This is a genomic window from Catenuloplanes atrovinosus, assembly GCF_031458235.1.
GTDB classification, from domain to species: Bacteria; Actinomycetota; Actinomycetes; order Mycobacteriales; family Micromonosporaceae; genus Catenuloplanes; species Catenuloplanes atrovinosus.
Genome location: NZ_JAVDYB010000001.1, coordinates 2,963,262 through 3,076,571 on the forward strand (window position 1 = coordinate 2,963,262; position 113,310 = coordinate 3,076,571).

Genomic DNA, 113,310 nt, shown 5'->3' on the forward strand with positions numbered 1-113,310 from the left:
AAGGCGGCGTCGGATATCCGGCACTTCTCGCCGGACGGCCGGAGGAACGCTATTGTGCTTCCCTCACGGTCAGCGACGTCCACGCTCCAACGTAGACACGGTCCCCCGGCCGCAGCGGGACCGGGGTTTCAGCCGGGATCGCCGCACTCGCCGGATCGTTGACGTATGTCCCGTTAGCGGAGCCGAGGTCCACGATGGACCACTTCCCGCCCTCGTGGACCAGCATCGCGTGCGTGTGTGAGACGCCCGGGTCCTCCGGCGGCCCGGACAGGTCGACGTCCGGGTGGACGCCCCGGGAGCGGCTGCGGCGGCCGATCAGCAGCCGCTCACCGGTCAGCGCGAACCGGCGCTCCACGACGAACCGGGGGAACACCATGCCGTCCGCGTCCTCGCCGCCCTGCGCCACGACGCCGTCGAACCAGGCCCGGTCCGCGCCCACCACGACCTCCATCCCGGTCTCCCGCTCCGGTTCCGCGGGCGGCGGCGCGGCGGCCCGCTCCGGGACGGGCCCGGACGGCGCCAGCAGGAAGTCATGGCCGTCCACCTCGCAGAACCGCCCGGCCTGGGGCGTACCGCACAGCGGGCAGTCCGGCGCGGCCGGCGGCGCCGGCACCGGCTGCGTCTGCTCCGGGTCCGGCGGCGGCGCGGCCATCGGGCTGCCGCACGTGTCGCAGTAGTCCAGCGTCGCGGAGTCGTGCCCCTTCGGGCAGGTCGACGTCGTCATGGCCGTCCTCAGTCCTCCTTCTGCCGCCGCACCCGGACCGTCTTCGTCGACCGGACGTCGATGATCTCGGTGTTCTCGCCGGGCGTGCGGCGCTTCAGCCGTACCGTGCCGGTCCTCGCGTCCTCGATCTCCACCACGCGGGCGAGCAGCTTCGCGGTGTCGGTGTGCCCGGTCTCCTCGGCGAGCTGCACGGCCCGGCCGAGCTTCGCGGTGGCGGTGTCCTCGTCGCCCGCGTCGCGGGCTCTCAGCCCCTCCTGGATGGCGGTGGCCAGCTCGGCCTGCCCGGTGTAGTGCGCCACCCGCTTGTTGATCTTCGTGGAGCGCGCGGTGTCGTCCGTCCACTTCGCCAGGATCAGCCGCTCGGTGAGCACCTGCCCGTCGCTGACCAGGCTGATCCGGCCCGCCAGCACCTCCTCGCCGACCGCGTCCGGCTCCACGTCCACCGTCACGTGGTAGTCGCGGCTCTCCGCGCCCCACGCGCCGGTCGGGTACTCGCCGATCCGCGCGCTGATCTCGGTACGCCGGGCGGTCAGGTCCTCCACCCGCGGGAAGACCTGCTTGACCGAGCGGACCACGGCACCGGCCGGCGTCCACAGCCGCAGCGCCACGTCCGCCACGGTCTTGGAGCGCGCGGCCCGCGTCATCGCGGCGAACGCGCCGGCCAGCTCCGCGGGCGACTCCAGGCCGTCCGCGGTGCCGAGCAGCGCCGACGCGATCAGCCGCAGCTCCTCCGCCACCCAGCCGTGCCCGACGCCGCGCGCGTCGCAGATGTACTTCCCCTCGCACGCCGCGAGCACCTTCTCCAACTGCTCGCGCGTCTCGTGCTGGTTCTCGCCGTCGGTGAGCAGGATCGCGTGCTTGATGTCGGCGTCCGTACCGGCGAAGACGACGTTGGCCAGGTCGAGCCAGCGGCCGATCGCGGTGCCGCCGTTCGCCCACAGCGAGTGCACCGCGCGCGCCGCCTCGTCGCGGCTGCGCGGGTCCGCGGGCACCGTGCCCGGCTCGCCCGGATAGACCATCTGCGCGCCGCCGTTGCCCGCGATGACCGCGAACGGCGTGCCGTCCGGCAGCGCGGCGATCGCGGTCGCGGTCGCCTTCTTCGCCTCCACGATCTTGGTGGCCGGCGCGGCCATCGACCCGGAGACGTCCACGATGATGATCTGCGCGGTCCGGGCACCGGCCGCCGGCCCGCCGGTCGCGGTCACGGTGAGGATCGCGTCCACCGTGCGCCCGCCCTCCGGCAGGTACTCGTTCTGGTCCACCTCCGCCTCGAACCGCGGCGCCGTCGTCTCGTCGGCCATCACGTCCTCCTCGCCTCGGCCACGGCGACGGGCAGGACCGCCACCGCGATGTTGTCGTCGCCGCCGGCGTCCAGCGCCAGCGCCGTCAGCTCCAGGGCCAGCTCCGCCGGGGACGCGCCGGACCGCATCGCCGCGGCCAGGTCCGCGGCCGACGGCAGGTAGCGGGACAACCCGTCCGTGCACGCCACCACGTGGCCCGGCCGTCCCGGCGCGAACGACCTGACCTGGGGCGCCACCTCACCGGCGTCCGCGCCGAGCCAGCGCACCAGCGCGCGCGAGTCCGGGTCCGCGTCCGCCAGCCCGTCCGGGACCGGCCGTCCCGCCTCGCGGATCGCCGCGATCGAATCGTCCACGGTCAGCTGCCGGGCGTCGCCGTCCGCGCCCACCCAGTAGGCCCGGCTGTCGCCCACCCAGCCGACCGTGACGCCGTCCGCGGCCACCACCACGGATACGTAGGTGCAGCCCGGCGGCGCGTCGCCGTCCTCGGCCCGGCCGGTGGCCGCGGCCGCCTCCGCCGCGACCACGCCGGCGTGCGCGGTCGCCGCCCGCCCGCCCGCGCCGCCGGCCACGGCCTCCAGCAGCGCGGACACGCCCGCCTCCGCCGCGTCCGTGGCGGCCGCGTCGGCGCGCCGGGCCGACGAGATCCCGTCGCAGACCACGGCCGCGACCGCGCCGCCCGCGTGCCCGACCGCGACCGCGTCCTCGTTGTGCCGCCGCCGCGCCCGGTCCGTCACCGCGGCGACGCCATCCAGCGTCAGCGCGGCCCGGTCCCGCGCCGCGCTGACCCGGCGGCCGCACTCCTCGCACCAGCCGCGCGCCGCCGGAGCGGCGGCGCCGCACCCGGCACAGACCCCACCGGTCTCGCGCGCCGACAGCCACGCGTATCCGTCACCCTCCCCGGCGTCTCGCGGCATTGCCGGCGGTACGTCCGACCCGCTACCGCCGTCCCTCCGGCTGCTCCGGCCCGGGCCCTCGCCGCCGGGCCCGCCCCGCCCGGCACCGCCTTCGGCGGCGATCCGGGCTTCGTTCCCGGGCCCGGCCTCGAGCCGGGTACCGGCGGGCCTCGCGGCTCCCGCGTCGTTCCCGACCGTGGCCAGGGTCCGGGTCGCGGCGGACGTGCCGGCCCCGGCTTCGTTGCGGGTCGCGGCGGCGGTTCCGGCGCGTGGGTGTGGGGACGGCCGGGTGGCCGCCGGCCGTAGGCGCGGCCGGGGGAGCGCGCCGGTGCGCAGGTTCCGGCCGCAGACCTCGCAGAAGCTGGCGTCGTCGTCGGCCGGGCCGTGGTCGGGGCAGGCCGGGGCGGCGCTCACACCAGCGTCCTCGGCCGGACCGCGTTGGCCCGGTCCACCAGCGCGTACCGTTCCTCGCGCGTACGGGCGTGCTGGGCCAGCATCCGATAGGTGCGCTCCAGCCCGAACCGCACGCCGCGCTCGGTCAGCTCGTTGCCGAGGATGCGCTCCCGGGCGTGCGGCCCGGCACCGTCCCCGCCGAGCCAGTCCAGCGCGCGCTCGAGCAGCTCGGCCGCGAGCCGCGCCTGGCGTTCGGTGTCCAGCGCCAGCCGTTCCAGGCGCCGGGCCGCGCCGAGCAGGTCGTCGACCGGCCCGCCGTCGTCCGCCGCGCCGGCGATCCCGGCGCGGGTGGCCGCGACCTGCGCGGTCAGGTAGTGCGCGGAGCTCTCCGGCACCTGGTCCAGCACGGCCAGCGCGCCGGCCCGGTCGCCGTCCGCGAGCCGTAGCCGGGCCAGCCCGAACGCGGCGCTGAGGAAGCCGCGGTCGGTGGCCCACACCCGCGCGTAGTGCCCGGCCGCGGCCTCGGCGTCGCCCGCGCACTCGCACGCGGCGGCCAGCGCCAGCCGGGCCGCGCGCTCGCCGGGCAGCGCGTGGTAGACCGCCTCGAACGACGTGCGGGCCGCGGCCGGGTCGCGGTCGGCGAGCGCGGCCAGCCCGCGGTGCCAGTCGACGCGCCAGTCGAGCGGGTCCGCCGCGGCCCGCGCGTCCAGCTCCGCCCGTGCCCGCCTCGGGTGGCCCGCGTCCAGGTGCGCCCGGACCAGCCGGAACCCGACCTCGGGGCTGTCCACCGGCGCCGCGGTCAGCGCGCGCACCACCTCGTCCGGCGCGCCGGTGCCGAGCGACGCCAGGAAGCCCGCGCCCGGGTCCAGCACGTCCACCAGCGGCGCCGGCAGCGCGGCGGCCACCTCGCGCGGGTCGGGAATCCCGGCCGCGTCCCGGCCGCCGTTCTCCGCGGCGGCGACGTCGCCGGCCGCGGTGCCGAACGTGCGCCGCTCCGGCGTGAACCGCAGCGACGTGCTCGGCCGGGGGGTGCCGTCGGCGACCGCCAGCACCTCGCGCAGCACGCCGAGCAGTTGCTCGCTGAACTCGGCCGCGCCGCCGAACCGGCGCTCCGCGCGCGGATGGGTGGCGCGCCGGAGAACCCGGTAGAACGCGTCGTGCTCGGCCAGCAGCGGCGCCTCCTCCGGCGTCGGCAGCCGCGTCGCGTACGTGCTGGTGAAGCCGCGCGCGCCGAGCGCGAGCACGGCGAGTGACCGGCCCACCGTGTAGAGGTCGGACGCGACGGACGGCCCCGCCGCGGCGATCTCCGGCGCCTGGTAGCCGGGCGTGCCGTAGATCGCGGACTCCTCGTCGGACAGGTGCCGGACCGCGCCCAGGTCGATCAGCTTGAGCTGCTCCTCGGCCTGGATCACGTTGTCCGGCTTGAAGTCGCAGAACAGCAGGTCCCGGTCGTGCAGGTAGTCGAGCGCGGGCAGGATCTCCACGCCGTACGCGATCACCTCGGCCAGCGGCAGCCCGGCCGCGCCGGTCTCCTCCCGGCGGGCCACCAGCCGGTCGCGCAGCGACTCGCCGCCGACGTACTCCATCACGATGTAGCCGACCGGGTCGCCGGTCTTCGGGTCCGGGTGCTGTACGAAGTCGTGGATCTTGACGATGTTCGGGTGATCGATCTCGACCAGGTAGCGGCGCTCGGTCACGGCCGCGGCGGCGGCGTCCGGGTCGGCAGTGTTGATCAGGCCCTTGAGCACCACCCACCGGTCCGACACCGCGTCCGAGACGTGCCGGTCCCGGGCCAGGTAGATCCAGCCGAGCCCGCCGTACGCGAGCGCGCCCAGCACCTCGTACCGATCGTGCACGAGGTCGCCGGCGCCGAGCCGGGGCAGGAACGAGAACGCGGTGCCGCAGTGCGGGCAGAATCCCTCGGTGCGGCCCGGCCGCCCGTCCCGGCCCCGCCCGACCGGCTTGTCGCAGCTCAGGCAGAAGCGCCGGGGCTCGGCCACGACCGGGTCGGCCATCACCGCGGTGGCCGGGTCGCGCGGCGGCACCCGCGCGATCTCCACCAGGCCCGCGCCGAGCCGGCCGCGCCCGGACCGCCCGGACCGCCCGGAGGCCGAGCCGCGGGTGCGCGCGGATCCGCCGGTCGCGGCGGACGTGGGCGGGAGTTCGGTGACACCGGTGGGGGCCTTGTGGCCGCACTCGTCGCAGTAGCCGTCCGGGCTGTACCGCCCCGGGCAGGCCGGACGCCGGCAGGACGCGCTCATCGGGATCGCCCTCCTTCCACAGGTGGATCCGGGATGCCGGCCGGTTCCGGGCCGCCGCCCGCGAGCGCGCGCTGGTAGGCGACGACCGCGCGGGTCGCGGCCGGGAGGTCGCACGGGGACGTGTAGAGCAGCGTCTCCGCGCGTTCGTGCAGGGTGGCCGCGTACCCGTCCTCGATCAGGCCGAGCCGCGCCGCCTTCGCCCGGTACGCCGACAGCCGCCCGCGCAGCTCGGTGCGGCGGCGCAGCAGCCCGTCCGCGGCCTCGTGCAGGTGCCCGGCCCGCTCCAGCGCCGTGGCCGCGCCCCGCTCCGCCGCCGCCAGCTCGTCGGCGAGCCGTGGCCACCGGCCCTCCCGCTGAATCTCCCCGATCTGGCGCAGGTGCGCGCGCAGCGCCTCGGCCGCGGCCGGCGGTTCCGGCAGGCCCGGCCGGAGGATCTTCTCGTGCACGACCCGGAAGACCTCGGCGGCACGGTCCTCGGCGGCGGCGACCGCGTCCACGTCCCGGGCGAGCCGGGCCAGCCGCTCCGGGTAGCGGTCGCGCAGCCGCGCCAGCCCGGCCAGGCCCGTTGCGATCCGGTTGACCTCCTCCGCGAGGTCGCGGAGCCGGGTCGTGACCGTGACGTCGGCGCCGCCGAGCGGGTCGGCGAGCGCGGCCAGGTGCGCGGTGGCCAGCCGGGCCTCCACGTCCGCGAGTGCGGCGCCGGCGTCACCGCTGTCGCCGAGCCCGGACGCGGTGGCGCGGGCCCGGTCCAGCGCGGTGGTCAGCGGCGTCAGCCGCTCGGCGACGGCGGTGTGCGCGGCCTCGACCCGCGCGCACACGGCGCGCACCTCCTCGGCCTGCCGCTCCAGGTCGCCGGCGAGCGCGGGCAGCGTGAGCGTGGGCGGGCCGGTCTCGATGATCATGCCGTCCGGTCCGGCGGCCACGCACGGTTCGCGCAGCAGCGTGGTGAGCGTGCGCAGCCCGGCCGCGCCCGGCCGGTTACCGGCGGCGGCGCGCGCGGCGCGGGCCTGGTCGAGGCGGGCGCCGAGCGCGGCGAACCGGGACCACAGCACGCCGGTGCGGTGCAGCGTCTCGGTGGCCACCCGCGCGGTGCGGCCGGTCAGCCCGGGACGGCGCAGCGCGGTCAGGCCCGGGTGGTTGTCCAGCCAGTACATGGCCGCGGAGATCCGGTCGTGCGCGGCGACCAGGCCGGTCAGCGCGGCGTCGGCCTCGTCGCGGCTCATCGGCGGCGTCACCGGTACCTCGCGGCCGGTGGCGCCGGCGTGCCGCCGCCGAGCCCGGAGAGCCAGGCGCCGTAGACGCGCGCCCAGGTGCCGTCCGCGCGGATGTCCTCCAGCACCGCGTTGACGAACCGCACCATGTCGTCGCGGCCCCGCTGGATCGCGATGCCGTACGGCTCGTCGGTGAACCTCGCGCCGACCACCTCGGTATTCGGGTCCTGGGCGGCCAGTCCGGCGAGGATGCTGTCGTCGGTGGAGACCGCGTCCACCTGGTTCTGCTGGAGCATGACCAGGCAGTCGGTCCAGCCGGACACCGCGACCGGGACCGGCCCGGCCGGGTGCGCCGCGATGGTGCGGATCGAGGTGCTGCCCGCGGAGGCGCACACCTTCCGCCCGCCGAGGTCGTCCATGCCGGCGATCCCGGAGCCGCGGCGGACCAGCACGCGCTGCCCGGCCGTGAAGTACTCGGTGGAGAAGCTGACCTGCTGCCAGCGCTCGCAGTTCATCGTCATGGTGGCGATCACCAGGTCGACCTCGCCGTTGCGGATGGCGTCGATCCGGGTGCTGGAGGTGACGGTGCGGAACTGGATCCGGTTCTCGTCGCCGAATATGGCCTTGGCGATCTGCCGGGCGATGTCGATGTCGAAGCCGGACAACTCGCCGGTCAGCGGGTCGCGGAACCCGAACCGGTAGCTGTTCTGGTCCACGCCCGCGATCAGCGTGCCGCGCCGGTGGATCGCCGCCATCGTGCTGCCGTCCGGCATCCGGTTCGGCGCCGGCCGGGTGCCGAACGGCCGGATGCTCGCACGCGGGTCGCAGTCCCGCGCGCCGGCCGGCGGCGCGGACGGGCTGGGTGCCGGGTCCTGCGCGCCGACCGGCGTCGGCGCGGCCCCGTCGACGGTCACCTCGGGCAGCCCGGCGCCGCCGGTGGCGCATCCGGCGAGCACGGCCGTGAGCAGCGCGATCACGGCGAGGCTGCGGCGGGATCGGCTGAGGGTCATCGGTACTCCGCCCTTCTGCGCTGCACGCCGACCGCGATGCCGGCGACCATGATCGCGGTGAGCGCGCCCGCGCCCAGGTCGGCGAGGCGCAGCGCGGTGCCGGCCGCGCGGGCCCGGTCCGCGAGCACGTCGCCGTCCGCGGCGACGGCGGCGCCGAGCGCCTCGTCGAACGCGGCGAAGTGGGTGGCCGCGTCGCCGAGCGTGACCTGGACCGCGCCGGGATAGTCGCCGCCGTCCTCCCTGGCCCGCGCGTCCCGGTGCGCGGCCAGCCAGCGGTCCGCCGCCGCGTCCGCGGCGGCCAGGTCCGGGGTGTCGTCCGCGCGGAGCCGGTCGAGCGGCCCGGCCGCGCCGGTGATCATGTTCAGCTGCTCGGTGTAGTGCTCCTCGAACGCGCGGCCGGACCCGCGGGCGACCAGCGTCAGCGCCTCGTCCGTGCGCGCCTGGAGACCGGCGATCCGCGCGGCGGCCAGCGCGTCGACCCGGTCGGAGCCGTCCACCCGGCTGCCGTGCAACTGCACGCCGGCCACGATCGTGGACACCGCCAGCCAGAGCGTCAGCAGCACGGCCGCGCCGGTCGCGGCCAGCAGCCCGGGGCTGAACACCCGGTGGGTGAGCGTGGCCAGCCGCCGCTGCACCACGGCCAGCGCGACCAGCACCGCCAGGCACAGCACGAGCGCGGGCCAGGGGACCGCGCCGCCGGCCCGGCGCGAGGAGCGCAGGTCGCCGGACGCGTCGAGGTAGACGCCGTGCGCGGCGGGGAGCAGTTCCGCGCGCATCAGGCCGTTCGCCTCGCGCAGGTAGGCGGCGCCGACCGGCAGGCCCTGCCGGTTCAGGCTGCGCGCGGTCTCGATCAGCCCGGTGTAGACCGGCAGCCGGGAGTTGAGAACGGCCAGGTGCCGGGCGCCGTCGCCGCCGGGGCCGGACCCCAAGCCGGCGCTGAGCACGGTGAGCGCGCGGCCCGACTCGGCGATGTCGGCCGCGTAGCGGTCGCGCAGCGCGGGCGGCTCCAGCCCGCCGGAGAGGAACGCGGACGCGGCCGTCGCGTCCGCGTCGGAGAGCGCGCGGTAGAGGTCGAGTGCGGCGAGCGTGAGCGGGCCGTTGCGCGCGGCCAGCGTGTCCAGGTGCGCGGCGCGCTGCCGGACCCCGGTCACCGCGGCGACGCCGGCCAGCAGCGCCAGCACGATCAGGACGGTCATCCAGAGCGCGAGCCGCCCGGGCGTGTGCCGCAGGCTCCCGGTCAGGCGGTCACGGAGGGCGGGGGTGGTCGTCCGTTCCAGGGTCTGCGTCACCATGGCCTCAGCCCTTTCCGCTACCGGTGGTGGCCTGACCTTGTACTCACGGTAGAAAGGGGGGTCAACGGTGAATGAATGCCGGGCAGCCGAGAAGGCACCGGAGGTTCCCCCGGCCACCCACCCCCGGCCGGCCCGAAGGCCGTACCCCGTGATGATTGTGATCGTCCTAAGGCCGGTTGGCGGGGGCGTGACGGGACCAGGCATGATCGGTGACACCATGACCACGCTGACCGACCGGCTGCCCGGCACCGCGGACCCCGACGCGCTCTACGAGATCTTCAGTCTCTGGGCGCAGGAGCGGGGGCTGAGCCTCTATCCGCACCAGGAGGAGGCGCTGATCGAGATCGTCTCCGGCGCGAATCTCATCCTGAACACGCCCACCGGGTCGGGCAAGAGCCTGGTCGCGACCGCGGCGCACTTCGCGGCGCTGGCCCGCAACGGCACCACGTTCTACACCGCGCCGATCAAGGCGCTGGTCTCGGAGAAGTTCTTCTCGCTGGTGGAGGTCTTCGGCGCGGAGAACGTGGGCATGCTGACCGGCGACGCCTCCGTCAACGAGGACGCGCCGATCATCTGCTGTACCGCCGAGATCCTGGCCAACATCGCGCTGCGCGAGGGCGCGGACGCGGACGTCGGCCAGGTCGTGATGGACGAGTTCCACTTCTACGCGGAGCCGGACCGCGGCTGGGCCTGGCAGGTGCCGCTGCTGGAGCTGCCGCAGGCGCAGTTCGTGCTGATGTCCGCGACGCTCGGCGACGTCGCCCGGTTCGAGCAGGACCTGACCCGGCGGACCGGGCGGCCGACCGCGGTGGTGCGCTCGGTGGAGCGGCCGGTGCCGCTGCTGTTCAGCTACGTCACCACGCCGATGCACGAGACCATCGAGGAACTGCTGACCACGCACCAGGCCCCGGTGTACGTCGTGCACTTCACCCAGGCCGCGGCGCTGGAGCGGGCGCAGTCGCTGATGTCGGTGAACGTCGCGACCCGGGCCGAGAAGGACCAGATCGCCGACATGATCGGCAACTTCCGGTTCGCGGCCGGCTTCGGCCGGACACTGTCCCGGCTGGTGCGGCACGGCATCGGCGTGCACCACGCGGGAATGCTGCCGAAGTACCGGCGGCTGGTGGAGACGCTGGCCCAGGCCGGCCTGCTCAAGGTCATCTGCGGTACGGACACGCTCGGCGTCGGCATCAACGTGCCGATCCGCACCGTGCTGTTCACCGGCCTGTCCAAGTACGACGGCGTGCGCACCCGGCTGCTGCGGGCGCGCGAGTTCCACCAGATCGCGGGCCGGGCCGGGCGCGCCGGATTCGACACGATCGGGCGCGTGGTGGTGCAGGCGCCGGAGCACGTGATCGACAACGAGCGTGCGCTGGCCAAGGCCGGCGACGACCCGAAGAAGCGCCGCAAGGTGGTGAAGAAGAAGCCGCCGGAGGGCACGATCGGCTGGGGGCAGCCCACGTTCGACCGGCTGGTCGAGGCGGAGCCGGAGCCGCTGACGTCGTCGTTCCAGGTGTCGCACGCGATGCTGCTGAACGTGCTGGCCCGGCGCGGCGACTTCTTCACCGCGATGCGCCGGCTGCTCACCGAGAACGACGAGGATCGCGCGTCGCAGCGCCGGCTGGTGCACCGGGCGATCCTGATCTACCGCGCGCTGCTGGCCGGCGGCGTGATCGAGCGCCTGCCCGCCCCCGACGAGGAGGGGCGGACGGTACGGCTGACCATGGACCTCCAGCTGGACTTCGCGCTGAACCAGCCGCTGTCGCCGTTCGCGGTGGCGTCGCTGGAACTGCTCGACCGAGAGGCGCCGTCCTACCCGCTCGATGTGGTGTCCGTGATCGAGTCGACGCTGGAGAACCCGCGGCAGATCCTGTCCGCGCAGCAGTTCAAGGCGCGCGGCGAGGCCGTCAACGCGATGAAGGCCGAGGGCATCGAGTACGACCAGCGGATGGAGCTGCTCGAGGAGGTCACCCATCCGCGCCCGCTCGCCGACCTGCTGGAGGCGGCGTACGAGACGTACCGGCGCGGCCACCCGTGGGTCGCCGACTACGAGCTGGCGCCCAAGTCCGTGGTGCGCGACCTCTACGAGCGGGCGATGACGTTCGGCGAGTTCGTCTCGTTCTACGGCCTGTCCCGCTCCGAGGGCCTGGTCCTGCGCTACCTCGCGGACGCGTTCCGGGCGCTGCGCCAGACCGTGCCGGAGGACGCGAAGACCGACGAACTGGTCGACCTGATCGAGTGGCTGGGCGAACTGGTCCGGCAGGTCGACTCGTCGCTGCTGGACGAGTGGGAGCGGCTGCGGAACCCGGGCGCGGTCGTGGCCGCGCAGCCGCTGGAGGACAAGCCGCCGGCCGTCACCCGCAACCTGCGCGCGTTCAAGGTGCTGGTCCGCAACGCCATGTTCCGCCGCGTCGAGCTGGCCGCGCTGCACCAGTGGGCCGCGCTCGGCGAACTGGACGGCGAGTCCGGCTGGGACGCCGCGGCGTGGGCCGACGCGCTCCAGCCGTACTACGAGGAGCACGCGGACATCGGCACCGGGCCGGACGCGCGCGGCCCGGCACTGCTCCAGATCACCCAGGACCGCACCGAGTGGACGGTCCGCCAGGTGCTCGACGACCCGGCCGAGGACCACGACTGGGCGATCACCGCGGTCGTCGACCTGGCCGCCTCCGACGAGGCCGGCGTCGCGGTCCTCCGGGTCACCGACGTCGGTCAGATGTAGCCCGGCTCAGCGCAGCCGCCGCAGGAACGGCGCGGTCGGCCCGTCGCCGTCCGCGACCCGCGCGGGCGGGCCGGTGTTGATGATCCGGCCGCCCGCCTCGCCCGCGCCCGGCCCGAGGTCGATGATCCAGTCGGCGCTCGCGTCACCGTGCGGGCGATCGGGCCGAGGCCGGTGCCCGCGCAGTCCGGGCACGCCCGCCGGTCCAGGAACGGCCGGTAGAGCCGCTTGGCCTGGTCCGTGCCGGCCGCCGCGTACGCCGCCTCGATCTCCGCGAGCGCGCCGGTCAGCGCGGTGTCCGCGCGGTAGGTGTACTCGCCGGTGCGTTTGCGGTTCGTGCCGGTCAGCGTGACCGGCACGGTGGCGCCGCCGGTGCCGTGCAGCGCGGCCCGGCGGAACGCCTCCGGCAGCGCCCGCCACGGCAGGGTCAGGTCGGCGCCGTGCTGCGCGGCCAGCGACGGCAGGTACGCGGCCTCGTTGGACAGCGGCCCGGCGAACCAGTCGGAGCCGCCCGCCAGCACCGGCAGCTCCGGGTGCGGCACCACCAGCTCCGGCAGCGCGGCCACCAGCTCGCGCGCGCCGACGCAGGTGTGGCAGATGCCGTCCCGGGTGTGCGGATCGAACTGCGCCGGATGCAGCGGGCCGGTCCACGTGCCACCGTCGGCCAGCGGCGCCAGCCGCGCGAAGACCAGCCCCAGGTACGCGTCCACACCGGTCAGCGTGCCGAGCGTGGAGTGCGGGTTGCGGTTGGCGTTGCGCTGGTCCACCGCGAGCGTGGCGGTCAGCCCGCGCACCCGGTCCACCCGCGGCCGGTCCCGCGGCGTCAGGAACTTACGCACGTACGGATCGAAGCCCTCCACGTACCGCAGCTGCGCCTCCGCGTGCAGCGTGTCCATCACCAGCGAGCTCTTGCCGCTGCCGCTCACGCCGGTGAACGCGGTGATGGTGCCGTGCGGGATCCGGACGTCGACGCCACGCAGGTTGTGGGTCCGCACGCCGGTCAGCTCGATCCAGGCCATGCGGCCGCATGCTAGCGGGGATCGGCGTCCGGCTGGGTGACGCTGCCGTGCACCGGGTCGGTGGCGGTCTGCGGCAGGTGCGGCACGTCGACGATCCGGTCCGCCTCGGCCAGCCAGGTGCCGAGCCACGCGGCGGCCTGCGGATCGCGGTCCGCGAGCGCGGTCAGCACCTCGGTGAACGCGGCCACCCGGGCCGGGTCGCCGGGCAGGTCCTCGACCGCGTCCAGCTCGCGGCCGGCCACGTCGTGCCGGGCGGCGAACTCGGCCAGCGCGGCCCAGGCGGCGGCGCCGGGCTCACCCGCCGCGCCGGTGGCGAGCGGGACGACGGTGGCGGCCAGGGCGGCGCCGGAGACGGGTTCCACCTCGGTACCGTACCGCGTTGATCGGTGGTATATCGGCTGTCGAGCGGCGCGCCGTACACCGGTGGTCTGTTGAGGAGGTTCATTCGCCATGGCACGGTTCCTGTTCGCCGCGACGCCCGCGGCCGGCCACGTCACCCCGGCGCTCCCCCTGGTCCGCGCGCTGATCGACGCGGGGCACGAGGTGCGCTTCACCACCGGCCGCGAGTTCGAGCGGGCGGTCACCCGTGCCGGCGCCGCGTTCACGCCGGTGCCGGCGGAGGTCGACTGGAGCGGCCTGACGCCGGACGAACGCTGGCCGGAGCGGGCCGCGCTGACCGGCCTGCGGAAGCTCCAGTGGGACATCGCCAACTACTTCGTCGCGCCGATCGCCACGCACGTGCGGCACCTCCAGGGGATGCTGGCCGAGGAGCCGGCCGACGTGCTGGTCGCGGACCCGCCGTTCGGCGCGGCCACGGCGCTGCGCGAGCTGGGCGGGCCGCCGGTCGTCCACTACGGCATCAGCCCGCTCGGGCTGCCCAGCCGCGACCTGCCGCCGTTCGGGCTGGGCCTGGCGCCGATGGGCGGCCCGCTCGGCCGGCTGCGCGACCGGGCGCTGGCCGCGCTGGTGCGGCGCACCGTGTTCGCGCCGAGCGTCGCGCAGGTCGACGCGCAGCGGGTCGCGCTCGGGCTGCCGCCGGCCGGGCGTACCGCGCTGGAGGGCGACCACGACGTCGCGCTGTTCCTGCAGCTGTCCACGCCCGGGTTCGAGTACCCGCGCACCGACCTGCCGGACCACGTGCACTTCGTCGGGCACCCGGCCGCGCTGCCGCCGTCCACACCGTTCGCGCCGCCGTCCTGGTGGCCGGAGGTCACCGCGGGCGACCGGCGGGTGGTCGTGGTCTCCCAGGGCACGATCGCGACCGACCCGGCCGAGCTGCTGCGCCCCGCGCTGAGCGGGCTCGCCGGCGACGGTGACCTGCTGGTGGTGGCCGTGACCGGCGGCGCGGACCCGGCCGTGCTGGGCCCGCTGCCGGGCAACGCGCGGGCGGCGTCGTTCATCCCGTTCTCCGAGCTGTTCCCGCACGCGTCCGTGGTGGTCACCAACGGCGGGTACGGCACCATCCAGCTCGCGCTCGCGCACGGGCTGCCGATGGTGGTGGCCGGCCGGACCGAGGACAAGCCGGAGACGACCGCACGGGTGGCCTGGTCCGGCGTGGGCGTCAACCTGCGCACCCAGACGCCGGCCGCGAGCCGGATCCGGGACGGCGTCCGCCGGGTGCTGGCCAACCCGTCGTACGCGGCCCGCGCCCGCGAGCTGCGCGACGAGCTGTCCGACGGCAGCACGCCGGAGCGGCGCGCGGTCGCGCTGATGGAGCGGGTGCTCGTCAGTAGTCGGTGAGGGCCCGGATCACGTCGTCGTCGAGGGCGCGGTCCGCGTAGAGCAGGCGGATCGCGTCCGGGTCGGGGTTGCCCGCGTCCGGGCCGCGCCACACCCGGTGCAGCCCGGCGCGCTCGACCGTGCGCCGGGAACGGTCGTTGCCCTCCAGCAGGTACGCGGTCATCGCCAGGTCGGGGCGCCGCGCCGTGGCGGTCTCGCGCGCGGCCGCGGCGAGCTCCTGCGCGTACCCGTGGCCCCAGAAGCGGGGGAGCAGCCGGAATCCGAGGTTCCACGCCACGCCGTACCGGATGAAGCAGCCGCCGATGCCGACGAACGTGCCGTCCGCCCGGCGCGCCACCCACATGCCGTGCCCGTCACGCTCCCACGCGCGCCGCCACACGTCGAGCATGCGCGCGGTCTGTTCCGGGCTGTCGTGCCGGGCCAGCGGATCGGCCGCCCAGACCCGCGGGTCACTGTAGAGCCCGAACAGCTCGTCCAGGTCGTCCGGCGCGGGCGTGCTGAGCAGCAGGCGTGCGGTCACGGCGCCGATTCTTCCCCATCGCCAGTGACGCCGCGTCACATGTCCCGGTGACGTGACGGCGCTGATCGACGCGCGCGCCCGCTGGTGTGATCGATGGCATGTCCACTATCACGCGTGTGATGACCGGAATCGCCGCCGCGTCGCTGCTGATCGGCTGCGGCGGCGGCGCCGTCCAGGAACCCGGGCCGGCCTGGGAGGAGTGCGCCGGCTACGCCCGGACCGCGACCGAGACCACGGTGTACGGGCTGCTGCCCGCCATGCGGTGCGCCCGGATCGAGGTGCCGCTCGACCATGCGAACCCCGGCGGCGGGACCATCCGGCTCGCGGTGTCCCGCATCCCCGCGCGCGGCGAGTCGCTGGGTTCGCTGGTGCTGAACCCGGGCGGCCCCGGCGGCTCCGGCCTCTTCGGCGCCGCCACCACCGCACTGCAACTGGACGGCAGGAGCCCGCTGCTCGACCGGTTCGACCTGATCGGTGTGGACCCGCGCGGCGTCGGCGCGTCCGTGCCCGCGGTCGACTGCTACACCGACGCGGAGGCCGACCGCAACGCCGTCCCGGCCACCGCGATCGGCACCACGGTGAGCTGGACGCCGGAGGACACCCGTGCGCTGCTCGACCGGTGCGCGGCCGGCTCCGGCGGGGTGGGCGTGCTCACCCGCCTCGGCACCCGGGACGCGGCCCGCGACCTGGACCGGGTCCGCGCCGCGCTCGGCGACGAGAAGCTGACGTTCCTCGGCCAGAGCTACGGCACCCGGCTCGGCGCGGTCTACGCCGAGCAGTTCCCGGACCGCGTCCGCGCGATGCTGCTCGACGGCGGCATCGACCCGCACCAGGGCACGGCCGCGCGCCGGGTGGCCGCGTTCGCCGGCTTCCAGGCCGCCTTCGACCGGATGGCCGCGTCCTGCGCCACCCGGCAGGGCTGCCCGCTCGGCACCGACCCGGCCCGGGCCACCACCGAATTCCAGAGGATCGTCCAGCCGCTGTACGAGACGCCGGTCCCGGCGCTCGGCGGCGAGCTCCGCTTCGACGACGCGATCGGCGGCGTGATCTCCGGCCTCTACGCCGAGGCCGCGTGGCCGCGCATCATCAAGGGTCTCATCCAGCTCCAGGCCGGCCGCGGCGACGAGCTGGCCCAGCTCGGCTACGACTTCGGCGGCCGGGACGCCAACGGCGCCTGGACCAACTTCCCCGAGGCCAACTACGCGATCAACTGCATGGACGAGGAGCGGCTGACCGTCGCGCAGGGCGACGCGCTGCGCGCCGAGATCCTGCGCGCCGCGCCGTTCATGGACCCGGGCGCCCCGCTGACCGGCGCCCGCGACGGCTGCGAGCACTGGCCGGCCGCGCCCACGCTCGGCTACCCGTACGCGGTCGGCATCGAGGGCCTGCCCGGCACGCTCGTCGTCTCCATCACCGGCGACCCCACCACCCCGCACGCCGGCGGTGTCCGCCTCGCCGAGACGCTCGGCAGCAGCCTGCTCACGGTCGAGGGCGAGGGCCACACCATCGTCACCTCCGGCGCCAGCGACTGCGTCAACCGGGTGGCCGCCGACTACCTGATCCACCTGAGGACCCCGGCGCCCGGCGCCACCTGCACGCTCTGATCACGTCGTCGAGGGCACCCCGCGCGGGGTGCCCTTGACCGGCGGCGTGTGAGCGCTAACACTGCATCACGAGACATCGATGATGTCCGCTCCCTGCCGGAAGGATGGAATCGTGATGAGACGTGCCGCTGGAAGGGTCGTGGCCGCCGCCGTCCTGGTGGCCTCGGGCCTCGCGGTGCTCGGGCCGGGGGCGCCGGCGAGTGCCGCGCCCGCCGTGTCGTACACCAATCCGATCGCGGCGCAGCGCGCCGACCCGCACGTGTGGAAGCACACCGACGGCTACTACTACCTGACCGCGACCGTCCCCGCGTACGACCGGATCGTCCTGCGCCGCGCCACCACGCTGCAGGGACTCTCGACGGCGCCGGAGACGACCATCTGGACCCGGCATGCGAGCGGGCCGATGAGCGCGCACATCTGGGCGCCGGAGATCCACCACATCGACGGGAAGTGGTACGTCTACTTCGCGGCCGGCGGCGACGACGTCTGGGCGATCCGGCCGTACGTGCTGGAGGGCACCGGCGCGAACCCGCTCACCGCGTCCTGGGTGGAGAAGGGGCAGCTCCAGACCGGCTGGCAGAGCTTCTCGCTGGACGCCACCACGTTCGTCAACAACGGCACCCGCTACCTGCTCTGGGCGCAGCACGACAACAACCTGCCGGCCAGCAACACCAGCCTCTACATCGCCACCATGTCGAACCCGTGGACGCTGTCGTCGGCCGCGGTCAGCATCTCCGCGCCCACGCTGGCCTGGGAGAAGATCGGTTATCAGGTCAACGAGGGGCCCGCGGTGCTGCAGCGCAACGGCCGGATCTTCCTGACCTACTCGGCCAGCGCCACGGACGCGAACTACTGCCTCGGCATGCTCACCGCGTCCGCCGGCGCGAACCTGCTCAGCCCGTCGAGCTGGACCAAGTCGCAGACGCCGGTGTTCGCCAGCAACGCCAACACCAGCCAGTACGGGCCGGGGCACAACTCGTTCACGGTGTCCGAGGACGGGCAGAGCGACATCATGGTCTACCACGACCGGTCGTACCGGGACATCAGCGGCGACCCGCTCAACGACCCGAACCGCCGCACCCGCGTGCAGAAGGTCTACTGGAACGCGGACGGCACGCCGAACTTCGGCATCCCGATCCCGGACGGCCGGCACCCGATCCGGCTGCGCTCGCACAACGTGCCGACCGCGTACATCCGGCACTGGGAGTACCGGGCCCGCCTCGAGCCGAACGTGACCACGCTGGCCGACTCCCAGTTCCGCGTGGTGACCGGCCTGTCCGGCTCCGGCACGGTCTCGCTGGAGTCGACGAACTTCCCCGGCTACTACCTGCGGCACCGCAACTTCGAGCTGTTCGTGGAGCGGGCCGACGGCACCGCGCCGTTCAACGGCGACGCCAGCTTCCACCAGCGCGCCGGCCTGGCCGATCCGGCCGGCGTCTCGTTCGAGTCCGCCAACTACCCCGGCCGCTACCTCCGGCACGCCGGCAACCTCCTCCACGTCCAGGCGGTCTCCGGCACCACCGCCCTCGCCGACGCCACCTTCCACGCCGAGTGACGGTCCCGAGTTGATATCGCCCGAGGTCGATGCAATACTCCTGGAAGCGCTCCCATCGGCACCGTCGACGTTTGTGGGAGAGAGCTGCACATGAATCAGTACCGAGGAATGTCACTGTGGACGGCCGTCGTCGTCGCGGTTCTGGCGTTGAGTGGCACGCCGGGACCGGCCGTCGCGGCGTCCGCGGCCGCGGCGCCGCCGGCGATCTCCGCCGTCACCGCCGGGTACGCGCACACCTGCGCGCTCGGCAGCGACGGCTCGCTGTGGTGCTGGGGAGGCAACGGCTTCGGCCAGCTCGGCGACGGCACCACCACGGACCGCACCGCCCCGGCCCGGGTCGGCGACGCCACCTGGATCAGCGTGGACGCGGGCACCAGCTACACCTGCGGCGTCCGCACCGACCGCTCACTGTGGTGCTGGGGACACAACTTCCGTGGCCAGCTCGGCGACGGCGGGACCACGACCCAGACCTCCCCGGTACGGGTCGGCACCGCCGCCACCTGGGCCACCGTCACCGCGGCGGACAGCCACACCTGCGCCACCCGCACCGACGGCACGCTGTGGTGCTGGGGCTTCAACCGGCACAACCAGCTCGGCCAGGACTCCTCGGTCTACGTCGCGACCGCGCCGCTGCAGGTCGGCACCGCCACCACCTGGGCGCGCGCCACGACCGGGTTCGCGCACACCTGCGGCGTCCGCACCGACCGTACGCTGTGGTGCTGGGGTGACAGCTCCAGCGGGCAGCTCGGCGTCGGCAGCCTCGGCTACCGCACGAACCCGGCGCAGGTCGGCACCGCGGCCACCTGGACGACCGTGACCGCGGGCTACACGTTCACCTGCGCGTCCCGCACCGACGGCTCGCTGTGGTGCTGGGGCGAGAACGGCTACGGCCAGCTCGGCTCCGCGGTGCCCTACCAGACCGCACCGATCCAGGTCACCGGCACCACCTGGTCCGGCGTGACGGTCGGCTTCGACACCACCTGCGCCCGCCGCACCGACGGTTCGCTGTGGTGCTGGGGCAACAACGGCCAGGGCCAGGTCGGCGACGGCACCACCGCGCACCGCTCCACGCCGACCCGGGTCGGCACGGGCACCACCTGGACCGACGCGCTCGCGGTCGGCTACCACACCTGCGCCGTGCGTACCGACGGCACGCTGTGGTGCTGGGGCGCCAACTGGAGCGGCCAACTCGGCGACGGGACCACCACACGCCGCTCGGCCCCGGCACAGGTCGTCTTCCCCGCCTGAGCCGGACATCCGCCCGCCGGGCCACACGGCCCGGCGGGCGGTGCCGCGTCTCGATCACCTCCGCGCCCGGCCGTCCCCTGGGGACCTCGCCGGGCAGCGGCGCCGGCCCGGTGCGACCGGCCGCATCGTCGTTCCCCGGACCTATCGGTGGCGAACGGGTGCCGGCGGCGGGGAGCGGCGGGCGATGCCGGCGAGGAGGTCGGCGAGTTGGACGCGCGGGTCGTCGCGGGAGTCGGCCATGGTGAGACCGGCGAACGGGGACCAGCCGGAGTCGTCGGCGAGCGCGTGCTGGAGGCGGGCGAGCCGGTCGGCGGTGAGCGCGCTCTGTTCGTCGTGGGTGACCAGGACGCGGCGGTGCCCGGCGCTCCACGCCAGCACGGTCTCCGCGAGCGCGGGCAGCAGCGGCTCCAGCGGCGGCGGGATCGACCGGTCGTCGCGCTCCAGGCGGGCGAGGAGCGCGCGTACCCGGTCCGGGTCGAGCGCGTCCAGCACCGCGCCGGCCTCCGCGCCGACCGGGTGCCGGGCCAGCGCGTCCCGCGCCTGGAAGAACCGTTCGACGGTACGCGGCGGCCGGCGCCTGCCCCGGGCCAGCTCGGCGAACGCGGCCAGGAACGCGGTCCAGTCCGCACCGGCCGCGCGCCCGGCCCGGTGCAGCGCGAGCGCGGCCGGGCGGGTGGCGGTGGCGAGGCGGGTACCCGCGGTGTACGACGGCTCGGCCAGCAACAGATCGACCACGCGCGTGGCCAGGAACAGCTCCTTGTCCACCACGTGCACGTGGGCCCGCCCGCGCAGCGCGGTCAGCAGCCACCGCTGGGCGTCGGCCGCGTGCGGGCGGCGCAGCAGCCGGCCGGACTTCAGCTCGTGCGGTGACAGCCCGAACCGGGCGCGCAGCGTGGTGATCACGTCGACCGCCTCGTCCGGGCCGAGGCCGACGCTCGCGTGTGTGATCACGGGCATGGTGGGGTGCAGCAGGTTCGTGCCGGAGAAGCCGGACTCGTCGCAGGCGATCTCCACCACCGGCCCGGTCGCGGTGGCCGCGGGGCGCAGCACGCCACCCTGCAGTGGTGACCGGTCGCCCGCCATGCCGACCATGGTCGCCCGGGCCCGGCGGCGGAACAACCGGATTCGTACGCCGGGAGCGGGTACCCTCGGCCGATGTTCTCGCCTCAGGGACCCTCGCTGCGTGAGCTGACCGTGCAGGCGCTGTCCTCCGTCGAGCGCGGGTACGACCTGCTCGCCCCGAAGTTCGACCACACCCCGTTCCGTACGCCGGACGAGTGGCTCGGCGCCACCGCGGACGCACTGGCCGCGCGGGGGCCGTTCCGCGCCGGGCTCGACGTCTGCTGCGGCACCGGCGCGGGCCTCGGCGTGCTGGAGCGGCTGTGCACGGACCGGGTTACCGGCGTGGACTTCAGCGCCGGCATGCTCGACCAGGCGCGCGCCGCGCACCCGGGCGCGGAACTCGTCCGCGCGGACGCCCGCGACCTGCCGTTCGACGCCGCGTTCGATCTCGCGGTGACGTTCGGCGCGCTCGGCCACTTCCTGCCCGCCGAACGGCCCGCGCTGTTCCGGGGCGTGTTCCGGGCACTGCGCCCCGGCGGCGTCTTCGCGCTGCCGATGGGCACGCCACCCCCGCCGACCGCGCCGGCGTACTGGGTGCTGCTCGGCTTCGACGCGGTGATGCGCGTGCGCAACGCGGTGTGGCGGCCACCGTTCGTCATGTACTACCGGATCATGCACCCGCCCGCCGTCGGCGCCGACCTGGTCGCGGCCGGCTTCACGGTCGAGTCGATCGATCTGCCGTCCCTCGGCCACCGCCGCGACGGCGTCCCCCGAAGCTGCCTCCTCCTCGCCCGCAAGCCCGCCTGATCCGCGGCCGCGCGGCGCCCGCGCCCCGCCACGGATCTCGCGCGGTTCTGTGGTGACCACCCGGGAACCGGCTCCGACGCGGCGTCGGAGCGGCGGCGGAGACGCCGCGAGGTTGGCCCGCGGGAGCATGCGGACCGCGACCACGCCGGAAGCGGGAACATCGGGGTCCGGGGCCGTCCCCGGGTCGGCTCGGTGCCGGAAGCGGGCAGATCGATCGTGGGTCCGGTGATCCAGTGATCTTGGGGGTGTCGCGGGCGGAGTCGGCGAGTGGACATTAGGGTCGGGGGCGAGACGCCGAACACCTCGAGGAGACCGCCGTGTCCGTTCACCCCCGTGCCGGCCAGCCCGCGCAGCCGGGCGACCTGATCGATGTCGCCGAGCTGCTCGGCGCCTACCGGGAGCGGCATCCGGACGTGAGCGATCCGGCGCAGCAGGTGGCGTTCGGCACGTCCGGGCACCGCGGGTCCTCGCTGAGGTCGGCGTTCAACGAGGACCACATCGTGGCGATCAGCCAGGCGATCTGTGAGTACCGGGCGGGCCAGGGCGTCGACGGGCCGCTGTTCATCGGGCGGGACACGCACGCGCTGTCGGAGCCGGCCACGGTCAGCGCGGTCGAGGTGTTCGCGGCGAACGGCGTGACCGTGCTGCTGGACAGCCGGGACGGGTTCACGCCCACGCCCGCGCTCTCGCACGCGATCCTCACGGCGAACCGCGGCAAGAGCGCCGGGCTGGCGGACGGCGTGGTCGTCACGCCGTCGCACAACCCGCCCGCGGACGGTGGTTTCAAGTACAACCCGCCGAACGGCGGCCCGGCCGACACGGACGCCACCAAGTGGATCCAGGGCCGGGCCAACGCGCTCATCGCGGACGGTCTCAAGGGCGTGCGCCGAATCCCGTACGCGCAGGCCGTCAACGCGGAGACCACCGGCAGGTACGACTTCCTCGCGTCCTACGTGGACGATCTGCCGTCGGTGGTGGACCTCGAGGCGATCCGGAACGCGGGCGTGCGGATCGGCGCCGACCCGCTCGGCGGCGCCAGCGTGGACTACTGGGGCGAGATCGCCTCCCGGCACGGCCTGGATCTCACCGTGGTCAACCCGGAGGTGGACCCGACCTGGCGGTTCATGACGCTCGACTGGGACGGCAAGATCCGGATGGACTGCTCCTCGCCGCACGCGATGGCGTCGCTGATCGGCAAGCGGGACACGTTCCAGATCGCCACCGGCAACGACGCGGACGCGGACCGGCACGGCATCGTCACGCCGGACGGCGGCCTGCTGAACCCGAACCACTACCTCGCGGTCGCCATCCAGTACCTGTACTCCTCCCGCGACGGCTGGCCGGCGGAGGCCGCGATCGGCAAGACGCTCGTCTCCTCCTCCATGATCGACCGGGTGGCCACGTCGCTGAACCGCCGGCTGCTCGAGGTGCCGGTCGGCTTCAAGTGGTTCGTCCCCGGGCTGCGTGACGGCTCGGTCGCGTTCGGCGGCGAGGAGAGCGCGGGCGCGTCCTTCCTGCGCCGCGACGGCTCCGTGTGGACCACGGACAAGGACGGCATCCTGCTCTGCCTGCTCGCCTCCGAGATCCAGGCCGTCACCGGGCAATCGCCGTCCCAGCACTATGCCGCGCTGGTCGAGCGCTTCGGTGCCCCCTCCTACGCCCGCATCGACGCGCCCGCCACCCGCGAGGAGAAGGCCGTGCTCGGCAAGCTCTCCCCGTCCCAGGTCACCGCCACCGAACTCGCCGGCGAGCCGATCACGGCCACCCTCACCGAGGCCCCCGGCAACGGCGCCGCGATCGGCGGCCTGAAGGTCACCACGGAGAACGGCTGGTTCGCCGCCCGCCCGTCCGGCACCGAGGACGTCTACAAGATCTACGCCGAGTCCTTCAAGGGCGACGAGCACCTCGCCCGGATCCAGGAGGAGGCGCGCGGCCTGGTGTCGGCGGCGCTGAAGGCCTGACCTCGTTGACCTCCGCTTCCGGCCGGTGCCCGCGGGCACCGCATCTCGATCGTCCGGCTTCCGGCGTGGTGCGGTCCGCGGGCTCGCGCGGGCACCGCGCTGACCCGGGAATCCGATATTCCCGCTCCCGGCGTGGTGCTGTCCGCATGCTCCCGCGGGCCAACCTCGCGGCGTCTCCGCCGCCGCTCCGACGCCGCGTCGGAGCCGGTCCCGCCGTGGTCACCACGGACCCGCGCGACCGCCGCGGCGGCGCGGTCTCACCGCCGCGGCCGGCGGCTGTCGCGTGATGCTGTTGTCGCGTCCGGCCGTGCACCGCACGATCACGGTGCACGGCCCGCGGTCCGCCGACGACGTGTGGGACCGCTACGTCCGTCCCCGGCGGTGGCCGGAGTGGTCCCCGCAGATCCGGTCCGTGCGCTACCCGGCGGAGACGCTCGCCCCGGACACCACCGGGACCGTGCACGGCCCGGCCGGCCTGCGCGTGCGCTTCCGCATCCTGCACGTCGACGGCACCGGCCCGATCCGCGGCTGGTCCTGGTCGGTCCGCGCGCTCGGCGTACCCCTGCACCTGCAGCACACCGTGGAGCCGGCCGGTCCGGGGACCCGCACCGCGCTGACCGTGCGCGGTTTCGCGCCGGCCGTGCTGCTCTACCTGCCGATCGCCCGCCTCGCCCTGCACCGCCTCACCGGCACGCCGCATCCACGCCGCTGACCTCGGCGGCCCCGTCCGCCCACGGGTATGCCGGGCCGCCGGCCGCGTACCGTGCCGGATCGGCTCCGATGCCTCAGGCGCGGTAGCCCTCGAACAGCGGGCCGCCGGCCGTCGCCAGGACCTCGGCGGTGAACGCGCCCGGGTCGTCGCGGGCCGCCAGCCAGCGGTCCGCGAGGTCCGGATCGTACGCCCGCAGGTCCCGCAGCAGCCACTTCGCGGTGCTGATCCAGCGCCCGGCGAACGCGAGCGCGGCCTGCCCGGCGTCCAGCCACAGCGTCGCGGCGACGGCGGCGCGCTCGCCCGGATCGGTCGCGTGCGTGTGGTCGTCGAGCAGGTCGGTCAGCCGGTACCGGGTCCGGTCCCGCTCCGCCCCGGTCAGCGGCGGCGGTCCGTCGGCGAGCACGCGCGCGCACCGCGCCGCCCACTCGCCGGGGTCGCCCACCAGCGGTACGCCCCACGCCAGCATCCGGTGCGTGCTCGGTTTGCGGATCGCCAGGTCGTTCGCCAGGAAGCGGTCCAGCCGTTCCGGCGTGTGCACGAACAGCTCCACCGGCCAGCCGCGGAAGCGCAGGCTCTCCCGGAAGCCCGGCCCGTGCTCCCGCATCACCACGATGTCCAGATCGGACCCGGCGGTGCGGTGCGGGCCGAGGACGCTGCCCGCGAGCAGCGCCCATGTGGCGTCCGGGAAGCGCAGCGCCACGAGTTCGCCGGCGACCGCCAGCGGATCGGTCACGTCCCCTGGTCGCACAGCTGCTCCGGCTGGAGGTTGGCCTGCACGCACGGGATGTGCCGCAGGCCGCCGATCGCGCCCATCGCCTCCGGGCTGGTCATGAACGTGGCGAACGAGCGGGTCAGCGGATCGGTCTCGGTCGTCGGGCCGTAGCTGTACAGGTACTCCACCGTCCAGAACTGGTAGCCGCTCTCGATGTCCTCGAGCGTAGCGCCGTGCCCGCCCACCTTGATCTGGGCCACGGACGTCCCGGCCGTGACCGCGCTGGGCAGGTCGACGTAGCCGATCGCGCCCGGGTAGCGGTTGACCGCGGTGACGACGTCGCTGGTGCCGTCCTGCTCGCAGAGGATCGGGCCGGTCGCACCGAGCCCGGCCCGGCGGGCCTCGCAGGTGTCGGACGTGATCTGCGGCGCCGGCTCGCCGTCGAGCAGCTGCTTCTCGATGACGAGGCGGCTGCCCGAGGTGTTCCGCCGGCCGACGACGCGGATCGGCAGGTCCGGCAGGGTTACGCCGTCCTCCACCTGGACCTGGTTCCAGTTGGTGGTCTGGCCCAGGAAGATCTTCTTGAGCTCGGTACGCGAGAGCTCCCTCACCGGCACGCCCGGGTGCAGGACGAACGTGTACGACACGATCGCCAGCGTGGCCGCGATCTCCAGGTTCTGGAACTCGGGGCTGCCGTCGAACCGCCCCTCCGCCAGCGTGAGCAGCTTCAACCGCTCCTCCGGTGGCGCGTTCTTCAGCCCGGCCAGGCCCTCGACGCTGGTGGAGCCGTCCACCGTGATCGTGGAGCCCGGGCAGTTCGCCATGTACCGCTGCGCCAACTGCTCCGCCACGCCGGTGAACACGCTGGAACCGGTGACGGTGAGCGTGCCGGTCGCGCACGTCGGCCCGGGTGGGATGTCCGGCCCCTGGCTGTTGATCAGCAGCACCGCGACCAGCGCGCCGGCCAGCAGCGTGGTCAGCGCGCCGCCGATGATGGTGCTGCGCCGCAGCCGCCGGCCGTCGCTGTCCAGGAAGATCCGGCCGTTGCGCAGGATGCCGTTGGTCTGCACCTCCGGCTTGCCCTCGCCGCTGGTGTGCTCCAGCAGCGCCACCAGCTTGAACTCGCTGCCCGGGTTGAGGTGCACCTTCGGCAGGATGATCTTGTTGTCCCGGACCTCGAAGCCGCGGCCGGTGAGCAGATCCTGCAGGTCCGGCGGCCGGGCCTCGGTGACGTCCACGGTGACCAGCCGGCGCGTGTTGCCCGGGAACGTCAGCCCGAGCTGGTGCACGTAGTCGTGCTCGGTGATGGACGTGCGGCCCACGTTCTTGATGCGCGCGACCACCATGCCCGGGTCCGGGATCTCGGTGCGGTCCGGCCCGATCAGCCGCACGACGTTACCGGCGTCCGGCGGATCGAATCCGAGCCGGGAATTGAACCGCACCCGAAACGACAGCATCTTTTCCCGCCGGGTCCGGAGGTAATTCAGAAACGTGCCGCCGCCGATGATCAACAGGGCCAGGGCCAGGCCGAACGGCCCTTCCATATTGTCGGCGAGCCATTCCGCCACCACCGTTAAAGCCACTGGTGTACCCCGTTCGTTAACCCGCAGTTCGCGCAATATGAACTAAGCGTTGTTCACTGTCCGGAATCGACACGTCACAAGGTATCCAACGCATGCGAGAAAGCCACCAAGGGCCACGAAGATGCCGGTCCACCACGGCCGGCGGGTCCGCGTGCGACGACGAGCCGAGCGGCATCGGCGGTCGCGGCCCGTCGAGCGTCACCGAGCGCCGGCGCGCCCCGGCCGCCGCGGTCGACCCGCTTCCCGCGCGCCTGTGACCCGCGCATCCGCGCATCGCGTATCCGCGAGAAGGGCCGTGGTCCGGATGTGTTCGTGGCATGTTCGCCGTGCCGTGGCGGCCGGAGCCGCATCCCGGCCGGGCCGTCCGGTGATTTCCTGCCCCTACAAGTATTTCCCATCCACATGCACCGATGTGTCACTCCGGGTCGACGGGCATGGATTCGCGCTCGTCTAGCGTCCACGGCATGGTTGACGAGGCACTCGCGCAGGAACTGATCGACATGACGGACGAGGACCGGCGGCTGCAGGCCGGGGCGCTGGGTGCGGATTACGCCGCCCGGCTGGCGTACCGGCGGGTCACCGTCCGCAACGGTGACCGGCTCGCGGAGATCATCGACGAGCACGGGTGGCCGACCGCGGACCTCGTCGGCGCGGAGGCGGCCCGGCGGGCGTGGCTGGTGGCGCAGCACGCGGACCGGCACCTGCACCTGCAACGCCGCGCGCTGGCCCTGATGACGGAGGCGGTGCACGCGGGGAAGGGCGACGCCGCGCAGCTGGCCATGCTGACCGACCGCCTGCTGGTCAACGAGGGCCGCCCGCAGATCTACGGCACTCAGATCGCCGGGGTCGTCGACGGCGCCCCGGTCCCGTGGCCGTGCGAGGACCCGGACCGGCTGGACGAGCGGCGTGCCGGGGTCGGCCTCGACCCGTTCGCCGTCCACGTCGCCAGGCACGCGCCGGCCTGATCGGCCCGGAAGCCGGGACGCGGTATGGTGCGGGTGGCACGAACTGTTGCGAGGTGCCCCGGCGGCGACGGCGGGGAGAATCTGGGAAGCCGGTGTGAATCCGGCACGGGCCCGCCGCGGTGACCGGGGAGCCGCCGCCCACGCGCGCACGCGCAGCCACTGGCCGTCAGGCCGGGAAGGCGGGCGGTGGGGTGACGATCCGGGAGTCCGAAGACCGGCCTCGCGCCTGGTGACCCCGGCATGCCCGGGGCGAGAGCGCAGCGGGAGCCTGCCGTGATCCACGACCTGTACGACGTCATCCACCGCCGCCGTGACGTGCGCGGCGAGTTCACCGGCGCGCCCGTCCCGGACGCCACCGTGGACCGCATCCTCGGCGCGGCGCACGCGGCACCGAGCGTCGGCCTGTCCCAGCCGTGGGACTTCATCCTGGTCCGCGGCCGCGAGCCGCGCGAGGCCTTCCACGAGCACGTGCGCCGGGAGCGGGACGTTTTCGCGGCCACATTGGACGGCGACGCGGCCGACCGGTTCGCCCGCATCAGGATCGACGGCGTGCTGGAGTCCACCCTGTCCATCGTGGTCACCTACGACCCGGAGCGGGGCGGGCCGGCGGTGCTGGGCCGGCACGCGATCGCGGACGCCGGGCTGTACTCCGCCTGCCTCGCCATCCAGAACCTCTGGCTGGCGGCCACGGCCGAGCGGCTCGGCGTCGGCTGGGTGTCGTTCTACCGCGAGGACTTCGTCCGCGACCTGCTCGGCATCCCGGCCGGGATCCGCCCGGTCGCCTGGCTCTGCGTGGGGCCGGTCACCCACCTCCAGGACACCCCGGACCTGGAACGCCACGGCTGGCGCCACCGCCGCCCGCTGCACCTGGCCCGCCACGAGGACCGCTGGGGCGGATAGGGCACCCGCCCGTCGTGCCGGGGCGGACGGGCATCATCGACGGGAGCGCGGCGGCCGGCCGGCAACTGCGTCGGCGCGGGGCGTCTCGGCCCATCCGGGCCGGTCACCGCGCGTGCTTGCGGTGCAGCGTGGCGAGGCGGTCGAGCGTTTCGGCCACGGTACGCCGCTGCCCGTCCGTGAGCCGGGCCGTGGCGCTGGCGATGTCGTCCGCCAGCGGCCGCAACTCGTCGAGCAGCCGCTCGCGGGCCAGCGGCGTGGTGGTGACGGTCTGCCGGCGGCGGTCGGTCAGGTGCGGCTCGCGGCGCGCGTACCCGGCCCGCACCAGCCGGTCGACCAGGCCGGTCGCGGCGCCCGAGGTCATGCCGAGCATGCGCCCCAGCTCGACCGGCCCGACCGGCGCGGGGGAGACGGCGAGGTGCTTGAGCGCCAGGTAGTCGCCGGCGGTGAGCCCCATCCGGCGGGCGATCGCCGCGTCCAGCTCGGCGGCGGCGACGGCGAGGTGGTGCACGGTCCAGGCGAGATCGCCGGTGGCGTGCGGATGCTGAGACACGCGAACGAGCATACGATGACTCAGAAATTAAGCTACTTCGTATGTGAGGTTCTCATGGGCGACCGGATCCGCTCCCTCGCGCTCGCCACCGCCTGCACCGCGTTCGTGGCGACGCCCAACCTCGGCGCGCTCGTCGGCAGGGGCGAACAGACGCGGCGGTACGACACGGTGATCACCCCACCGGACTACGCCTTCACGGTCTGGGCCCCGATCTTCGCCTGCTGCATCGCGTCGACCGTCGCCCAGTGCCGGCCGTCCGGCCGCGGCGATCCGGTCAGCCGGCGCACCGGGTGGGCGCTGACCGGCGCATACCTGGTCAACACCGCCTGGTCGCTCGCTGCCCAGACGGACCGGTTCCGCTACACGCCGTACCTGCTGCCGCTGGCCACGGCCTTCGCCGCGGTCGCGCACGCTCGGGTGCAGGGCGGGCCGGGCGGTGCGGCGGTCACGCCGGCGAGCACCGGCCTGCTGCTCGGCTGGACCGCGCTGGCGAGCACGGTGAACGTCGCCGCCGGTGCGGTCGCGGCCGGCGCCGACCGCACCGGGCCCCGGATGGTCGCCGGCGGCACCGCCGGGCTGGTGGCCGCGTCCACCGCGGTCGCCACGGCCGTCGCCACCAGCCGCCGCGGCGCCGTCCCGCTGGCCCTCAGCTCCGCCTGGGGCCTGGCCACGACCGCGCTCACCCGGCACCGCCCCCGAGCCGTCCGCCTCGCCGCCGCGGCCGGCGCCGCCGCCATCACGCTGGCGGCCCTCCGCCCGGTGTCCCGCCGCCGCACGTAGGGCCACGCTCACCCGGCGCCCGCGGCGTGCTCACCCGCTCGACCGGTACCGCCACCAGGCCGCGGCCACGCCGCACATGGGAACGGCATCAATCCAGCCTCCTAGGCTGCCCTAGGAGGTGTGCCGGCCGAACGGCGGAGGCCCGGTCCACTCCGGGGCGAGCACGGACCAGATCTCGATGTCGTGGCGTTCGCCGTGGTGGGCGTATGCGGAGCGGAGCACGCCGTCGCGGGTCATGCCGAGGCGCGTGGCGACCGCGATGCTGGCCGTGTTGCCGGACGACACCTGCCACTCGACGCGGTGGATGCCCCGGTCCCGGATCGCCCAGTCGATGATCACCGTGACCGCGCGGGTGATCAGGCCGCGGCCGGTCGCGGACGGCTCCAGCCAGCAGCCGGCCTCGGCGGTGCCGTTGCGCACGTCCATGGTGCGGAACAGCACGCCGCCGACGAGCGCGCCGCCGGCGTGGATGCCCCAGATGCGCCCGGTGTCGGCGGCGGCCTTCTCCGCGTACCCCATCAGGAAGGTCTTGGCGGTCTCCGGCGAGGTGACGGCGTCGGCCAGGCCGATGAACCGGCCGATGAACTCGCGTCCCCGGTCGATGTTGGCCAGCAGGTCGCCGGACTGCCAGGGCTCCAGCGGGCGGAGGACCGCGTCGCCGGAGCCCAGCGGCACGTCGAAGATCAACGGTCGACCGCGTACTTCTCGATCTCGGCGAGCTCGTCGCCGGTGAACGACAGGTTGCCGAGCGCCGCGATGTTCGTCTCCAGCTGCGTGACGCTGGACGCGCCGATGATCAGCGAGGTCATCCGCGGGTCGCGCAGCGCCCAGGCGAGGGCGAGCTGCGCGAGGGACTGGCCGCGGCCGGACGCGATCTCGTTGAGCGCGCGGACCTTGCCCATGGTCTCCTCGGACAGGTCACTCTCGTTGAGGAAGTGGCTGGTCGCGACGCGCGAGTCGGACGGCACCCCGCGCAGGTAGCGGTCGGTGAGCAGGCCCTGCTGGAGCGGGCTGAACGCGATGCAGCCGGCGCCGGCGGTCTCCAGCGCGTCGAGCAGACCGTCCCGTTCGATCCAGCGGTTGAGCATCGAGTACGACGGCTGGTGGATCAGCAGCGGCGTGCCGAGCGAGCGGAGGATCTCGGCGGCGCGCGTGGTCTGCTCGGCCGTGTAGTTGGAGATGCCCACGTAGAGTGCCTTGCCGGAGCGGACGATGGCGTCCAGCGCGGACATGCTCTCCTCGAGCGGCGTCTCCGGGTCGGGGCGGTGGTGGTAGAAGATGTCGACGTACTCCACGCCGAGGCGCTTCAGCGACTGGTCCAGCGACGAGACGAGCTGCTTGCGCGAGCCCCACTCGCCGTACGGGCCCTCCCACATGTGGTAGCCCGCCTTGGAGGAGATGACGATCTCGTCCCGGTACGCCCTGAGGTCGGTGGCGAGCAGCCGGCCGAAGTTGCTCTCGGCCGAGCCGGGCGGCGGGCCGTAGTTGTTGGCCAGGTCGAAGTGGGTGACGCCGAGGTCGAACGCCCGCCGCACGATCTCGCGCTGCGTCTCCAGCGGCCGGGTGTCGCCGAAGTTGTGCCAGAGGCCGAGCGAGATCGCGGGCAGCTTCAGGCCACTGCGGCCGGCGCGCCGGTAGGTCATCGTCTGGTAGCGGTCACTTGCGGGGTTGTACGTCACGCGGGGAAGCGTATCCCCGGGGTCCGACGGCGCGACCGGAGGCGGCCAGCAGCGCCGGATCGGGCGCCTCGCGCTCGTACTGCAGGCAGGCGGCCATGGTCGTCCCGCCGCTGCCCACGGTGACCAGGTCCAGCGCCGGGTCGGTGTCGTCGCAGACCGTCATCCGGTACGCGCACCGGTGCCGGTAGGGGCATCCGGGCGTGCCCGCCGGGCGGGACGGCCCGGTGCCGGCGCCGCCGAACAGGTCGATCGTGTGCGGGTGGTGCGGCCCGGCCCAGACGTCCTCGGCCCGCCCGTGCTCGACCAGCCGCCCGCCGTAGAGCACCGCCACCTCGTCCGCCACGCCGCGCAGCGCGGCCGGGTCGGTGCAGGTCACCACGACCGCGAAGCCGTGCCGGTCGCGCAGCCGGGCCAGCCGGCCGATCGCCTCGGCCGAGGGCGGGGCGTCGTCGATGACCAGCACGTCCGCGTGCCGCTGGCGGGGCGTGAGCGCCGGCGTGTCCGCGTCCAGCACGCGCGGCGACGCGGCGGCGAGCCGTTCCCAGCGGCTGGGCCGAGGCGTGCCGGGGCGCAGCGTGATCTCCGGGCCGCCGTCGCGCGGCCGGAGCGTGAGCCGCCCGGTGAAGTCGGTCAGCTCGCCGGTGAGCACGCGGGTGAGCGTGGTGCGTCCGCTGCCCGGCTCGCCGGCCACGCCGAGGATCGCGCCGGCGGGCAGGTCGAACGCCACCTCGCACAGCGCGAATTGATCCTCGCCGAACGTGACCGTGACCTGGCGCACGCTCAGCACCAGCCCGCTCCGCGCATCCCCGCTCAAACGCGCCCCCGACCGTGTGGGTTTCAGCTTGTTTGTGCCCGTTTCACCTGCGATAACGCGAAACGCGAGAGAATAAGAACACTGCGCTGGTTCCGCCGTCAACGACGATTAACCGGCTAGTCGTCGAGCAGCCGTCCGCGCGCGCCGAAGGGCGCCGGCCGCCGCCGTGATCGGCCCGAAACATGATCACTGCTACCGTTACGGGAGCCGGCACATCCGTACGGGAGAGACTCGGTTTCTCCGAGCGCCGAAGGGGCAAATCCTCCCCGGAACCTCTCAGGCAAAAGGACCGTACGGGCAGGCGACTCTGGAGTGCGCGCATGACAGAGGGGGAGGTTGATCCTGTCGACCTCTCCGCCCGAGGAGCCGCGCATGACCCTCTTCCAGGACCCTGACCTGTTCGCCGCGCGCCATATCGGCCCGAACGCCGCCGAACAGCGCCGCATGGTCGAGACCATCGGGTACGGCTCCGTCGAGGAGCTGATGGACGTGGCGATCCCCGAGGTCATCCGCTGGCACGGCACGCTCGACCTGCCCCCGGCCGTCACCGAGGCGGAGGCGCTGGCCGAGCTGCGCGCGCTCGCCTCGCGGAACACGGTGGCGACCTCGATGATCGGCCTCGGTTACCACGGCACGCACACGCCCGGCGTCATCCTGCGCAACGTGCTGGAGAACCCGGCGTGGTACACGGCCTACACGCCGTACCAGCCGGAGATCTCCCAGGGCCGCCTCGAGGCGCTGCTCAACTTTCAGACCATGGTCGCCGATCTCACCGGCCTGACCACGGCGAACGCGTCGATGCTGGACGAGGGCACCGCGGTCGCGGAGGCCATGACGCTCGCCCGGCGCGCTTCCAAGAGCCGATCCGGCGTGTACGTGGTGGACGCCGAGACGCTGCCGCAGTCGCTGAACGTGATCCTCACCCGGGCCGAGCCGCTCGGCATCACCGTCGAGGTCCGCGACCTCGCGGCGGACGGCCTGCCGGACGAGTTCTTCGGCCTGCACCTGCAGTACCCGGGCGCGTCCGGCGTGATCCGCGACGACGCCGCGCTGATCGCGGCCGCGCACGAGCGGGGCGCGCTGGTCACGGTCGCGGCCGATCTGCTGGCGCTGACGCTGCTGCGCGCGCCGGGCGAGATCGGCGCGGACATCGCGGCCGGCACCACGCAGCGCTTCGGCGTGCCGATGGGCTTCGGCGGCCCGCACGCCGGCTACCTGGCGGTCCGGGCCGGGCTGGAGCGCTCGCTGCCGGGCCGGCTGGTCGGCGTGTCCAGGGACGCGGACGGCGCGCCCGCGTACCGCCTGGCGTTGCAGACCCGGGAGCAGCACATCCGCCGGGAGAAGGCGACCAGCAACATCTGCACCGCGCAGGTCCTGCTCGCCGTGATGGCCAGCATGTACGCGGTCTACCACGGCCCGGGCGGGCTGCGGGCGATCGCGCGGCGCGTGCACCTGCGGGCGTCGCAGCTGGCGTCCGCGCTGCGCGGGATCGACGGCGTGACCGTGGTGCACGACGACTTCTTCGACACGCTGCTGGTCCGCGTGCCGGGGCGGGCGTCGGAGATCGCCGGCAGGGCGGAGGAGGCCGGGATCAACCTGCGGACCGTGGACGCGGACCACCTGGGCATCTCCTGCGACGAGACCACGACCGTGGCGCACCTCGAGGCGGTGGTGCGCGCGTTCGGCGGCTCCGGCGAGCTCGGCGGGACCGCGACGGACTTCCCGGAGGCGCTGGTCCGCACGTCGGAGTTCCTGACCCACCCGGTGTTCTCCAGCCACCACTCCGAGACCGCGATGCTGCGCTACCTGCGCCGCCTGTCGGACAAGGACTACGCGCTGGACCGCGGCATGATCCCGCTCGGCTCGTGCACCATGAAGCTGAACGCGACCGCGGAGATGGAGCCGATCACCTGGCCCGAGTTCGCCCAGCTGCACCCGTACGCGCCCGCGTCGCAGGCGGCGGGCTACGAGACGCTGATCGGCCAGCTGGAGGGCTGGCTGGCCGAGGTCACCGGCTACGACCGGGTCAGCGTGCAGCCGAACGCCGGCTCCCAGGGTGAACTGGCCGGCCTGCTGGCGATCCGCGGCTACCACCTGGCCAACGGCGACGCGGGGCGCACCGTCTGCCTCATCCCGTCCTCCGCGCACGGCACCAACGCGGCGTCCGCCGTGATGGCCGGCATGAAGGTCGTGGTGGTGGCCAGCCGCGAGGACGGCACCGTCGACCTGGACGACCTGGATCGCAAGATCGAGGCGCACCGGGACGCGCTCGCCGCGATCATGGTCACCTACCCCTCCACGCACGGCGTCTACGAGACCGGCATCGCCGCGCTCTGCGCCAAGGTGCACGACGCGGGCGGCCAGGTGTACGTGGACGGCGCGAACCTGAACGCGCTGGTCGGGTTCGCCAAGCCGGGCCGGTTCGGCGCGGACGTGTCCCACCTGAACCTGCACAAGACGTTCTGCATCCCGCACGGCGGCGGCGGTCCCGGCGTGGGCCCGGTCGCGGTCCGTGAGCACCTGGCGCCCTACCTGCCGGGTGACCCGCTGGTGCCCGGGGACAACGCGGTCTCCGCGGCCAGGCACGGCTCCGCCGGGATCCTGCCGATCCCGTGGGCGTACCTGCGGATGATGGGCCCGGACGGGCTGGTCGCCGCGACCGGCGTGGCCGTGCTGGCCGCGAACTACGTGGCGGCCCGGCTGCGCAACCACTACCCGGTGCTGTACGCGGGCAACAAGGGCCTGGTCGCGCACGAGTGCATCCTGGACCTGCGCCCGCTCACCAAGGCGACCGGCGTGACCGTGGACGATGTGGCCAAGCGCCTGATCGACTACGGGTTCCACGCGCCGACCATGTCGTTCCCGGTGGCCGGCACGCTGATGGTGGAGCCGACCGAGTCCGAGGACCTGGCCGAGCTGGACCGGTTCTGCGACGCGATGATCGCGATCCGCGCGGAGATCGCCCGGATCGAGGCGGGGGAGTGGCCGCTGGCGGACAGCCCGCTGTCGAACGCGCCGCACACCGCCGAGTCCGTCTCCGCGGACGAGTGGGAGCACGCGTACCCGCGGTCCGTCGCCGCCTACCCGCCGGGCGTGGACCGGGCCGCCAAGTACTGGCCGCCGGTCCGCCGCATCGACGGTGCGTTCGGCGACCGCAATCTGGTCTGCTCCTGCCCCGCGCCGGAGGCGTTCGAGGACTGAGCGACCCGCCGGGCGGTGCGTGCGCGTACCGCCCGGCCTCTGTCGTGAAATAACCCGGCCGGGTACGGTGTTGGCGCCAGGCAGATACCCCAGGGGGGTATGCGGACCTCGGGAGGCCATCATGGAACACGCTCACCATCACGGCGGTACGGCGTCCTGGCGCACGGCCGCGCAGGCCACGCTGCACTGCCTGACCGGCTGCGCCATCGGCGAGGTGCTCGGCATGGTGATCGGCACCGCGCTCGGCTGGCCCACCTGGCCGACCGTCGCGCTGGCGGTCGCGCTCGCGTTCCTGTTCGGCTACGCGTTCACCATGCGCGGCGTGCTGCGCGCCGGCGTGGGCCTGCGTGCCGCGCTCGGCGTGGCGCTCGCGGCGGACACCGTGTCGATCACGGTGATGGAGATCGTCGACAACGCCGTGATGCTGTCGGTGCCGGGCGCGATGGAGGCCGGCCCGGGCAGCGCGCTGTTCTGGGGCTCGCTGGCATTCGCGCTGGTGGTGGCGTTCGTGCTCACCACGCCGGTCAACCGGTGGCTGATCTCGCGCGGCCGGGGCCACGCGGTCGTCCACCGTTATCACCACGCGGGCTGACCGCCGGCGGTCTCCGGCGCTGGTCTGCCCGGCCGTCCGGTGGAGGCACGGCTCGGCAGACCAGCCGTCGGAAGACGGCCGTTCGGTTACGGAGAGGTAGCTCGACGCTGAGCCGCACCATTACGGTGGGTTACGAAGTGACTCAGGTGGGAGTCACTGCCGGAGTGGCGTCGTCGACGTCCGGCCGGGGTGGATCACGCCGCGAGCGCGTGGCGCGCGGGGCCGCGGTGCGGCTCGATGCAGCTGCCGTCCGGCAGCAACTCGCCCGTGTCCTCGAAGACGATGACACCGTTGCAGAGCAGGCTCCAGCCCTGCTCAGGGAAGGACGCGATCACCTTCGCGGCCTCCCTGTCGGTGGCATCAGAGGTCGGACAGGGACTTTGGTGCTGGCACATCGGGGTCTCCGAGTCGGTCTTCTGTGGCATGTTTCACATGCCCGGTGATGCACATTACCAAGCGCGTAGCGCACCTCCGAGCGCGTGGTGCGCGAATGAAGATGAATCCTCCGTTCGGCTGATCTACATCAGTCCGGACGGTTGGGACCGCTCCCACCGGGGGTGACCCCAGCGTCACGGAGATCCTCATCGCTGTCACGCTCCGAGTGTGACTCCACCTCGCCACACCTGCCACACCGATTGTCCGCCATCCGTCCCGTCACGCCGTGTCGCCGCCTACCGTCGGTAAGGACTGCGATAGCCTTGCGGTCATGACGATGCGGCCCATCCGCGTGCTCGGCGACGCGGTCCTGCGCAGCCCCGCCGACCGCGTGACGACGTTCGACGACGCCCTCCGCGACCTGGTGACCGACCTGATGGACACGCTGCTCGGCAAGCCCGGCCGGGCCGGCGTGGCAGCCCCGCAGATCGGCGTCGGCCTGGCCGTCTTCGTCTACGACGCCGACGGCCACCGCGGCCATGTCGTCAACCCGACAATCTCCCTCGGCGAGGAGCTCGAGGAGGACGACGAGGGCTGCCTGTCCATCCCCGGCCTGTACTTCCCGACCGTCCGCGCCCGCACCGCGACGGTGGAGGGCTTCGACCAGCACGGCGAGCCGCTCACCATCTCCGGCGAGGGCTTCCTGGCCCGCGCCCTGCAGCACGAGACCGACCACCTCGCCGGCCGCCTCTACGTCGACACCCTCCGCGGCGACACCCGTCGCGCCGCCCTCCGCGAGATCCGCGCGGCCTCCTGGTCCCGCTCCTAGACCGGTCTTCCCTCTCCGACGGTGCGGCGCTCTTCGGCGGGTCGTACACCCTTCTGGTGACCTCGGGCCGGCGTTCGCGGCGAACCACCCGGCTGGTGTGGTTCGCTGAACGTGCAGACGCGACGCCTCAGACACATCTACGGGGTGCTGCCCCCGCGGAAGGGAGACGGGCGCATGACCGCGATGGGGTCCCATGTGCCGATCGAGCGCGCCGAGATGCGCTCCCGTGATCTGGACCTGGTGCGGGAGATGATCAGTCAGCGGTACACCGATCACCTTCCCCAGGTGAGGGGAGACGCCCGTCGGTTCGGGTTCCGGTCGGGTTTCGCGCGGGCCGGTGCGCTGAGCATCGACCGGGTCAGCTACCAGGCGTGCATGGCGATCACCGCCGATCCGCACGACACCATCCTGATCATCAGGATGGTCAGCGGTGGATTCGACGTCTCCGCCGGGCGGCAGCGCCGCCAGGTGAGCGGCGACGAGGCGCTGTTCCTGCCCCACACCGGCCTTGACATGGTGCAGGACTGGCCTCGGTACGAGGTGGTCCAGTTCCCGGCCGAGGCGGTGACCCGGCTCGCCGACCAACTCGGCGTCGCGCCGGCCGACTTCCGCTTCGACGCGATGACCGCCGTGTCGCCCGCGGCGAACCGGATCTGGCTGGCCACCCACGCCCGGCTCGCCGGGCTGCTGGACACCCCGGCTGAGGGCGTGCCCGCGCTGCTGCTGAGCGCGGCGATCGACATCGCGGCGGCCGCGGCGCTGAGCGTGTTCCCGAACGCCACCATGACCGTGGACTACGTCGCCGGCCCGGGCCGGGTGGCGCCCGCCACGGTGCGCCGGGCGGTCGCCTACATCGACGAACATGCCGCCGAGCCGGTCACCAGTGAGGACATCGCCGCCGCGGCCGGGGTGAGCGTCCGCGCGGTGCAGGCCGGGTTCCGCCGGCACCTGGACATCACCCCGATGGGCTACCTGCGCCGGGTCCGGCTGGAGCGTGCCCACCGCGACCTGCGGGCCGCCGACCCCACCACGGGTGCCACCGTCGCCGCGGTCGCCCGCGGCTGGGGCTTCACCGACCTGAGCCGCTTCGCCGCCGACTACCGCGCCGCCTTCGGCCGGCTGCCCCGCCACACCCTGCACACCTGAGGAGGTGTGACGTGCCGATGGACGAGCCGCAGACCACGACGTTCGCGACCACGGACGGCGACGCCTTCGAGCAGTTCTTCACCAGCGCCTACGGCAGCATGCGCATCCACCACGAGGACCGGCCACGGCTGCGCTACCGGGGCGTCCACGCGGGACTGTTCACCCTCGACAGCATCGAGTGGTCGGCCAGGCTGAACATCGAGGTCGAACCACTCAACAAGATCATTGTCTCGCGGGTGACCACGGCGCGCATCCAGATCGCGTACGGCCAGGACGACTGGCGGTTCACCGCCGGGGACCTCTGCCTCGCGCCCTACCCGGAGCGGCCCTACCTCAACAACCTGCGGCCCGGCGAACTGCGCAACTGCATCCTCGATCCCGACATGGTCACCCGCGTCGCCGCCACGGCCCCCGGCCGGAGACCGCAACGCCTGCGGTTCACCACCTGCGCACCGGTCACCTCCGCGGCCGCGGCCCAGTGGTGGGCCACCCGCGGCTACATCGCGGATCTGCTCGACGATCCTCAGCCGGGCGCCTCCCCGCTGATGCTGGCCAACGCCGGGCACCTGCTCGCGGCGGCCACCCTGACCACCTTCCCCAACAACGCCCTGACCGACCCGACCAGCGAGGACAGTCAGGACGCCCACCCCGCCAGCCTGCGCCGCGCCACCGCGTTCATCGACGAGAACGCCCACCGCCCGATCAGTCCCGCCGACATCGCCGCCGCCGCGCGCATCACGATCCGCGCCGTGCAGCTGGCCTTCCGCCGCCACCTCGACACCACGCCCACCGAGTACCTGCGCCGCGTCCGGCTCCACCACGCCCACCGCGAACTGCTCGCCGCCGACCCTGGCACCGGCGTCACCGTCGGCGCCGTCGCCACCCGGTGGGGTTTCGCCAACCACAGCCGATTCAGCGCCGAGTACCGCGCCACCTACGGCGTCCTCCCGTCGCACACGCTGCGCCGGTGAACCGCGACGGTCAGGGCTTGCGGGCCACGCCGCAGTAGCCGTGCATGACCGGTGGGTTCGTGCCCGGGTCGGGGCGCCACCGTGGGATGGAGACCACGCCCGGCGGGACCGGCTCCAGGCCGTCCAGGTAGCCGGCGATCTGTTCCGGGCTGCGCAGGTTGTACGGGTGGCCGGATTCGTTGGCGCGGCGTACCGCGGTGACGATCCCCTCGTCGGTGTTCGCACCGTCGGAGACGGCCAGGTAGCTGCCGCTGGGCAGGCCCGCGGCCAGGCGGGCGGTGATCCGGCGGGCCTCGTCGTAGTCGGCGATGTTGCCGAGCAGGCCGCACATGACGACCGCGACCGGCTCGGTCAGGTCCAGGGTGCGGGCGGCCTCGCGGAGGATCGCCTCCGGCTCCTCGGCCGCGCGATGCACGTAGTCGGTGGTGCCGGGCGGGCTGCCGGCCAGCAGCGCGCGGGCGTGCGACCGCACCAGCGGGTCCTTGTCCACGTAGACCACCCGCGCGTCCGGCGTGACGCGGCGCGCGACCTCGTGCGTGTTGTTCGCGGCCGGCAGGCCGGCGCCGATGTCCAGGAACTGGCGGACGCCCGCCTCCGCCGCGAGGTATGTCACGGCGCGCACCAGGAACGCCCGCTGCTCGCGGGCGAGCACCACGATGCCGGGGAACGACTCCTTGATCTGGTCGCCCACCGCACGGTCGATCGGGAAGTGCTCGGTGCCGCCGAGCAGATAGTTCCACACACGCGCGCTGCTGACCGTGCTCGAATCGGGTTGCGGCTCCGTCATTCGCGGCCTCCCTCGGCGTCGCCCCGACGCTACCCGACCCACCGGTAGCCGTCGATCTTCTCGCGGTGCCCGTGATCCGGTCGCGCCGGGCCGGCCGGCGGCCCACCGTCCGCGATGGACCACGGAGGTGACCTGATGAACGGATTCGGGCGGCGTGCCGTGCCGCGGGCCGGACTGCCGGGCACGGCACGCCGCTCGGCGGCCTGCCGGAGCTTCCCGGGTACGGCCGCGTGCTGTGCCCGGCACGCCCACCTGAGCGTCAGACGACCAGGCCGCCGGTGGCGCGGATGTTCTGGCCGGTGATCCAGCCGGCGTCCGGGCCGGCCAGCCACGCGACCACGGCGGCGACGTCGTCCGGCGTGCCGACGCGGCCGAGCGCGCCGAACCGGCGGGCCTGCTCCTCGATCAGCGGCCACGGGCCGGTCGCGCGCAGCATGTCGGTGTCGGTCTGGCCGGGGGAGACCGTGTTGACGGTGATGCCGCGCGGGCCCAGCTCGCGCGCGGCGACCGCGGTGAACTGCTCCAGCGCGGCCTTGCTGGCGCAGTAGAGCGCCAGGCCGGGCCCGGCCACCACGGTGTTCAGCGTGGACAGGTTCACGATCCGGCCGCCGTCCGGCATGAGCGCGGCGGCGGCGCGCATCGCCAGCAGCGGGAACCGCGCGTTGATCGCCATCACCCGGTCGAAGTCCTCGCCGGTCAGGTCCGCGATCCGCGCGGCCGGCGCGATCGCCGCGTTGTTGACCAGGATGTCCAGGCCGGACTCGCGGACCGGCGCGAACATGGCCTCCAGCGACGCCGGGTCGGCCTGGTCCGCGCGGACCGCGGTCACCCGCGGCAGATCATGATCAACGGCGGTCCGGCGGTACGTGTAGACGACGCGCGCGCCGAGCCGGGACAGCCGGTGCACGATCGCCCGTCCGATGCCGCGCGAGCCGCCCGTCACCAGGGCGGTCTTTCCGGTGAGCGTCATGTCCGACGACGCTAACGGCGTACCGGCGGCACGTCTTGAAGGATCGCGCACAGCGTGCCGGGAGTGACGCCGGCCAGCGTGCCCGCCTCGCGGGTCAGGTGCGGCTGGTCGGCGTAGCCGGCCCGGGCCGCGGCCGCCGCCGGCGGCAGCCCGCCCGCGAGGAGCCCGATCGCGCGCTGGAACCGGGCGATCCGGGCGATCAGCGCGGGCGACTGGCCGAGGTGGGCGCGGCAGGCCAGCTCCAGCCGGCGCCGGCCGACGTCCAGTTCGGCGGCGACGTCCGCGACCCGCGCGCCGTCGCGTTGCAGGCGCCGCCACGCCGCGTCCGCCAGCGCCTGCCGGTCGTCCGGGAACCGCGGCCGCAGCAGCGAGTCCAGCACCGCCCGGCGCGCGGCCCAGGACGGCGCCGCGGCCACCCGGTCGCGCAGCTCCGCCGCGCGCCCACCGCACACGTCCGCCAGCGGCAGCACCCGGCCGGCGAGTTCCGCGGCGGGCACACCGAGCAGCGCCGGTACGCCACGCGGCGTCAGCGCGACCAGCACGCCGTGCCCCCACAGCGACTCCTCGCAGACGCCGCCGGCGGAGCGCGGCCCGGTGACCACGGTGGTGCCGCACTCCACGTCCACGATGATCGCGGTGGTCGGCAGCGCCAGCATGCGGTGCGCGATCGGCCGCGCGCCGGGCCGGCCGAACCCCGCGTAGCCGGCGACGAACCGCCGCAGCCCCGGATGCGCGCGCCCGACCCGCGGTTCGCACGCGCGCGCGTCCCCGCGCACCGGGATCGAGTGGAGCTGCGGCGGCCCGTCCATCGTCAGTCCTCCGGCTCACCGGTCCGCAACGTGATCCGGTCCAGCCAGAACTGGGCGGCCACCGCGGCGGCCACGACCAGCACCATCAGCGGGACCGGCGTGGTCAGGTGTGCCGCCTCGGGCGTGGGCGCGATCAGCGGGACCGAGGTGAGCAGGTCCATCGTGGTCCACTCCGCGTCCGGCCGCACGTCGAAACCGCGCTGCGACACGTGCCAGAGGTGGTCGTTGACGAACGAGAGGTACACCGCGCCGAACGCCAGCCCCACGGCGGGCAGCACCGGAAGGAACGCGCCCGGCCGCCCGGTGCGCCGCCAGATCTCGCCCTGACCGCGCAGCAGCAGCGTGAACAGCACGAGCGCGGGCACGGACAGCCAGTGCGGCGGCGTCAGCGCGGACAGCACCACGTTCGCGGCCGCCGGCACGCCGTCCAGGTTGATGGCGTTCGCGAACGCGGTCGCGGTGCCGCCGGTCAGCAGCCACGGGGCGAACGGGAGCAGCAGCAGCTCGGAGCGGTCGCCGAGCGGGCGCAGCACGCCGATCGCGACCGCGCCGGCCAGCGCGGTCAGCACGCTCACCAGCGCGCCGGGCAGCGGCGGCAGCCAGGTGCGCAGCGCGATGCCGGTCGTGTCCAGGGTGAGCGGTGCGGGCTCGGCCGGGTCGTCGCCCAGGGCGAAGACGAACGTGCCGGCCAGCGTGCGGAACCAGGGCGCGAGCACGTACCCGGCGAGCGCCAGCACGGCCAGCACCGTGACGCCGAGCACGATGCCGGCGACCAGCCGGTTACCGGGCGGCCCGGCGGCGTCCCCGACCGTCAGCCGGGCCCGGGTGCGGATCAGCAGCCCGACGATGGCCAGCCCGAGCAGGGCCACGACAAGGAAGATCATCACCCAGATCGCGGCGGTGATGTGGGGCAGCAGGTCGGTGAAGGACCAGGCCAGGATCAGCGGCTCGGCGGTGTGCCGTTGCGGGTCGAACTCCCGGCCGTGCGTCAGCATCAGGCCGGTCAGATCTCCGGGGCGGCTCGCGGACCAGAGGTAGTGCGGCGTGAACTGCTGGAGCGCGGAGGCGACCACGGCCAGCACGCCGGTCACGGTGACGACGAGCAGCGCGGGCCCGCTGCGGGCGCCGCGCCAGGCCGCCAGGTACGCGGCGGACGCCCCCGCCACGATCACCGCCAGCGAGCTGAACAGCACGGTCACCCGCAGGTAGCCGGGCAGTCCGAGGTCGGTCCAGCCGAGGTGCTCCGCGAACAGGTACCACGTCACGGCCCCCGCGGCCGGGACGAAGCACGCCAGCGGCAGCACCACCAGGCAGCGGGCGGCCAGGCGGGGTATCCGCCCGGCCCGGCTGCCGGCCCAGCCGAGCGCCGGCCCGGCGACCAGGAACACCAGCAGCGGCAGCAGGGCCAGGGTCAGTCCGAGGCCGAGCGCGCGGCCGAAACCGTACTCGAACGCCGCCGTGTAGCCGCGGACGAGCAGGCTGCCGCTCCGGCCGGGCACGAAGTTGGTCGTGGTGGCGCTGACGTAGACGATCCGGAGCGTCGGCCAGACGAGGCTGGCGAGCCAGGCCAGGACGGCCGGGGCCAGCAGGATCCAGGGGAGTGCACGTTTCACGCGCGGAGGGTATCGGAACCCGCCCGCGCGTGCCGTGCTCAGATCCAGCCGTCCAGGGCGGACAGGAAGTCGGGAAGGCGTCCGTACCAGACGGTGTGGCCGGCGCCGGCCATCGTGCGGACCGTGAGGCCGGCCCGGGTGAGCCGGTCGACGGCGGCGTCGTCCGGCACGTACTCGCTGGGATCGGCCCTGATCAGCAGCGACGGTACGACCGCGACCGGCGCCAGGTCCCGGCCGACCGCGGAGGCGAGCAGCGTCGCGGTGGAGGTGGTGTCCCAGCGCAGCGCGGCCTCGACCTCGTTGAGCGCGTCCCGTTCCGGCCACGACGGCCGGTCGCGGCGCAGCGTCTCCGGCGTGCGGCTCGCCCGGCGCTTCTCCAGGTAGGCGATCGCGGACTCCAGGCCGTGGCCGCCGTCGTCGAGCCGCTGCGGCGGGTCGACGTAGACCGCGCGGGCCGGCCGCAGGCGCTCCACGGCCGCGGCCAGCACCACGCCGCCCAGCGAATGCCCGATCGCCAGCTCGGGCTCCGCCGGTACGGTGCGCAGCAGCAGCTCGGCGGCGTCGCCCAGGGTGAGGCCGCCGTCCGGCGCGGGGGAGCGGCCGTGGCCGGGCAGGTCCGGCGCGATCACCCGGTAGCCCTTCTCGGCCAGCGCGGGGCCGACCTCGTGCCAGGAGGTGGAATCGGTGATCATGCCGTGGATCAGCACGGCGACGCGATCGCCCGATCCCCATTCGCGGGTGTACAGGATCTTCTTCTCCACCCCCGGAAGATTACCGACGGGTACGGCCGGTGCCGGTCGCGCGGTGCGTCGATCGATAGGAAGATCGACGGGTGTTGTGGACGGCGAACTTCACCCGGTACTTCGTGGCCCGCTGCGTCTCCGTGTTCGGCGACGCGATGCTGCTGGTCGCGTCCGCGCTGGCGATCGGCGCCAGCTACGGCGCGACCGGGATCGGCGTGGTGCTGGCCGCGTGGATGGTGCCGTTCCTCGGCTTCATCCTGTTCGGCGGCGTGTTCGCGGACCGGCTCGGCGCGCGTCCGCTGATGCTCGGCGCGGACCTGGTCCGGCTGACCGCGCAGGGCACGGTCGCGGCGGTGTTCCTCACCGGCGTACCGCCGCTGTGGCTCCTGATCCTCTGTTCCGCCGTGAGCGGCGCCGCGACCGCGATGTACCAGCCCGGCGTGAACGGGATCGTGCCGCTGGTGACGGACGACCCGCAGCGCGCGAACGCCACGATCCGGGTGGCGAACGCGATCGCGGAACTGCTCGGCCCCGCGGTCGCCGGCGTGCTGTTCGGCTTCGCCGGCGCCGGCGTGGTCTACGCGGTGGACGCCGCCACGTTCGCGGTCAGCGCGGTGTGCCTGGCGACCGTGCGGACCGGCCGCATCCCCCGGGCCGCACGCGCCTCCATGGCCGCGGACCTGGTCGCGGGCTGGCGCGAGTTCCGCGCCCGGACCTGGCTGTGGAGCGTGATCCTGGTCTGGGTCGCGTTCGGGATCTTCCTGTTCGGTCCGCTGCTGCCGCTCGGCGCGGTGCTGGTCAGCGGCGAGCACGGCGCGCCCGCGTACGGCTGGATGCAGTCCGCGGTCGGTGCCGGCACCATCCTCGGCGGCCTGGCCGCGCTGCGCCTCCGGCCCGCCCGGCCGCTCGCGGCCGGCGCGGTGGCGATGGCCGGCTACCTGCTGCTGCCGCTGGCCATCGCGCTGCACGGCACGCTGCCGGCGCTGCTCGCCGCGGCCGTGGCGAACGGGGGCGCGTGGGCGTTCTGGTCGGTGATGTGGCAGACCAGCGTGCAGACGCGGGTGCCGCCGGACATGCTGAACCGGCTGACCGCGTACGAGGTGCTCGGCTCCGACGGGAGCCTGCCGGTCGGGCAGGCCCTCGCCGGTCCGGTGGCCGGCGCGGTCGGCGCCGAGCGCGTGCTCGGCGCGTCCGTGCTGGTCGGCCTGCTCGGCTGCGCGGCGCTGCTGCTCACGCCCGCGGTGCGCGGGCTGCGCCGGGCCGCGGAGCCGGTCAGCTCTCCGGCTGCAACGTGAAGCAGTCGTCGCCGTCGTTGCCGCCGCCGGTGTCCGGCTCCCAGCGCAGCGCGGACTCCGCCACCACCAGCTGCGCGTAGGCCTCGCCGTCCTCGAGGCAGTCGTCGTGGTCGCGGCCGACCTGGGCGCCCTCCGGGTCGACCCGCCAGAGGCCGTCGGCGGTCAGCTCCACCCGTACGTCGAAGCCCTTGCCCTTGGTCTGCCGGAAGTGCGCCTGCAGCGGCACCACCCACAGCCCGGACGGCTTGCGCTCCACCTGTGCCTGGTCCCCCCGGTCCCCGGTCTCGTCCCAGGCGTCGACGTAGACGGCCGAACCCGGCTTGATCTGCCGCAGCTCGGAGTTGTCAGTGGCACCGCAGGCACCGAGCACCGGCGTGGCCGCCACGGCCACCAGGAGCACGGAGAGGGTGCGCTTGCCGGCAGACATCTCTTCTTTCGCCCTTCGACGGGGGATCTTCGTGATGCCTGCGACGCTAGACGATCAACGCAATCGGTCACGGTTCCGTGGCCGGCGCGTCATCCATCGGCTCCCGGCTCGAAGAACGGCATGACGCGGTCGGCGATCACCTGCGCGGCGTGCAGCGCGCGAGCCGCGCGTGCCCGGGCCTCGGCGGCGACCCCACCGGCCGGGTCCAGCCGTTGCAGGAGGCGTTGCTGGGCGGCGGCGTGGGACTGCAGCCGCGACACCGCGGTCCACAGCGCCTCGTCGATCTCCTCCACGCCGCCGGGCACCCGCGCGGGGGTCCCGGGCGCGACGTCCGTGTCCAGCGCGTCGGCGATCGCCCCGCCCAGCTTGGCGGCCGGCCAGACCGCCGCCCCCGGGACCCGCGCGAGGGTGGCGCGGGGCATGCCGGGGCTCTGGGCCTCCGCCGGGTCCTGCACGAGCACGATTCCACCGGCGGCGGCCACCGCGGCCGCGCCGTCCGCGCCGTCGTGGAGCCGGCCGGACAGCATGACCGCGATCACCCGGTCGCCGCAGACGCCGGCGGCGCTGTGCAGCAACGGGTCGATCGCGGGGCGGGTGTGGTGGACGAGCGGGCCACGGTGCAGGCGCAGCACCCGCCCGGCGGTCAGGACGAGGTGCTGCCCCGGCGGGGCGACGGTCAGCAGGCCGGGCGTCAGCCGCTGCCCGGACACCGCGTAGGCGGCGGGCAGCGGCCCGGCGCGGGCCAGCACGTCGGGCAGCCGGCCGGCCGCGTGCGACCCGGTGTGAACCACGATGATCACGCCGGCCGGCAGTCCGGCGGGCAGTCCGCCCAGCAGCCCGCGCAACGCCTCGAGGCCGCCGGCGGAGGCGCCGATCACGACAAGGTCACTGCCCGGCATCGCGCAGTCCTCTGCTCGGAATGGTGAGCCGGGCGCCGGTCCGGCACCGGCGCCTGGGGCTCACCCCTCAGACTCCCGCCCCCTGCGACCCGGCGACAGACCACCAAACGATGCCGCTGCCCGTCATTAGCCGCGAAACGAAGGGAAGCGACGGCGGGTCCATTGTGCGAAGAGGTCCGGGGACGCGGCCGACGTCACGACGTCGGCCGCGCCGTTTGCCTTACGGCGGCCCTTCTCCCGACCCGGCGCCGGATGTGGGTGGTCCGTCCGGGGGACCGCTGGAAGCCTGCCCTCCCGGAGCGACCGGCGCGGATGCCGAACGGCGTCGCTCCGGGAGGGGGCGGGGGAGTGTGGTCTGCGAGTGAGCCCAGGTTCGGCCGCGGGAGTCACGAGCTGAGGTCAGGAGGTTGTGCCCTGCGGCACAGAGATCAGTCCAGCCTCCTAGGAAGTCGAGCAGAGGTGATCGTCGCTTGCGGCGGGGGACACGTTCCTCTCCAGCGCCCCGGTCAACCGGCTCATCGTCGGCCGCTGCGGGGCTCGCTGGTGGCGCGCGGCTACGTGCGTGTGCGGGCCGAATACGCGCGGATCACGGGACGTCAGTCGGTATCGGTCGCGGCCAGCACGGCCAGGCACCGGTGGCCCGGTGCAAGGGCGGCCAGACCGATGTCCCAGGCCACACGCTCGAACCAGGTCGTGTCGGCGCTGAAGCCGTGCCAGATGCAGTCCCGTACACGAGCCTCGACGTCGTCGACGGGGTCGCCTTCCGGGCTGCCGGCCAGTGCGGCCAGGGACTGCCAGGCAGCCAGCCGGCCGTAGGCGCCGTAGGCACCGGAGTTGTAAGCCCCTCCCGTGGAGGCCGCGGCGAAGAGCACCTGCCATGCCCGAGCCGGCGGATGGACGGCGACCGACAGAGCGGCCCTCTTCCCTGCTCCGTGCAGACATTCCAGCCCCAGCATCAGCAGCGCGTCCGGGACCGATGCGGCGTCCAAGGGGTCCGCGAGGTCGAACACCCGCGCCTCAATGCGCCCGTTGGACTCTTCGGCCCAGTTCGCCACGGCCTTGGACATAGCTGTGGCGACGGCCCGGGTTGTCGTCTCCTCCGCTGACGGGACACGCGCGCCGGAGATCACCGCCAGCTCGCGGCTCTCCGACGGTCCGTACGGCATCGTGTGACTGCTGCCATGGATGCTGTAGCTCGGCAGATCCGCGCTGGCCTCCAGCTCGGAGAGCGTCCGGGGCAACCAGCCCAGAGGGTGATGATTCCAATGCGGCGACGTTGCCCAACCCGCGATCCCCGGTGTCTCCTCGACGGCCACGCCCCTGAGAATCAGTTCCTGGACCAGGCACGCCCGCAGTTCCTCCGAGGCACGGCCGGTGAACGCCGCGGCCAGGTGCGTGGCCTCTTGGCCGGATGCCAGCAGCGAGGCCGTGTAGCGATCCAGCTTCTTACCGGCGACCTCAGCTGAGGAGACCAGCCGCAGCGCCTGGATGACATTGTCGGGACCAGCGGTGGTGGCGAGCAGCCGAAGCAGATGATCGAAGGCGCTTCTGTACTGCCACATCTGCTTGCTGGAGCCGTACTTCCTGGCGAGAGCGATGCCGAGGTCCGCGGCAAAGGCCGCGTCCCCCTGCGCGACGCGGCTGTCGGCCACCGCCCACACGCCGGTGACGTCCGTCAGGTCCGGCAACTCCGTCACGATCTTCTGTATCCGGTCGACCACGGCCCTGAGCCTACGTATCCGTTGGGCCCGTTCGCCGGGTGCCGGCCTCGGCCGTGGCATCCCGCGACACGGTCAACAGCGGTGCCGGGTGGAGCGGGCCGAGCCGGCGGCGGCCGGTAACCGGTCGGACAGTGAGCGAGGCCGCGCAGCGGCGTGGTGTCCGGGCATGGCTATGCCGGCGTGATGACCCCGCCGGGCTTGATTGATACCGTGACGCCGATCTCTTCGGATACGGCCTTGGCGAGCGCTGCATCTGCCTCGGTTCGGCTCTGGGTGGGCGGGTTGATGTACTCGCCGTAGATGACGATGCCGTCGAAGTCGGCTGAGAGGCCGGCGGTCGAGTTGATCGTGAAGTTGGCGAACAGCCCGTGGCCGCTGCGGCCGTCGAGAGCTTTCTGCCCGCGGGTGATGTCGGCCATGCTGTGCTTGCGTTCCTGGATGGTCACGGTGATACCGAGCTGGGCTGCCTTCTCCGTGACGGCCCTCTGCGTCTGGTTCGCTTCGCCGTGCCAGAGCAGGATTGTGGACCCTGCCTGCGCGTCGTTCACCGAGGCGAGGTAACCGTTCGCGTACACGTCGGGTTGGCCGGCGATCCAGGTGTTCAGGTGGGAGAGCCGGTCTTGCATCACGGCGCTGCCGGGCAGCGTGGCGGGTGCGGGCTCGGCGGTCGCGCTGCCCATCACTCCCGCACCTGCGAGCGTGGCCGCGGTCACCACGGCGGTCGCGGTGAACACCGTACGGCGACGCCACCGCTTTGCTGTCGTGGAAGCCGGCGGGTCGTCGGCTGTCTCGTCGAAGGTCATGTTCTTCCCCTATCGAGGTATGGACCGGGCGGGCCGGCAGATGGCGCTCACCATGTGCCGGCCCGCCCGGGATGAGTCGAGCGTTACGAGCAAGCCGCCCGCCTGGGGTCAGCCAGTCACCGGGCCGGTGCCTGGAATGGTGCGGACGATGGTACGCATGCTGGGGAAATAGACGGTCGCGCGGCAGATGCCGCCGCCGTCGCGGACCGAGCCGCACGGTGACACCGCATCAATCCAGCCTCCTAGGAAGGCCAAGCGGGGTGTGACGCCCGGCGCAAGGGCGGGCTGGTGCCCTCGGCACCGAAGATCACACGACGATGAGCTGCGGATGCGGGTGGCGCAGGAAGTCGTGGTGGGAGATGTCCCAGCCGTAGGCGCCGGTGCGCGCGAACACCAGCACGTCACCCACCCGCACCCGTGACACCGGCACGTCGCGCGCCAGCACGTCACGCGGCGTGCACAGCTCGCCCACCGCGTCCACGGACACGCCCTCCACCGACGGGCGGTCGAACGGCCACGGCCACACCTCGTCGCCGTCCATCGGCATGACCGTGAACGGGTGGCTGTACCCCCACGCGGCCGGCAGCCGGAAGTGGTGGGTGCCGCCGCGCAGGACCGCGAACCAGCGGCCGTGCGTGCGCTTGAGGTCGACGACCTCGGCCGCGTACCACCCGGCGTCCGCCGCCAGCAGCCGGCCGGGCTCGAAGACCAGGTCCACCCCCGGCGGTACGGGCACCGCGGCGAGCCGCTCCCGCAGCACGTTCAGGTCGATGGTGGACGGGTCCGTGTACGACACGCCGAGTCCGCCGCCCACGTTGACGTACCGGAGGTCCAGCCCGTGTGCCGCCGCCGTGGCGGCCGACCAGGTGATCGCGCCGGCCACGAACGCGGCGTAGGCGGTGGCGTCCAGCGAGTTGGACACCGCGTGCAGGTGGAAGCCGCGCAGGTCGACCGCGCGCAGCGGCACCGCGAACGCCTCGTCCAGCGCCGCCTCGTCGATGCCGAACGGGGTGGGTGTGCCGGTCATCCGGTGGCTGCCGTCCGGCCCGGCGACCGCGCGGTTGACGCGCAGCGCGGCGGTGGCGCGCAGGCCGAGCCGGGCCGCGATCGCGTCCAGGCGGCGCAGTTCGAGGATGCTTTCGACGTGGATGAGCGCGCCCGCACGTACCCCGTCGTGGAGTTCTTGATCGGTTTTCGCGGGTCCGCCGAAGGCGATCCGGGTGGCGCCGGCCGCGATCGCGAGCGCGAGTTCGCCGCCGGAGGCGACCTCGAGGCCGTCGGTGGCCGCGGCGAGCGTGGCGACGACGTCCGGGTGCCCGTTGGCCTTGACCGCGTAGAGCAGCGTGGCGCCGGGTGGCAGCGCGGCCCGGACGCGTGCGGCGGCGGAGCGGAGCGCGGCGCGGGAGTAGACGTAGGCGCTGACCGGGCGGTCGGCGTGGCGCAGCGCGTCAGCGGGCGTCATGGAGCGGGTTCCGGACCGGGTGGTGGACGTCGCCGGAGCCGGCGAGGCGCATGCGGACCAGCGCCTTGTGCGGTACGAGCGGCGCGGTGAGCCAGGCGTGGTCGTCGGTGGCCGCGGGCACCGGGCGTGGTCCGCGTCGCAGGCCGTCGTAGGTCTCGTCGACGACCGCGCGGACGCGGCGCCAGGCGGCGGGCTCGTCGAGCGCGTGCGAGCGGGTGAGCTGCACGATGATCTCGCCGAGGTGGGCCTGCAGCGCGGTGTAGCCGATCTTGGCGCGCATGGTGCCGGCGTCGTCGGTGGCGGTGACGGAGCCGGGCCACAGCGGCAGGTCGATGCCGGAGGCGGCGAGGCGGGGCCGGTGCAGGCGCAGGCCGGCGAAGTCGCGCAGGACGAGCCGGTGCGGGCGGCCGTGCCGGAACGTGGGCAGGCAGTTCTGCAGGTGGGCCTCGAGCGCGATGCCGTGCCGGGCGGCGAGCCGCAGCAGCGGTGGCAGCAGCAGCCGGGCGTAGTCCTCGACGAAGTCGAGTGCGCTGCCGGGGTACGCGTCCGCGAGCCCGGCGAGGACGGTGCGGCCGGTGTCCGGGTCGGTGGCGGCGAGCGCGCTGCCCGGTACGACGGTCTCGCCGTCGGTGAGCCGGCCGTGGATGCCGTCGCGGAGGATGGCGGCGAGGTCGCGTCCGGCCGCGGGGACGGCCGCGCCCGCGGTCTCGGCGAGCAGCAGCAGGCGGTGCCCGTCCGGGTCGTCCGCGACGAGCGTGTGCAGCAGCCGGGAGAGCGCGGGCCCGTTCTGGGTGCTGGCCACGGAGATGCTGCGCCGGGTGGAGGTGACCAGGATGTCGAGCGAGACCTTGAGGTAGTGGCGGGTGCCGCCGGGTGCGGGCGGGAGCAGCACGGTGCGCAGCGCGGCGGTGGGTGCGACCGGGATCTCGCCGTCGAGCGGGCGGAGCGTGTCGTCGTCGAGCAGGCGGGCGTGCCGGTGGCGGACGATGGCGTCCCACTGCCAGGCGTGTACGGGCTGGGTGGCGTACCCGGGTGGGGCGTCGGGGAAGCCGGGGTGGGTCACCTCGCCGGTGAGCCGGTCGCGGCGGACCGCGACGAAGCGGAGCGCGGTGCCGGGCGTCTCCAGGTCGTGGGCGAGCAGGTCGGGGACGTCCCAGCCGAGCCGGGTGCGGCCGCACGGGTGCAGGTTGTGCCCGGTGATGGCGAGCCGTTCGTGGGCGAGCGCGGTCTCGTCGGCGTCGGCGGGCCGGATGACGGCGCGGGGGCGGGCGAACGCGACGGCGAGGTTGGCGGTGGCGTCGGCGAGTTCCGCGGCCAAGGCCCAGGCGCCCGTGTCGAGCAGTGCCTGCGGGAGCAGCGCGACCGGGTCGTCGGGGACGTCGGCCGGGTCGGGTTCGACGCGGTCGAAGCCGTGCCGGGTGCCGCGCCCGGCGTGGCGGGCGCGGGCGTCGCCGATGTCCTCGCGGATGAGCGCGCCGAGCAGGCGGGTGCCGACGGTGCGCGCGGCCTCGGGTATCGCGTCGCGGAACGCGGGCAGCAGGGCGGGTGCGGCGGCGGTGAGGCCCGCGGTGGTGTGCGCGATCGCGTCGGTGAGCGTGACCGGGGCGAGGGCGCAGAGGTGGTGGCCGCGCTGGGCGGTGGTCATGCCGGACCGCCCTCGACGTCGCGGTTCCGGCGTGGTCGGCGCTGAGCCGATGATTCGCTCGCAAGCTCGTTCATCGCAGTCCGTTCATGGGGTTGTCGAGGTGGGTCCACACGTCGTCGAGCGGGTCCGCGGCCAGGCGCATGGCGGTGGTGGCCTTGAGCGGCAGCGGTGCGTCGAGCAGCCGGGCGGCGTCGCCGGCCGCGCCCGGCCCGAGCCGGGCGTAGGTGTCGTGGGCGGCCGCGGCCACGTGGCGCCACAGTCGTGAGGGTTCGATGTCGTGGGTACGGGTGAGGACCGCGATCTGTTCGGCGAGTGTGCCGGAGATCGCGGCGGCGAGGAGTTTGGTGCGCAGCTGGTCGGGGTCGTCGGTGCCGAGGTCGCCGTGGAGCGTGGGTACGCCGAGCGAGAAGCCGTCGTGGTCGCGCAGCCGGGCCGGGCTGATCCGGACGCCGCCGAGGTCGCGGTAGAGGAGGCGGGTGGGTACGCCGTCGCGGAGCGCGACCAGCGTGTTCTGCCCGTGTGCCTCGAGTGCGGCGCCGCGGTGCAGCATGACCAGCAGCGGCGGGAGGACGGTGGCGGCGAGCCGGGCGAGGAACGCCTCGGGGTCGCCGGCGAAGCCGGTGTCGATCGCGTCCTGTTGCAGCGCGGGCTGGGCGAGCGCGGCGAGCGGCAGGATGACCTCGCCGGGTGCCTGGCGGGGTGCCTCGCGGGCGAGGTAGGCGAGGCTGCGGCTGGGTTCGCCGTCGACGAGGACCGCGCCGGCGAACGTCTCGCGGAGGATGGTGAGGCCGGACAGGTCGGTGGCGAGCGTGTGCAGCAGCACGGAGACGATCGGGCCGTTGCGGACCGCGGCGGGGGAGACGGTGCGGACGGCGGAGGTCATCTGCACGTCGACCGCGGTCTTGAGGTGCTGGCTGCGGCGGCCGACCGGGGCGAGCGTGCGCAGCGACATGAGCGGGCGGGCGGGCCGGGTGCGTCCGGTGGGGCGCAGCTCGGGGTGCCGGTCGAGGACGTGGTCGCGCTGCCAGGGGTGGACGGTGAGGATCGGGGGTCCTTCGCCGTACCAGCGGTCGTCGGGCACGCGGATCTCGGCGAGCTCGACGATGGTGCGGTGCTCGGGCGCGTACGCGAGGACCTCCTCGGTGGAGAGCCCGATGCGGGTGCGGCAGCAGGGGTGGATCGGGTGTCCGTCGACGACGGACTGTTCGGCGGTGGCGAGCCCTTCCGGGTCGTCGGCGAGCTGTTTCAGCGTCGGGGTGGGGTGGGCGTCGGCGCGGGCGAGCGCGAGGTTGGCGACGGAGTTGGCGAGTTCGGCGCGGAAGCGCGCGTCCATGCCGGTGATCCGCGCGAGGTGGACCGGATCGGTGATCGTCCCGTCGGGTCCGTGGAGGTCCGCGGCCTGCTGCGCGAACGGCGCGGTGGCCGCGCGGGAGCCGTCGAGCGTGCCGCCGCCGGGCAGGGTGACGGTGAGCCGGTCGCCGCGCGGGGTGCGGGCGCCGAGGCCGGGGATCGGTTCGCGGGCGATGGCGCCCCAGAGCCGGGTGAGCACCGCCGCGTGTGCGCCGGGCAGCGCGGCGTCGTAGGCGGCGACCAGGTCGGGCCGCAGCCGTCCGAGGTCGTCGCGGGTCTGTGCCGCGTCCGGCGCGGTCGTGTGCGCGCTTGTCATCGCCTGTTGCCCCCTGTCACCCGTCCCGCCCGCCATTTTCGACCCGTCCCCGCCCGCCGACCCGCGCGGCCCCACCCCTCTCAACCTAGCGTCCTAGGACGCGTTACGGGGTGTGCGCCCGGACACGCCGGCGACGGAAACGCATGCCCATACGGACGGCGCAGAGCGCCGACTGCCCCCAAAAAAAGCAGGTGCTTTGCCTTGGTGCTGGGGTTACTGGCCCGGTGAGGCGAGGTGGACGACGAGCGGGCGGTGGTCGGAGACGGGTACGTCGGGGGTGTCGACGCGCAGGACGCGGCCGAGTCCGCCGGTGTCGCGGGGGTCGAGGAGGACGTGGTCGAGCTGGAGTTGTGGTGCGGGGCTGGGGTAGGTGGGGGTGCGGGCGAGGGTCTTCCAGCGGGTCATGCGGGCGACGACGGCGGCGGGGAGGTTGAGGTCGCCGGTGAGGAGGCGGGGTGCGGGCATGGTGCGCAGGGCGCGGATGGCGGCGCGGAGTTGGAGGAGGTTCCAGCCGGGGACGAAGGAGAGGTGGGTGGTGGCGACGGTGATGGTGCCGCCCCAGGGTGGGGTGATGACGGCGGCGAGGAGGACGCGGGGTTCGTCGCGGATGAGCATGGGTTTGGGGGTGAAGATCGGGGAGCGGACGGGTGCGGCGGGGAGGCGGATGATGCGCCAGCGTTGGACGGGCCAGCGGGAGACGAGGCCGATGCCGTAGTTGGGTTCGTCGGCGCCGTCGTCGTCGTGGGTGAGGGGGCGGAAGCCTTCGCCGGGGGTGCCGACGACCGCGGCGGCGAAGCGGTGGTGGGTGGCGCCGGTGGCGTCGGCGGCGAGGACGGTCAGGTCGAGGTGGTGGCTGCGGGTTTGGGCGCGGTCGACTTCCTGGAGGCCGAGGATGTCGGCGTCGAGGGTTTTGATGGCGTCGGTGAGGCGGGTGGCGTCGACGGTGCCGTCGCGGAGCGAGCGGCCGTGCAGGAGGTTGTAGGTGGCGAGGCGCACTCCTGTCACGGTAAGGGGTGTGTGGTGCCGGTCCCTGGCGGTCGGCGGTGGTGGGCGCGGGTACGGTGGCGTCCGTGCTGGTTAAAGCCCTGTTCTGCATAGCTGTGGTGTTTGTCGCCGGTGCGGTCGCCGGCTGGTGGTTGCGGTCGCGGCGGGGGCTGTAGCGGTGGATGCGGGTCAGATCGCGGTGTTGCTGGTGGCGGCCGCGGCGGCGGGCTGGGTCGATGCGGTGGTGGGTGGTGGCGGGTTGTTGCTGCTGCCGGCGTTGATGATCGCGGCGCCGGGGTTGCCGCTGGCGACGGCGCTGGGGACGAACAAGTTGGCGGCGATCGCGGGGACGGCGACGGCGGCGGTGACGTACGCGCGCCGGACGAAGATCGACTGGTGGGTGGCGGGTCCGGCCGCGGGTGGTGCGGTGGTGCTGTCCGGGGTGGGTGCGGTGCTGGCGGGGAGTGTGCCGGCGTCGGCGTACCGGCCGGTGGTGTTGGGGGTGCTGGCGGGGGTGGCGCTGTTCGTGACGTTCCGGCCGCGGATGGGTGTGACGGCGGAGCCGGAGAAGCGGACGCGGTTGCGGGCGGCGCTGGTGGTGGCGGTCGCGGGTGGGTTGATCGCGTTCTATGACGGGATGATCGGGCCGGGGACGGGGACGTTTCTGGTGTTGGCGTTCACGGCGATCGTGGGTGCGGATTTCGTGCACGCGTCGGCGATGGCGAAGATGGTGAACGCGGGTACGAACCTGGGTGCGCTGGTGGTGTTCGGGTGGGGCGGGAACGTCTTCTGGGCGCTGGGTGCGGCGATGGCGGTCTGCAACATCGTGGGTGCGACGGTGGGTGCGCGGATGGCGTTGAGTCGTGGTTCCGGGTTCGTGCGGGTGGTGTTGCTGGTGGTGGTGCTGGCGCTGCTGGTGAAGTTGTCGTGGGACCAGTGGCTGTCATGATGTGCCGATGAGGCCGCTGCTGATCGACTGTGATCCGGGTATCGACGACATGGTGGCGTTGTTGCTGGCGTGTGCGAGCCCGGAGGTGGAGTTGCTCGGGGTGAGCACGGTCGCGGGGAACGTGGGGCTGGAGTTCACGACGCGGAACGCGTTGGACGTGCTGGCGCTGGCGGGGCGGCCGGATGTGCCGGTGGCGGCGGGTGCGGAGCGTCCGCTGGTGGTGGACGGCCTGGCGGCGCATCGGGGTGCGCACGGTGATTCGGGGCTGGGTGGTGCGCGGTTGCCGTCGTCGCCGGCGGGTGCGGTGGACGCGCATGCGGTGCCGTTCCTGGCGGAGGCGATCCGGGGTGCGTCGGCGCCGGTGACGTTGGTGGCGGTGGGTCCGCTGACGAACGTGGCGCTGTTGTACGCGCTGTATCCGGAGGTGGCGGCGTCGCTGGGTCGCCTGGTGGTGATGGGTGGGGCGATCGGGGCGGGGAACATCACGCCGGCGGCGGAGTTCAACGTGTGGGCGGATCCGGAGGCGGCGTACCGGGTGTTGAGTGCGCCGGGGCTGTCGCGGGTGGTGCCGACGACGATGGTGGGCCTGGACGTGACGTTGCGGACGCTGATCGGGGTGGCGGAGGCGGCGCGGTTGCGGTCGGCCGGTGGTGCGGGGGCGGTGGTCGCGGACGCGATCGCGGAGTATGTGCACGGTGCGCCGGGGGACGGTGGAGTGCCGATGCATGACGCGGTGGCGGTGGCGGAAGCGGTGCGGCCGGGTCTGTTGGAGTGCCGTCCGTGCCGGATCGAGGTGGATCACGGGTTCGGTCCGGGGCGGGGGAACACGCTGGTGGACTTCGGGGGTGTGGGCGCGTCGGTGGCGGTGGGTGCGGATTATGCGGCGGTGGCGGCGTTCGTGCTGGGGCGGATCGTCTGATCGGGGTCCCGTTCGTCGGGTGTGATTCACCTTCCGGCAAGATCCATGTTGTGACTTTCGACGCGACCGACGCGGTCCGCGCGCATCTGCGCCGCGTACTGCTGCACAACAGGGACCTGAAACAGCGCCGGCTGGACCGGATCGCCGCGGTGGAGTCGGCCGGGCACCGGATCATCAGCGGTGGGCGGACGCACGGCGCGCAGTGGAGCCTGCACGATTGGCGTACCGGGGAGACGATCGCCTCGGGTGAGCACGGGATCGACGAGTTCGACGAGGTGCGGGAGCGGCTCGATCCGGGGGACGCGTGGGTGCACATCGACGAGATCACGTTCGATCCGGAGCCGTACCGGCCGATCGACGCGGAGGGGTTGCCGGGCGATCTGGGGATCGTGTTGCAGCAGTGGGTGTCGGGGACGGGGACGAGTTCGGCGGCGTTGGCGGCGTTCGTGGGCTGGCCGGTGGAGCGGGTGGAGGAGTGCCGGTGACCGGGGCGGTTCAGCCGGTGAGGAATTCGAGCGCGCCGAACGTGGGGCGGTAGCCGAGGGCGCTGCCGGCCGCGCGGGAGTCGTAGACGCGGTCGATGCTGGCCGGCAGGCGCCAGCCGCGTTCGCGGAACGCGGCGGCGACTCGTGGTGCCCGGGCGGTGATCACGGCGGGTGCGTCGCGGTGCAGGTCGCGGCAGTCGTCGGGGGTGAAGGGGTAGGGGCCGGCGATGTTGTAGACGCCGGTGGCGCCGTCGGTGGCGGCGGCGAGGACGATCGCGGCGGCGACGTCGTGGACGCCGACGGCGCGGTAGAGCAGGTGTCCGGCGAGCACGTGCGGGCGTTCGGGGAAGCAGCGGGCGATTCTGAGGGTGACGTGCGGGATGGGGCCGGTGGCGATGAGGCGTTCGGCGGCGAGTTTGGTGTCGTCGTAGACGTCGCGGGGGCGGGGTGGGAGGTTTTCGTCGACCCAGACGGCGGCGCTGCGGTCGGGGACGAGGGCGCGGCCGTAGACGCTGGTGCTGCTGATGTAGACGATGCGGCGGACGCCGGCGCGGGTGGCCTCGCCGAGGAGGGCGGCGGTGGCGTCGACGTTGACGGCCCAGAACTCGGAGTCGGGGACGGTGCCGAGGTGGGGTGCGTGGAGGGCGGCGACGTGGACGAGCGTGTCGGTGTCGCGGACGGCGTCGGCGCGGATGCGGGGGTCGCGCAGGTCGCCGGGGACGTCGACCCATCGTCCGGGTGCGCGGTCGGTGCCGCGTACCGTCCAGCCCGCCTTGTCCAGTGCTGTTGCGGCTGCCGTGCCTACCAGGCCGGCCGCGCCCGTGACCACCACTCGCATACGTCGATCATCGCAGTTTCGCCGGGGGTCAGTAGTGCGCCATGAGCCGTCTGGCCGGTCCGTCCACGGTGATTGTGCCGCCGTAGGGGAGGACGTACTGCGGGTCGGTGTGCCCGATCGGTCCGGCGCGCAGCCGTGGCCACATCAGTACGTCGTGTAGGCGGTGGGGGTGCTGCCCGGGTCGTCCGTCTCCTCGGCGTCGGGGAGGAGGTAGAGGCAGACGCAGCACAGGATCCAGATGATGTTGATGAGGGCGATCGCCCAGATCCAGCGCGGGTCCTTGTACCACGGCCGCTTCGGCGGGATGCCGGTCATCACGGGCGGGCGCGGCGGCGGAACCGGGCCTTTGTTGACCATCGGTGGGTGCATCACCGGGGGCGGAGGCGCCTGATGCTGGTGCATGACGGGCGGCGGCGGCTGCATGATCGGTGGCCCGGACGTCGGGTAGGCGGGGCTGCCGGTGGAGCCGGGCCGGAACGGCGGTACGGACACCGGGGCCGGCTGCTGCGCGGGCGTCGGCGCGGGCCCGCCGTGGTAGGCGGCGCCCTCGGCGACGACGGTTTCCGGCTGCTCCAGCGTGGTCGGGGCGATCCCGATCCGGTTGTGCAGCAGGCTGGCGACCAGCGGGATGCGGGAGGAGCCGCCGACGAGGAAGACGCCGGCCAGGTGGGTGGGGGCGAGGCGGGCGGCGGCGACGGTTTCCAGCAGCGTGTCGACGGTGCGGGCGAGGTGGGGGCGCAGCAGCGCTTCGAGTTCCTCGCGGGTGACGTGCGCGGAGATGTCCATCGAGGGTACGTGCACGTCGGCGCTGTTGGCCCGGGACAGTGATTCCTTCGCGCCGCGGACGTCGTCGTAGAGGAGGGTGCGCTGGCGGCGCTGGGCGGCGTCGCGGGGTGCGACCAGCGCGTGCCACAGCGGGTTCGCGCCGGCGTCGTAGGCGCGGCCGAGGTGGTCGACGAGGAGTTGGTCGAAGTCGAGGCCGCCGAGGTCGTGCAGGCCGCGCTGGGCGAGGACCTCGAATCCGCCGGGGCCGGCGTGCCGGACCACGGCGGCGTCGAACGTGCCGCCGCCGAGGTCGTAGATGGCCAGCGCGCGGCCGGGCGCGAGGTGCGCGCCGAGCACGGAGGTGTAGTAGGAGGCGGCGGCGACCGGCTCGGCGATCAGGCGCGGCTGCGGCAGTCCGGCCAGGCGGGCGGCCTCGAACAGCGCGGCCCGGCGCCGCTCGCCCCACTGGGCGGGGTGGGTCATGCGCAGTTCGTCCGGGACGCCGCCGAGGTGGCGGGCGGCCTCCTCGCCGACGCGGCGCAGGACGGCGGCGATCAGTTGCGCGACGGGGATCTCGCCGCCGCCGAGCAGGACCGCGCCGTCGTCGATGCGGCGCTTGGGGTTCGGCTCGAACCGGGACGGGTCGTGCAGCGCGGACCGTTCCGCGTCCCGGCCGGTCCGGATCTGTCCGTTACCGTCCAGGTATACGCATGAGGGCAGCAGCGGCGAGGAGTCGAAGACCAGGGCGCGCGCCGGGCCGTTGTTCGCCCGCACCACGGCCACGGTGTTGGAGGTGCCGAAATCGATCGCCAGGACGCGCATCGGGACACCCTAGAACACCAGCGATCATGAGGGTACGCCGGGACAGCGCGGCGTAACCGTCGGCTTCCCGACGCGGGGTCTGTTCACCGTCCGGTCGCCTGCGCGACGGCCGCGAACCGGCATACTGCGCGAGTGGATCACCCGTACCCGTATCTGGACGCGCCCGTGCCGATCGCGTTCGCGCACCGTGGCGGTGCCGCGGACGGCCTGGAGAACACGGCGGAGGCGTTCGGCCGGTCGGTCGCGCTCGGTTACCGGTATGTGGAGACGGACGTGCACGCCACCGCCGACGGCGTCCCGGTGATCTTCCACGATCCGGACCTGCGGCGCCTGACCGGCCGCCCGGAGCGGGTGTCGCAGCTGTCCTGGGCGGATCTGGCCAGTGTGCGGGTGTCCGGCGCGGCGGCCGTACCCCGGCTGGACGAGGTCCTGCACGCGTGGCCGCGGGTGCGGTTCAACATCGACGTGAAGGCCGACGGTGGCGAGGAGCCCACCGTGCGGGTGATCGAGGCGGCCGGGGCGCGGGACCGGGTGCTGCTGGCCAGCTTCTCCGATGCCCGGCTGGCCCGTATCCGGGCGCTGGCCGGCCCGCGGGTGGCCACGTCGATGGGCATGCGCGCGGTCGCCGGGCTGCGGGTGGCGTCGCTGACCGGCCGGCGGATGCGGTTGCCGGAGTCGGTGGTGGCCGCTCAGGTCCCGGTCCGGTACGGGCGGCTGCCGGTGGTCGACGCCCGGCTGGTGCGACACGCGCATGCGCAGGGCTTGCAGGTGCACGTGTGGACCATCGATGATCCGGCGCAGATGCACGCGCTGCTCGACCTGGGCGTGGACGGCATCATGACCGACCGGCTCGACGTGCTCCGTGAAGTGTTCCGCCAGCGTGGCCTGACCTCCTTGGACAATTCATGACTACTGCGGTGATGACGGCCGGCCGGCGGGAGCGGACCGGCTGGTACTTCTACGACTGGGCGATGTCCGCGTTCTCGACCACGGTCATCACCGTGTTCCTGGGCCCGTTCCTGACCAGCGTCACCAAGGTCGCGGCCGGTTGCGAGCTGGGCGCGGACACCTGCGACCGGTACGTGTACCCGCTCGGCATCGAGGTCGCGCCCGGCTCGTACTACCCGTACCTGGTGTCGCTGTCGGTGCTGCTGACCGTGTTCGTGCTGCCGGTCGTCGGGGCGATCGCGGACCGGTCCCGGCACAAGAAGACGATGCTCGCGGTCACCGGGTTCACCGGCGCCGGCGCCACCATCGCCATGGCGTTCGTGACCGGCGACCGCTATCAGCTCGGCGGTGCGCTGTTCGTCCTCGGCAACGTGGCGCTGGGTGCGTCCGTCGTCGTCTACAACTCGTTCCTGCCCCACCTCGGCGGCCCGGACGAACGCGACGGGATCTCCAGCCGTGGCTGGGCGCTCGGCTACCTCGGCGGCGGCCTGCTGCTGGCGCTGAACCTGGTCGCGCTGACCATGTTCGAGAACCCGGACGACCCGCGGTCGACGCTCGACATCGCGCGCTGGTGCATCGTCTCCGCCGGCGTGTGGTGGGCCGTGTTCACGCTCGTCCCGCTGTTCTGGCTCAAGGAGCGCCCGTCCGTCTCCGCCGTCCCCGCCTCCGGCCGCAACGTGCTCCTCGACGGTTTCGTGCAGCTCGGTCACACGATCCGGCAGATGCGCCGCTACCCGCTGACGCTGTTCTTCCTGGCCGCGTTCCTGATCTACAACGACGGCATCCAGACCGTGATCAACCTCGCCAGCCAGTACGGCACCGAGGAGTTGCGGCTGCCCCAGTCCACGCTGATCATCACGATTCTGATCGTGCAGTTCCTGGCGTTCGGCGGCGCGCTGCTGCTCGGCCGGGTCGCGGCCGCGATCGGCGCCTGGAAGACGGTCCTGGCCAGCCTGGTGCTGTGGACGCTGGTCATCCTGGCCGCGTTCTGGCTTCCCGCCGAGGCACCCGTCCCCTTCATGATCCTCGGTGCCTGCATCGGCCTGGTCCTCGGCGGCAGCCAGGCCCTGTCCCGCTCCCTGTTCAGCCAGCTCATCCCGGCCGGCAAGGAGGGCGAGTACTACGGCTTCTACGAGATCAGCGACAAGGGCACCAGCTGGCTCGGCCCGCTGCTGTTCGGCCTGGTCTTCCAGCTCACCAGCAGCTACCGCATCGGCCTGATCAGCCTCCTGATCTTCTTCGTCGCCGGCTTCGCCCTGCTGCTGTTCGTCCCGGTCCGCCGTGCGATCATCGCCGCCGGCAACACCCCACCCAAGCTCCTCTGACGCCCCCGCCCGTGTCCCGCGGCCGGAAGCGGCCACGCTGCCCGCCGGCCGTGGGACACACGGTCGTTCATCGGCCGTCGAGCCTCGGGTGGTGGCGGGGCACAGATTCCTTTCGCGGCTCCCGGCTTCGCGTGCCCGCTTCCGGCGTGGTCGCGGTGCGAACGCTTCCGCGGGGCAACCTCGCGGCGGCTCCGACCGCAAGGCCGGCATCGTGACTCTTACGCTTCGCCTTCGACCTCGGCGCCAACTGGCTCCAGCAGTACGACGACAACATCCTCGCGCGCCTCGCTGAGAAAACTCGCGGGCCGTCCGACCGCAAGGCCGGCATCGTGACCCTTACGGCCGATCGATCACCGGCCGCGTCGTCACCTTGTGAGCCTGACGCGAGGTTGCCGCTCGGCCCGCTCCCAGCCATCCCCGCCGCGGCCCGCTCCGTGACCGCTGGGGCCGATCTACCGCCGGCCGAATCGCCACACTAGGGAGTCCACCGCCACGACGCGGCCGAATCACCAGCGGAATCAGCGTGACCGATAGGGCCGATCTCCCGTCGGCCACACCGTCGCACGGTGCCTTCACCGCCACGACCGGCGGAGCCACCAGCGGACATCGGCGTGACCGAACAGTGTGAACTCGCCGCCACGATCCGCCGAATCACCGGCGGAAATTAGCGTGACCGATGGGACCGATCTCCCACCGGCCGCGTCGTCACAGTGTCAAGCGGGCATCGGCGTGACCGATCGGCGTGAACTCGCAGCCACGATCCGGCCGAATCACCGGCGGAAGTCGGCGTGAGCGATAGGACCGATCTCCCACCGGCCGCGCCGTCACAGTGTCAACTCGCAGCCCGATGGGGCCGAATCGGTCGTGGAAATCAGCGTGGCACATAGAGCCGATCTCCCGTCGGCCGCCCGGTCACGATCGGGATTCGCGGCCGCGATGGGGTGGATGATCAGGGGAAATCGGCGTGGGGGGTGGTGGCGGGACAGCGTGCGGTGGAGTGGTCACGTTAGGGTGCGAGCGTGCGCATCGTCATTGATCCGGGGGCGGACGAGCCGCCGTACGCGCAGATTCGGGATGCGGTCGCCGGCCAGGCGCGGGACGGGATGCTGCCGGCCGGGACGAGACTGCCGGCGGTGCGGGCGCTGGCCGGGGAGCTCGGGCTGGCGGTGAACACGGTGGCGCGCGCCTACCGGGAGCTGGAGCAGGCCGGGCTGGTGGAGACCAGGGGGCGGCACGGGACCGTGGTCACGGCACGTGCGGCGGGGGCGTCGGCGGAGGCGACGCGGCTGGCGGGGCAGTACGCGACCGCGACGCGCGCGCACGGCGTACCGCCGGAACAGGCTCTTGATCTCGCACGGGCGGCGCTGGGACTCTGACGTGGTCGAGGCGAACGAGACCACGGTGCCGGTGCTGCACTGCGTGTCGCCGGAGGAGACGCTCGCGTTCTGGCGGGCGCTCGGGTTCGCGGTCACCTACGAGCAGACGAAACCGTACCTGTACCTGGCGTTCGAGTGGAGCGGGTTCGCGCTGCACTACGGCGACGCGCCGGACGGCGTCGACCCGGCGCGCGAGACCACCGGCGGGTGCCTCGTCATGGTCGATGCCGTCGCCGCCTACCATGCCGCGTTCACCGCGGCGATGCGCGAACACTACGGGAAGGTGCTGTCCAGCGGGCTGCCGCGGATCACCCGGTACCGTCCGGGCGCGTCCCGGTTCACGATCATGGACCCGTCCGGGAACGCGATCATCTTCATCCAGCGGGACGAGCCGGTGAGCCTGGAGTACGGGGGGTCCAAGAAGCTGCACGGGCTGGCCCGCGCGCTCGACAACGCCCGCGTCCTGCGCGAGTTCAAGACCGACGATCGTGCCGCCTATCGCGCCCTCGAGTTCGGCCTGCGCCGCCACGGAGACACCGCCACCGCGGCGGAGACGGCCACCGCGCTGGCCGTCCTGATCGAACTGTCAGCCGCCCTCGACCGGCCCGAGCGGGCACGGCAGTGGGGCGCCCGGCTCGCCGAGCTGACCCTGACCGCCGAGGAGGAGAACCGGGCCCGCGCGGCGGTCGCGGACCCGTCCCTGCTGGACCCGTGGCGGTGACGCGGCGCCCGGCGCCCGGTCAGCGGGGCCAGCGGGCCATGATCTCGTCGACCGGGGGATCGTCGGCCTCGTAGCTGAAGCCGTGCCGTTCGTACAGGCGGCGGGCCGGGCTGTCCTTCAGCACGGTCAGCCGGATCACGGTGCCGTCGGCGTCGGCCCGGTCCAGCAGCGTGCGCAGCACGGCGGTGCCGATGCCGGTGCCCTGCAGGTGCGGGGCCAGGTAGAAGTGCTCCAGCCAGTGCGCGTCAGCGGCCGGGCGCAGCGCCACGCAGCCGGCCGTGGTGCCGCCGGCCTCGATGACCCAGGTGAAGGCGGCCACGAACCGGTCGCGCATGCGCTGCCGCACCCGGTGCTCGTCGTACCGCCCGAGGCGCTCCAGACCGGGGCGCATCACCACGGCCCGCAGCTCCACCAGCGTGTCGAGGTCCGCCGCCACGGCCGGCCGCATCACCCACTCCGTCATGATCCACAGGCTAGACGGTGGGCCGGGGGGCTCAGCAGCAGGCGTGCTTCTCGCGTACCCCCGAATCGGCCTTGACCACGTAGACCTCCCAGGGCTCGTCGCCGGGGCCGCGCACCCACACCTTGTCCTGCAGCGCGTAACAGCACTCGGTGTCGTTCTCGGCGATCGTGGCCATTCCGGCGGCGGCGAGCCGGGACGAGGCGTCACGTACCGCCCCGGTGGTCTCCACCTCGACGCCGAGGTGGTCCAGCGCGGTCGGCCGGCCCGGCTCGCCCTCGATCAGGACGAGCTTCAGCGGCGGGTCCGCGATCGCGAAGTTCGCGTAGCCGGGCCGGCGCTTGGCCGGGTCGGCACCGAACAGCCTGGCGTAGAACGCGATCGACGCCTCCAGGTCGCAGACCCGCAGCGCGAGTTGAACACGGGACATCAGGCCACCTCCGAGCAGCTTGTTTAGACGTTCCTCTAGACAGCTTGCGCAGCGATTCGACAACTGTCAACCTAGACCGGTGTCTAAGCAACAAGGCTGCTGCGAGCCGCTGGTCAGCGAGGCCCTGACCCAGGACGGCGCCGCCGAACTCGCCCGCGCGTTCAAGACCCTGGGCGATCCGGTACGGCTGCGCGTGCTGTCCCTGATCGCCGCCCGGCGCGGCGACGAGGTCTGCGTCTGCGAGATCACCGACGCGTTCGACCTGACCGGCCCGACGATCTCGTACCACCTCAAGCAGCTGCGCGAGGCCGGCCTGGTCGAGTGCGAACGGCGCGGCACCTGGGTCTACTACTGGATCGTCCCCGCCCGCCTCGGCTGGCTGTCACGGTTCCTCGACCCGGCCGGAGCGCCACGATGACCCGGATCGCCGCGATGACCGACGCGCACGCCGCCCCGGTCCTCGACATCTACCGGCTCGGCATCGAGACCGGCCACGCCACCTTCGAGACCACACCGCCCGACTGGCCCGCGTTCACCACGTCCCGGCTGCCCGGCCACCGGTTCGTCGCCCTCGACGACACCGGCACCGTCACCGGCTGGACCGCGTGCAGCCGCGTCTCCGACCGCTGCGCCTACGCCGGCGTCGTCGAGCACTCCGTCTACGTCCACCCCGCCGCGCACGGCCGCGGCGTGGGAAAGGCACTGCTCACCGCGCTGATCGCGTCCACCGAGGCGGCCGGCGTCTGGACCATCCAGTCCGGCGTCTTCCCGGAGAACACCGCCAGCCTCGCCCTGCACGCCAGCTGCGGCTTCCGCATCATCGGCACCCGCGAACGCGTCGGCCGCCACCACGGCACCTGGCGCGACGTCATCGCCATCGAACGCCGCAGCTCGGTCGTCACCTGATACCGCCGTGCGCCCCCGACTGATCGCGGAGGCCGCCCGCGCCGACGTGGGCGTCGCGTCCGCCGTCCGTACCGGCGGCGGCTGGCTGACGATCGACCGGCCACGTGGCGTCGTCCGCATCCTCGACCCGCTGCTGCGTCCGGTCGCGGAAATGCCGGCCCGGGGACACGTCACCGCCGACGCCACCCGGACCGCCCACACCCACGACGACACGATAACCGTCACGGACCTGCGCGGCCGCGTCCTGTGGCAGCACGCCGAGGCCGGTGTCACCGCGTGCCACCTGGACCGGCGGGACCGGCTGTGGTGGCTGCACCACGCCGGCACGGGCCCGCCGACGATGCTGTCCGCGGCCGACGCACAGACCGGCCGCGCGCTGGGCACGACCAGCCTCGGCGCCGCCTACGGCGACGTCTGCTGGCACGACGACCCGGCCGGCAGATGGATCGGCATCGCCCTGACCCCATCCGATCCAGGTGCGCACCGCGTCAGCATGATCGTCCGGCTGGCCGGCGGCACGCTGACCGTCACACCACTGGCCGAGACGTCGATGACGGGCTTCGCCCGGAGCGGTGGCCGGATCCTGTGCATGCCGCGGTGGCGGCTGCAGGTGCGCGACACCGTCACCGGACGCCCGGTGACCACCCGCACCGCGGACCGGCTCGGCCTCGGCGAGCGAGCCCGTCTGACCGGCGCGTTCTTCGCCGTCACGGACGATCTGGCGATGTCCGCGGTGCGCGTCGACCACCACGCCGAGGAGGAGACGCACGTCCTGCTGTCGGTGCAGACTTTGCAGCCCCGGTCCGTCATCCGCTATCCACACCCGGCCGCGCAGGCCGGGCCGTACCGATCCGGCGAACCCGGCACCTGGCTCACCGTGTCCGCCGATGCGCTCCACGTCTGGCGTGTGGACGGGCCGCTCGACCTCGATCCGCTACCAGGGCAGCTGGTTCTCTTCTGATCGCCCGCGCCCGCTCGCTGAGGCCGGATGCGGCGGTGTCAGGCCGGGGGTGCCCACCAGCGGGCCAGGGCCGCGGTGGCCGGGTCGTCGGAGGATTGCAGGGCCGGCCACGGGTCGCCGGTGAGGGTGGCCTCGCCGGCGTAGTCGAGCAGGTCGTCGGGGGTGACGGTCGGCTCGGCGGTGGAGAGGGGGTCGGTCCAGGCGGCCAGGTCGGCGGGGGAGAGGCCGTCCGCCAGGTCGCCGAGGAGGTCGGGGTCGATCCACGGGGGGCCGTCGACCGGGTCCGGGGTGTCCATGGCGAGGTCGGGCGGGAACGTGTCCCACTGGGCACCCTCGCCGTGGTCGGCCAGGTCGGGGTCGACGCCGACCGGTGGGGTCGAGCCGTAGTCCTCCTCCGACAGCGGGGCGTCGTCAGGATCAAAATCATCAGCGGGTACGAAGGAGTCGTCCGTGGACGGGAGGACCTCCGGGGTGCCGCCGGTGTAGGCGTCGCCGAAGCCCTCGGTCGCGGGCGGGTCCGGCTGCTCGCCGCCGCCGGTGCCGGACGAGTCCGTGGCGTCGCCGGCGTACGCGTCGCCGAAACCCTCGGTGGCGGGCTGCTCGCCGCCTCCACCGGTGCCGGAGACGTCCGCATCGGCGGCGGTAGCCGCAGTCTCGGGGATCTCCCCGTCGGCGGGCGGCAAGTCGGCAGGCGGGGCACCGGCATCGAGCGCCGGGTCCGGCACGCCACCGGCGGGCGCGGACGCCTCGGGCAACTCCTCGTCCGCCGGCGGCACGTAGCCCGCGGTCTCCCCGCCGTCGGATGCCGGGCCCGGCTGAGTTCCGGCGGCCTCGCCGCCGTCGAGCGCCAGGTCCGGCCGAGCCGTAGCGGGCGCAGCGGTCTCGTCGGTGTCCAACGCCGGGTCCGGGCGGGACTCGCCGGCCTCGGAGGTCTCCCCGTCGGCGGGCGGCACGTCGGCGCCGGACGCCGATTCCGGCTGTCCGGTGGGCGCGGCGGCCTCGGGGATCTCCCCGTCGTCGAACGACGGGTCCGGCACGGGCGCCGCCGCCTCGGGAGTCGGTTCGCCGGAGGCATCGCCGGCGTAGAGCGACGAGTCGGCGGCGGCCTGGTCGGCGTCGGACGGCTGTTCGGACGCGGTGTCGTCGGCGCCGGGCGCCGGGTCCGGCGGGACGAGGCCGGGCGGGCCGATCGGATCGCCGAGCGACGGACCCGCCGGTCCCGGCGTCGTCGTGCCCGGCTCGGCCGCCGGCTCCGAGTCACCGAAACCCTCGGTCGCGGCCGGGCCATCGGAACCCGCCGGGTCGGACGACTCGCCGGAGGACGACTCGCCGGAACCGGAACCGGAGCCGGAACCAGAGCCGGAGCCCGAATCGGAACTCTCCGGGTCCGAGACATACGGATCGTCCGCGGCCCCGAAGCCCTCCGTGTACTCGAACGACTCCCCGCCCTCGCCCGCCGACGCGGCGAACGGGTCGTCCTCGCTGAACGGTGCCTCCCCGAAGCCCTCCTCCGCCACGCCGGCGTCCGCCGCCTCGTCCGCGCCGGTGGACCCGGACGGGACCGGCACGTCCTCGAACGACGGCAGGTCGTCGCCGGCCGGGTCGTACGGTGCGTTCGAGTAGAGCGGGGCGCCGGAGTCCGTGACGTCGCCGGTGGTGTCGTCCTCCGGCGGCTCGCCGCCGGGCCAGTCCTGGTCGGTCACGGTGTTCCTCCAGCGGTTGAGGCGGTCGAGGCGGGCGCGGGCGGCTTGGCGGCGGTCTTGACGGCGGCGCTGGCGGAGCTGGGCGCCAGGCCGCGGGTCTTGGCGAGGACCTCGTCGACCTGCTTCACGCGGGCGCGCAGCGCGTCGCGTTCCGCGGTCAGCGCGGCCTTCTTCTTGGCGCGGGTGGCCTTGTCGGTGGCGAGCGCCTGGTCGATCTTGCCGATGTGTTCGTCGAGTTCCTTCAGGCGGCGCTCGATCGCGTCGTCGAGCGCGAGCGTCAGCGCGTACTGCAGGTCGGTGAAGCGGTGCGCGACCTCGTCGGTGAGCGCGGCCCGGGACTCGCCGATGACCTCGCGCAGCCAGACCTTGGCCTGCTGGCGGTCGCCGGCGACGCGGCGCTTGTAGAGGATGAACGCGCCCGCGGCCAGGCCGATGCCGACGCCGACGACCGGCAGCAGCAGGCCACCGCCGAGGACCGCGCCGGCGCCGAGCGCGGACGCGCCGGCCATCGCGCCGCGGCCGGCCATCATCGCGATGCCGCCGGCGGACAGCGCCACCATCACGTTGTCGGTGCCGGCGTCGCGCTGCGGCTTGGTGTTCAGCGCGTGCCCGAGCTGTGCGTTCAGCCGGCCGAGCACGTGCTGCAGTTCGGCGGGCGGGAACGCGTGCGACAGCACCTCCTCGCCGACCTGCCGGAACCGGCGTTCCAGGTCGGCGGAGAGCCGCAGCGACACCGCGTGCAGCGCCGCGTCGATGCTCTGCGGCAGCGCCTCCAGATCGTTGCGCTTGAACTTGTCGAGCCGCCCGAGGTAGTCCTCCTGGATCTCCGACAGCGAGGTGCGCAGGCTGCTGGTGGACTCCACCCGGGCCCGCTGGACGTGCGTGTTCAGCGCCAGGGACCACTGCCGCGAGTCGGTACGCTTGCGCGCCGCCAGCTGCTGCCGCTGCTCCTTGGCGCGCGCCGCGTCGGCCGGGTCCGGGTCGGTGGAGGTCATCTGCTCGCCCAGCGCCAGGTCCCGGCGGACCATCTCGGAGCGGATCGCGCGCAGCAGGTTCGCCCGGTCGAGCAGCCCGCGCCGGCCGGCGACCTGCCGCAGCGCCTTGGCCAACTCGTCGATGCGGGCCTCCTTGGCCAGCTCCGCGGCGACCTCCGGCGGCATCTGCGCGGCCGTCTCGGCCAGCCGGGCCGAGACCGGGAACCACGGCGAGTTGCCGAACCGGGGCGCGTGCGTCTTCAGGTGCGCCTTGTCGTCGGCCAGGATGGTCCGCCAGCCCGGGTACGCATCCGTCTTGGTCAGCGCGAACATCACCAGGTTGACGCGCTTGGACGCCTGGATGAGGAAGTCCAGCTCCGGCTTGGACAGCGGCGACGACGCGTCCACCACGAACAGCAGCGCGGTCGCCTGCTCGGCCGCGGCCAGCGCCACCTCCGCGTGCGCGGGATCGAGGCCGCCGGTGCCGGGCGTGTCGATCAACGTCAGGTGCTGCAGCAGCGGCGACGGGTAGCCGATCCGGATCCGCCGCGGCGGGCGGGCGCCGTCGGGCAGCACGCCGCCGGCCGTACCCCAGGTGACCAGGCCCTCGATGCCGATCTCGACCGGGTGTTCGTGGCCGGGCTGCCAGGCGCGGGCCTGCGGCGTGGGTGCCTCGGTCATCTCCAGGTACGCCGAGGTGGAGACCGCGACGTCGACCGGGGACAGGCCGGGCGCCCCGATCAGCGCGTTGACCAGGGAGCTCTTGCCGCGCTTGGTCTCGCCGACGATGACGATGGCCGGCTTGTCCGACTCGCGGCGGGCGAGCACGTCCAGGTCCGCGGCCGCGTCCGGCTCGACCGAGCGCAGGTAGGCCAGGGCGCCGTCCGCGGTCGCGGCGAGCTGCCGGGCGAGCGCCTGCGCCGCCTCGGCGTTGCTCGGTTTCGGCGCGGTCATCGATAGCCTCCGTGGTCGCGGGGGTACTGGTGCGGCGGGCCCGGCGGGAGGTGGTGCGGCGGGCCGGGGTAGCCGGGAGTGTAGGGGCCGGGCGCTCGGCCGTACCCCGGTGGCGGGGTCTGGGGTGGGGGTTGGTGCTGCCACGGCTGGCCGGGTGCGGCGCCGGAGACCGGGTGCGCCGAGTTCTGCCCGCGGATCTGCTGGGCGAGCAGGAAGAAGCCGCGGTGCGCGACCTGGGCGACGCGCGCCTGCGCGGGGCTGGCGCCGGCGACCGCGAAGACCCGCCACCGGTTCGCGGCGGCCAGCGCGGCCTGCGCGAGCTGCTCCACGTGCGCCTGCGGCATCTCCAGGATCCAGGCCGCGTCCGTGGTCAGCGCCAGCCGGGTCAGCTCGCGCTCCATCTGCTCGGGCAGCGCGACCGCGCCGGAGGTGACCGACTGGGCGGCCTCCAGCAGCCGCAGCCGATGGTATTCCGGCTGCTGGAGCACCCGCTCGATGGCGTCGCGGAGGACCTCGCGGTCCTGCTGGGCGCCCGCGTGCCCGGCGAGGCGCTCCAGGCTCGACAGCGCCCAGGCCGCCTTGATCGCGTCGGTGCGCCAGCGGAACGCCTGGTCGAGCGTGTTGCGCAGCCGGGCGAACCCGGAGGCCTGCAACAGCAGCCGGACCAGTTCGCCGGAGCCGAGGTCCGGCTTGGCCGCGAACTGGGCCAGCGCGAAGCCGATGCCGTACAGGTCGAGCAGGCTCAGCAGCCGCTCGCGCTGCGCCTTCGACACCGGGCAGGCGCGGTTGATGAACAGGTCGACCGAGGCCATCAGCACCATGCGCTCGGTCTGCGACAACCCGGCGAGGGTACGCAGCGCCTCGCAGTCGGCCGCGGTCAGCCGCCCGGCCTCGGTCGTCTCGGCCAGCAGGCCGGCGATCGGCACCACCTCGGAGACCACCCGGCGCAGCACGCCGGCCTGGTCGGAGGCGAGCGGCCCGGCGACCGGCCACGGGTCCGCGCCGCCGGCGACCAGCTTGTCGACCTTGTTGAACAGGCCGATCGAGTTGATCGGGTTGCCGGACAGCCGCGCGGACACGGACTGGAACGTCGACAGCGCCGCTATGTCGTCCGCGCGCACGGCCTGGGTGAACACGTACAGCACGGCCTCGGCGCCGGACACCGCCGCGACCGAGTCGTCGTCGAGGTCGTCGTCGAGCGGCGCGTTCGGCCCGGCCGTCACCTGATCGGGTGTCAGGTACGCCTCGGACGCCGCGGAGATCGACTGGTTGGTGGAGGACAGACCGGGGGTGTCGACCACGGTCAGGTCGCGCAGCCGGTCGCTGGTCAGCGTCACGTCCACGAACGCGATCTCCTCGCGCGGCACGCCGAGCTGCATCGGGATCATGCCCGACTCCTCCAGCGGCCGGGACACCCGCGAGCCGTCACGGCGGACCACGTCGAGGCGGTCGGCGGTGCCGTACCGGAACTGGGTGACCACGCGCGTGCACTCGCCCACCGCGGTCGGCGCGACCCGGCGGCCGACGAGCGCGTTCACCAACGTCGACTTGCCGGCCTTGAGCCGGCCGGCGACCGCGACCCGCAGCGCCTCGTCCAGCCGGCGGCGGACCGCGAGCACCTGCTGCGCGCTCACCGGTGACAGGCGTGGACCCACCTCGTCACAGAGCGCGGCGACCCGGTTGGTCAGGGGACCTTGCACCACGATTGGTCAGCCGCCCGTCTTCTCAGCCACAATGGCAATGTTGCGGCGGTCGTCCCTCACCATCGCTTGGTCGATCCCTCCCGGCAGAGCGGTGGAGAGCGTCTGTGACACCCTCTAGTTGCGTGGCCCAAGACTATTAGGCCCTACGGTACGAATATCCTGCCGGCGCAGGATCCCATGTTCGTGCCACCGTGCAACCGGCAGCATGGGCGGTGGCAGCGAGCTGGTGGGGGAGGACCCTTGCACGAGACAGAGTCAGCGGAGCAGGCCGGCACGCATGTGATGCTGCCACCGGACACCCGGGACGCGGCACCCGACGTGCTCTCCGAGGCACAACGGGCACTGGCCGAGCCCGGGCTGGTGGTGCTCACCGGCGGGCCCGGCAGCGGCCGCACCCGGCTGCTCGCGCGGCTCGGTGAGGCGTTCTCCGGCCCGGTGTTCGCCGGCGGCGGCCTGGCCACGCTCCGTGACGTGCCCGCGTTCGCGCTGACCCGGGCCGTGCGGGTCCGGCTGCCCGGGCACGACGCGCCGCTGCTGGCCGAGGCCGTGCGCGCCCGCGTCCGCGGCGGCCTGCTCGTGCTCGACGACCTGCAGTGGGCCGACCCGGTCACGCTCGCCGCGCTGCCGCTGATCGCCGCGCACACCCGCGTCGCGGTCGCGCTGCGCACCCCGCACCGGGTCCCCGGCCCGGCCCTCGCCGCGCTGCGCGCCGCCGCCGCGGCCTGGCTGGCCGTGCCACCGCTGACCTCGGCCGAGGCGTCCGCGCTGGTCTCCGGCGTCGCGCCCGGGCTGGACCCGGCCGCGGTCGCCGCCGTGGTGAGGCAGGCCGGCGGGTCCCCGCTCGCCTGCCAGGCGCTCGCCCGGCACGCCCAGCAGACCGGCGGAACCGGCGACGACGCCGGCGACCTGCGGCACGCGATCGCGGGCGCGCTCGCCGACCTGACCCGCCCGGCGCGCACCGCCATGGCCGCGCTCGGCCTGCTCGGGCGGCCCGTCCCGGCCGCGCTGCTCGGCTCCGGCGCGGCCGAGCTGGCCGACAACGGGCTGATCGCGTCGCTGCCGTCCGCGATCCCGGCCGGCGACCCGGTCGAGTCGATCACCGGAACTCTTTCTGTCGTATCCGCGACAACCCGGCCGACCCGGGCGGACCTCGGGATGGTCGCGGCCGTCTCGCCGTACGTGGCCGAGGTCGCCGCCGGCATGCTCGACGCGGACGCGCGTGCCGCGCTGCACCGCCGCCTGGCCCGGCTGGTCCCGCCGCGCGAGGCGGTCCGGCACCTGGCCGCGGCCGGCGACACCGACGAGGCGTACCGGATGGCGGTCTCCGCCGCCCGCACCACGAACCGCGCCGGTGAGCGCGCCGAGCTGCTGCTGCTCGCCTGCCGGCTGCCCGGCGCCGTGCCGGACGCCGAGGTCCGGGTCGCCGCCGCCCGCGCCGCGCTCGCCACCGGCCAGCCCGCCGCCGCCGCGGCCGTGCTCGCGCCGCTGGAGCACGCGGTCGCCTTCGAGTCCACAGTGGTCGAGGCCCGGGTGCTGCGCGCGGAGGCGCTGCTGCAGGCCGGCGACCTCGACGGCGCCCGGCACAGCGCGGCCGGAATCCCGGCCGTGCTCGCGCCCGAGCTGCTCGCCGCGCGGGACCGGGTGCTGCTGCTGACCGACCTCGCCGACGACCCCGCCGTCGCGGTCGGCACCGCCGCGTCCGTGATCGCCCGGCACGGCGAGCAGCCGGCCCACACCGGGCTGCGGGCCGCGCTCGCCGCGGTCGCGGCCGCCCGCCGCGCGTACGGCTGGGAGAACGCGCTCGCGTCCGCCACCGCCGCGGCCGGCGACGCCGGGGACGCGCTGACCGCCCGCTGGTCCGCGTGGGTGCTGGTGGAGACGCTCGCGGCGGACGGCCGGCTGCCGGAGGCCGCGCACCTCGCGCAGGTCGCGGCCGGCGCCTGCCAGGCCGACCTGGCCTACAGCTGGCAGACCCGGTTCGTCGCGGCCGGCCTGTGGGCCGCCGCGCTGCGCGGCCACGCGGTCACGGCCGTGCCGGCGCAGGCGCCCGCGCGGGCCGAGCCGGCCATCCCCGCGTTCGGCGCCGGACTGCCGTCGCCCGGCCAGCCGCCCCGCGGCGTCGCGACCGTCCCGGCGCAGCCGGCCGCGCCCAGCGTGGTCGAGCCGGTCCTGGCCGACCTGGTCGTGCACCGCGCCGGCGACCTGATGGACCGGTCGCTGCCCGCGCTCGCCCGCGCCTACGCCGCCGCCGCGGCCGGGCTGGTCGAGGCCGACGCCGGGCTGCTCGGCGCCGCCCGCGCCCGGCTGGACGCCGCGCCCCGCACGCCGGTCGCCGGCTGGGTCGCCGCCGAGATCGCCTGGCTGGACGGGCAGCCGGACCGGGCCGCCGGCTGGGACCCGGACACCGACCGGATCCCGCTGCTGTCCGGCCTGCACCGGATCACCGCGCGCTGGGCCGCACTGGACGGCGCGCCGATCGACGTGACCGGGCTGGAGTCCGCCGCCGGCGGCCCGACCGCGATCCACCAGACGCTGTCCGCGTGGGCCGCGTCCTCGGCCGCGGCGCCGTCCGCGTTCGCCGCGTCGGCCGCCGCCTGGTCCAGCGTGGTGCTGCGCGAGCAGGTCCGCTGCCTGATCGCGCAGGGCCTGCACGAGGACGAGTCCGACCTCGCCGTCCGCGCGCTGCTGACCGCGGAGGACCTGGCCGAGCGGGCCGGGCTGGTGGTGCTGCGCGGCCGGGCCCAGCGGGCGCTGCGCCGCCACTCGGTGCGCCGCGACATCCGCGGCCCGCGGGCCGGCGACGAGCTCACCGCCCGCGAGCAGCAGGTGATGCGGCTGGTCGCGGCCGGTGACCCGACCCGCCGGATCGCCGGTCAGCTCGGCGTCTCCGCGGAGACGGTGGAGACCCACATCCGTTCCGCCATGCGCAAACTCGGCGCCCGCACCCGTACCGAGGCAGCGGTCCGCGTCCGAGAGGCGCTGATGTCGTGACCTTCACGGAGACGCCCCGGTACGTGCTGCCCAGCGCCACCGACGCCACGGTGGTGCTGCGGCGGCTGGCCCGCGACGGCTGGACCACCCGGGAGGGCTTCGCCCTGCCCGAGGCCGGCTGGGACGTCACCGGCAACAACCTCGTGCTGTTCGGCCGCGTCTCCGACCTGGACACCGTCCAGCTCGTGGTGCTCGCGGCCGCGCGCGGGGCCGGCGTCATCGCGATCACCGACGCCGGCGGCGACGTCGGGCGCGCGCTCATCGACGACCTGTCCCGGCTCGGGCCGGTCCGCCGCGACACCGAGACGCCCGCGGTCCCGGAGACCGGCACCGTCGAGCAGCTCGCCCCGGAACAGCGCGCGCTGCTGGAGCGCCTCGCCAACGGCGAGACCATCGCGGCGGCGGCCGCGGCCGAGTTCATGTCGCTGCGCACCGCGAACCGGCGGATCGCCGAGGCCCGCAAACTCCTCGGCGTCCGCAGCACCCGGGAGGCCGTGATGGCCTACCTGGAGAGCAAGGACTGAGGCCGCAGCCACAGCACCGCCACGCCGTAGACCGCCACCATCGCCATGTCCACCGCCGCGACCAGCGCGGGCGCGTCCGTGGCGGTCTCCTCGCTGCCCAGCGCGCCGATCGCGGCCCCGGTCACCAGCGCGGCCAGGTTGCCGACCGCGTGCAGGACGATCGCGGCCTCCAGCCCACCGGTGCGCACGGTCAGCACGGCCGCGACCACGCCGAAGAAGATCAGGTCGGCCATGCCCCACGGCGTTCCGTACCCGTGGACCAGCCCGAACAGCACCGACGACACCACGATCCCGGGCCACGGCGACCGCGTCCACGACCCGAACGCCTGCACCAGCCAGCCGCGGAACAGATACTCCTCGCCCGCGGCCTGGAACGGCACCAGCACGGCCACCACGGCCACGCCGAACAGGAACCGTTCCCAGCCCACGAACACGGCCTCCGCACCGGTGCCGGGCAGCAGGAACAACACCGCGTACATCAACCCCACCGCCGGTACGGCCAGCAGCACGCACCGGCCCAGCCAGCCCCACCGCAGCCGGCCGGCCACCGACGACACCGTGCCGCCCGGCCGCCGCTGCGTCCACCGCGCCACCAGCATCACCACCGGGATGACCAGGCCCAGGCCGAGCAGCCCGACCGCCAGGTCCAGTTCGTCGCCGAGGACCGGCCAGCCGTACTCGTCCTGCGGCAGCCCCAGGCTCAGGCCCACGATGCCGGCCACGATCATCGGGCCGAGCGCGGCCGCGAACGCGCCGGCCAGGACCAGCAGCGTGCCGACCAGCGGCCGCCACCATCGGTGCCGCTCGGTGTGCGCCAGCCGGTGATACGGGACCGGGACCGTGACCTGCTCTGGCGCGGGAAGCGTCGTCGTCATGCCGTTCAGCATTCCGGCCGCGGCGGGCGCGCTCATCGGCCGCGATCACGAACCCGGTCTCTATCTCCGGGTAGAGAGACCCCTACGATGTGCGGCGATGAGCCCGAAGCGCACCGACTGGCTGCTGCCGCTGGCGCTCGGCGCGGTGCAGCTCGGCCTGTGGCCCGGCGCCGTACTGTTCCGCCAGCCGCCCGCGGTGCTCGCGCTGGTCCTGGCCGCCACCGCGGCCGTGGTCGCCGCGCTCGGCTTCCGCCGCGTCCGGCCGGTCACCGCGCTGATCGCCACGCACCTGGCGGTCGCGTCCGCGCAGTGTGGCGTCGCACCGCTCGGCGCGGACAGCGACTCGCTCGTCGACGTGCTCACGGTCGCCCCGCTGATCGCGCTCTTCTCGGTCGCGGCCTGGACCGGCGTGCGCACCACGCTGATCGCCGCCCCCGCGCTGACCGCCTCCACCGTGGTCGTCAACACGCTCACGCCCGGCTACTACGCGGGCGAGAGCGGCGTCGGGCTGGCGCTGCTGGTCGCCGCGGACGCACTGCTCGCCGCGCTGATCGCGCTGCTCGGGCACCGCCGGCAGGCGTGGCGGCGCGGCCGGGAACAGGCCCGCCGGCGGCTCGCCGAGACCGAGGCGGCCCGCGCCGAGGCCGCGCGCGGCGAACGGCACCGGCTGGCCCGCGAGCTGCACGACGTCAGCGCCCACCACCTGACCGCGATCGTGGTCACGGTGACCGCGGCGCGCCGGCTCGCCACCACCCGGCCCGAGTTGGCCGCGGACGCGCTGACGTTCTCGGCGCAGGCGGCCCGCCGTACCCTGGACACGCTCGTCGATCTGGTCGCGGTGATGCGGTCCGCGGACGCGGCCGGTGACCTGCCCGCCCGGCTCGCCGGCCTCGGCGCCGAGTTCCAGCGGCTCGGCCAGCCGGTCACGCTGGACCTCGCCGCGCCCACCGCGGTCCCGGCCGACGTCGCGGACGCGGCGTTCGCGATCGTGCGCGAAGCCCTGACCAACACCATCCGGTACGCACCCGGCGGCGCGGTCACCATCCGGCTGGCCGACGACGACGGCGCGGTCGGCGTGACCGTGACCAACGGGCCCGCCGCGCGCGCCTCCGACGCGGACGGCGTCGGCTCCGGCAGCGGACTCGCCGGCGCGCGCTCGCGCGCGGAACAACTCGGCGGCACGCTGACCGCCGGGCCGGACGGCGCCGGATGGCGGGTCGCGGCCCGGCTGCCGGTCGCCGCCGCGGGCGCGTCACCGCCGTCGCGGCTGGCCCGGGCCTGGCAGGAGCGGGCCGCGTCGGTGCGCGGATACCTGACCGACGCGCTGATCGCGGTCATCCTGGCGCTGGGCGGCGTGGCGGTGCTGCTGGTCGACCCGGCGCTGACCACGGGCGGGTCGCGGCCGGCCGGGTTCGCGGTCGCGGCGCTGATCGTGGCGCACACGGTGCCGCTGGTGTGGGCGCACCGGGCGCCGTGGTGGGTGCTCGGCGGGGTGCTCGCGGTGCTGGCCGGGTGGGCGATCGTGGCCGCGACCGGCGTGCTGCCGGCCGGATCGCTGAGCGTGCTGACCGTGGCCGGGTTCGCGGAGGTGTACGCGGTCTACGCGGTCGCGGCACACGGGCGCGGGCGGGCCGCGTTCACGTGGCCGGCCGCGCCGGCGACCGCGGGGGTGCTCGGACTGGCGATCGCGGTGGGCGTCGGCGCGGATCTCGCCCGGTCCGGCGACGCGCCGGAGGCGGGCCCGGCGGAACTGGTCGCGCTGACGGTGGTGCTGGGCGGCTTCGTGACCGTGCTCCTCGCCGTGCCGATGCTGGCGGCGTGGATCGTGGGCGCCTCCTGGCGGCGCCGCCTGACCCGGCTGCGCTCCCGGGAACGCGACGTGGTCGCGGCGGCGGCGGCATCGGCGGCGGGGGAGGCACTCGCGGAACGGTGGCGGATCGCGGCGGAGCTGCGGTCGACGGTCCTCGACCGGGCCACGGCGGTGTTGACGGCCGCGTCGCCGCCGGTCCCCGCGGTTCCGGGCGTGCGGAACGCCGCGCTACCGCCGACGTCGGGCGTGCCGGGCGGCGGGAGTCCCGCGTCGCCAACGGCTTCGGATGTGCCGGGGCATGCCGTGCCGCCGTCGGGTTCCGGGACGCCGGGTGGAGGGACCGCCGCGCCGGGCGCGGGGGCCGCGGTGTCGCAGCCGGTCTCCGGGGAGCCGGGCGCGTCTCCGGTGGCATCCGGCGTGCCGGGCGCCGGGATCGGGGCAGCGGTCGACGGTGACGTACCGGACGGCGGCGCCGGCGGCGGTACCGCGACGGGCCCGGCGGACGGCACCGCGGCCCGGCTGGACGCGGTCCTGGAGGCCGCCCGGGCGACGCTCGCCGCGATGCGGGAGCTGCTGGGCAGCCTGCGCGGTGGGGCCGGCGCCGGGGAGGCGGAGACCGCGCCGCAGCCGACCGCCGCGCAGATCGGCGCGCTGTGCGAGGCGCAGCGGGCCGCGGGCCGGCCGGTCCTGCTCCGGTACGCCACACCGCTGCCGGAGCTGCCGCCGGGCGTGGACGTCTCCGCGTACCGTCTGATCGAGGCCGCCCTGGCACTGCCCGGCGCCGGACCGCTGGAGATCGTGATCGGCGTGACCGGCGGCCTGCGGATCTTTTTGAACCGAATTCCGGTGCTGACCGACGCGCGCGTCGCCGCCGGGCTGCGCGGCCGGGTCGACGCGGTCAGCGGCGCGATGACCGTGCACCCGGGCGGCGAGACGGAGATCTGGCTGCCGCTGGCGGCCGCGAGCGAGGAGGTGCGGTCATCGCCGTACGCGTGATCGTCGTCGACGACCAGCCGATGCTGCTGGCCGGCTTCGTCGCCATCATCGACGCGGAGGACGACCTGGAGGTGGTCGGTACGGCCGCGGACGGCGCCGCCGCGGTCGAGCTGGCCGCCGCCGCCCGCCCGGACGTGGTCATCATGGACATCCGCATGCCGGGCATGGACGGCCTCGCCGCCACCCGGCTGGTGACCGCCGGCGAGCAGCCGCCGAAGGTGCTGGTGCTGACCACGTTCGACCTGGACGCGTACGTGTTCGAGGCGCTGCGCGCGGGCGCGTCCGGCTTCCTGCTCAAGGACGCCGACCCGGAGGAGTTGCTGTCCGCGATCCGGGTGATCGCGGCCGGGGAGGCGCTGCTCGACCCGGCCGTGACCGGCCGGCTGATCGCCGCGTTCGCCGCCGGCGGCGGCCCGGTGGCCGGGGAGCCGCCGGAGCTCACCGGTCTCACGCCACGCGAGCGCGACGTGCTCACGCTGATCGCCGAGGGCCTGTCGAACGCCGAGATCGCGGATCGTCTGGGCGTCGGGGTCGGCACCGTCAAGACCCACGTCAACGCGCTCTTCTCCAAGATCGGCGTGCGGGACCGGGTGCAGGCCACCATCCTGGCGTACGACGTGGGCCTGGTCCGGCCGCGCCGCTAACCCGCCTGGCGCAGCACGCAGGTCACCATCGGCAGGACGAACGCGCCGCGCGCGGTCTCCGGCCGGGACGCCAGGAACGCGCGCATCCGCCGGAGCGTGTCCGCGCGCTGCCGTTCCGGCATGACCAGCATGCCCGCCCGGGTGGCGAGCGTGGCCACCAGCGAGTCCGCGGTGCGGCGCTGCCCGTGCGGGAACTCGGCGCGGCGGGCCGGTCCCAGCCCCGGTACGGCCAGGCCGGCCGTGGCCGCGCGCCAGCCCGCCGGCGTGTCCCGAGGGCCGACGGCGGCACTCCCGCCGGCCCGGGCCAGCCCGGCGACCCACCCGGCCCGGTCGTCGAGCACGTTCCACAGCCCGGCCAGCACGCCGCCACCGGCCAGCACCCGGGCGATCTCCGGCCCGGCGACGGGCAGGTCGAACCAGTGCATGGCGTTGCCGGCCACCACCGCGTCGACGGACGCGTCCGGCAGCGGGATCGCCTCCGCGCGCCCGGGCAGCGCGGTGACGCCCGGCAGCGCGCGGCGCAGTTCGGCCAGCATCGCCGGGTCGGGTTCCACCGCGGTGACCCGCGCGCCGGCCGCGACCAGCGCGGCGGTGAGCTTGCCGGTGCCGGCGCCCAGGTCGAGCACGCGCGGCCCCGGTGCGGCCTCGATCGCCCACCGCACCGCGGCCGGCGCGTAGTCCGGGCGGTGCCGCGCGTACGCGGATGCGACCGCCCCGAACGCCAGCGCCTCCTCCATACCGCGACGGTAGCCCGGGCTCAGTCGATCGGCAGCGCCAGCGTGTAGAGGCCGGGGGACGCGTCCCGGTACTGCCCGTCGCCCGGCACCGGCGGGAACCCGCGCGTGGCCTGGCCCAGCCCGCGGAACTCCAGCGGCGTCGTGGTCTTCCCGCCCTCCGTCACGTCCACGGTGAAGTAGCCGATCGACCCGTCACCGTTGAGCTCCGCGCGGAACGTGGCGTTTCGTGCGGCGGGGCTGTCGTACCGATCGGGCACGATCGCGGTCAAGTCGACCGTGCCGGTGATCCGGCTGACGGTCTGCCGCTGCGCGCCGGTGACCGCGGCCGCGACCCGGTCCGGCGTGACCGCCAGCGCGTCGATGCCCTCGGTGATGGCGGCGGTCCGCTTCGGGTCGAACCGCACCCAGGTGCCGACCCGCTGCTCCTCCGGCACCGACCCCGGCGGTAGCTGGCTCGCGTCGAACCGGGTGAACAGGTTCCCGCCGACCCGGTACGACTCGATGACCAGGGCCCGGTCGTCGTCCGTGACCGTGATCGACAGCGTGGACAACGTGGTGTCCGCGGCGTGGTCGCGCTGGACCCGGACGGTCGCGGCGAGTTCCTCGTACGTGACGGAGTACCTGGAGGTGCCGCTGTTCAGCGGCGTGAACGCGGCGACCACGACGGCCTTCGCGTCGGAGGACGGGGACGGCGAGGCGGCGGAACCGGCGTTCTCCGCGGCCGCACCGGCGCAGCCGGCCAGCGTGAACGACACCGCGATCGCGGCGATGGACTTGCGCATGTGTGGGTCACACCCGTCGGCGAGAGGGGGAGGAGAGGGAAGCGCGCAAGATCCTAGTTGGTCCACGCACGGGTGCTGAGCACCAGGCGGTAGCCGTCCGGATCCGCGATCGTCACGCCCCACCGGTCCCAGTAGTCGCCCTGCGAGACCCGCCGCCCGCCGGCCGCGACCAGGCCGGCGACCAGGGCGTCGCCGACCGGCCCGTCCAGGTACAGCACCAGCAGATCCTCCGTGCCCGGCGCCGGCTCCCCGGCGACCAGCTCCAGGTGCCACGCGGCACCCGGCGCACCGACCATGAGCAGTTCCTCCTCGCGGAACAGCACGTCCAGGCCCAGCCCCGCGGTCCAGAACCGTTCGGCGTTCGCGAGCGATCGCGTGGGCCGGGCGATCCGCAGGTGCGCGTCAGCGATCATGCCGCGGAGTCTGCGACCTGAACCCCGGTCGAGGTCAACCGCGGTGCAGGGTCTGGGACGGGGTGCGGCCGTAGGCGGCGCGGTAGTGGGCGGTGAAGCGGCCGGGACTGGCGAAGCCCCAGCGGGCCGCGATCGCCGCGACCGTGGTGGTGCCGGGGGTGGAGACGGTCAGGTCGTGGTGGGCGTGGGCGAGGCGGACGCGGCGCAGGTAGGCCGTCGGGGTGGTGCCCAGGTGGCGGCGGAACCCGAGTTGGACCGCGCGGATGGTGACGTGCGCGGCGGTGGCGATGTCGGCGAGGCCGATCTCGCGGTGCGCGTCGGACTCGATGTAGGCGATGGCGCGGCGTACCGCGGCGGGGTGTGCGTCGTGCCGGTCCTCGATCGTCGGGTCGTGCAGCGCGGTGCTGGGGAAGACGGTCAGCGCGGTCGCGGCGAGCAGGCGGCTGACCGCGTCGGCCAGTAGCGGTTCGGTCGCGGCGGTGGCGGCGTTGTGCCGGGCGAAGTCGTAGGTCTGCGTCCAGAGCAGCGCGCCGGTGTGGGTGACCGGGCGGTATCCGGTGAACCGGACCGGGGAGCCGGCCCGGTCGGGTGCGGCCTCGGCGAGTTGGTTGATCAGGCCGGTGCCGATCCGGGCGAACTCGGCGTCGACGGTGTGGACCGCGGTGTCGTACTCCTGGGCGGGCGCGCCGAGCAGGTAGACGTCGCCGGCGCCGTAGTGGTCGGCGCGGCCGCTGTCGCGGTAGGTGATCGCGCCGCTGCGGACGCGCCCGACCACGAGCGTGCGCAGCGGCGGGGCGGTGGCGTTGAAGCGCATCGGGAAGACGATCCGGTGCAGTTCCGCGGCGTCGCCGATGACGTCCTGGGCGATGCGCACCCGGTGCCGCCGGCCGATCGCGGAGATCCGGCTGGTGCGGTACATGGCCGTGATCGCGTGGTACGCGGCGTCCGGGTCGTCGCTGTCGAAGATCGTCGGCATCGCTCCACCACCATCCGACGGGAGAACGAGCGATCCGTCCGCGGGTTACGGGCGCGGGCCCGTCACCCGCGCCGGTGTGCGCGCGAGGTGTCGGCCGGCCGGGTCGGATCGTGGTGGTGCGGGCGGCCGGGCTCGTCCGGGCGCAGCGTGGCGAGCGTGGCGGTGATCGCGTCGATGATCCGGTCGGTGGCGCGCTGCGCGTCGCCGGGCGTGTGCGCGGTCAGCCCGGACAGGTCGACCGGTGCGCCGAACCCGACCCGCACGGGCGGCCGGTGCCGCAGGTCGCGCAGCACCGCGCGGGCGTTGTCCGCCATCCGGGCGGTGTCGTACGGGATGAGCGTGTGCCCGCCCCACTGCGCGACCGGGACGACGGGTGCGCCGGTGGTGAGCGCGAGCCGGGCGGCGCCGGTCTTGCCGCGCTCCGGCCACAGGCCCGGGTCCAGCCCGATGCGGCCCTCCGGGTAGATCAGCACCACCGAGCCCTCGCGCAGCGCGGTCGCGGCGTCGTCGAGCGCGCGGGCGACGGTGGCGGTGCGCCGGTCCACCCGGATCTGCCCGGACGCCCGCATCACCGACCCGAGCACGGGGGTACGGAACACGCCGCCGGTCGCCATGATCCGCGGGGTGATCCCGGCGGTACGGCAGGCGGCCATCATGACGACCGGGTCGACCGGGCTGATGTGGTTGGCGGCCAGGATGAGCGGGCCGCGGCGCAGCGCCGGCGGGACCTCGCCGGTGACGCGCAGCCGGGCGGTGGCGCCGACCACACCGCGGGCGGCGAGCAGCAGGCTCCGCCAGACGAGCGGGGCGGTCCACGGCGTGGTGTCGGTCACGCCAAGATCCTGCCAGCCGCGGTCACGCCGGTGCTTTTCGGTTGCCGGCCTTGAGTTCGCGCCGGTCCCGGCCGTTGGGGTGGGGGAGCAGGGCCTGCCGGCCCGGGACTTCCGGCCCTGATCGACGCGCGCCGGGCCACGTATCATCTACTACGGCTCGTAGTATGATTGTGCGTAGTAGAAACCGTAGGGTGGGGGAGCATTGGACGCGTTGGATGTCGCGCGGTGGCAGTTCGGGGTCACCACCGTCTACCACTTCCTCTTCGTGCCGATCACGATCGGCATGTCGCTGCTCGTCGCGATCATGCAGACGGTCTGGTACCGGACGCGCGACGAGAAGTGGCTGCGCCTGACCAAGTTCTTCGGCAAGCTCTTTCTGATCAACTTCGCGATGGGCATCGTCACCGGCATCGTGCAGGAGTTCCAGTTCGGCATGAACTGGTCCGACTACTCCCGCTTCGTCGGTGACGTCTTCGGCTCCCTGCTGGCGATCGAGGCGCTGGTCGCGTTCTTCCTCGAGTCGACATTCCTCGGCCTGTGGATCTTCGGCTGGGATCGGCTGCCGAAGCCGATCCACCTGGCCACCATCTGGGCCGCCTCGATCGGCACGATCCTGAGCATGTACTTCATCCTCGCGGCCAACTCGTGGATGCAGAACCCGGTCGGGTTCCACATCAACCCCGACACCGGCCGCGCGGAGCTGAACTCGATCGGCGCGCTGCTCACCAACAAGGTCACGCTCGCCACGTTCCCGCACACGTTCTTCGGCGCGCTCATGGTCGCCGGCGGCCTGATCGTCGCGGTCTCGCTCTGGCACCTCTACCGCGGCAAGGACGAGCAGAAGGCGACCTTCCGCACCGCGCTCACCTTCGGCGGATGGGTCACGATCCTGGCCACGGCCGGCACGCTCATCTCCGGCGACTTCCAGGGCAAGATCATGACCCAGGTGCAGCCGATGAAGATGGCCGCGGCCGAGGGGCTCTACGAGACCACCAGTTCCGCGCCGTTCTCGCTGCTGACCATCGGCAGCCTGGACGGCAGCCGGGAGGTGTTCGCGATCACCGTCCCGGACCTGCTGTCCTGGCTCGGCAAGGGCGACATCCACGCCGAGATCGAAGGCATCAACGACCTCCAGGCCCAGTACAGCGCCGAGTACGGCGCGGGCGTCAACTACGCGCCGATCATCCCGGTCACCTACTGGTCGTTCCGCATGATGATCTTCTTCGGGCTGGCGGCCGGCGCGATCGCGCTGCTCACGCTCTGGATGACCCGCCGCGGCCGCACCCCCACCAGCCGCCTGCTGCTGCTCGGCGCGCTGAGCCTGCCGATCCTGCCGCTGCTGGCCAACTCGTTCGGCTGGATCTTCACCGAGATGGGCCGCCAGCCGTGGCTGGTCTTCGGCGAGATGCTCACCCGCGACGGCGTCTCCCGCAGCGTGTCCATGACCGAGGTGATCGTCTCGTTCGGCACGTTCACGCTGCTGTACGCCGCGCTCGCCGTCGTCGAGGTGCGGCTGCTGCTGAAGTACGCCACCGGCGGGCTGCCCGAGATCCACCCCGAACCCGGCGACGACGAGAAGGACGACGCCGATCGCCCGCTCGCGTTCGCGTACTGACCGCGCAAGGAGACACGATCGTGGATCTCGCTTCCTTCTGGTTCATCCTCATCGCCGTGCTGTTCGTCGGCTACTTCGTGCTGGAGGGCTTCGACTTCGGTGTCGGCATGCTCCTGCCGGTCCTCGGCCGCAACGACCGGGAACGGCGCGTCGTCATCAACACCATCGGCCCGGTCTGGGACGGCAACGAGGTCTGGCTGATCACGGCCGGTGGCGCCATGTTCGCCGCGTTCCCCGAGTGGTACGCCACCCTGTTCTCCGGCTTCTACCTGCCGCTGCTGCTCATCCTGGTGGCGCTCATCGTCCGCGCGGTCGGCTTCGACTACCGCGGCAAGCGCGCCGACGCCGCGTGGAAGCGCAACTGGGACCTGGCGATCATCTTCGGGTCGTACACGCCGGCGCTGCTGTGGGGCGTCGCGTTCGCCAACATCGTGCGCGGCGTGCCGCTGGACGCCAACCACGACTACACCGGCGGACTGCTCAACCTGCTCAACCCGTACGCGCTGCTCGGCGGCGTCACCATGGTCGCGCTCTGCCTCACGCACGGCGCCGTGTTCCTGGCACTGAAAACCGAGGGCGAGATCCGGGTGCGCGCCAACCGGATCGCCGGCCGCGCCGGGCTGGCCACCGCGGTGCTGGCGGTCGCGTTCCTCGGCTGGACCGTGTCCTCGTTCGGCGGCACCGTGGCCTCCGTGGTCACCGCGGTCGTGGCGGCGCTCGCGCTGGCCGGGGCGCTGCTGGCGAACAGGGTGGGCCGCGAGGGCTGGACGTTCGTCGGCACGGCGGTCACGATCGGGCTGGCGGTGGTCACGCTGTTCACCGTGCTGTTCCCGAACGTGATGCCGTCCTCGACCGACCCGGCGCACAGCCTGACCGTGGACAACGCGTCCTCCACGCCGTACACACTGACGATCATGACGTGGGTGGCGCTGCTGATCACGCCGGTCGTGCTGCTCTACCAGGGCTGGACGTACTGGGTGTTCCGCCGGCGCATCGGCGTCCACCACATCCCGGACGACGGCGCCGTATCCACCCCCGCCGGCAGCGCCGTCGGCGGGGGCTGACCGGTCACCGCACGCTGAGCCCGAGGGCGCCGGCGATCTGCACCGCCTGGGCGGTGTCGATCACGGCGCCCTTCAGCGTCGTGGTCAGCGGGTCGAGCGTCTCCAGGTTGCTGCCCCGCAGGTCGGCCTTGGTGAAGTCGGCCTGCCGCAGCGTCGCGCCGGCCAGGTCCACGGAGAGCAGCTTCGCGTGCGCGGCCTTGACGCCGGACAGGTCGGCCTCGCGCATCCGTACCCCCGTGATCGTGGCCTTCTGCAGGTCCGCGCCGGCGAGCGTGACGAACGACCAGTCGCCGCCGGTGGCCGTGAACAGGCCGAACGTGCAGTCCTCGAAGACGCTGCCGACCAGCTTGCACTCCTCCAGCCCCACCTCGAAGAACGAACACCCCACGAACACACAATTCACCATGGCGGTACGGGTGTGCACGCCCGCGTTGAACCGGCACTGCGTGAACACGCACTCGGAGAACGACGCGCCGGTACTGGTCGCCTCGGTCAGATCCACCCCGGTGAACGCGACCCGCTCATGCACCCGCCCGGACAGGTCGTCCAACGCCCAGTCGGCGTCGTGGATCGCGGTCTCGGTCCGGGGAAGCCGACTCGGGTCGATCGCCATCCTCGGACAGTACCGCCACCTCGCCGCCCTCCCGCTCCACCGCCCTCGGTGGGCGGCACGTGTCGAGGACCGCGCACCTCTCGCCGTTCCTGCTTGGCCGCCCTGGGCGGGCGGCACGTGTCGGCGACCGCGCACCTCTCGCGGTTCCTGCTTGGCCGCCCTCGGTGGGCGGCACGTGTCGGCGACCGCGCACCTCTCGCGGTTCCTGCTTGGCCGCCCTCGGTGGGCGGCACGTGTCGGCGACCGCCCACCTCTCGCCGTTCCCGCTTGGCCGCCCTCGGTGGGCGGCACGTGTCGGCGACCGCCCACCTCTCGCCGTTCCCACCTTCTCGCTCCGCCGCCCCCGCGGCGGCGGGATGTGTCCGGACCGCTCGACCGAGCGGGTCGGCCGCTCCTCCGTGCTCGCGGTGGGCGGGATGTCGCTGGACCGCCCACCGCTGGCCCACGACGGGTGGGTGCCGCTGTGTGACCCATCGGTCGCCGGGGCGGGCGCAGGATCGGTCACCTGCCCGGCGCGTATCGTCGGCGCGTGACCGCCCCCTTGATCACCCAGGCCGTGCCCGCTGACCGGGATCGCGTCATCTCCACGTTCGTCGCCGCGTTCGCCACCGATCCGGTGCTGCGTCACCTGTTCCCGGGCGCGTCGTACGAGGAACTGGCACCCGCGTTCGCCGGCCACCTGTTCGACCGCCGCGTGACCGCCGGGACCGTCTGGCTCGCCGACGGCGGCGCCGCGGTGGCGATGTGGGACCCGCCCGGCCCCGGCGAGTCGTGGCCGCCGGCCGCGTCCTACCTGCCCGCCGAGGCGGCGGCCCGGGTCGACGCCTACGACGCGGTGATCCATCCGCACATGCCGGTGACCCCGCACTGGTACCTGGGCGTGCTCGCCTGCGACCCCCGGTTCGCCGGCCGCCGTCTCGGCCGCGCCGTCATGCAGCCCGGCCTGCGCCGCGCCGCCGCCGACGGCCTGCCCGCCTACCTGGAGACCGGCACCACCGTCAACGTCGGCATCTACCAGCGCAGCGGCTGGACCGTCGACAAGCACATCACCACCGGCGCCCTGACCGCCTGGATCCTCCGCCACGACGGCATCCCCGTCACGTAGCCGTCCGGCGGTCCGGCGTGACCGTCGCTGCGCCGGCTCCGGCGGCGGATGCGTCACGAGCCGCCCTCGACGCCCGGCGCGGGAGCGTAATTCGCTGTCGGGGTGTCGGGATGCGGTGTTATACAGCCGGGCGTGGATGAGACGGTGGAGTTTCCCGAGTTGCTGCGGCTGATCGACGAGCGGGCGGCCGCGTTCCGGGCGGCGATCGCGGCGGCTGACGATCTCGCGGTGCCGGTGCCGACCTGCCCGGAGTGGACGCTGTTCGACCTGGCGCGGCACGTGGGCGAGGGCCGCCGCAAATGGGCCAGGATCGTGACCGCCGGGCCGGCCGACGCTCCGCCCCCGGCGTCATCCTGGCAGGACCGCCCGGTGCCGGGGGAGCGCGACGCGCTGGTGGCGTGGCTGGCCGACTCGACGCGGGAACTGCTGGACACGCTGCGGCAGGCGGGGCCGGAGCACGGCTGCTGGACCTGGTGGGGCCCGTCGCAGTCGCCGCAGACCTGCGGTGCCGTCGCCCGGCACCAGTTGCAGGAGGTCGCCGTGCACACCTACGACGCCCAGCTCACGGCCGGCGCCCCGCGGCCGCTGCCGCCGGACGTGGCCGTCGACGGCGTGGAGGAATTCCTCGTCACCTGCTGCGCGACCACGAAGCCGTGGCCGCACGAGCCCGCCGTCGTCGACTACCACATCACCGAGGGCCGGTCCTGGCGCATCCTGCTCTCCGCCGACGGCGCCCGCGTCTCCCGCCGGACCACCCCGACCGCCGCCACCCAGCCCTCCGCCGCCCCCGCAGACGCCTCCGCGACCGCCACCGCGAGCGACCTGGTCCTCCACTTCTACGGCCGCCTCCCACTCGACTCCCTCACCGTCGACGGCGACCGGCGCGTCTTCGACCACCTCATCGCCTGGGACCCGGACGCCTGACCCAGCCCTCCGCCCGCACAGGCCGTCCCGCGACTGTCCGAATCGCCTGGGACCCGGACGCCTGACCCAGCCCTCCGCCCGCACAGGCCGTCCCGCGACTGTCCGATGTGTCTCGTTACGATGCTCGGGTGGGCGGACAGTGGCCGGACGGCGGACCGTGGATCGTGGCACCTACCTCCGCCGATGTGGATTGGGAGTCGGCGGTGGCCGTGTTGGCCGCGGCCTCGTCGGTGCGGGTGGCGGCGGTCGCGATCGCCCCCGGTGCGGCACCGGGCCGGCGGGTCCGCGCGCACGCCGCCACCTGGGTGGAGATCCATGACGGCGACGCCGGCCCGCTGAGCCTGAAGGCGACCGTCCATCTCGTCTCCGCGCTCGCGGCTACGCACGGCCTGGTGCTGATCGCGGGTGTGCCGGGGCTGCTGGTACCGGTCGGCCGTGCCGGCTGGACCGTGACCGATCTCGCGGCGATGCTCGGCGCGCCGGTCGTCGTGGTCACCGGCGGTACCCGGGACGCGGCCAACCACGCCACGCTCGCGCTCGGCGCCCTGGACCGGCACGGTCTTGCCGCGGTCGTCGTCGCCACCGGCCTCCCGCCCGCCGCCGCACCGGCCGGCCCGCCGACCGACGACACCGGAGCGGCCGGCCCGCCGCCAGCCCCCGACACCGGAGCGGCCGCGTCCGCGGATCGTGACGACTCGTTCGCCGCGACGGCGGCCGGACCGGTCACGCTGTCCGCCACCGGCCCGGACACGCCGCCGGGTCCGGCAGACTCCGCGGAGGAGCGTCCGGGAGGCCCCACCGCAGAGCAAGACGAGGAAGGCCGTGGCTCCCCCGCCGAGCCGCAGCCCGGCCCGCCAGCTGCGGACCCCCTCGCAACCTCTGCGAACCCGGTCGCCGAGCCGGCGGATGCGCCCGCAACCCCGGCAGATGTGCACGCCGAGCCAGCAGAACCACCCGCAACCCCGGCGGATGCGCACGCCGAGCCAGCAGAACCACCCGCAACCCCGGCGGATGCGCACGCCGAGCCAGCAGAACCACCCGCAACCCCGGCGGATGCGCACGCCGAGCCAGCAGAACCACCCGCAACCCCGGCGGATGCGCACGCGAACCCGGCGGATGCGCACGCGGATCGGCTTCCCGTCGCGCTGGCCGGGCGGATACCCGCCGGCGTCGACTCGCTGGACGCGGAGGCGGCCCGCGCGTTCCTCGATCCGCTGCTGCACGCCCGGCACCCGGCGCCGGCCCGGCCATCGTCACCGGCGGCGCCGGCGCCACCGCAGCCGGCCGCCAGCGGCACCCGGGTCGCGGTCGCCCTGGGCGCGCTGTTCGTGACGATGTCGCTCGGGGCGGTCGGGCTGGCGTTCTGTAACCGGCCCGCCGTGCAGCAGACCACCACGGAGGTCACGGTCACCCCGCGGTGGCGGGACACCTACCCGGCGCCGACTCCGTCGTCCACCGGCGTACCGGTGGAGAACGTCTGCCCCACCAACCGGCCCGGCCTGACGCCCACCCGCCCGGACCCCGGCGTGACGAGCCGGGTCGACGGCGCATGGCAGCGCATCGAGACGTGGCTGGCCGCCAAGGCACCCGCCAGCCGACAGACCCTGCGGCCCGCCGCCGACCCCGCCGCGATCGACGCGGCGCAGCGGCGCATGTCGGTGCGGTTCCCGCCCGATCTGGTCGCGTCGCTGCTGCGGCACGACGGGACGACGGCGGAGCAGACCGACGCCTTCCCGCTGCCGTTCGACTACCGGCCGCTGTCCACCACCGAGATCGCCGACACCTGGCAGCAGCAGTGCGACATGCTGGCCGGCACGCCGATCCTGGCCGGCGGAGGGTGGTGGGACGCCGGATACGTCCCGTTCGCCGGCGGCCCGGAGATCGGGCTGCTGCTGGTCGACCAGCGCCCGGACGGCTTCGGCACGGTCGGCGACTTCCACAACGACGGCGGCGTCCGGTTCGGCGAGTGGCGCCCCGCGTCGATCGCCGAACTGCTGGAGCGGACCGCGACCTCGCTGGAGACCGGTGAGCCGTTCGCCGGTCGATACCGCCCCGCGCTCGCCGGCGACCGCCTGGAGTGGATCATCCAGTGACCGTGTGGTGCACCGCCTCCACGTTGTGGCCGTCCGGGTCGCGCAGGAACACCGCGTAGTACCCCGGGTGGTACTCCGGCCAGATCCGCGGCGGGTGCAGCACCTGCGCCCCGGCCGCCACCGCCGCCCGGTGCACCGCGTCGACCGAGGTGCGGTCCGGCGCCCGGAACGCGATGTGCAGCTCGCGGGTCTCCGCACCGGAGGCGGGGCTGAGCCAGAAGCCGGGCTCGCCGTCACCGAGCCCGAGGCCGACGACGAACGACGGCGGCACCGGGAAACGCCGCTCCTCGCGCATCCCGATCGGGGCGAAGACGCCCAGGTAGAAGGCGATCGACTTCTCGACGTCCGTGACCGGAACGCCCACGTGATCGAACATGCGGCCCACGCTAGCAACCGGGTCCGACAAAACCGGTTGCGTCCGTCGCCGGTCCGGGGCAGCCTGGGTGGCGCAGTCGACCGGAGGAGGGTGAGCGCGGAGCATGTGATTCCCCACGGGTTCGTGCCGTGCCGCCAGCAGCATCAGGGCTGCCGCGGCGTGATCGCCACGCGTACCGCCGGGGTGTCTCATGTTGAAAGCCGTCTCACTGTCCGTCTCGTTCGCGGCCGAGCCGCTGTTCTCCGGCGTCGACCTGACGCTCGGGCCCGGTGACCGTGTCGGATTGGTCGGGCCGAACGGTGCCGGGAAGTCCACGCTGCTGAAGGTGCTCACCGGCCGGCTGACGCCGGACGCCGGGCACGTCACGCTCGCGCCCGGCACCACGATCGGCTACTTCGCGCAGCAGGTCCCGGACCCGGACCAGACCGTCGGCGACTACCTCGCGGGCGGGCTCGGCGAGATCCACCGCGTCGCGTCCCGCATGCGGGACCTGGAGCGGCGCCTGGCCACGTCCGGCGCGCCGCCACGCCTGCTCGACGAGTACGGGCGCGTCCAGGAACGCTGGACCGACCTGCGCGGCTGGGAGGCGGGCAACCGGCTCGACGAGGTCCGCCAGCGCCTCGACGTCGCGCACCTCGACGACCACACGCCGCTGTGGCGGATCTCCGGCGGCGAACAGGCCCGGCTCACGCTGGCCCGGGTGCTGCTGTCCACACCGGAGACCGGCGAGCGAATCCTGATCCTGGACGAGCCGACGAACCACCTCGACGCGGACGGCATCGACTGGCTGGGCCGGTGGCTGGCCGGGTTCGCCGGCGCGCTGCTCGTGGTCAGCCACGACCGGGCGTTCCTGGACCGGACCGTCACCCGCATCGTCGAGCTCGACGGCATCCACCAGGAGCCACAGCGGTACGAAGAGGGCTACACCGCGTACCGGGAGGAGAAGACCCGCCGCTGGCAGGCGCTGCTGCTGGACTACGAGGCACAGCAGAAGGACCTGCGCCGCTGGGCGGACGACATCGCCCGCACCCGGCAGCACGCGCTCGGCGTCGAGACCACCATGCGGCGCGGCCTCGGCACGGACCAGCTCCGCCGGTACGCGAAGAAGGTCGCGAAGAAGGCCAAGGTCCGCGAGCGGCGGCTGCGCCGGCAGATGGAGGCCGCGCACTGGATCGCCGAGCCGCAGACCCGCCCACCGCTGACGCTGGCGTTCCCGGCCGCGGAACCCGCCGCCCTGTCCGCCCGCGGCCTCACCGTCCGTACCCTCTTCACCGACCTTGATCTGGAGGTGTCCAGCGGGGAACGTGTCCGGTTGACCGGGCGCAACGGCTCCGGGAAGACCACGCTGCTGCGCGTGCTCGCCGGGCAGCTCACCCCGGACGCCGGCGAGGTGACCGGCGCGCCGGCATCCCTGCTGCCGCAGACCCACGACGAACTGCGCACCAAGGCCACGGTGCTGGAGCACTTCCGGGCGCACGTGCCGGTCTACGCCGACGACGCGGAGGCGCTGCTGGACGCGCACCTGTTCGGCCCGGAGACCTGGGACGCGCCGCTGGCCACGCTCTCCGCGGGCGAGCTGCGCCGGCTGCTGCTGGCCATCATGGTCAACTCGTCCGCGCGGGTGCTGCTGCTGGACGAGCCCACCAACTACCTGGACTTCGACGCGCTCGACGTGATCGAGGAAGCCCTCCGTGCATACCAGGGCACGGTGATCGTCGTGACCCACGACGCCTATTTCGCCCGTGCGATCGGGCTGGACCGAGAGGTGGCCCTGTGAACCGACCACACGTCGCGCTGGTGACCGGCGCGAACCAGGGGATCGGCGCGGCCGTCGCCGAGGCGCTCGCCGCGCGCGGCGACGCCGTGCTGCTCACCTACCTGGCGCTGCCGCCGACCGCGCACCGCCCCGACCCGACCATGCCCGCCAGCTACGCCGCCGACCGCGCCCGCACCTGCGACGCGGTGCTGGACCGCATCCGGGGCGCGGGCGGCACCGCGGAGGCGGTCGAGGCCGACCTGACCGACCCGGACGTCGCCGGCCGCCTGTTCGACGAGGCCGAACGGCGGCTCGGACCGGTCGACATCCTGGTCAACAACGCCAGCGGCTGGCTCAGCGACACGTTCGCCCCGACCGCGACCGACAAGTTCGGCCGGCCGATCACGCCGGTCACCGTGGACGGCTTCGACCGCCAGTTCGCCGTGGACACCCGCGCGCCCGCGCTGCTGATCAGCGAGTTCGCCCGCCGGCACGCCGCACGCGGCGCCGGCTGGGGACGCATCGTCGGCCTCACCTCCGGCTCACCGCAGGGATTCCCCGGGGAGGTCTCCTACGGCGCGGCGAAGGCGGCCCACGAGAACTACACGTTCTCCGCCGCGACCGAACTGGGACCGCTCGGCGTCACCGCGAACATGGTGCACCCGCCGGTCACCGACACCGGCTGGATCACCCCCGAGGTCACCGAGTACGTCGACGGCGACCCGCACTGGTTCGGCATCGCCACACCGGCCGAGGTCGCCGAGGTCATCGCCTGGCTCACCTCGGACGCCGCCCGCCGGATCACCGGTCACCGCATCGCCATGCGGTGACCGGTGCGCCCGGTCAGACGTCCCGTAACTCGGCCAGGCGCGCCTCGACCTCGGCCAGCTCGGCGCGCAGCTTCTCCGCCTGCTGCTCCGCCTCGGCCCGCTCCGACGACAGGATCGCCTCGACCGCCTCGTGCACGCCCGGCACGTCCACCAGCGCCACGATCTTCAGCGCCTCGGCGGGCTTCACCACGTACGGCTTGGCCAGGGCCTTGGCTCCCTGCTGCGCCGCGACCGTCCACTCACCGTTGTCGTAGGCCAGCGTCACGGTCAGGCCCGCCGGGCCCTTCGGCTTCGCCGCCTTCGCCACCGCCTTCTTCACCGGCGGTTTCGGCGCCTCCGGCGTCTCCGTCACTGTGCTCCGCTCCTCGATCGTCGTCTTCCTCTCCGGTGCCGGGCGCTCCCGCACCACCATGAACTCCGGCTCCGGCGCGACCGGCTCGGCCGCCGGCTCCGGCTCAGGCTCGGCCGGCTTGCGGCCGGTCGCGCCCTTCGGCGGAATCGTCAGGTCGGCGGGGGAGAACGGCAGCTCGTCGCGGCCGAACCGGACCACGACGAACTCCTCCGACGCCTCCGGGTCCTGCAACTCGACGACCTGCCCGATCTGACCCGCGATCTGCCCGGCGGACTCGGTGAACATCACCTTCGGCTTCCGGCCGCCCGCCAGGGTCTGCTTGATCTGTTGCAACTCGTCCGGCGTCAGTCCGCGTATCGCGGCTCCTGCGGCAGCCATCAGACTCCAACCTCTTCCGTACACCAGTCCAGTGGCCGCATTCTTACCAGGCCGCACCGACACTTTCGCGGGTGCCCCTGCACGACACGACGCCGGCCGGCACCCGGGGGACCGGGCGCCGGCCGGCGCACCAAGGGGGGAATCAGATCACGAACGGATCAGTACCAGCCGGTGCACGCGATCTCGACCCGGTCGTGCGCCTTGCCGCACGCGCGCATCACGAAGCCGGCGTCGTTGTACGCGGTCGTGTAGTCCTGCGTGCCGCCGTACGGAATGCTGTCCACACCCAACTGCCGCCAGGCGGCGCCCCGGCTGGGCGCCCAGTCCACCCAGATCTGGTCGCCCCACACGCCGTTGGAGATGCGGCCCCAGGCGCACCGCGTCGAACCGTGATACCGCAGCTCGATCTTCCGGTTCCACACGTAGACCGCCGGGACCGGCGTCCTGATCAGGGCCGGGTCCCACACCCCCGGCTCCGGGCCCGCCGGGCAGGTCCAGGCCTCCGCCGCGGCCGGCGCCGCCTGCGCGGGCTGGGGAAGCCCGACGATGAGCGTGGCCGCGACCGCGGCCGACGCGGCCAGGGTACCGAGCCGTCGTAACACACGCATGCGCGCTCCTCCGTAACGTCGATCGATGCCTTACGGGCAGCGACGTTACGGAGCGGCGGCGCACATCTCATGACACTCGTTGAGGGAACACCGGCCAGCCGGTGAAGCGTCTGCGCACCTCGGCGACCTCCTCGACGGTCAGCCCGTACGCGTGGAACTCCCGGTCCGGCATGCGGTCCAGACGCGGGCGGATGCGGGCCACGTCCTCCTCCTCGATCTCCGGATCGACCGTACGGGCCAGGCCGATCAGCGTGTCCGCGTCGGTGTCCGCCAGGAACGCGGCCACGTCGATGTAGTCACGCGGCTCCGCGCGCGACACCAGCGCCGACACCTTCCAGGCACGCAGGTCGGCGAGGTCCATCACCGGGCCGATCACGTCCAGCACCACGGGGGAGCGCGCCCGGTGCAGCTCCCCGAGCGTCACCCGGATCGCGATCCCGGACCGCCCCGGATCGGTGATCTCCAACTCGGCCAGATGATCGCCCAGGTAGCCGGTCTCGTCCTCGATCTCCTCGACCTCGAACCCGTCCGCGCGCAGCGCCTCCGCCACCAGCCGGGTCGCGGCCGGCACCGCGCCCGCCACGTCGCTGAACAGGTCCACGTCCTCGGTCGGCCGGTGCACCACGCCGTGCGCGATCAGCGCCAGCCCGCCGCCGAGCGCGAACCCGTGCCGGTTCGCCACGGCCAGCGCGATCCGGGCGATGCGCGTATGCGCCGGGTGCAGCCGCATCGGCGTGGCTCAGGCCGCGGCGGACCAGGCCAGATCGACCGACAGCTGCGGGAACCGCTCCTGCCAGGCCCGGCGCACGCCGCGCGGCAGATGCAGGTCGGCCCAGACCGCGCGCAGCAGCCGCGCGCTCAACAGGGACCGCAACTCCTCGTGCCGGACCGCCTCACGCAGCACGATCTCGTACGCCCGGCCACGCGACCACGGGTCGTCGAGGTCGAAACGCCGCTGGTCGACGGCCTGCCACACCATCCGGTGCGGCAGCTCCACCACGCCACCCTCCGGGCCGGCGAGCTCGTCGAGCGCGTCCACCACGAGCGCGTCCCGCCCCGGCCGGGCCCGGCCCGGTGAGCGCAGAGGTGCGGTGGTCGCCATGCGGTCATGGTAACCCCCGCCGCTACCCGGCCAGAAGCCCGAACAGCTCGTCCAGGTGCGCGTCGACCGCGGCCAGCGCGTCCGCGGGGGACAGGTAGCCGAGCAGCAGCGGCGCGCGCAGCCCGTCGATCAGCGCCAGTAGGCGGGTCGCGTCCACCGGCGTACGGCCGAGACCGGCCAGGTGCCCGGTGAAGAACTCCCGCGCGCCCCGGTCGCCCACCGCGAGCGCGGCCCGCACCTGAGCATCCCCGCCCGCCACACCCAGAAACGCCAGCGCCACCCGCGCGTCCGCCCGGCCCGGCCCGGACAGCGGCAGCATCTCCGTGATCAGCGTCCGGATCGCCTCACGCGGTGCGGTCGCGGGGGAGACCGCGGCCAGGACCCGGGCCTTGAACCGCTCGTTGATCCGGGTCAGCGCGAACAGCACCATCTCCTCCCGGGTGGCGAAACAGCGCTGCACCGCGCCGAGCGACACCCCGGCCGCGGCCGCGGTCTCCCGCATCGACGCGGCCGCCATGCCACGCTCCTCGACCAGGTGCAGCAGCGCGTCCGCGATCTCGCGCCGGCGCGCGTCCAGGTCCACCGTCCGCGGCACGGGCCGCCTCCCTCCACCGCTACCGATACAAGTGTATTGACACCGTCGATACGATACAGGCGTATCGGAACCTTGTGCGACGGGGGAGATCATGACCATCCAGTACGCCCACAACGGCGACGTCCGCATCGCCTACGAACGATTCGACGGCGGACCCCAGCCACTCCTGCTCCTCGGCGGCCACGGACGACCCTCCACCTGGATCCCGGACGACTTCTGCCACGCACTCGTCGCCGCCGGCTTCTCCGTCGTCCGATACGACCACCGCGACAGCGGCGCCTCCACCCACTTCGACCAGCACCGCACCGGCGGATACCTCCGCGCCCTCCTGCGACCCACCCGCCCGCCGTACACCGTGGAGGCCTTCGCCGCCGACGCGGCCGCGGTCCTCGACGCCAACGGCTGGACCAGCGCACACCTCGCCGGCGGCTCCATGGGCGCCGGCGTCGCCCTGCTGCTCGCCGCCCGCGCCCCCGGCCGCGTCCGCAGCCTGACCCTGCTCACCGCCGCCTACACGCGCGGCCACCGCGTGCTGCGCTACACCCGGCCCGGCCCGTTCCGCCAGGTCCTCGGCCGCCGATACCCACCCGGCGCCGCGGGGGAGGAGGAGATGACCGTCGCCGTCATGCGCATGCTCGCCTCACCCCACGCACTCGACCACTTCGACGAGGACCTCGCCCGCGACATCGGCCGCCGCAGCCACGCCCGCCACCCCAGCGACCGGCGCGCCGACCAGCGCCAGATCACCGCCGGCCGCACCGGCGACCCGTGGGCGTTCGACGCGCTGCCCGACGTACCCATCCAGATCATCAACGGCCTCGACGACCCGATCATCCGCGCCACCGGCGGCCTCGACCTGGCCCGCCGCCTGCGCGCCCCGATCAGGTTCTATCCCGGCATGGGCCACGACCTGCCGAAACACCTCTGGGACACGCTGGCGGCGGACATCGCCACACTCGCTAACCGTCCGCACGCTCCCGCGACTCGGCCAGCCGCGTGATCCGCGCCAGCCGCCGATCCCACGCGCCACCGACCTCCGCCAACTGCGCGGCCGCCCGCGCCAGCCGCGCCTCGTCCACCCGGAACTGACGCTCCCGGCCGGCGGTCGCACCGTGCACCAACCCCACCCGGTCCAGCACGACCAGATGCTTCGCGACCGCCTGCCGCGTCACCGGCAACCGCTCCGCCAGCGACGTCGCCGTACCCGCCCCATCGTCGGACAACAGCAGATCCAGCATCCGCCGCCGGATCGGATCACCGATCGCCGACCACAGCGCGTCGTCCACCGCCGTGCTCACGCCGCCCGCTTCGCCACGGCCACCGGCAGGCGGGGGAGGAAGAAGTCCCAGCCGCGCACATGATCCGCGTGCGCGGCCGCCGCCGTCGCCTCGTCCCAGCCGCGCTCCCGGAACCCGGTCTCGGTCATCCGCAGCAGCGTGCCGCCGTCCACCGGCTCCAACTCGAACACGACCAGATACGAATTGCCCGGCCCCGCCGTCTCACCGTCCTCGTGCGTCCACCGGAACGAGAACGTCCGCGGCCGCACCACATCGACGACGGTCAGCCGCTCACGCTTGCCGCCCTCGGCCGGATCGCCGAAGCTGATCCACCCGTCACCACCGGCCCGCACGGGGAAGTCCGCGTCATCCGGCCACCACTGACGCACGTAGGCCGGATCGCTCAGCACCTCGAACACGTTCTCCGGGCTCGCCTCGATGTGAATCCACCGCTCGATCATTCCGTGCTCCATCACTTTCACCTCTCGCAACTTTTGGTTGCACATCACGCTAGCCGCAGCGCCCTTCACATGCAACCAAAAGTTGCTCCCGACCCCCTCGCCGTCGGTTCGATAATGCACATTATGTAAAGTAGCTGCGGACACGGACCCCCAAACCCAAAACCATTCGACGGTACGGCGGGCCGCGCGCCTCCTCCAGGCCCGGCTTCGCCGGAGTCCGGGCCGCTGATCCACTTTCGTGGCCGATCCGCCGCCACACCCACCGCCCAATGCGACACGCAACCCGCCACGCCATCACTCCGAGCCCCCGACGACAACGCCGCCGATCCACATCGACAGTCAGGCACCGCCGCCCACCCGCCCGTGCCCTGCCATCCCGGCCCGCGCGTCCTGTCCTGTCACGCTCGCAGTGAGCCACACCTGCGCGCCTGCGCGCCTGCGCGCGTATGGGCGTCGTTCCCGGCTCCGCCGGACCCCGACCGGAGCCGCCACCGGCGGCGCGCGGTTCGCCCACCCCCGTGCCGCGGCGCCCCACTCAGTCGTCGATCTAGGCCGGATTCGCGTGATCGGAGATCGAAGTGCGGGACTTTCCCCTAGATCGACGCGGAGAGAAGGCCGTGGGGGGTGCGGGCGGGTGGGGTGGGCGCCGCTGAGCGCCGAGTCGGGCAGCGGTCGGGCTCCGGCGGAGCCGGGAACGAGGCGAGGGCGCGCGCCGGCGCGTACCGGCGGCGGGATCTCTGGTGTTTAGCGGCTTTTGCTGCATAATATTCCTTATGCAGGACATACCGGATGTAACGGACGGGCGGGATGAGAAGCTGATCGTGTTGATCGAGGAGTTTCTGGGGGCGCGGGCGATTCGGAAGCCGTCGGCGCACACGCTGGCGGCCTACCGGCGGGATCTGACCGCGATCGCGCGGCTGCTGACCGAGGGTGACCCCGGCGCCACTCCCCTGCCCCTCGCCACGCTGCCGATCTCCGCGGTGACCGCGCGGGCGCTGCGTGGGGCTTTCGCCCGGTTCGCGGCGCCGCGGGCGGCGGCCTCGGTGTATCGGGCGTGGTCGACGTGGAACAGCTTCTTCGCGTTCCTGGTGGCGGATGGGCGGGTGGCGGGGAATCCGATGTCGGCGGTGGGCAAGCCGCGGGTGCCGGCGCCGACGCCGAAGCCGTTGCGGGGCGAGGAGACGCCGGAGCGGTTGCTGGAGGCGGTGGCGGAGGCGCCGGACGGGCGGCAGCGGCATCCGTGGCCGGAGCGGGATCTGGTGGTGCTGGCGCTGGCGTTGTGTGCGGGGTTGCGGCTGGCGGAACTGCTGGATCTGCGGGTCGGGTCGGTGGTGGGGCGCGCGGGTGAGCGTCGGGTGGAGGTGTTGGGCAAGGGTGGCCGGCCGCGGTCGGTGCCGATCGAGCCGGAGCTGGACGCGCTGGTGGAGCGTTATCTGGAGTCGCGGCGGGTGCGGTTCGGGGCGCGGAGCGTGACGCGGGAGTCGGCGTTGCTGGTGGACCGGTTCTCGGCGCCGTTGCGTCGTGGTGGGCTGCAGTATCTGGTGGAGTCGTGTTACCGGCGGGCCGGGATCGTGGATCGTGTCCCTTCGGGCGCGCAGTTGCACGCGTTGCGGCACACGTTCGCGACGCGGCTGGCGGAGGACGGGGCGAGCGCGTCGGAGATCATGCGGTTGCTGGGGCATGCGACGTTGACGACGAGTCAGAACTACATCGACGTGACGGCGGGTCAGCAGCGCGCCGCGATCAAGGCGAACCGGACTAATCGCGCGTTGGCGAGGCTGGCCGGAAGCGGCGGGGATGAGGCGCGGGGTGCACACTAATGGGCGTGAATTACGACCCGGAGCCGCACGATCCGTACGCGGAGACGGCCCGCCTCTCCCCCACGACCCCGGCGGCGCCGTGGCGTGAGCCCGACCCGACCAAGTTCGATCTGCCGCAGGCCCCACCGCCGGTGTTTCAGCCGCAGGCCCCGCCGCCGGTGTTTCAGCAGGTTCAGCCGTATCATCCGCCCTATGGCCCGCCGCCGCGGCCGTTGAAGTCGACCGGTGCCGCGGTGATGCTGGAGCTGTTCCTGGGCCTGTTCGGGCTGTTCGGCGTGGGTGCGCTGTACGCGGGCCGGACCGGGCTCGGCCTGACGTTGATGATCAGCTACTGGCTGCTGTTCTGGATCAACGTGGCGCTGGTGTTCGTGCTGGTCGGGTTCGTGACCGGCCCGCTGACCTGGCTGGTCTACATGATCATGGCGCCGGTGCTGGCCGCCCGCGCGGTCGACCAGCACAACGCGTACTGAGTCAGCGTCCGACGACCGTGACGCCCGGGACCGGCTCGGCGTCGGCGTGGCCGCCGAGCAGCGTGATCGCGTCGGCGTCGGGGCTGTCCGGCGCGGTGTGGTAGAACGTGACCGTCTGGCCGCCGGCGCCGCGGAACGATTCGTACCCGACGGTGAACTCGCCGACCAGCGGGTGGCGGAACCGTTTGCGGCCGGAGGCCTTGGCGCGCACGTCGTGGCGGGCCCAGAGGCGGGCGAATTCGGGGCTGCGCACGGACAGTTCGCCGACCAGTGCGGCGAGGCGCGGGCTGGCCGGGTCGGCCTCGGCGCGGATCCAGGCGATGGCGGTGCGGGCGACCTCCTCCCAGTCCGGGTAGAGGTCGCGTTCGGCCGGGTCGAGGAAGAGCGCGCGGAGCAGGTTGCGGTCGCGGGCCATGCCGGGGTGGATCGCGGCGGCGAGGTGGGTGCAGGCGAGCACGTCGCCGTACGGGTTCTGGACCGCGACCGGCGTGCCCTGCCAGGTCTCCAGCAGCCGGCGCAGTCCGGGGCTGATCCGCGCGGCGGTGCGGGGCGCGGGGGCGGTGCCGCGGGTGGCGAGCCGGTGCAGGTGGGCGGTGGCGTCGGTGTCGAGGCCGAGGACGCGGGCGATCGCGTCGAGGATCTCGGCGGACGGGTGGCGTTCCCGGCCCTGTTCGAGGCGGGTGTAGTAGTCGGTGCTCATGCCGGCCAGCACGGCGACCTCGTCGCGGCGCAGCCCGGGGACGCGGCGGCGTCCGCCGGTGGGCAGGCCGGCGTCGGCCGGTGAGGTGCGTTCGCGGTGCGCGCGGAGGAACTCGCCGAGGGCGTTGGCGTGCGGCATCCGTCCAGGGTAGGCCGGGCGCGGGGGTGGCCGGGTAGGTGTGCGGCACCCAGGAAACGCCCGGCCTCCCGGTCGGGGTGGATCGTTGCGACGGTGGTGGCATGACCGATACAGACATCGCGCAGTTCCTGGATCAGCTGGCCGTGGGCTTCGGTACGGCGTTGCGGTCGCCGGTGTACCACTCGCCGGCGGAGGAGGGCCTGGAGTTCGAGAGTGTGACGTTTCCGTCGCGGGACGGGGTGCCGCTGGAGGGGTGGTTCATCCCGGCGCCGGGTGCGTCGGCGGTGATCGTGGTGAGCCACCCGAACTGGTTCAGCCGGTCGGGGTTGCCGTCGCACCTGGAGCCGTGGCGGTCGATGTGGGCCTCGTCCGGCAACGACACCGAGGTGAACTTCATCCCGGACTTCCGGATCCTGCACGACGCCGGGTATCACGTGCTGGCGTTCGACTTCCGTAACTTCGGGTACAGCGGTGCGGCGAACGGCGGCATCCTGGGCGCGGGTGAGTTCGAGTCCCGGGACGTGCTGGGTGCGCTGGACTACGTGCGTGGCCGGGCGGATCTGGCGGGGGCGGCCGTCGGGCTGTTCAGCCGGTGCCTGGGCGCGAACGCGTCGATGGCGGCGATGCGGCGGGACCCGGCCGCGTTCGAGGGGGTGCGGTGCATGGTGGCGCCGCAGCCGCTGTCGGTGCGGGTGACGCTGGAGCGGACGCTGGCGATGGCGGGCGTGCCGCTGGGGCGGATGGACGAGTTGGAGGAGCGGATCCGGGTGCGCAACGGGTTCCGGCTGGACGAGATGTCGCCGGTGGCGTGGGCGCCGAGCGTGACCGTTCCGACGTTGCTGTATCAGGTCCGCGACGACGTGCTGACCCGTCCGGAGGACGTGCGGGCCGTGTTCGACGGCATTCCGGACGGGGTGGACAAGGACCTGTTCTGGATCGAGGGTACGACCCGGCGGTGGGACGGCTACCGGTACTTCGCGGAGCACCCGGAGCGGATCCTGGCGTGGTTCGCCCGGTACCTGTAGGTCAGCCGCGGCGGCGTGCCCGGGCGGCCCAGATGGCGTAGGCGGGGTCGCGGTCGAGATTGTGGCGGTCGCGGTCGTACCGTCGGGTGGTGCGCGGGTCGGCGTGCCCCATGGCGTCCTGCACGTCTTCCAGGGGTACGCCCTCGGCGCGCGCGGTGGTCGCGAACGCGTGCCGCAGCGAGTGCGGGGACAGTTGCGCCCAGGCGGGGATGCCGGCCTCGCGGGCGAGTTGGCGGACGAGGCGGAAGACGGCGTGCCGGTCCAGGCGCCCGCCGCGTGCGGTGACCAGCAGCGGGCCGGTGAGGTCGGCGACGGTGACGCCGGCCGCGGTGGCGCGGGCGTGCAGGTAGGCGTCGACGGCCGCGGCCGTACCCGGGGTGAGGGCTCGTCGCCTGGCCTTGCCGCCCTTGCCGGTGAAGCGGACCGCGCGGTGGCCGCGTTCGTGGCCGAGGTCGGCGACGTCGAGGCCGCACAGTTCGCCGACGCGCAGGCCGAGGTCGGCGAGGAGCGCGATGACCGCGCGGGTGCGGTCCGCGGTCGGCCCGGTGGCGGCGTCGGCGGCGGCGAGCAGCGCGTCGACCTCGGCCGGGGTGAGGCCGACGGTGCCGGAGTGGTCGCGGTCGACGTGCGGCCGGTCGGCGCCGGAGACCGGGTTGCCGGGCACGGCGTCGAGGCGGTGCAGGAAGTCGTACCAGCTGGACATGGCGGACAGCTTGCGGGCGACCGTGGTCGCCGCGAGCGTGGCCTCGAGTTCCCGGGCGTACGCGTTGACGTGCAGGAACGTGGCCGCGAGCGGGGACAGGCCGCGCTCGTCGCACCAGGCGAGCCAGCCGGTGACGTCACGCTTGTAGGCGGCGCGGGTGTGCGCGGACAGCCGCCGGTTGGCGAGCCAGGCGTCCGTGAACTCCGTGGCGGCGCCTATGTTCTCGAGCGCGCGGCGCGCGGCCGGCACCACCGTGACGATCTCCACGAGCGTCAACGATGCCACGGTACGGGCCGCGCGCCCGCGCGCCGGGGGCCGCGTGTCGCGTGGGTGAATGGGTTTGACTCTCCACCGACTGGAAGCTGCAGGCTGATTCCCGTGACCGACGAGCTGTACACGATCGGGCAGTTGGCCCGGCGCACCGGGCTGCCGGTGCGGACGATCCGGTTCTGGTCGGACAGCGACGTGCTGCCGCCGAGCGGGCGGTCCGCGGGTGGCTACCGGCTCTACGACGCCGCGGCCGTGGCCCGGCTGGAGCTGGTGCGCACGCTGCGCGAGCTGGGACTGGGGCTGGATGTGGTGCAGCAGGTGCTGGCGCGGCAGCGCACCGTCGCGGAGGTGGCGGCGGCGCACGTGCGGGCGCTGGACGCGGAGATCCGGCTGCTGCGGCTGCGTCGGGCGGTGCTGGCGTCGGTCGCGGCCAGGAACGGTACGACGGAGGAGATGAGTCTGATGCACAAGCTGGCACAGTTGTCCGCGCGGGAGCGGCAGGAGCTGATCGACGAGTACGTGGACACCACGTTCGACGGGGTGCCGCCGGACAGTCCGGGGTACGGCATCGCGCAGGGCATGCGGCAGCTGAGCCTGCCGGACGATCCGACGCCGGAGCAGGTCGACGCGTGGGTGGAGCTGGCGGAGTTGGTCACCGACGCGGACTTCCGGGCCCGCACGCGCGAGATGGCGGTGGCGGGCACGCAGCCGCGGCCGGTCGCGCAGGGCGACTACGACTACGGCAAGCTGACCACGCTGGCCGGTGCGGCGCTGGCCGACGGCGTGGCGCCGGAGTCGGCGCGCGGGCAGGAGATCGTCCGGGAGATCGCCGGTGACCTGGACGCGCGGGCGCGGCGGGCGCTCGCCGACGAGATGGCGCTGTTCTCGGACGCGCGGGTGGAGCGTTACTGGGCGCTGCTCGGCACGCTCAACGGCTGGGAGCCGTTCACGCCGAAGGTGCCCGCGTTCGAGTGGTTCATCGCGGCGCTGCGCGCCTGAGTGGCCGCCGCGCTGCGCGTCTGAGGAGCCGCCGCGCTGCGCGCCGGGGTCATCGCCGGGCCGCGGGTCTGAAGGATGACCACCGCGGCGAGGATCGCGGCGCCGCCCGCCAGCTGCGCCGCGGTCAGCCGCTCGCCGAACACCAGCGCGGTCGACCCGACCGTGACCGCCGGTTCCAGGCCGCACAGGATCGCGGCCGTGGATGCGCCGACCCGGCGGACGCCGGCGAACATCGCGGCGATCGGCAGCACCGTGCCGATCACCGCGATGGCCGGCACCCACAGCCAGGCGGACGGGACGGCCGGGGCGTGCAGGCCACCGGTGATCGTGGCGCCCAGTGCGATGCTGACCGCGGCCGAGGTGCACACGATCGCGGTCAGGGCGAACACGTCCAGGTCCTCGGGCAGGGTCTCGGACACGGTCAGGTAGACCGCGTAGGTGCCGGCCGCGGTCAGCGCCAGCAGGATGCCGACGCCGGCGTCGAACCCGGCGCCGAGCAGCAGCACCAGGCCGGTGCCGGAGACCGTCAGCGCGGCGATCCGGCGGCGGTCGGCGCGGGTGCGGCGCAGCGCCACCGCGAGGATCGTGGTCAGCGCCGGGTAGGTGTACAGCAGCAGCGCGGCCAGGGACGCGTCGATCGTGGCGACCGCGCCGAAGTAGGCGGCGCCCTGGAGGGCGTAGCCGACCGCGCCGAGCCCGATGACGACCGCGAGCGTGCGGCCGGTCATCCGCACCGGGCGGCGGCGGATCAGGACGATGCCCCACAGCAGCAGCGCGGCCAGCGCGAACCGTACGGTCAGCATCGTCGTCACGGACATTCCGCCGGCGTACGCCTGCTTCGCGAACAGCGGCGCCAGCCCGAAGCCGGTGGCCGAGACCAGGCACAACACGAATCCCACCCGGTCACGATAGGAAGTGCCGATCTAGAGAGGTAGCCTTGGTTTCCTTCACCGGCCGAAGGAAATCCCTATGGTGACGCTGCATCAGCTGCGCTGCTTCCTCGCGACCGTCGACCACGGGTCGTTCACCGCCGCCGCGGCCGCGCTCGGCTACGCCCAGCCGTCGCTGTCCGAGCAGGTCAGGCTGCTGGAGGCGGGCCTGGACGCGCGGCTGTTCCGGCGCGCCGGGCGAGGGCTGACGCCGACCGAGGCGGCGCTCGCGCTGCTGCCGCACGCCACCGCCGCGCTCGCCGCCGTCGACGCCGGCACCCGCGCGGTCGCCGGGGTCCGCGAGGTGCTGACCGGCACCGTACGGTTCGGCGTGTTCGGCACCGCCCGCCTCTACCTCGGCGCCGGCCTGGTCGCCGACGTGCTGGAACGGCACCCCGGCATCCGGCTGGAACTCGCCGGCCTCAACTCCGCGCAGATCGCCGCCCAGTTGCGCCGCGGCACGCTGGAGGCCGCGGTCATCGCGCTGTCCGCCTCCTCCACGCAAGGGCTCGCGGTCACCCCGGTCATGCGCGACGAACTGGTCTACGTCAGCGCGGACCCGGAGCGGCTCGCCCAGGCCGTCACGCCCGCCCGGCTGGCCACCGCGCCCCTGGTGCTGCCGGACGTCAGCTTCCGCGACGACGACTCCACCCGCCGGATGCTCGCCCGCGACCTCCAGGCGGCCGGCCACCAGCTGACCACGCGCGTCGAGGTCGAGGACCCGGAGACCGCGCTGGAGATCGCCGCCCGCGGCATCGCGGACACCGTGACCTGGCGCGGCGTGCTGCGCGCGCAGGGTGACCGGTTGCCCGACCGTCTCGGCTGGACCCCGCTGCGCCCCAGGCGACACGAAACCTTCGCGATCGCCCACCGCCCCGACACGGTGCTCTCCCCCGCCGTGCGCGCGGTCGCCGACCTGGTCGCGGCGCGGATGCGCGCGCTCGACGTCCAGGTGCGCGGATGACCCCTGGCCGTGACCGTCCGTACCCCGGTAGGTTTTTCGGAATGAGCACGGAGCTGGGCCTGGACTACGCGGGACACCTGAGCGCCCTGCGCGGCGCCGTCGGCCGCCTGGTCGACCTCGTGGCCGACGCCGACCCCGCCACCCCGGTCCCGGCCTGCCCCGGCTGGGACCTCGGCACGCTCTCCGGTCACATCGGCGCCACCCACCGCTGGGCCGAGGCCATGGTCGCCTCCGGCATGCCGCGCCGGCTGCCGTTCGAGGCGTTCGCCGCCGAGGTGCCGCACGACGCCGGCGAGCTCACCGTCTGGTTGCTCATCGGCGCCCAGCGGCTGCTGGCCACGCTCGAGTCGACCGATCCCGACCGCCCGGTCTGGACCTTCGGCCACGACCGCCGTGCCGCCGGCTGGCCCCGCCGCATGCTGCACGAAGCCGTCGTCCACGGCCTCGACGCGGCCGAGGCGCTGCGGCAGCCGTCCCGCGTCGACGCGGCCGTCGCCCGTGACGGCATCGAGGAGTTCCTCGGCGCGATGCTGCACCACCCGACCATCCAGCGCCGCCTGATGCCCGACGGCGGCGAACCGCTCACCGGCACGCTCATCCTCGCCGCCGCCGACACCGGCGAGATCTGGCGCGTCGACCTCGGCGGCGCCACCCCCCGCTGGCGCCGCGTCACCAGCACCGCCGACGGCGACGCGGTCGTTCTCGGCGGAATCGCGGAGCTCTACCTCTACCTGTGGCACCGCATCCCGGCGCCGACCGTCATGGGTTCGCCGGACCTGGTGGCGCAGTGGTCCCGGGCGACCACCCTGTAGAGGCCATTCGATCTGCCCGCTTCCGGCGTGGCCGCGGTCCGCACGCTCCCGCGGGCACCGGTCGTCGCTGGCGCTCCTCCCTGCCATTCCCGCGGGTGGTCACGGTCAAGACCGAACGCGGGTGACGGGATTGGCGTGGCCAGGTGCTCATGGTGCATATTGGGACGCGACAGCGACTGGCGGCACGGGGATGGCAGCGACCATCGGGGAGCTCGTCGTGGGAGTCGACCGCCTGGGCGCCCACGGTTTGCAGGAGTCTCATGTCTGCCCGACTTCTTCCCGGTAAGCCTGTCGCCGACGCCGTCCTGGAGGACGTGACCGCCCGCGTCGCCGCGCTCAAGACCAAGGGCGTCACGCCCGCGCTCGCCACGATCCTGGTCGGCGACGACGACGCCAGCGCCGGATACATCCGGATCAAGCAGAAGCAGGCCGGCGAGCTCGGCTTCGTCTCCCCGCACGCGCACCTGCCCGGCGACGTCACCCAGGCCGAGTTGGAGCGCGTGATCCGCGGCTTCAACGACGACAAGGACGTGCACGGCCTGCTCGTGCAATACCCGATCCCGAAGCACCTCGACTACGACCGGGCACTTCAGGTGATGGACCCGGACATGGACGTCGACGGCCTGCACCCGCTGAACATGGGCCGGCTCGCGCTCGGCCTGCCCGGCCCGCTGCCGTGCACACCCGCCGGCATCGAGGCGCTGCTCGCGCACTACGACATCCCCGTGTCCGGCCGTGAGGTGGTCATCCTCGGCCGGGGCGCCACACTCGGCCGCCCGCTCGCGATGCTGCTGGCCCAGAAACGCCCCACCGCGAACGCCGCCGTGACCGTGGTCCACACCGGCGTGCCGGACTGGGCCCGGTACACGCAGCGCGCCGACATCCTGATCGCCGCGGCCGGCGTACCCGGGATCATCCAGCCCGAGCACGTCAAGCCCGGCGCGGTCGTCATCGGCGGCGGCGTCCGCTACGAGGGCCGCCGCATCCTCCCCGACGTGGACGAGACCTGCGCCGACGTCGCCGGCGCGATCACCCCACGGGTCGGCGGCGTCGGCCCCACCACGGTCGCGATGCTCTTCCGCAACGCGGTAGCGGCGGCGGAACGCGCCACGGCCTGAAACGCCACGATCATGTGCCGGGCGCACACGCCGTACCCCGGCACATGATCGTCCGTCCCGCCGCCGCCCGCCCGCCGGTGCGGTCGCGGGTGGTGACCCGCTTCCAGCGCAACATGCCCGCCCGCCCGTCGTGCGGTCGCGCCTGGTGAACGCTCGCAGCGCACACCACGAGGACATGATCGTCCCGCCCGCCCGCCCGCCTGCCTGCCGGTGGGGCGTGGTGACCCGCTCTCAGCGCAACACGCCCGCCCGCCCGTCGTGCGGTCGCGCCTGGTGAACGCTCGCAGCGCACACCACGAGGACATGATCGTCCCGCCTGCCCGCCGGCCGGTGCGGTGGCGGGTGGTGACCCGCTTCCAGCACAACATGATCGTCTGGCCCGCTCGCCCGCCGGTGCGGTCGCAGGTGGTGACCGGTCGCAGCGCACACCACGGGGAGCGGCGTCAACCGCCGCACACCGGGGAAATCGCGCGATCGCTCCGGCCCGCAGCAGCATGATCGCGGGCGTGATCCGCTCGCCCGGCGCACCCCCGGCGCAGCGCTGACCGGCATACATCGGCGGAACCGCGTTGGCCGGAGGCGGTCGGCGGCAGCCGAATCGCGGTCCTGGTTCTCCGTCCGGCGTGCACGGCCGGGTGGCGCTGACGGGTGATGCCGGCCGGCACGCACATCGCGAATCCGGCTCGCCCGCGGACATCGCCGTGCCCACCCCGGCGGGAATCGTCATTGTGACCGGTAGCGTCGGCGTCATGCTGCACTACGACACCACGCAGGAGGACGGGGAGCCGATCGTCGCGCTGTCCGGTGGCGCCGCACGGCACCCGGAGTACCTCGGTGACCTCGCGGGTATCGGCGCGAACGGGTTCCGGCTGGTGATCCCGCATCTGCGCGGGATCGGGCTATCGTCCGGCCTGGAGCCGGCATCGTTCTGGGAACAGGCGGCGGACCTGGAGGAACTGCGGCTCGCGCTCGGCCGCGAGCGGCTGATCATCGCCGGGCACTCCGCCGGCACCCGCCTGGCGATCGCCTACGCGGCACAGTATCCGCAGCGTGTCGCCGCGCTGGTGCTGATCACGCCGCCGTCGACCTGGCTGGTCCCGGTACCGTCCGATGCCGACACGCTGATCGCGCCCCGCCGCGGCGACCCGGCCGTCGATGACGCGCTCGCGCTGTGGGCCGGCGGTCCACCCGCACCCACCGGTGACGACGCGGCCGACGACGTGACCCTCAACGCGTGGTTCCGCGGTGCCGCACCGGTCACGTACGCGCGGTGGGGAGCGACGGAACAGGCCCACGCGCTGGTCGGCGACGTCAGCGCGCGAGCGGCCCGCGCCTACTTCGCCGAGACCCCGCCGGACCTGCCCGCCCGCCTCGCCGCGGTCACCGCGCCAGTGCTGGTCGTGGCCGGCGCGGTCGACTACGCGGTCGGGCTGGCCCCGGTGCAGGCCGTCGCGGGCCTGTTCCCACACGGACGAACGGTCACGATCCCGGACTGCGGCCACTATCCGTGGGTGGAACGCCCGGACGAGTTCCGCACCGCCGTCGACGCCTTCCTGGCATCGCTGTGAGGGACCTTCACACGGCGGTGGGCTGCGAGCCGGTCGAGTGGAACCCGAACCAGACCCGCGACTGGTGGCGATCGTGGACCGCGTCGGACCGCGCATCCGGCACGGAGTTCCGCGTCCTGGCCCGCGACGCCTCCGACGGTTGCGTGGCCCTGTGGCTGATCGACGCGAACCCCCCGGTCGTCTACCTCGGCTCGGACGGCCTGGCCGCCGTGATCGCCACCGATGTGGACGATTACGCGGCCCTGCTGGCATCCGGAGTGTCACCGTCGGACGCGGCCCGGCTATCGTCGTCGCAGCCTCCGGCAACGGCGGCGCCGGCAGACCCGGCCGACTTCGTGGAGCCGTCCGCCGAGGGGACCTGGCCCTCGCCCCCGCGACGTACCGCAACACCGGTGCGATCACCAGACCGGGCGGAACCGTCGGCCGCAGCCACCCGACCGTCGTCGCAGCCTCCGAAGGCAGAGACAGAGCCGGTGCGGCCATCCGCCGACGCGGCCGGGCCGTCGTGGCCGCAGCCTCCGCAACCGGCGGCACAGACTGCGGAGCCGGTGGGGCCATCCGCCGACGTTGCCGGACCGTCGTGGCCGCAGCCTGCGGAACCGGCGGTGAAGGCCGCAGAGCCGGTGGAGCCGTCCGCCGAGGCAGCAGGGCCGTCGTGGCCGCAGCCTGCGGAACCCACGGCCCAGGCCGCAGAGCAGGTGGAGCCGTCCGCCGAAGCGGCAGGGCCGTCGTGGCCGCAGCCTGCGGAACCCACGGCCCAGGCCGCAGAGCAGGTGGAGCGATCCACCGAAGCGGTAAAGGTTGATCCGCCGGTCACCGCGGGCCCTCACCGGGCAGTCCGCGCCGGCCGGCCGGCTCTGCCGTCCGTGCGGGCCGCGCAGGCGGCATATCCGGAGTTCCCGGCGTACGCCGCACGGTTGATCCCATCCCCCGCGATCCGCCTCGCCGACGCCGGTGATGCCGCGACGCTGCAGGAACTGATCGCCACCATGGGCTACGACGTGCCGGCCGCGGAGATCACCTCCCGGCTCGGTGGGCTGCTCGGCGAATCGAACGTCGTCTACGTCGCCGTCACCGACCGGGTCGTCGGCTGGGTCCACGTCCTGATCGGTCACAGTCTCATCGTCGGCACCCGCGCCGAACTCGGCGGGCTCGCCGTCTCCGCCGACGCCCAGCGCACCGGAGCCGGCGCCGCACTGCTCGCCACCGCCGAGCGCTGGGCCACCAGACACGGCGCGACCAGCATGTACGTCCGATCCGGCAGTGACCGGACGGCCGCGCACGCCTTCTACCACCGGCACGGCTACACCACCCGCAAGACCCAACTGGCGCTCACCAAACCGCTGCCCGCGTCCTCAGGCTGAGTCACCACCACGTCGCCGGATCTCCGGGCTCTGGGAGAACCGCGCGCGGCCACGACGCTCGGTGCACGTAATCGCCGCCCACCGGCTGCGGCCGAGGCGCCATCTCGCCGCACCAAGATCGCCGCCGGGTGCTGCCGGAGGAGGGAGGGCGGCCGGCCGAACACCGCATCGCGCTGCCTCCTGAAACACCGCCCGGCAGGACCTGCCCATCCCGTCGCCGCCGCAGATCGACGCTGGCGGCCGCGCCGGTGATCGCGCCGAGAGCCCGGTCAACCGAGAACCAGCGTGACCGTCGCGTCGCTGCCGGAGACCGGCACCGGTCCGCGCCGGTGATGGCCGCCGGGAGTCCGTCAGCCAAGAGTCAGCGTGACGGTCCCGTCGGCGCCGGTGCGACGATCGCGTCCGGAGCAGGTCAACCAACAGCCCGCGTGACCGTCCCGTCGCCGCCGGAGACCGCGCGCGGGCCGCGCCGGTGATGGACGCAGGGAGTCCGGTCAGCCGAGTGTCAGCGTGACCGTTCCGTCGTCGGCGAAGGTCGCGGAACCGGTCACGTTGAACTCGATGGTGCCGGTCCGCTCGGTGCCGTCCAGCATCGAGGCGCGGTAGTCGACGGTGCCCGAAGACGTGGTGACCACCTCGGATCCGTGCAGGTCCACGTGAGGCGGGCGGCGCAGATCGTACGTCACCCGGTCGACCATGACCAGCTGCGTGCCGGCCAGGTCGAACGGGCAGTCGGTCATGAACGGGTCGGTGCGCGCGGTGCACGCGGACAACCCGGCCTCCAGGGCGTCGGTGATCCGGTCACGCGCGGACGCGGACAGCACCGGCTCCGCAGCGACTTCGGCCGTCCCGCCGAGCACCACCACAGTCGTCCGTGTGGCCCGGTAGGTGTCGGACGGGTCGGCGACGGCCAGCGGATAGCGGGCCGGGAACGCCGGGAGCATCCGCCCGGCCGATACCGTGACGCCCGCGACCGTGACCGGCATGCCGGCATCGGTCACGGAGACCGCGCCGAGCTCGGACACCACCCGCCACCGGTCGAACAGGCCGTATCGGCGCTCTTCCGAGGCCAGCGTCAGCGTCAGCAGCTGCTCCTCGCCGCCGAGCGTGAACGAGGTGGCCACCTGTGCGCGGGCGCCGTCGACCACGGTGGACACGATCCGCACGTCGTCCGGGCGGGTGACGCCGGTCGCGCGCAGCACCGCGTCGGTCAGCAGCGGGCCCGAGGCCGTGCCGGTCCGCTCGGCCATCGCCGCGGCGGCGTCGCCCCTGGACACGGCCCGCAGGTACGCCAGCGCGACCCGGTCCGGGCCGAACTCCGACCGGTTCACCACCACGATGCCGGTCAGCGCCAGCGCGGGCACCACCAGTGCGGCCGCGGTCGCGACGATGACGCCGGTGCGGACCCGGGCCGTGCCGAAGAAGACCGCGCGCCACGAGTCGTGGACCGGCATCGTCTCCGCCGCGCTCCGGAACAGCAGCGCCAGGTCCGGCGCCACCCGTGCCGA

At 74.0% G+C, this 113,310-nt stretch carries 105 protein-coding genes and 3 riboswitches (1 of these 108 cut by a window edge); of the genes, 48 read left to right on the forward strand and 57 right to left on the reverse strand.

The genetic code is table 11. The features are described 5' to 3' along the window. Positions 1–49: 49 nt before the first annotated feature. From J2S41_RS13265 to J2S41_RS13295, 7 genes are read right to left on the reverse strand one after another with little or no spacing between them, the layout of a single operon-like run. Positions 50–724: an FHA domain-containing protein gene (locus J2S41_RS13265; RefSeq protein WP_310367368.1), complete on the reverse strand. Its 675-nt coding sequence runs from the start codon at positions 722–724 to the stop codon at positions 50–52. Positions 725–732: 8 nt separating this feature from the next. Beyond that, complete coding sequence (locus J2S41_RS13270) at positions 733–2,025, reverse strand: vWA domain-containing protein (protein ID WP_310367370.1); 1,293 nt, start codon at positions 2,023–2,025, stop codon at positions 733–735. Next, positions 2,025–3,332, reverse strand: a complete 1,308-nt coding sequence (locus J2S41_RS13275; RefSeq protein ID WP_310367373.1) for a PP2C family protein-serine/threonine phosphatase — start codon at positions 3,330–3,332, stop codon at positions 2,025–2,027. Before J2S41_RS13275 ends, J2S41_RS13270 begins: the two co-directional genes overlap by 1 nt. Continuing rightward, the gene (locus J2S41_RS13280; protein ID WP_310367376.1) at positions 3,329–5,572 is read right to left on the reverse strand and encodes a serine/threonine-protein kinase; all 2,244 of its coding nucleotides are present in this window, start codon (positions 5,570–5,572) and stop codon (positions 3,329–3,331) included. Before J2S41_RS13280 ends, J2S41_RS13275 begins: the two co-directional genes overlap by 4 nt. Beyond that, a complete protein-coding gene (locus J2S41_RS13285) occupies positions 5,569–6,795 on the reverse strand; it encodes a hypothetical protein (RefSeq protein ID WP_310367379.1) in 1,227 nt (408 codons plus the stop codon). Before J2S41_RS13285 ends, J2S41_RS13280 begins: the two co-directional genes overlap by 4 nt. Positions 6,796–6,803: 8 nt before the next feature. After that, positions 6,804–7,793 (reverse strand): glutamate ABC transporter substrate-binding protein, encoded by a 990-nt coding sequence (locus J2S41_RS13290; RefSeq protein ID WP_310367384.1) that lies wholly within the window; start codon positions 7,791–7,793, stop codon positions 6,804–6,806. Beyond that, a complete protein-coding gene (locus J2S41_RS13295) occupies positions 7,790–9,085 on the reverse strand; it encodes a GlnX family signal transduction membrane protein (RefSeq protein WP_310367386.1) in 1,296 nt (431 codons plus the stop codon). The genes J2S41_RS13290 and J2S41_RS13295 overlap by 4 nt, the downstream gene beginning before the upstream one ends. A gap of 202 nt (positions 9,086–9,287) precedes the next feature. Between J2S41_RS13295 and J2S41_RS13300 the strand changes: the two genes are divergently transcribed. Beyond that, complete coding sequence (locus J2S41_RS13300) at positions 9,288–11,807, forward strand: DEAD/DEAH box helicase (RefSeq protein ID WP_310367389.1); 2,520 nt, start codon at positions 9,288–9,290, stop codon at positions 11,805–11,807. On the opposite strand, the gene J2S41_RS13305 is transcribed toward J2S41_RS13300, so the two are convergent. Beyond that, complete coding sequence (locus J2S41_RS13305; protein WP_310367392.1) at positions 11,798–12,823, reverse strand: excinuclease ABC subunit UvrA; 1,026 nt, start codon at positions 12,821–12,823, stop codon at positions 11,798–11,800. The two genes, J2S41_RS13300 and J2S41_RS13305, sit on opposite strands and share 10 nt — an antisense overlap. Before the next feature lie 11 nt (positions 12,824–12,834). After that, complete coding sequence (locus J2S41_RS13310) at positions 12,835–13,185, reverse strand: hypothetical protein (protein ID WP_310367395.1); 351 nt, start codon at positions 13,183–13,185, stop codon at positions 12,835–12,837. Positions 13,186–13,273: 88 nt separating this feature from the next. Between J2S41_RS13310 and J2S41_RS13315 the strand changes: the two genes are divergently transcribed. Continuing rightward, positions 13,274–14,563, forward strand: coding sequence for a glycosyltransferase (locus J2S41_RS13315; protein WP_310367398.1), 1,290 nt, complete (start codon positions 13,274–13,276; stop codon positions 14,561–14,563). Here J2S41_RS13315 and J2S41_RS13320 read toward each other — a convergent pair. Then, positions 14,550–15,083: a GNAT family N-acetyltransferase gene (locus tag J2S41_RS13320; protein WP_310367399.1), complete on the reverse strand. Its 534-nt coding sequence runs from the start codon at positions 15,081–15,083 to the stop codon at positions 14,550–14,552. The two genes, J2S41_RS13315 and J2S41_RS13320, sit on opposite strands and share 14 nt — an antisense overlap. A gap of 119 nt (positions 15,084–15,202) precedes the next feature. Here J2S41_RS13320 and J2S41_RS13325 point away from each other — a divergent pair, with 119 nt between their 5' ends. The 3 genes from J2S41_RS13325 (at position 15,203) to J2S41_RS13335 (ending at position 19,490) form a co-directional block, all read left to right on the forward strand. After that, positions 15,203–16,687 carry an alpha/beta hydrolase gene (locus J2S41_RS13325; protein ID WP_310367402.1) on the forward strand — a complete coding sequence of 495 codons (1,485 nt, stop codon included), beginning with the start codon at positions 15,203–15,205 and terminating at the stop codon, positions 16,685–16,687. A gap of 115 nt (positions 16,688–16,802) precedes the next feature. Next, the gene (locus J2S41_RS13330) at positions 16,803–18,242 is read left to right on the forward strand and encodes a family 43 glycosylhydrolase (protein ID WP_310376368.1); all 1,440 of its coding nucleotides are present in this window, start codon (positions 16,803–16,805) and stop codon (positions 18,240–18,242) included. A gap of 90 nt (positions 18,243–18,332) precedes the next feature. Next, complete coding sequence (locus J2S41_RS13335; protein WP_310367405.1) at positions 18,333–19,490, forward strand: RCC1 domain-containing protein; 1,158 nt, start codon at positions 18,333–18,335, stop codon at positions 19,488–19,490. 141 nt (positions 19,491–19,631) lie between these two features. Here the strand turns inward: J2S41_RS13335 and J2S41_RS13340 are convergent, their stop codons facing one another. Then, positions 19,632–20,573 carry a hypothetical protein gene (locus tag J2S41_RS13340; protein WP_310367407.1) on the reverse strand — a complete coding sequence of 314 codons (942 nt, stop codon included), beginning with the start codon at positions 20,571–20,573 and terminating at the stop codon, positions 19,632–19,634. Between the two features lie 72 nt (positions 20,574–20,645). Here J2S41_RS13340 and J2S41_RS13345 point away from each other — a divergent pair, with 72 nt between their 5' ends. From J2S41_RS13345 to J2S41_RS13355, 3 genes are all read left to right on the forward strand, one after another. Further along, positions 20,646–21,359: a class I SAM-dependent methyltransferase gene (locus J2S41_RS13345; RefSeq protein ID WP_310367408.1), complete on the forward strand. Its 714-nt coding sequence runs from the start codon at positions 20,646–20,648 to the stop codon at positions 21,357–21,359. Between the two features lie 317 nt (positions 21,360–21,676). Then, a complete protein-coding gene (gene pgm / locus J2S41_RS13350) occupies positions 21,677–23,320 on the forward strand; it encodes a phosphoglucomutase (alpha-D-glucose-1,6-bisphosphate-dependent) (RefSeq protein ID WP_310367410.1) in 1,644 nt (547 codons plus the stop codon). 286 nt (positions 23,321–23,606) lie between these two features. Further along, complete coding sequence (locus J2S41_RS13355; protein ID WP_310367413.1) at positions 23,607–24,032, forward strand: SRPBCC family protein; 426 nt, start codon at positions 23,607–23,609, stop codon at positions 24,030–24,032. Positions 24,033–24,105: 73 nt separating this feature from the next. Here the strand turns inward: J2S41_RS13355 and J2S41_RS13360 are convergent, their stop codons facing one another. After that, on the reverse strand, positions 24,106–24,765 hold the full coding sequence (locus J2S41_RS13360; RefSeq protein WP_310367415.1) for a nucleotidyltransferase domain-containing protein: 660 nt from the start codon (positions 24,763–24,765) through the stop codon (positions 24,106–24,108). Further along, complete coding sequence (locus tag J2S41_RS13365; protein ID WP_310367418.1) at positions 24,762–26,186, reverse strand: PstS family phosphate ABC transporter substrate-binding protein; 1,425 nt, start codon at positions 26,184–26,186, stop codon at positions 24,762–24,764. The genes J2S41_RS13360 and J2S41_RS13365 overlap by 4 nt, the downstream gene beginning before the upstream one ends. Positions 26,187–26,791: 605 nt before the next feature. Between J2S41_RS13365 and J2S41_RS13370 the strand changes: the two genes are divergently transcribed. Then, positions 26,792–27,292 (forward strand): DUF6624 domain-containing protein, encoded by a 501-nt coding sequence (locus J2S41_RS13370; protein ID WP_310367420.1) that lies wholly within the window; start codon positions 26,792–26,794, stop codon positions 27,290–27,292. 34 nt (positions 27,293–27,326) lie between these two features. Next, positions 27,327–27,529: riboswitch (cobalamin riboswitch) on the forward strand. A gap of 36 nt (positions 27,530–27,565) precedes the next feature. Beyond that, positions 27,566–28,192: a 5,6-dimethylbenzimidazole synthase gene (gene bluB, locus J2S41_RS13375; RefSeq protein ID WP_310367423.1), complete on the forward strand. Its 627-nt coding sequence runs from the start codon at positions 27,566–27,568 to the stop codon at positions 28,190–28,192. Positions 28,193–28,295: 103 nt separating this feature from the next. On the opposite strand, the gene J2S41_RS13380 is transcribed toward bluB, so the two are convergent. Further along, the gene (locus tag J2S41_RS13380) at positions 28,296–28,742 is read right to left on the reverse strand and encodes a MarR family winged helix-turn-helix transcriptional regulator (RefSeq protein WP_310367426.1); all 447 of its coding nucleotides are present in this window, start codon (positions 28,740–28,742) and stop codon (positions 28,296–28,298) included. A 54-nt stretch (positions 28,743–28,796) separates the two neighbouring features. Here J2S41_RS13380 and J2S41_RS13385 point away from each other — a divergent pair, with 54 nt between their 5' ends. Continuing rightward, positions 28,797–29,522 carry a TspO-related membrane protein gene (locus J2S41_RS13385; protein ID WP_310367430.1) on the forward strand — a complete coding sequence of 242 codons (726 nt, stop codon included), beginning with the start codon at positions 28,797–28,799 and terminating at the stop codon, positions 29,520–29,522. Between the two features lie 111 nt (positions 29,523–29,633). On the opposite strand, the gene J2S41_RS13390 is transcribed toward J2S41_RS13385, so the two are convergent. Genes J2S41_RS13390 through J2S41_RS13400 form a run of 3 tightly spaced genes read right to left on the reverse strand, consistent with a single transcriptional unit; the run spans position 29,634 to position 31,988 of the window. Next, the gene (locus J2S41_RS13390; RefSeq protein WP_310376370.1) at positions 29,634–30,206 is read right to left on the reverse strand and encodes a GNAT family N-acetyltransferase; all 573 of its coding nucleotides are present in this window, start codon (positions 30,204–30,206) and stop codon (positions 29,634–29,636) included. After that, positions 30,206–31,165 carry an L-glyceraldehyde 3-phosphate reductase gene (gene mgrA, locus J2S41_RS13395; protein ID WP_310376371.1) on the reverse strand — a complete coding sequence of 320 codons (960 nt, stop codon included), beginning with the start codon at positions 31,163–31,165 and terminating at the stop codon, positions 30,206–30,208. Before mgrA ends, J2S41_RS13390 begins: the two co-directional genes overlap by 1 nt. Positions 31,166–31,178: 13 nt before the next feature. Beyond that, on the reverse strand, positions 31,179–31,988 hold the full coding sequence (locus J2S41_RS13400) for an ATP-binding cassette domain-containing protein (protein ID WP_310367433.1): 810 nt from the start codon (positions 31,986–31,988) through the stop codon (positions 31,179–31,181). Between the two features lie 238 nt (positions 31,989–32,226). Next, positions 32,227–32,317, forward strand: a riboswitch (glycine riboswitch). Positions 32,318–32,387: 70 nt separating this feature from the next. Here J2S41_RS13400 and gcvP point away from each other — a divergent pair. Beyond that, positions 32,388–35,216, forward strand: coding sequence for an aminomethyl-transferring glycine dehydrogenase (gcvP, locus tag J2S41_RS13405; RefSeq protein ID WP_310367436.1), 2,829 nt, complete (start codon positions 32,388–32,390; stop codon positions 35,214–35,216). A gap of 121 nt (positions 35,217–35,337) precedes the next feature. Beyond that, on the forward strand, positions 35,338–35,808 hold the full coding sequence (locus J2S41_RS13410) for a DUF4396 domain-containing protein (protein WP_310367439.1): 471 nt from the start codon (positions 35,338–35,340) through the stop codon (positions 35,806–35,808). A 194-nt stretch (positions 35,809–36,002) separates the two neighbouring features. Here J2S41_RS13410 and J2S41_RS13415 read toward each other — a convergent pair whose 3' ends face one another. Next, positions 36,003–36,203: a DUF5999 family protein gene (locus J2S41_RS13415; RefSeq protein WP_033338317.1), complete on the reverse strand. Its 201-nt coding sequence runs from the start codon at positions 36,201–36,203 to the stop codon at positions 36,003–36,005. Between the two features lie 311 nt (positions 36,204–36,514). On the opposite strand from J2S41_RS13415, the gene def reads away from it, so the two are divergent. The 3 genes from def (at position 36,515) to J2S41_RS13430 (ending at position 39,129) form a co-directional block, all read left to right on the forward strand. Then, positions 36,515–37,012 (forward strand): peptide deformylase, encoded by a 498-nt coding sequence (gene def, locus J2S41_RS13420; protein WP_310367442.1) that lies wholly within the window; start codon positions 36,515–36,517, stop codon positions 37,010–37,012. Between the two features lie 174 nt (positions 37,013–37,186). Continuing rightward, complete coding sequence (locus tag J2S41_RS13425) at positions 37,187–38,158, forward strand: AraC family transcriptional regulator (protein ID WP_310367445.1); 972 nt, start codon at positions 37,187–37,189, stop codon at positions 38,156–38,158. A gap of 17 nt (positions 38,159–38,175) precedes the next feature. After that, entirely contained in the window at positions 38,176–39,129 is a 954-nt protein-coding gene (locus J2S41_RS13430) for an AraC family transcriptional regulator (RefSeq protein ID WP_310376375.1), read from the forward strand. 10 nt (positions 39,130–39,139) lie between these two features. On the opposite strand, the gene J2S41_RS13435 is transcribed toward J2S41_RS13430, so the two are convergent. From J2S41_RS13435 to J2S41_RS13455, 5 genes are all read right to left on the reverse strand, one after another. Next, positions 39,140–39,916 (reverse strand): SAM-dependent methyltransferase, encoded by a 777-nt coding sequence (locus J2S41_RS13435; RefSeq protein WP_310367448.1) that lies wholly within the window; start codon positions 39,914–39,916, stop codon positions 39,140–39,142. 259 nt (positions 39,917–40,175) lie between these two features. Continuing rightward, positions 40,176–40,886 carry an SDR family NAD(P)-dependent oxidoreductase gene (locus tag J2S41_RS13440; RefSeq protein WP_310367450.1) on the reverse strand — a complete coding sequence of 237 codons (711 nt, stop codon included), beginning with the start codon at positions 40,884–40,886 and terminating at the stop codon, positions 40,176–40,178. Positions 40,887–40,897: 11 nt separating this feature from the next. Continuing rightward, a complete protein-coding gene (locus J2S41_RS13445) occupies positions 40,898–41,695 on the reverse strand; it encodes a helix-turn-helix domain-containing protein (RefSeq protein WP_310367453.1) in 798 nt (265 codons plus the stop codon). A gap of 2 nt (positions 41,696–41,697) precedes the next feature. Then, the gene (locus tag J2S41_RS13450; RefSeq protein ID WP_310367455.1) at positions 41,698–43,308 is read right to left on the reverse strand and encodes a hypothetical protein; all 1,611 of its coding nucleotides are present in this window, start codon (positions 43,306–43,308) and stop codon (positions 41,698–41,700) included. A 38-nt stretch (positions 43,309–43,346) separates the two neighbouring features. Then, on the reverse strand, positions 43,347–44,069 hold the full coding sequence (locus tag J2S41_RS13455) for an alpha/beta fold hydrolase (RefSeq protein WP_310367457.1): 723 nt from the start codon (positions 44,067–44,069) through the stop codon (positions 43,347–43,349). A gap of 71 nt (positions 44,070–44,140) precedes the next feature. On the opposite strand from J2S41_RS13455, the gene J2S41_RS13460 reads away from it, so the two are divergent. Then, a complete protein-coding gene (locus J2S41_RS13460; protein WP_310367459.1) occupies positions 44,141–45,346 on the forward strand; it encodes an MFS transporter in 1,206 nt (401 codons plus the stop codon). Here J2S41_RS13460 and J2S41_RS13465 read toward each other — a convergent pair. From J2S41_RS13465 to J2S41_RS13500, 8 genes are all read right to left on the reverse strand, one after another. Then, on the reverse strand, positions 45,324–45,773 hold the full coding sequence (locus J2S41_RS13465; protein WP_310367462.1) for a hypothetical protein: 450 nt from the start codon (positions 45,771–45,773) through the stop codon (positions 45,324–45,326). The genes J2S41_RS13460 and J2S41_RS13465 overlap by 23 nt on opposite strands. Positions 45,774–45,862: 89 nt before the next feature. After that, a complete protein-coding gene (locus J2S41_RS13470; RefSeq protein ID WP_310367465.1) occupies positions 45,863–46,672 on the reverse strand; it encodes a chemotaxis protein CheB in 810 nt (269 codons plus the stop codon). 596 nt (positions 46,673–47,268) lie between these two features. Next, positions 47,269–48,393, reverse strand: coding sequence for a DUF6183 family protein (locus J2S41_RS13475; protein ID WP_310367467.1), 1,125 nt, complete (start codon positions 48,391–48,393; stop codon positions 47,269–47,271). Positions 48,394–48,563: 170 nt separating this feature from the next. Further along, complete coding sequence (locus tag J2S41_RS13480; protein ID WP_310367470.1) at positions 48,564–49,196, reverse strand: hypothetical protein; 633 nt, start codon at positions 49,194–49,196, stop codon at positions 48,564–48,566. A 307-nt stretch (positions 49,197–49,503) separates the two neighbouring features. Continuing rightward, complete coding sequence (locus J2S41_RS13485; protein WP_310367472.1) at positions 49,504–50,658, reverse strand: type III PLP-dependent enzyme domain-containing protein; 1,155 nt, start codon at positions 50,656–50,658, stop codon at positions 49,504–49,506. After that, positions 50,645–52,303 carry an IucA/IucC family protein gene (locus J2S41_RS13490; protein WP_310367474.1) on the reverse strand — a complete coding sequence of 553 codons (1,659 nt, stop codon included), beginning with the start codon at positions 52,301–52,303 and terminating at the stop codon, positions 50,645–50,647. The genes J2S41_RS13485 and J2S41_RS13490 overlap by 14 nt, the downstream gene beginning before the upstream one ends. A 70-nt stretch (positions 52,304–52,373) precedes the next feature. Next, positions 52,374–53,969 (reverse strand): IucA/IucC family protein, encoded by a 1,596-nt coding sequence (locus tag J2S41_RS13495; protein ID WP_310367476.1) that lies wholly within the window; start codon positions 53,967–53,969, stop codon positions 52,374–52,376. A 213-nt stretch (positions 53,970–54,182) separates the two neighbouring features. After that, positions 54,183–54,965, reverse strand: a complete 783-nt coding sequence (locus J2S41_RS13500; protein ID WP_310367478.1) for an endonuclease/exonuclease/phosphatase family protein — start codon at positions 54,963–54,965, stop codon at positions 54,183–54,185. Between the two features lie 166 nt (positions 54,966–55,131). On the opposite strand from J2S41_RS13500, the gene J2S41_RS13505 reads away from it, so the two are divergent. Genes J2S41_RS13505 through J2S41_RS13515 form a run of 3 tightly spaced genes read left to right on the forward strand, consistent with a single transcriptional unit; the run spans position 55,132 to position 57,306 of the window. Next, on the forward strand, positions 55,132–55,902 hold the full coding sequence (locus J2S41_RS13505; protein WP_310367480.1) for a TSUP family transporter: 771 nt from the start codon (positions 55,132–55,134) through the stop codon (positions 55,900–55,902). 7 nt (positions 55,903–55,909) lie between these two features. Next, positions 55,910–56,821 (forward strand): nucleoside hydrolase, encoded by a 912-nt coding sequence (locus tag J2S41_RS13510; RefSeq protein ID WP_310367483.1) that lies wholly within the window; start codon positions 55,910–55,912, stop codon positions 56,819–56,821. 50 nt (positions 56,822–56,871) lie between these two features. Continuing rightward, entirely contained in the window at positions 56,872–57,306 is a 435-nt protein-coding gene (locus tag J2S41_RS13515) for a hypothetical protein (protein WP_310367487.1), read from the forward strand. Positions 57,307–57,316: 10 nt separating this feature from the next. On the opposite strand, the gene J2S41_RS13520 is transcribed toward J2S41_RS13515, so the two are convergent. Further along, positions 57,317–58,144, reverse strand: coding sequence for an NAD-dependent epimerase/dehydratase family protein (locus J2S41_RS13520; RefSeq protein WP_310367489.1), 828 nt, complete (start codon positions 58,142–58,144; stop codon positions 57,317–57,319). Between the two features lie 144 nt (positions 58,145–58,288). Further along, positions 58,289–59,731: an Hsp70 family protein gene (locus tag J2S41_RS13525; protein WP_310367491.1), complete on the reverse strand. Its 1,443-nt coding sequence runs from the start codon at positions 59,729–59,731 to the stop codon at positions 58,289–58,291. 132 nt (positions 59,732–59,863) lie between these two features. Here J2S41_RS13525 and J2S41_RS13530 point away from each other — a divergent pair, with 132 nt between their 5' ends. The 4 genes from J2S41_RS13530 (at position 59,864) to J2S41_RS13545 (ending at position 64,101) form a co-directional block, all read left to right on the forward strand. Continuing rightward, entirely contained in the window at positions 59,864–60,640 is a 777-nt protein-coding gene (locus J2S41_RS13530) for a glycerophosphodiester phosphodiesterase family protein (protein ID WP_310367493.1), read from the forward strand. Then, positions 60,637–62,004, forward strand: a complete 1,368-nt coding sequence (locus J2S41_RS13535; protein ID WP_310367495.1) for an MFS transporter — start codon at positions 60,637–60,639, stop codon at positions 62,002–62,004. The genes J2S41_RS13530 and J2S41_RS13535 overlap by 4 nt, the downstream gene beginning before the upstream one ends. 1,019 nt (positions 62,005–63,023) lie before the next feature. Further along, positions 63,024–63,380 carry a GntR family transcriptional regulator gene (locus tag J2S41_RS13540; RefSeq protein ID WP_310367498.1) on the forward strand — a complete coding sequence of 119 codons (357 nt, stop codon included), beginning with the start codon at positions 63,024–63,026 and terminating at the stop codon, positions 63,378–63,380. A 1-nt stretch (position 63,381) separates the two neighbouring features. Continuing rightward, the gene (locus J2S41_RS13545; RefSeq protein WP_310367499.1) at positions 63,382–64,101 is read left to right on the forward strand and encodes a DUF8817 family protein; all 720 of its coding nucleotides are present in this window, start codon (positions 63,382–63,384) and stop codon (positions 64,099–64,101) included. Positions 64,102–64,120: 19 nt separating this feature from the next. On the opposite strand, the gene J2S41_RS13550 is transcribed toward J2S41_RS13545, so the two are convergent. After that, entirely contained in the window at positions 64,121–64,564 is a 444-nt protein-coding gene (locus J2S41_RS13550; protein WP_310367502.1) for a GNAT family N-acetyltransferase, read from the reverse strand. 31 nt (positions 64,565–64,595) lie between these two features. Continuing rightward, entirely contained in the window at positions 64,596–64,991 is a 396-nt protein-coding gene (locus J2S41_RS13555) for an ArsI/CadI family heavy metal resistance metalloenzyme (RefSeq protein ID WP_310367508.1), read from the reverse strand. A gap of 79 nt (positions 64,992–65,070) precedes the next feature. Between J2S41_RS13555 and J2S41_RS13560 the strand changes: the two genes are divergently transcribed. Genes J2S41_RS13560 through J2S41_RS13570 form a run of 3 tightly spaced genes read left to right on the forward strand, consistent with a single transcriptional unit; the run spans position 65,071 to position 66,858 of the window. After that, the gene (locus tag J2S41_RS13560; protein WP_310367511.1) at positions 65,071–65,409 is read left to right on the forward strand and encodes an ArsR/SmtB family transcription factor; all 339 of its coding nucleotides are present in this window, start codon (positions 65,071–65,073) and stop codon (positions 65,407–65,409) included. Next, positions 65,406–65,897 carry a GNAT family N-acetyltransferase gene (locus J2S41_RS13565; RefSeq protein WP_310367513.1) on the forward strand — a complete coding sequence of 164 codons (492 nt, stop codon included), beginning with the start codon at positions 65,406–65,408 and terminating at the stop codon, positions 65,895–65,897. Before J2S41_RS13560 ends, J2S41_RS13565 begins: the two co-directional genes overlap by 4 nt. 7 nt (positions 65,898–65,904) lie before the next feature. After that, the gene (locus J2S41_RS13570; RefSeq protein WP_310367516.1) at positions 65,905–66,858 is read left to right on the forward strand and encodes a hypothetical protein; all 954 of its coding nucleotides are present in this window, start codon (positions 65,905–65,907) and stop codon (positions 66,856–66,858) included. A 38-nt stretch (positions 66,859–66,896) separates the two neighbouring features. Here the strand turns inward: J2S41_RS13570 and J2S41_RS13575 are convergent, their stop codons facing one another. Genes J2S41_RS13575 through J2S41_RS13585 form a run of 3 tightly spaced genes read right to left on the reverse strand, consistent with a single transcriptional unit; the run spans position 66,897 to position 72,192 of the window. After that, positions 66,897–68,561 carry a hypothetical protein gene (locus J2S41_RS13575; protein ID WP_310367519.1) on the reverse strand — a complete coding sequence of 555 codons (1,665 nt, stop codon included), beginning with the start codon at positions 68,559–68,561 and terminating at the stop codon, positions 66,897–66,899. Continuing rightward, positions 68,558–70,489 (reverse strand): dynamin family protein, encoded by a 1,932-nt coding sequence (locus J2S41_RS13580; protein WP_310367521.1) that lies wholly within the window; start codon positions 70,487–70,489, stop codon positions 68,558–68,560. Before J2S41_RS13580 ends, J2S41_RS13575 begins: the two co-directional genes overlap by 4 nt. Further along, positions 70,486–72,192 carry a dynamin family protein gene (locus J2S41_RS13585; protein ID WP_310367523.1) on the reverse strand — a complete coding sequence of 569 codons (1,707 nt, stop codon included), beginning with the start codon at positions 72,190–72,192 and terminating at the stop codon, positions 70,486–70,488. The genes J2S41_RS13580 and J2S41_RS13585 overlap by 4 nt, the downstream gene beginning before the upstream one ends. A gap of 240 nt (positions 72,193–72,432) precedes the next feature. Between J2S41_RS13585 and J2S41_RS13590 the strand changes: the two genes are divergently transcribed. Both J2S41_RS13590 and J2S41_RS13595 read left to right on the forward strand, forming a co-directional pair. Continuing rightward, positions 72,433–75,183, forward strand: a complete 2,751-nt coding sequence (locus J2S41_RS13590) for a helix-turn-helix transcriptional regulator (protein ID WP_310367525.1) — start codon at positions 72,433–72,435, stop codon at positions 75,181–75,183. After that, a complete protein-coding gene (locus tag J2S41_RS13595; RefSeq protein ID WP_310367529.1) occupies positions 75,180–75,707 on the forward strand; it encodes a LuxR family transcriptional regulator in 528 nt (175 codons plus the stop codon). Before J2S41_RS13590 ends, J2S41_RS13595 begins: the two co-directional genes overlap by 4 nt. Here the strand turns inward: J2S41_RS13595 and J2S41_RS13600 are convergent. Next, positions 75,686–76,582, reverse strand: a complete 897-nt coding sequence (locus J2S41_RS13600) for a CPBP family intramembrane glutamic endopeptidase (RefSeq protein ID WP_310367530.1) — start codon at positions 76,580–76,582, stop codon at positions 75,686–75,688. The two genes, J2S41_RS13595 and J2S41_RS13600, sit on opposite strands and share 22 nt — an antisense overlap. Before the next feature lie 97 nt (positions 76,583–76,679). Here J2S41_RS13600 and J2S41_RS13605 point away from each other — a divergent pair, with 97 nt between their 5' ends. Both J2S41_RS13605 and J2S41_RS13610 read left to right on the forward strand, forming a co-directional pair. Beyond that, a complete protein-coding gene (locus tag J2S41_RS13605) occupies positions 76,680–79,388 on the forward strand; it encodes a histidine kinase (protein WP_310367532.1) in 2,709 nt (902 codons plus the stop codon). A 20-nt stretch (positions 79,389–79,408) separates the two neighbouring features. Further along, positions 79,409–80,032 (forward strand): response regulator, encoded by a 624-nt coding sequence (locus J2S41_RS13610; protein ID WP_310376377.1) that lies wholly within the window; start codon positions 79,409–79,411, stop codon positions 80,030–80,032. Here J2S41_RS13610 and J2S41_RS13615 read toward each other — a convergent pair. From J2S41_RS13615 to J2S41_RS13635, 5 genes are all read right to left on the reverse strand, one after another. Further along, a complete protein-coding gene (locus tag J2S41_RS13615) occupies positions 80,029–80,769 on the reverse strand; it encodes a class I SAM-dependent methyltransferase (protein WP_310367534.1) in 741 nt (246 codons plus the stop codon). The genes J2S41_RS13610 and J2S41_RS13615 overlap by 4 nt on opposite strands. 20 nt (positions 80,770–80,789) lie before the next feature. Further along, complete coding sequence (locus tag J2S41_RS13620) at positions 80,790–81,551, reverse strand: hypothetical protein (protein ID WP_310367537.1); 762 nt, start codon at positions 81,549–81,551, stop codon at positions 80,790–80,792. A gap of 53 nt (positions 81,552–81,604) precedes the next feature. Beyond that, positions 81,605–81,964: a VOC family protein gene (locus tag J2S41_RS13625; RefSeq protein ID WP_310367540.1), complete on the reverse strand. Its 360-nt coding sequence runs from the start codon at positions 81,962–81,964 to the stop codon at positions 81,605–81,607. 34 nt (positions 81,965–81,998) lie between these two features. Further along, positions 81,999–82,940, reverse strand: a complete 942-nt coding sequence (locus J2S41_RS13630; protein WP_310367542.1) for a helix-turn-helix transcriptional regulator — start codon at positions 82,938–82,940, stop codon at positions 81,999–82,001. Positions 82,941–83,002: 62 nt separating this feature from the next. Beyond that, a complete protein-coding gene (locus J2S41_RS13635; RefSeq protein ID WP_310367545.1) occupies positions 83,003–83,773 on the reverse strand; it encodes a lysophospholipid acyltransferase family protein in 771 nt (256 codons plus the stop codon). Positions 83,774–83,975: 202 nt separating this feature from the next. On the opposite strand from J2S41_RS13635, the gene J2S41_RS13640 reads away from it, so the two are divergent. Together J2S41_RS13640 and cydB are read left to right on the forward strand one after the other, a co-directional pair. Further along, positions 83,976–85,388, forward strand: a complete 1,413-nt coding sequence (locus J2S41_RS13640; RefSeq protein ID WP_310367547.1) for a cytochrome ubiquinol oxidase subunit I — start codon at positions 83,976–83,978, stop codon at positions 85,386–85,388. Between the two features lie 20 nt (positions 85,389–85,408). Further along, entirely contained in the window at positions 85,409–86,452 is a 1,044-nt protein-coding gene (gene cydB / locus J2S41_RS13645) for a cytochrome d ubiquinol oxidase subunit II (protein ID WP_310367549.1), read from the forward strand. Between the two features lie 4 nt (positions 86,453–86,456). Here cydB and J2S41_RS13650 read toward each other — a convergent pair whose 3' ends face one another. Continuing rightward, positions 86,457–87,065, reverse strand: a complete 609-nt coding sequence (locus J2S41_RS13650; protein ID WP_310367553.1) for a pentapeptide repeat-containing protein — start codon at positions 87,063–87,065, stop codon at positions 86,457–86,459. A gap of 529 nt (positions 87,066–87,594) precedes the next feature. On the opposite strand from J2S41_RS13650, the gene J2S41_RS13655 reads away from it, so the two are divergent. From J2S41_RS13655 to J2S41_RS13665, 3 genes are all read left to right on the forward strand, one after another. Beyond that, complete coding sequence (locus J2S41_RS13655; RefSeq protein ID WP_310367555.1) at positions 87,595–88,170, forward strand: GNAT family N-acetyltransferase; 576 nt, start codon at positions 87,595–87,597, stop codon at positions 88,168–88,170. A 132-nt stretch (positions 88,171–88,302) separates the two neighbouring features. Next, positions 88,303–89,094 (forward strand): maleylpyruvate isomerase family mycothiol-dependent enzyme, encoded by a 792-nt coding sequence (locus J2S41_RS13660; RefSeq protein WP_310367558.1) that lies wholly within the window; start codon positions 88,303–88,305, stop codon positions 89,092–89,094. A 203-nt stretch (positions 89,095–89,297) separates the two neighbouring features. Next, a complete protein-coding gene (locus J2S41_RS13665) occupies positions 89,298–91,187 on the forward strand; it encodes an AAA family ATPase (RefSeq protein ID WP_310367561.1) in 1,890 nt (629 codons plus the stop codon). Here the strand turns inward: J2S41_RS13665 and J2S41_RS13670 are convergent. After that, positions 91,177–91,563 (reverse strand): VOC family protein, encoded by a 387-nt coding sequence (locus tag J2S41_RS13670; protein WP_310367565.1) that lies wholly within the window; start codon positions 91,561–91,563, stop codon positions 91,177–91,179. The genes J2S41_RS13665 and J2S41_RS13670 overlap by 11 nt on opposite strands. Positions 91,564–91,753: 190 nt before the next feature. On the opposite strand from J2S41_RS13670, the gene J2S41_RS13675 reads away from it, so the two are divergent. Further along, on the forward strand, positions 91,754–93,340 hold the full coding sequence (locus J2S41_RS13675) for an ABC-F family ATP-binding cassette domain-containing protein (protein WP_310367568.1): 1,587 nt from the start codon (positions 91,754–91,756) through the stop codon (positions 93,338–93,340). Beyond that, the gene (locus J2S41_RS13680; RefSeq protein ID WP_310367570.1) at positions 93,337–94,149 is read left to right on the forward strand and encodes an SDR family NAD(P)-dependent oxidoreductase; all 813 of its coding nucleotides are present in this window, start codon (positions 93,337–93,339) and stop codon (positions 94,147–94,149) included. Before J2S41_RS13675 ends, J2S41_RS13680 begins: the two co-directional genes overlap by 4 nt. Before the next feature lie 13 nt (positions 94,150–94,162). Here J2S41_RS13680 and J2S41_RS13685 read toward each other — a convergent pair whose 3' ends face one another. The 5 genes from J2S41_RS13685 to J2S41_RS13705 all read right to left on the reverse strand — a co-directional run bounded on the left by J2S41_RS13685 (position 94,163) and on the right by J2S41_RS13705 (position 97,184). Further along, the gene (locus J2S41_RS13685; protein ID WP_310367572.1) at positions 94,163–94,879 is read right to left on the reverse strand and encodes a hypothetical protein; all 717 of its coding nucleotides are present in this window, start codon (positions 94,877–94,879) and stop codon (positions 94,163–94,165) included. A gap of 158 nt (positions 94,880–95,037) precedes the next feature. Beyond that, on the reverse strand, positions 95,038–95,487 hold the full coding sequence (locus J2S41_RS13690) for a hypothetical protein (protein ID WP_310367575.1): 450 nt from the start codon (positions 95,485–95,487) through the stop codon (positions 95,038–95,040). A gap of 67 nt (positions 95,488–95,554) precedes the next feature. Continuing rightward, positions 95,555–96,217, reverse strand: a complete 663-nt coding sequence (locus J2S41_RS13695; RefSeq protein WP_310367577.1) for a nucleotidyl transferase AbiEii/AbiGii toxin family protein — start codon at positions 96,215–96,217, stop codon at positions 95,555–95,557. Between the two features lie 9 nt (positions 96,218–96,226). Beyond that, a complete protein-coding gene (locus J2S41_RS13700) occupies positions 96,227–96,589 on the reverse strand; it encodes a hypothetical protein (protein ID WP_310367579.1) in 363 nt (120 codons plus the stop codon). Between the two features lie 22 nt (positions 96,590–96,611). Continuing rightward, complete coding sequence (locus J2S41_RS13705) at positions 96,612–97,184, reverse strand: TetR/AcrR family transcriptional regulator (protein ID WP_310367581.1); 573 nt, start codon at positions 97,182–97,184, stop codon at positions 96,612–96,614. A gap of 91 nt (positions 97,185–97,275) precedes the next feature. Here J2S41_RS13705 and J2S41_RS13710 point away from each other — a divergent pair, with 91 nt between their 5' ends. Then, positions 97,276–98,184, forward strand: coding sequence for an alpha/beta fold hydrolase (locus tag J2S41_RS13710; RefSeq protein WP_310367584.1), 909 nt, complete (start codon positions 97,276–97,278; stop codon positions 98,182–98,184). Here the strand turns inward: J2S41_RS13710 and J2S41_RS13715 are convergent. Together J2S41_RS13715 and J2S41_RS13720 are read right to left on the reverse strand one after the other, a co-directional pair. Then, positions 98,144–98,482 (reverse strand): ArsR/SmtB family transcription factor, encoded by a 339-nt coding sequence (locus J2S41_RS13715; protein ID WP_310367588.1) that lies wholly within the window; start codon positions 98,480–98,482, stop codon positions 98,144–98,146. The genes J2S41_RS13710 and J2S41_RS13715 overlap by 41 nt on opposite strands. Next, complete coding sequence (locus J2S41_RS13720) at positions 98,479–98,934, reverse strand: SRPBCC domain-containing protein (protein WP_310367591.1); 456 nt, start codon at positions 98,932–98,934, stop codon at positions 98,479–98,481. Before J2S41_RS13720 ends, J2S41_RS13715 begins: the two co-directional genes overlap by 4 nt. 761 nt (positions 98,935–99,695) lie before the next feature. Here J2S41_RS13720 and J2S41_RS13725 point away from each other — a divergent pair. After that, positions 99,696–100,742 carry a tyrosine-type recombinase/integrase gene (locus J2S41_RS13725; protein WP_310367594.1) on the forward strand — a complete coding sequence of 349 codons (1,047 nt, stop codon included), beginning with the start codon at positions 99,696–99,698 and terminating at the stop codon, positions 100,740–100,742. A gap of 5 nt (positions 100,743–100,747) precedes the next feature. Continuing rightward, entirely contained in the window at positions 100,748–101,212 is a 465-nt protein-coding gene (locus J2S41_RS13730) for a hypothetical protein (protein ID WP_310367596.1), read from the forward strand. 1 nt (position 101,213) lies between these two features. On the opposite strand, the gene J2S41_RS13735 is transcribed toward J2S41_RS13730, so the two are convergent. Then, positions 101,214–102,050 carry a helix-turn-helix transcriptional regulator gene (locus tag J2S41_RS13735; protein WP_310367599.1) on the reverse strand — a complete coding sequence of 279 codons (837 nt, stop codon included), beginning with the start codon at positions 102,048–102,050 and terminating at the stop codon, positions 101,214–101,216. 101 nt (positions 102,051–102,151) lie between these two features. Between J2S41_RS13735 and J2S41_RS13740 the strand changes: the two genes are divergently transcribed. Then, positions 102,152–103,075 carry an alpha/beta hydrolase gene (locus J2S41_RS13740; RefSeq protein WP_310367602.1) on the forward strand — a complete coding sequence of 308 codons (924 nt, stop codon included), beginning with the start codon at positions 102,152–102,154 and terminating at the stop codon, positions 103,073–103,075. Between the two features lies 1 nt (position 103,076). Here the strand turns inward: J2S41_RS13740 and J2S41_RS13745 are convergent, their stop codons facing one another. Then, positions 103,077–104,045, reverse strand: a complete 969-nt coding sequence (locus J2S41_RS13745; RefSeq protein ID WP_310376379.1) for a tyrosine-type recombinase/integrase — start codon at positions 104,043–104,045, stop codon at positions 103,077–103,079. A 111-nt stretch (positions 104,046–104,156) separates the two neighbouring features. Here J2S41_RS13745 and J2S41_RS13750 point away from each other — a divergent pair, with 111 nt between their 5' ends. Then, the gene (locus J2S41_RS13750) at positions 104,157–105,047 is read left to right on the forward strand and encodes a helix-turn-helix domain-containing protein (protein ID WP_310367604.1); all 891 of its coding nucleotides are present in this window, start codon (positions 104,157–104,159) and stop codon (positions 105,045–105,047) included. Here J2S41_RS13750 and J2S41_RS13755 read toward each other — a convergent pair. Then, positions 104,954–105,946, reverse strand: a complete 993-nt coding sequence (locus J2S41_RS13755; RefSeq protein WP_310367606.1) for an EamA family transporter — start codon at positions 105,944–105,946, stop codon at positions 104,954–104,956. The genes J2S41_RS13750 and J2S41_RS13755 overlap by 94 nt on opposite strands. Positions 105,947–106,016: 70 nt before the next feature. Here J2S41_RS13755 and J2S41_RS13760 point away from each other — a divergent pair, with 70 nt between their 5' ends. The 5 genes from J2S41_RS13760 (at position 106,017) to J2S41_RS13780 (ending at position 111,802) form a co-directional block, all read left to right on the forward strand. Next, positions 106,017–106,940, forward strand: a complete 924-nt coding sequence (locus tag J2S41_RS13760; RefSeq protein WP_310367609.1) for a LysR family transcriptional regulator — start codon at positions 106,017–106,019, stop codon at positions 106,938–106,940. 41 nt (positions 106,941–106,981) lie between these two features. Continuing rightward, entirely contained in the window at positions 106,982–107,752 is a 771-nt protein-coding gene (locus J2S41_RS13765) for a maleylpyruvate isomerase family mycothiol-dependent enzyme (protein ID WP_310367611.1), read from the forward strand. 163 nt (positions 107,753–107,915) lie between these two features. Continuing rightward, positions 107,916–107,997, forward strand: a riboswitch (ZMP/ZTP riboswitch). 15 nt (positions 107,998–108,012) lie between these two features. Then, complete coding sequence (locus J2S41_RS13770) at positions 108,013–108,870, forward strand: bifunctional 5,10-methylenetetrahydrofolate dehydrogenase/5,10-methenyltetrahydrofolate cyclohydrolase (protein ID WP_310367613.1); 858 nt, start codon at positions 108,013–108,015, stop codon at positions 108,868–108,870. Positions 108,871–109,619: 749 nt separating this feature from the next. After that, complete coding sequence (locus J2S41_RS13775) at positions 109,620–110,438, forward strand: alpha/beta fold hydrolase (protein WP_310367617.1); 819 nt, start codon at positions 109,620–109,622, stop codon at positions 110,436–110,438. 17 nt (positions 110,439–110,455) lie between these two features. After that, a complete protein-coding gene (locus J2S41_RS13780) occupies positions 110,456–111,802 on the forward strand; it encodes a GNAT family N-acetyltransferase (protein WP_310367621.1) in 1,347 nt (448 codons plus the stop codon). A gap of 494 nt (positions 111,803–112,296) precedes the next feature. On the opposite strand, the gene J2S41_RS13785 is transcribed toward J2S41_RS13780, so the two are convergent. Beyond that, on the reverse strand, positions 112,297–113,310 hold the 3' portion of the coding sequence (locus J2S41_RS13785) for a hypothetical protein (protein WP_310367623.1). Its footprint extends 1,314 nt past the window's final position; 1,014 of the gene's 2,328 nt are visible here — the last part of the coding sequence; its start codon lies off the right edge, out of view — the gene reads right to left on this strand; its stop codon occupies positions 112,297–112,299.

Excerpts from the sequence above, each read along its gene's own strand:
- J2S41_RS13265 (WP_310367368.1), bottom strand. The coding sequence starts at position 724 with ATGACGACGTCGACCTGCCCGAAGGGGCACGACTCCGCGACGCTGGAC.
- J2S41_RS13495 (WP_310367476.1), bottom strand. The coding sequence starts at position 53,969 with ATGACAAGCGCGCACACGACCGCGCCGGACGCGGCACAGACCCGCGAC.
- J2S41_RS13470 (WP_310367465.1), bottom strand. The coding sequence starts at position 46,672 with ATGCCGGGCAGTGACCTTGTCGTGATCGGCGCCTCCGCCGGCGGCCTC.
- J2S41_RS13280 (WP_310367376.1), bottom strand. The coding sequence starts at position 5,572 with ATGAGCGCGTCCTGCCGGCGTCCGGCCTGCCCGGGGCGGTACAGCCCG.
- J2S41_RS13615 (WP_310367534.1), bottom strand. The coding sequence starts at position 80,769 with ATGGAGGAGGCGCTGGCGTTCGGGGCGGTCGCATCCGCGTACGCGCGG.
- J2S41_RS13670 (WP_310367565.1), bottom strand. The coding sequence starts at position 91,563 with ATGTTCGATCACGTGGGCGTTCCGGTCACGGACGTCGAGAAGTCGATC.
- J2S41_RS13410 (WP_310367439.1), top strand. The coding sequence starts at position 35,338 with ATGGAACACGCTCACCATCACGGCGGTACGGCGTCCTGGCGCACGGCC.
- J2S41_RS13300 (WP_310367389.1), top strand. The coding sequence starts at position 9,288 with ATGATCGGTGACACCATGACCACGCTGACCGACCGGCTGCCCGGCACC.
- J2S41_RS13675 (WP_310367568.1), top strand. The coding sequence starts at position 91,754 with ATGTTGAAAGCCGTCTCACTGTCCGTCTCGTTCGCGGCCGAGCCGCTG.
- J2S41_RS13610 (WP_310376377.1), top strand. The coding sequence starts at position 79,409 with ATGCTGCTGGCCGGCTTCGTCGCCATCATCGACGCGGAGGACGACCTG.
- J2S41_RS13735 (WP_310367599.1), bottom strand. The coding sequence starts at position 102,050 with ATGCCGCACGCCAACGCCCTCGGCGAGTTCCTCCGCGCGCACCGCGAA.
- J2S41_RS13370 (WP_310367420.1), top strand. The coding sequence starts at position 26,792 with ATGGTTGACGAGGCACTCGCGCAGGAACTGATCGACATGACGGACGAG.
- J2S41_RS13765 (WP_310367611.1), top strand. The coding sequence starts at position 106,982 with ATGAGCACGGAGCTGGGCCTGGACTACGCGGGACACCTGAGCGCCCTG.
- J2S41_RS13690 (WP_310367575.1), bottom strand. The coding sequence starts at position 95,487 with ATGCGTGTGTTACGACGGCTCGGTACCCTGGCCGCGTCGGCCGCGGTC.
- J2S41_RS13330 (WP_310376368.1), top strand. The coding sequence starts at position 16,803 with ATGAGACGTGCCGCTGGAAGGGTCGTGGCCGCCGCCGTCCTGGTGGCC.
- mgrA (WP_310376371.1), bottom strand. The coding sequence starts at position 31,165 with ATGACCTACCGGCGCGCCGGCCGCAGTGGCCTGAAGCTGCCCGCGATC.
- J2S41_RS13385 (WP_310367430.1), top strand. The coding sequence starts at position 28,797 with ATGGGCGACCGGATCCGCTCCCTCGCGCTCGCCACCGCCTGCACCGCG.
- J2S41_RS13305 (WP_310367392.1), bottom strand. The coding sequence starts at position 12,823 with ATGGCCTGGATCGAGCTGACCGGCGTGCGGACCCACAACCTGCGTGGC.
- J2S41_RS13345 (WP_310367408.1), top strand. The coding sequence starts at position 20,646 with ATGTTCTCGCCTCAGGGACCCTCGCTGCGTGAGCTGACCGTGCAGGCG.
- J2S41_RS13760 (WP_310367609.1), top strand. The coding sequence starts at position 106,017 with ATGGTGACGCTGCATCAGCTGCGCTGCTTCCTCGCGACCGTCGACCAC.
- J2S41_RS13315 (WP_310367398.1), top strand. The coding sequence starts at position 13,274 with ATGGCACGGTTCCTGTTCGCCGCGACGCCCGCGGCCGGCCACGTCACC.
- J2S41_RS13725 (WP_310367594.1), top strand. The coding sequence starts at position 99,696 with ATGCAGGACATACCGGATGTAACGGACGGGCGGGATGAGAAGCTGATC.
- J2S41_RS13290 (WP_310367384.1), bottom strand. The coding sequence starts at position 7,793 with ATGACCCTCAGCCGATCCCGCCGCAGCCTCGCCGTGATCGCGCTGCTC.
- J2S41_RS13415 (WP_033338317.1), bottom strand. The coding sequence starts at position 36,203 with ATGTGCCAGCACCAAAGTCCCTGTCCGACCTCTGATGCCACCGACAGG.
- J2S41_RS13555 (WP_310367508.1), bottom strand. The coding sequence starts at position 64,991 with ATGTCCCGTGTTCAACTCGCGCTGCGGGTCTGCGACCTGGAGGCGTCG.
- J2S41_RS13325 (WP_310367402.1), top strand. The coding sequence starts at position 15,203 with ATGACCGGAATCGCCGCCGCGTCGCTGCTGATCGGCTGCGGCGGCGGC.
- J2S41_RS13510 (WP_310367483.1), top strand. The coding sequence starts at position 55,910 with ATGAGGCCGCTGCTGATCGACTGTGATCCGGGTATCGACGACATGGTG.
- J2S41_RS13770 (WP_310367613.1), top strand. The coding sequence starts at position 108,013 with ATGTCTGCCCGACTTCTTCCCGGTAAGCCTGTCGCCGACGCCGTCCTG.
- J2S41_RS13565 (WP_310367513.1), top strand. The coding sequence starts at position 65,406 with ATGACCCGGATCGCCGCGATGACCGACGCGCACGCCGCCCCGGTCCTC.
- J2S41_RS13525 (WP_310367491.1), bottom strand. The coding sequence starts at position 59,731 with ATGCGCGTCCTGGCGATCGATTTCGGCACCTCCAACACCGTGGCCGTG.
- J2S41_RS13425 (WP_310367445.1), top strand. The coding sequence starts at position 37,187 with ATGACCGCGATGGGGTCCCATGTGCCGATCGAGCGCGCCGAGATGCGC.
- J2S41_RS13435 (WP_310367448.1), bottom strand. The coding sequence starts at position 39,916 with ATGACGGAGCCGCAACCCGATTCGAGCACGGTCAGCAGCGCGCGTGTG.
- J2S41_RS13535 (WP_310367495.1), top strand. The coding sequence starts at position 60,637 with ATGACTACTGCGGTGATGACGGCCGGCCGGCGGGAGCGGACCGGCTGG.
- J2S41_RS13600 (WP_310367530.1), bottom strand. The coding sequence starts at position 76,582 with ATGACGACGACGCTTCCCGCGCCAGAGCAGGTCACGGTCCCGGTCCCG.
- J2S41_RS13335 (WP_310367405.1), top strand. The coding sequence starts at position 18,333 with ATGAATCAGTACCGAGGAATGTCACTGTGGACGGCCGTCGTCGTCGCG.
- J2S41_RS13700 (WP_310367579.1), bottom strand. The coding sequence starts at position 96,589 with ATGGCGACCACCGCACCTCTGCGCTCACCGGGCCGGGCCCGGCCGGGG.
- J2S41_RS13445 (WP_310367453.1), bottom strand. The coding sequence starts at position 41,695 with ATGGACGGGCCGCCGCAGCTCCACTCGATCCCGGTGCGCGGGGACGCG.
- J2S41_RS13355 (WP_310367413.1), top strand. The coding sequence starts at position 23,607 with ATGCTGTTGTCGCGTCCGGCCGTGCACCGCACGATCACGGTGCACGGC.
- J2S41_RS13685 (WP_310367572.1), bottom strand. The coding sequence starts at position 94,879 with ATGGCTGCCGCAGGAGCCGCGATACGCGGACTGACGCCGGACGAGTTG.
- J2S41_RS13550 (WP_310367502.1), bottom strand. The coding sequence starts at position 64,564 with ATGACGGAGTGGGTGATGCGGCCGGCCGTGGCGGCGGACCTCGACACG.
- J2S41_RS13485 (WP_310367472.1), bottom strand. The coding sequence starts at position 50,658 with ATGACGCCCGCTGACGCGCTGCGCCACGCCGACCGCCCGGTCAGCGCC.
- def (WP_310367442.1), top strand. The coding sequence starts at position 36,515 with ATGACGATGCGGCCCATCCGCGTGCTCGGCGACGCGGTCCTGCGCAGC.
- J2S41_RS13630 (WP_310367542.1), bottom strand. The coding sequence starts at position 82,940 with ATGCCGACGATCTTCGACAGCGACGACCCGGACGCCGCGTACCACGCG.
- J2S41_RS13520 (WP_310367489.1), bottom strand. The coding sequence starts at position 58,144 with ATGCGAGTGGTGGTCACGGGCGCGGCCGGCCTGGTAGGCACGGCAGCC.
- J2S41_RS13580 (WP_310367521.1), bottom strand. The coding sequence starts at position 70,489 with ATGACCGCGCCGAAACCGAGCAACGCCGAGGCGGCGCAGGCGCTCGCC.
- J2S41_RS13295 (WP_310367386.1), bottom strand. The coding sequence starts at position 9,085 with ATGGTGACGCAGACCCTGGAACGGACGACCACCCCCGCCCTCCGTGAC.
- J2S41_RS13620 (WP_310367537.1), bottom strand. The coding sequence starts at position 81,551 with ATGCGCAAGTCCATCGCCGCGATCGCGGTGTCGTTCACGCTGGCCGGC.
- J2S41_RS13480 (WP_310367470.1), bottom strand. The coding sequence starts at position 49,196 with ATGACCTTCGACGAGACAGCCGACGACCCGCCGGCTTCCACGACAGCA.
- J2S41_RS13720 (WP_310367591.1), bottom strand. The coding sequence starts at position 98,934 with ATGGAGCACGGAATGATCGAGCGGTGGATTCACATCGAGGCGAGCCCG.
- J2S41_RS13340 (WP_310367407.1), bottom strand. The coding sequence starts at position 20,573 with ATGGCGGGCGACCGGTCACCACTGCAGGGTGGCGTGCTGCGCCCCGCG.
- J2S41_RS13490 (WP_310367474.1), bottom strand. The coding sequence starts at position 52,303 with ATGACCACCGCCCAGCGCGGCCACCACCTCTGCGCCCTCGCCCCGGTC.
- J2S41_RS13605 (WP_310367532.1), top strand. The coding sequence starts at position 76,680 with ATGAGCCCGAAGCGCACCGACTGGCTGCTGCCGCTGGCGCTCGGCGCG.
- J2S41_RS13285 (WP_310367379.1), bottom strand. The coding sequence starts at position 6,795 with ATGAGCCGCGACGAGGCCGACGCCGCGCTGACCGGCCTGGTCGCCGCG.
- J2S41_RS13710 (WP_310367584.1), top strand. The coding sequence starts at position 97,276 with ATGACCATCCAGTACGCCCACAACGGCGACGTCCGCATCGCCTACGAA.
- gcvP (WP_310367436.1), top strand. The coding sequence starts at position 32,388 with ATGACCCTCTTCCAGGACCCTGACCTGTTCGCCGCGCGCCATATCGGC.
- J2S41_RS13440 (WP_310367450.1), bottom strand. The coding sequence starts at position 40,886 with ATGACGCTCACCGGAAAGACCGCCCTGGTGACGGGCGGCTCGCGCGGC.
- J2S41_RS13740 (WP_310367602.1), top strand. The coding sequence starts at position 102,152 with ATGACCGATACAGACATCGCGCAGTTCCTGGATCAGCTGGCCGTGGGC.
- J2S41_RS13270 (WP_310367370.1), bottom strand. The coding sequence starts at position 2,025 with ATGGCCGACGAGACGACGGCGCCGCGGTTCGAGGCGGAGGTGGACCAG.
- J2S41_RS13625 (WP_310367540.1), bottom strand. The coding sequence starts at position 81,964 with ATGATCGCTGACGCGCACCTGCGGATCGCCCGGCCCACGCGATCGCTC.
- J2S41_RS13465 (WP_310367462.1), bottom strand. The coding sequence starts at position 45,773 with ATGTCTGCCGGCAAGCGCACCCTCTCCGTGCTCCTGGTGGCCGTGGCG.
- J2S41_RS13650 (WP_310367553.1), bottom strand. The coding sequence starts at position 87,065 with ATGGCGATCGACCCGAGTCGGCTTCCCCGGACCGAGACCGCGATCCAC.
- J2S41_RS13430 (WP_310376375.1), top strand. The coding sequence starts at position 38,176 with ATGGACGAGCCGCAGACCACGACGTTCGCGACCACGGACGGCGACGCC.
- J2S41_RS13775 (WP_310367617.1), top strand. The coding sequence starts at position 109,620 with ATGCTGCACTACGACACCACGCAGGAGGACGGGGAGCCGATCGTCGCG.
- J2S41_RS13695 (WP_310367577.1), bottom strand. The coding sequence starts at position 96,217 with ATGCGGCTGCACCCGGCGCATACGCGCATCGCCCGGATCGCGCTGGCC.